This window comes from Pseudomonas sp. KCJK9111, assembly GCF_046231935.1.
GTDB classification, from domain to species: Bacteria; Pseudomonadota; Gammaproteobacteria; order Pseudomonadales; family Pseudomonadaceae; genus Aquipseudomonas; species Aquipseudomonas parafulva_B.
On the sequence record NZ_JBJJMO010000010.1, the window covers coordinates 1 to 88,379 of the forward strand.

Here is an 88,379-nt window from a genome sequence, read left to right on the forward strand (position 1 = left end):
GGGCGTCAAATAAGCCGGCCGGCATTGCACCTGTGAAAGGCGCGAGGGTTAGCGGTCTAGGGACTGAGCCGGTCCGGTGCAGCGTACCCCCCAATTCCAATCGCAGGTCCTTGTCCTATGCAAGGCAATCCCCCATGGCTATCATGCCAGCCTCATTCGAAGTCGAGACGCGCATGCTGAAGTTGTTGAATCTCCTCAAGGATGGCCGATTCCATTCCGGAGAAGCTCTGGGGGCGGCTCTGGGCGTCAGTCGCAGTGCGGTGTGGAAGCAGCTGCAGCACCTGGAAAGCGAGCTAAACCTCAGTATCCATAAGGTACGTGGACGCGGCTATCAGCTAGCCTCACCGTTGGTGCTGCTGGACAATGCTGCGATCGCAGGATACGTGGAGGCGGCATCCTGGCCCACATTCATTCATGAGTCGATCGACTCGACCAATGCTGAAGGTATGCGCCTGGCGGCGGAAGGACAGCCAGCGCCCTTCGTCGTCTTGGCGGAGCAGCAGACTGCGGGTCGCGGGAGACGCGGCCGGCAATGGATCAGCCCTTTCGCGCAAAACCTTTACTTCAGTCTGGTGCTGCGCATTGATGGCGGCATGCGCCAGCTGGAGGGCCTGAGCCTGGTCGTGGGGTTGGCGGTCATGCGCACATTGCAGGCATTCGGGGTAAGGAATGTAGGCTTGAAGTGGCCTAACGACGTGCTGGTCGATGGTCACAAGGTCACCGGTATCTTGCTCGAGTTGATCGGTGATCCGGCAGATGTATGCCATGTGGTGCTGGGCATTGGCATAAACGTAAATATGCAGGCCAATGCGCAGGTGGATCAACGATGGACATCCATGCGTCGAGAATTGGGGGCGCCTGTAGACCGCAACCATTTAGTGGCGGTGCTGAGCCACCACTTGGAGAATGAGCTGGGGCGTCACCGCCGCTATGGGTTCGCGGCTTTCCAGGAAGAATGGGAGCATGCGCATCTCTGGCAGGGTCGCAATGTCACGCTCATTGCCGGAGCCACCCAGATACAAGGCGTAGTCGCGGGCGTGGACGGGCAGGGCGGTTTGCGCATGCGTGTAGATGGCGTTGAGAGAGTTTTCAGCGGCGGCGAGCTTAGTTTGAGGTTGAGTGATGATTCTTGAGCTCGATTGCGGTAACAGCTTTATCAAGTGGCGGGTAATTCACGTTCACGACGCAATGATCGTGGGTGGCGGAATCGTGGATTCCGACCAGACACTCATGGACCAGATCAGAGCGCTGGCATGCGTGCAGGTTACGGCTTGCCGTATCGTCAGTGTGCGCAGTGAAGAAGAAACCGACGCTTTGACGTCACTGATTGCTCAAGTGTTTGCCGTCCAGGCACAGGTCGCACGGTCAGCGCCGGAGATGGCGGGCGTGCGCAACGGCTATGAGGACTATCAGCGCCTTGGTATGGATCGTTGGCTGGCAACGCTGGGCGCATTTCACTTGGCCAAGGGCGCTTGCCTCGTCATTGATCTGGGCACTGCGGCCAAAGCGGACTTCGTGGCGGCCAATGGGGAGCATCTCGGCGGCTATATCTGTCCAGGCATGCCTCTGATGCGCAGCCAGCTGCGCACGCACACGCGGCGTATTCGCTATGACGATGCGTCTGCCGAGCGCGCACTGGTCAGCTTGGCTCCGGGTCGCTCAACGGTGGAGGCGGTCGAACGAGGCTGTGTGCTGATGCTGCAAGGCTTCGTGCGCACACAAGTTGAGCAAGCGCGTGAGATGTGGGGCGAGGATTTTGCTGTGTTCCTGACGGGAGGGGATGCCCCGCTGGTCAAGGACTCGCTGCCTGACGCGCGTGTAGTGCCCGACTTGGTCTTTGTAGGCCTGGCCATGGCCTGCCCATTGAATTGAGGTGCCTATGCGCTGGTTGTTCTTGTTGCTGCTGATCCTCAATGGTGTGTACTACGTCTGGAATCAGCAGGAGGCGCCACTCAAGGTCAAGGATGTCACGCCGCTTTCGCTTTATAAAGGCAGTCAGCAGGACATTCGCCTGTTGCGGGAAGCGGGAGTGGCGGCACCTGATCGGCGTCGCGAAGAGTGCCTCATCGTTGGAGGCGCAATGACGACCGAGGTGCTCGAGTCGCTTCGTCAGCGGCTGACAAGTCTGGACATCGCCACGGCTCCAGTCCGTGGGCAGGTCGCAGGTGCCCAGGGGCGTTGGCTCAAAGTAGAGCCTGAAAGTGAACGCTTGTTGGACCCAGCGGCCCTTGACGCGCTTTCCAATGATTTCAAAGACTTAAAACATCAAATTATTTTCTGCCAGGGTATTGCAACTGGTGAATAGCTTGATAGAATGGCGCCCGCTTCGCAGGGAACACCACTCAGGTGGTTGAGTTGCAAGCGGTGTCACCGCAGCTAAGTTTCAGATTTGATTGAAAAAATTTGAAAAAGCGCTTGACACTAGGACGGCAGATGAATAAAATGCCGGCCACATCTGGAGGGATTCCCGAGCGGCCAAAGGGGACGGACTGTAAATCCGTTGCGAGAGCTTCGAAGGTTCGAATCCTTCTCCCTCCACCAGTTTTAGCGAGAGCCGCAAGCCTCGCGGGTATAGTTTAGTGGTAGAACCTCAGCCTTCCAAGCTGATGATGCGGGTTCGATTCCCGCTACCCGCTCCAAGTTTGCTGGTTATTGCACAACGTGTTTCGCTCTTGTAGCTCAGTTGGTAGAGCACACCCTTGGTAAGGGTGAGGTCAGCGGTTCAAGTCCGCTCAAGAGCTCCATATAAACAAGGCAGATATGAAAATATCTGCCTTTGTTTTATCAGCGCAAGACTATTTCTTCTGCGGAGGATTGTATCGATGGCTAAGGAAAAGTTTGATCGTTCCCTTCCCCACGTTAACGTCGGCACTATCGGCCACGTTGACCACGGTAAGACCACTCTGACCGCAGCTCTGACTCGCGTCTGCTCCGAAGTATTCGGTTCGGCAGTCGTTGAGTTCGACAAGATCGACTCGGCTCCGGAAGAAAAAGCGCGCGGTATCACCATCAACACCGCTCACGTTGAGTACAACTCGACCATTCGTCACTACGCTCACGTTGACTGCCCAGGTCACGCTGACTACGTGAAGAACATGATCACCGGTGCTGCCCAGATGGACGGCGCGATCCTGGTTTGCTCGGCCGCCGATGGTCCGATGCCACAAACCCGTGAGCACATCCTGCTGTCCCGTCAGGTTGGCGTTCCGTACATCGTGGTCTTCCTGAACAAGGCTGACCTGGTAGACGACGCTGAGCTGCTGGAACTGGTCGAGATGGAAGTTCGCGACCTGCTGTCCACCTACGACTTCCCAGGCGACGACACCCCGATCATCATCGGTTCGGCTCGTATGGCGCTGGAAGGCAAAGACGACAACGAAATGGGCACTACCGCTGTCAAGAAGCTGGTAGAGACTCTGGATTCCTACATCCCTGAGCCAGTTCGTGCCATCGACCAGCCTTTCCTGATGCCGATCGAAGACGTGTTCTCGATCTCGGGTCGTGGTACCGTTGTGACCGGCCGTATCGAGCGTGGTATCGTCCGCGTTCAGGATCCGCTGGAAATCGTTGGTCTGCGTGACACCACCACCACCACCTGCACCGGTGTTGAGATGTTCCGCAAGCTGCTGGACGAAGGCCGTGCTGGCGAGAACTGCGGCGTTCTGCTGCGTGGTACCAAGCGTGACGACGTTGAGCGTGGCCAGGTTCTGGTCAAGCCAGGTTCGGTCAAGCCGCACACCAAGTTCACCGCAGAAGTCTACGTTCTGTCGAAAGAAGAAGGCGGTCGTCACACTCCGTTCTTCAAAGGCTACCGTCCTCAGTTCTACTTCCGTACCACTGACGTGACCGGTAACTGCGAACTGCCGGAAGGCGTTGAAATGGTAATGCCAGGTGACAACATTCAGATGACTGTTACCCTGATCAAGACCATCGCAATGGAAGACGGTCTGCGCTTCGCTATCCGTGAAGGCGGTCGTACCGTCGGCGCGGGCGTCGTAGCCAAAATTATTGAATAAGTAGTTGATTTACTTGATTGGGCCGGTATAATAGCCGGCCTGATACAGCGTTACAGGTCAGTAGCTCAATTGGCAGAGCGACGGTCTCCAAAACCGTAGGTTGGGGGTTCGATTCCCTCCTGACCTGCCATTTCACCTCGGTGTGATGGCTTTCTTCTTACAGGATCCTCCTCGATGACCCCCAAAACTGAAGCCCAAGAATCGCGTTTTGATCTGTTCAAGTGGCTGGCTGTAGTGGCTTTGGTGGTTGTTGGTGTAGTGGGTAATCAGTATTACTCTGCTGCTCCAATTCTGTACCGCGTACTCGCACTTCTTGCTCTGGCTGCTGTTGCTGGCTTTGTTGCCTTGCAGACCGCGAAGGGTAAGTCGTTCTTTACGCTGGCCAAGGAAGCGCGTACCGAGATTCGTAAAGTCGTATGGCCGACCCGCCAAGAAACCACCCAGACCACGCTGATTGTTGTGGCTGTCGTGCTGGTTATGGCTCTGCTGCTGTGGGGGCTCGATTCCCTGCTCGGCTGGGCGGTCTCCTTGATCGTAGGCTAAAGGTGCCCCGTGGCTAAGCGTTGGTATGTTGTGCATGCTTACTCGGGTTACGAGAAGCATGTGATGCGCTCCTTGATCGAGCGCGTCAAGCTGGCTGGCATGGAAGACGGTTTCGGCGAGATCCTGGTTCCGACCGAAGAAGTCGTTGAAATGCGTAACGGCCAGAAGCGCAAGAGTGAACGCAAGTTCTTTCCGGGCTACGTGTTGGTCCAGATGGAAATGAACGAAGGGACTTGGCACTTGGTCAAGGATACCCCGCGCGTGATGGGCTTTATCGGTGGTACAGCGGACAAGCCCGCACCCATCACTGATAAAGAAGCTGAGGCAATCCTGCGTCGCGTTGCCGACGGCAGTGACAAGCCGAAGCCCAAGACTCTGTTCGAGCCCGGTGAAGTGGTTCGAGTCATTGATGGTCCGTTCGCAGACTTCAATGGTAGTGTCGAAGAGGTTAACTACGAAAAGAGCCGCCTGCAGGTTGCAGTGCTTATTTTCGGTCGCTCTACGCCCGTGGAGCTCGAGTTCAGCCAGGTCGAAAAGGTCTAGGCGGACGAAGCATCCCATACCCCGCAGCCCTGTGTGCTGCGGGGTTTTGTCGTCACTGGGATAAAACGCAAGTCATCCGGGGAGCCAATAGGCGTTCGTACCCGATATTGGAGTAGCTCATGGCTAAGAAGATTCAGGCTTACATCAAGCTGCAAGTTAAGGCCGGCCAGGCCAACCCAAGCCCACCCGTTGGTCCAGCACTGGGCCAACATGGTGTGAACATCATGGAATTCTGCAAGGCCTTCAACGCCCGTACCCAGGGTCAAGAAGCCGGCCTGCCGACTCCAGTGATCATCACTGTATACAGCGACCGTAGCTTCACCTTCGAGACCAAGAGCACTCCTGCCTCGGTTCTGCTGAAGAAAGCTGCTGGCCTGACCAGTGGTTCGGCTCGCCCGAACACCGTTAAAGTCGGTACCGTTACCCGCGCTCAGCTGGAAGAAATCGCCAAGGCTAAACAAGCCGACCTGACTTCTGCTGACCTGGACGCAGCTGTACGCACCATCGCTGGCTCTGCCCGCAGCATGGGCTTGAACGTGGAGGGTGTGTAATGGCTAAGCTGACCAAGCGCCAAAAGGCAATCGCCGAAAAAATCGAAGCAGGCAAGGCCTATAACTTCGAAGAAGCGGCAACTCTGCTGGCTTCGCTGCCGGCTGCCAAGTTCGTCGAATCGTACGACATCGCGGTAAACCTCGGTGTTGACCCACGTAAATCCGACCAGGTTGTTCGTAGCGCTACCGTGCTGCCACACGGCACTGGCAAGACTGTACGTGTTGCTGTCTTCACCCAGGGTCCAGCTGCTGAAGCCGCTCTGGCTGCCGGCGCTGACCGCGTAGGTATGGACGATCTGGCTGCTGAAATGAAAGGCGGCGACCTGAACTATGACGTCGTCATCGCATCGCCTGATGCCATGCGTGTCGTAGGTCAGCTGGGTCAGGTTCTGGGCCCACGTGGCCTGATGCCTAACCCGAAGGTTGGTACCGTAACCCCAGACGTAGCCACTGCCGTGAAAAACGCCAAGGCTGGTCAGGTTCGCTACCGTACCGACAAGAACGGTATCATTCACACTTCCGTTGGCAAAATCGGCTTCGAAGCCGGCAAGCTGAAGGAAAACGTTGAAGCGCTGATCGCTGACCTCAAGCGTATCAAGCCAGCTTCTTCGAAAGGTATCTACGTCAAGCGCGTTACCCTGAGCACCACTATGGGCCCAGGTCTGGTCATCGACCAGAGCTCGCTGGACGTGTAAGAACATGGTGGTGTGACCTGTCACGCCACCAGCAAAAATTGGGGTCCCTGCCTGGCGGGGGCTATCCAAGACCGTAGGCGGCGCAAGCCTTAAAACACCAGCCCACGCAGATGGTGCTCCCGATTCGTTACCGAATCAGACACCAAAACGACATCCGGCTTCGGCCAGATGAAACGGTAAAAACCAGGAGTAAACCCGTGGCAATTAAACTCGAAGACAAGAAGGCCATCGTCGCTGAAGTCAACGAGGCTGCCAAAGTCGCTCTGTCCGCTGTCGTGGCCGATGCCCGTGGTGTGACTGTAAGCGCAATGACCGGACTCCGTAAAGAGGCCCGCGAAGCTGGCGTATACGTGCGTGTCGTACGTAACACCCTGCTCAAGCGCGCTGTTGAAGGCACCGAATTTTCGATCCTCAACGATGCGTTCAAAGGCCCGACCCTGATTGCTTTCTCCAACGAACACCCGGGCGCTGCTGCCCGTCTGTTCAAAGAGTTCGCCAAGGGTCAGGACAAGTTCGAGATCAAGGCAGCTGCGTTTGACGGCAATTTCATTGCAGCGAACCAGATCGACGTGTTGGCTACCCTGCCGACCCGCGACGAAGCTATTGCGAAACTGATGAGCGTGATCCAAGGCGCTACCAGCAAGCTGGCTCGTACTCTGGCAGCCATTCGCGACCAGAAAGAAGCTACCGCTGCCTAAGGCAAGCGAAACTCTTTCAAAATCATTCGTTTAATTTGATGGCTGCGTAGGCTGTCACCCCAATACAGGATTTAAGTCATGTCCCTGACTAACGAGCAAATCATCGAAGCAATCGGCCAGAAAACCGTTCTGGAAGTTGTTGAGCTGATCAAAGCTATGGAAGAAACCTTCGGCGTTACCGCTGCTGTTGCCGCTGCTGGCCCAGCTGCTGCTGCTGCCGTTGTTGAAGAGCAGACCGAGTTCAACGTTGTTCTGGTTGAAGCTGGCGACAAGAAAGTGAACGTGATCAAGGCCGTTCGCGAACTGACCGGTCTGGGCCTGAAAGAAGCCAAAGAGAAAGTCGATGGCGCTCCTCAGGTTGTAGCTGAAGGCGTTTCGAAAGAAGCCGCTGAAGACGCTAAGAAGAAGCTGGAAGAAGCAGGCGCTAAAGTCGAGCTGAAGTAATCTCGACCTTGCGACGCCAGTCCGAGCGTTGAGCAAAGGGCTGATGGCTGGTGGCTTATGCCACCGGCCTTTTTCCGTTATTGGCGGTCGGTCAGGCCGGCCCCGATAACAAGCTGCAAGACACCCATGTGGGTGGCGCAAACCAAGGGTTTGCACGATTTTCTGGCTGCTCCCGCCGGGAGAAGCCAAACAAGCAGGTGACCAAGCTGGGGAACGCTGATGGCTTACTCATACACTGAGAAAAAACGTATCCGCAAGGACTTTAGCAAGTTGCCGGACGTGATGGATGTGCCTTACCTCCTGGCCATCCAGCTGGATTCGTATCGCGAATTCCTGCAAGCGGGAGCATCCAAGGATCAGTTCCGCGACGTCGGTCTGCATGCGGCCTTCAAATCGGTATTCCCGATCATCAGCTACTCCGGCAATGCTGCCTTGGAGTACGTAGGCTATCGCCTGGGCGAACCCGCCTTCGATGTGAAGGAATGTGTCCTGCGTGGCGTGACCTTCGCGGTCCCACTGCGGGTCAAGGTGCGCCTGATCATCTTCGACAAGGAATCGTCGAACAAAGCGATCAAGGACATCAAAGAGCAAGAAGTCTACATGGGCGAAATCCCCCTGATGACTGAGAACGGTACCTTCGTAATCAACGGTACCGAGCGTGTGATCGTTTCCCAGCTGCACCGCTCGCCGGGTGTATTCTTCGACCACGACCGTGGCAAGACTCACAGCTCGGGCAAGCTGCTGTACTCCGCTCGCATCATTCCTTACCGCGGCTCCTGGTTGGACTTCGAGTTCGATCCCAAGGACTGCGTATTCGTGCGTATCGACCGTCGCCGCAAACTGCCGGCTTCCGTCCTGCTGCGCGCGCTGGGCTACAGCACTGAAGAAGTGCTGAACACCTTCTACACCACCAACGTGTTCCATGTTTCCGGCGAGAACCTCAGCCTTGAACTGGTGCCACAGCGTCTGCGTGGTGAAGTCGCGGTCATGGACATCCATGACGAGAATGGCAAGGTCATCGTCGAGCAAGGCCGCCGCATCACTGCGCGCCATATCAATCAGCTCGAAAAAGCCGGTGTCAAACAGCTCGACGTGCCAATGGAATACGTCCTGGGCCGTACGACTGCCAAGGCCATCGTGCACCCTGCAACCGGCGAGATCATTGCCGAGTGCAACACCGAGCTGACGACCGAACTGCTGGTTAAAGTCGCCAAGGCACAGGTTGTCCGTATCGAGACCCTGTACACCAACGACATCGATTGCGGTCCGTTCATCTCCGATACCTTGAAGATCGACACCACCAGCAACCAATTGGAAGCTCTGGTCGAAATCTATCGCATGATGCGTCCAGGTGAGCCGCCGACCAAGGATGCTGCCGAAACCCTGTTCAACAACCTGTTCTTCAGCGCCGAGCGTTACGACCTGTCCGCCGTCGGCCGCATGAAGTTCAACCGTCGTATCGGTCGCACCGAAATCGAAGGTTCGGGCGTGCTGAGCAAGGAAGATATCGTCGAGGTTCTGAAGACTCTCGTCGATATCCGTAACGGCAAAGGCATCGTCGACGACATCGACCACCTGGGTAACCGTCGCGTACGTTGCGTTGGTGAAATGGCCGAGAACCAGTTCCGTGTAGGCCTGGTGCGTGTCGAGCGCGCGGTCAAGGAACGTCTGTCGATGGCTGAAAGCGAAGGCCTGATGCCTCAGGACCTGATCAACGCCAAGCCGGTTGCGGCGGCGGTGAAAGAGTTCTTCGGTTCCAGCCAGCTTTCGCAGTTCATGGACCAGAACAACCCGCTCTCCGAGATCACCCACAAGCGCCGTGTTTCCGCACTCGGCCCTGGCGGTCTGACCCGAGAGCGTGCTGGCTTCGAGGTACGTGACGTACACCCGACTCACTACGGCCGTGTGTGCCCGATCGAGACCCCTGAAGGTCCGAACATCGGTCTGATCAACTCCCTGGCTGCGTATGCTCGCACCAACCAGTACGGCTTCCTGGAAAGCCCGTACCGTGTGGTGAAGGAAGGCGTTGTCAGCGACGACATCGTATTCCTGTCTGCCATCGAAGAGGCCGATCACGTGATCGCCCAGGCTTCGGCCGCGATGAACGACAAGAAGCAGCTGATCGATGAGCTGGTCGCTGTGCGTCACCTGAACGAATTCACCGTCAAGGCGCCGGAAGACGTCACCCTGATGGACGTTTCGCCCAAGCAGGTAGTCTCGGTCGCTGCGTCGCTGATCCCATTCCTGGAGCACGACGACGCCAACCGTGCACTGATGGGCTCGAACATGCAGCGTCAGGCTGTACCCACCCTGCGTGCCGACAAGCCGCTGGTAGGTACCGGCATGGAGCGCAACGTTGCCCGTGACTCCGGTGTCTGCGTGGTTGCTCGCCGCGGTGGCGTGATCGACTCGGTCGACGCCAGCCGTATCGTGGTCCGTGTAGCGGATGACGAAGTGGAAACCGGTGAGGCAGGTGTAGATATCTACAACCTGACCAAGTACACCCGTTCGAACCAGAACACCTGCATCAACCAGCGTCCGTTGGTGAGCAAGGGTGACATGGTACAGCGCGGCGATATCATGGCCGATGGCCCGTCCACCGACATGGGTGAGCTGGCGCTGGGTCAGAACATGCGCATCGCGTTCATGGCATGGAACGGCTTCAACTTCGAAGACTCCATCTGCCTCTCCGAGCGCGTCGTTCAGGAAGATCGCTTCACCACGATCCACATCCAGGAACTGACCTGTGTGGCCCGTGACACCAAGCTTGGCCCAGAAGAGATCACTGCAGACATCCCGAACGTGGGTGAGGCTGCGCTGAACAAGCTGGACGAAGCCGGTATCGTTTACGTCGGTGCTGAAGTTGGCGCTGGCGATATTCTGGTCGGCAAGGTAACGCCAAAAGGCGAAACCCAGCTCACCCCTGAAGAAAAACTGCTGCGCGCGATCTTCGGCGAAAAAGCCAGCGACGTTAAGGACACTTCCCTGCGCGTACCGACCGGTACCAAGGGTACTGTCATCGACGTTCAGGTCTTCACCCGTGATGGCGTCGAGCGTGACAGCCGTGCGCTGGCCATCGAGAAGATGCAGCTCGACGAGATCCGCAAGGACCTCAACGAGGAGTTCCGCATCGTCGAAGGCGCAACCTTCGAGCGTCTGCGCTCTGCGTTGGATGGTCAGGTGGTCGACGGTGGTGCAGGCCTGAAGAAAGGCACTGTCATCACTGATGAAGTCCTCGCCGGTCTGGAGCACGGTCAGTGGTTCAAACTGCGCATGGCCGAAGATGCACTGAACGAGCAGCTGGAAAAGGCTCAGCAGTACATCGTCGACCGTCGCCGACTGCTGGACGACAAGTTCGAAGACAAGAAGCGCAAGCTGCAACAGGGCGATGACCTGGCACCAGGCGTTCTGAAGATCGTCAAGGTCTACCTGGCAATCCGCCGTCGCATCCAGCCGGGTGACAAGATGGCCGGTCGTCACGGTAACAAAGGTGTTGTCTCGGTGATCATGCCGGTCGAAGACATGCCGCATGACGCCAACGGCACGCCGGTCGATGTCGTACTGAACCCGCTGGGTGTACCTTCGCGTATGAACGTGGGTCAGATTCTGGAAACCCACTTGGGCCTCGCGGCCAAGGGTCTGGGTGAAAAGATCGATCGCATGATCGAGGAGCAGCGCAAGGCCGCAGAGCTGCGCGTGTTCCTGACCGAGGTCTACAACGAGATCGGTGGTCGTCAGGAAAGCCTCGACGAGTTCAGCGATGAAGAAATTCTCGCCCTGGCTCATAACCTGAAGAAAGGCGTGCCAATGGCAACGCCCGTGTTCGACGGTGCGAAAGAGAGCGAGATCAAGGCCATGCTGAAGCTGGCCGACCTGCCTGAGAGCGGCCAGATGGTGCTGTTCGATGGCCGTACCGGCAACAAGTTCGAGCGTCCTGTGACCGTTGGTTACATGTACATGCTGAAGCTGAACCACTTGGTGGACGACAAGATGCACGCGCGTTCCACTGGTTCTTACAGCCTGGTTACTCAGCAGCCGCTGGGTGGTAAGGCACAGTTCGGTGGTCAGCGTTTCGGGGAGATGGAAGTGTGGGCGCTGGAAGCATACGGCGCGGCATACACCCTGCAAGAAATGCTCACAGTGAAGTCGGACGACGTGAACGGCCGTACCAAGATGTACAAGAACATCGTGGATGGCGATCACCGTATGGAGCCGGGCATGCCCGAGTCCTTCAACGTGTTGATCAAAGAGATCCGTTCGCTCGGTATCGATATCGATCTGGAAACCGAATAACACGTGACGTGAAGGGGAGTGGGGCAGGCAGTGCCCGCTCCCTGCTCCGCCAGGAGGAAAGGCCTTGAAAGACCTACTGAATTTGCTGAAAAACCAGGGTCAAGTCGAAGAGTTCGACGCCATCCGCATCGGTCTGGCGTCACCAGAGATGATCCGTTCGTGGTCGTTCGGTGAAGTTAAGAAGCCGGAAACCATCAACTACCGTACGTTCAAACCAGAACGTGACGGCCTGTTCTGCGCCAAGATCTTTGGCCCAGTCAAGGACTACGAGTGCCTGTGCGGTAAGTACAAGCGCCTCAAGCATCGCGGCGTTATCTGCGAGAAGTGCGGCGTTGAAGTTGCCCTCGCCAAGGTCCGTCGTGAGCGCATGGCTCACATCGAGCTGGCTTCGCCGGTCGCACACATCTGGTTCCTGAAGTCGCTGCCGTCCCGTATCGGCTTGCTGATGGACATGACCCTGCGTGATATCGAGCGCGTGCTCTACTTCGAGAGCTACGTCGTAATCGACCCAGGCATGACTACGCTTGAAAAAGGCCAGTTGCTCAACGACGAGCAGTACTTCGAAGCGCTGGAAGAGTTCGGTGACGATTTCGACGCCCGCATGGGTGCCGAGGCTGTCCGCGAGCTGCTGCACGCTATCGACCTGGAGCACGAGATCGGCCGCCTGCGTGAAGAGATTCCGCAGACCAACTCGGAAACCAAGATCAAGAAGCTGTCCAAGCGCCTGAAGCTCATGGAAGCCTTCCAGGGCTCCGGCAACCTGCCTGAGTGGATGGTCCTGACCGTCCTGCCAGTGCTGCCGCCGGACCTGCGCCCACTGGTACCGTTGGATGGCGGCCGCTTCGCGACCTCCGATCTGAACGACCTGTACCGTCGGGTGATCAACCGTAACAACCGTCTCAAGCGCCTGCTGGATCTGTCGGCGCCGGACATCATCGTGCGCAACGAAAAGCGCATGCTGCAGGAAGCGGTCGACGCCCTGCTGGACAACGGCCGTCGTGGTCGCGCCATCACTGGTTCGAACAAGCGTCCGCTGAAGTCCCTGGCCGACATGATCAAAGGTAAGCAAGGTCGCTTCCGTCAGAACTTGCTCGGTAAGCGTGTGGACTACTCCGGCCGTTCGGTAATTACCGTAGGCCCGACCCTGCGTCTGCACCAGTGCGGTCTGCCGAAGAAGATGGCCCTCGAGCTGTTCAAACCGTTCATTTTCGGCAAGCTGGAAATGCGTGGTCTGGCGACCACCATCAAGGCTGCCAAAAAGATGGTCGAGCGCGAACTGCCAGAGGTGTGGGACGTTCTCGCCGAAGTGATTCGCGAACACCCCGTGCTGCTCAACCGTGCACCGACCCTGCACCGTCTGGGTATCCAGGCCTTTGAACCGGTACTGATCGAAGGTAAGGCCATCCAGCTGCACCCGCTGGTCTGCGCCGCGTACAACGCCGACTTCGACGGTGACCAGATGGCCGTTCACGTGCCGCTGACGCTGGAAGCCCAGCTCGAAGCGCGTGCACTGATGATGTCGACCAACAACATCCTGTCGCCAGCCAACGGTGAGCCAATCATCGTTCCGTCTCAGGACGTCGTGTTGGGTCTGTATTACATGACCCGTGAGGCCATCAACGCCAAGGGCGAGGGTCGTGTGTTTGCCGACCTGCAGGAAGTCGACCGCGTATTCCGCGCCGGCGAAGCTGCCCTGCACGCGAAAATCAAGGTTCGTATCAACGAGACCGTGAAAGACCGTGATGGCAGCGTCACCAAGAACACCCGCATCGTCGACACCACTGTTGGCCGTGCGCTGCTGTTCCAGGTTGTACCTGCTGGCCTGCCTTACGATGTCGTCAACCAGCCAATGAAGAAAAAGGCGATCTCCAAGCTGATCAACCAGTGCTACCGCGTGGTTGGTCTGAAAGAGACCGTAATCTTCGCTGACCAGTTGATGTACACCGGTTTCGCCTACTCGACCATCTCCGGTGTTTCCATCGGTGTGAACGACTTCGTCATCCCGGATGAGAAGGCGCGCATCATCGGTACGGCTACCGATGAAGTGAAGGAAATCGAAAGTCAGTACGCCTCCGGCCTGGTAACCCAGGGCGAGAAGTACAACAAGGTCATCGACTTGTGGTCCAAGGCGAACGACGAAGTGTCCAAGGCGATGATGGCCAACCTTTCGAAAGAGAAGGTCATTGATCGCGAGGGCAACGAAGTCGACCAGGAATCGTTCAACTCGATGTACATGATGGCTGACTCGGGTGCGCGTGGTTCTGCAGCCCAGATCCGTCAGCTGGCCGGTATGCGTGGCCTGATGGCCAAGCCGGACGGCTCCATCATCGAGACGCCGATCACCGCGAACTTCCGTGAAGGTCTGAGCGTACTTCAGTACTTCATCTCGACTCACGGTGCTCGTAAGGGTCTGGCGGATACCGCACTGAAGACTGCTAACTCCGGTTACCTGACGCGTCGTCTGGTAGACGTGGCGCAGGACCTGGTGGTGACCGAGATCGACTGCGGTACCGACCAAGGTCTGGTCATGACCCCGCACATCGAAGGCGGCGACGTTGTCGAGCCGCTGGGTGAGCGTGTTCTGGGCCGTGTGATCGCCCGTGACGTGTTCAAGCCAGGCACCGAGGACGTCATCGTTCCTGCCGGTACGCTGGTAGACGAGAAGTGGGTCGAGTTCATCGAGCTGAACAGCATCGACGAAGTGGTCGTGCGTTCGCCGATCAGCTGCGAGACCCGCTTTGGTATCTGCGCCAAGTGCTACGGCCGTGACCTGGCGCGCGGTCATCAGGTGAACATCGGTGAAGCGGTCGGCGTCATCGCCGCCCAGTCCATCGGTGAGCCTGGTACCCAGCTGACCATGCGTACGTTCCACATCGGTGGTGCTGCAAGCCGGACCTCGGCTGCTGACAGCGTTCAGGTGAAGAATGGCGGTATGGTACGTCTGCATAACCTGAAGCAGGTTGAGCGCGCAGACGGTAACCTGGTTGCCGTGTCGCGTTCGGGCGAGTTGGCCATTGCCGACGAATTCGGTCGTGAGCGTGAGCGTTACAAGCTGCCGTACGGCGCTGTGATTTCGGTCAAGGAAGGTGACAAGGTCGAAGCTGGCGCCATCGTCGCTAAGTGGGACCCGCACACCCACCCGATCGTGACCGAGCTCAAAGGTACCGTGACCTTCGTGGGCATGGAAGAAAACATCACCATCAAGCGTCAGACCGATGAGCTCACCGGCCTGACCAACATTGAAGTGTTGGACGTCAAGGATCGCCCTGCCGCAGGCAAGGAAATCCGTCCGGCCATCAAGATGGTGGATGCCTCTGGCAAGGACCTGTACCTGCCGGGTACCGATGTACCTGCCCAGTACTTCCTGCCGGCCAACGCCCTGGTTGGCGTAGCCGACGGTGCCCAGATCGGTGTCGGTGACGTTATCGCGCGTATCCCGCAAGAAACGTCCAAGACCCGTGACATCACCGGTGGTCTGCCACGTGTTGCCGACTTGTTCGAAGCGCGTCGTCCGAAGGAAGCGTCGATTCTGGCTGAAGTCAGCGGTACCATCGCCTTCGGTAAAGAGACCAAGGGCAAGCGTCGCCTGGTGATCACGCCGACCGACGGTAGCGATCCGTACGAAGAGCTGATTCCGAAGTGGCGTCACCTGAACGTCTTCGAGGGTGAGCAGGTAAACCGCGGCGAAGTTATCTCGGACGGCCCGAGCGATCCGCACGACATCCTGCGTCTGTTGGGTGTCAGCGCACTCGCCAAGTACATCGTCAACGAGATTCAGGACGTTTACCGTCTGCAAGGCGTTAAGATCAACGACAAGCACATCGAGACCATCCTGCGCCAGATGCTGCGCAAGGTCGAGATTTCCGAGTCGGGCGATTCCAGCTTCATCAAGGGCGACCAGATGGAACTGACTCAGGTACTGGTAGAGAACGAGCGTCTCGCCGGCGAGGACAAGTTCATCTCCAAGTTCACCCGTGTGCTGCTGGGTATCACCAAGGCGTCGCTGTCGACCGAGTCGTTCATTTCCGCGGCTTCCTTCCAGGAAACCACCCGCGTACTGACCGAAGCGGCCGTAACTGGCAAGCGCGACTACCTGCGTGGTCTGAAAGAAAACGTGGTCGTGGGTCGCTTGATCCCGGCCGGTACCGGTCTGGCTTACCACAGCGAGCGCAAGCGTCGCCGTGATGCAGACAAGCCGCTGCGTGTAAGCGCCAGTGAGGTGGAAGCCGCACTGACCGAAGCACTGAACTCCAGCGGTAACTGAGTACAGGGCAGGGCCCCGGTTGACCCCGAACGGTCGTCGGCGACATGAAATGTTGCCGATGATCGGGCGGGGAGGGCCGGGGCCTTGTCTTGACTGGGTGCAAGATCCTCTTTAGACTTTTGTACCCTTAAATTTGGTGAGGCTCCGTCTCGCCAATTTTTGGCTTTCTTGCAAGACAATAGAGTCGCAAGACAATCAGTGGAGCTAGTAGATGGCAACTATCAACCAGCTGGTACGTCAGCCGCGTAAGCGTTCGGTCGAGAAGTCCGACGTTCCTGCGCTGCAGAACTGCCCGCAACGTCGTGGCGTGTGCACCCGTGTGTACACCACTACGCCGAAAAAACCTAACTCGGCACTGCGTAAAGTATGCCGTGTGCGTCTGACCAACGGTTTCGAGGTTTCCTCGTACATCGGTGGTGAAGGCCACAACCTGCAAGAGCACAGCGTCGTCCTGATCCGTGGCGGCCGTGTAAAAGACTTGCCAGGTGTTCGTTACCACACCGTTCGCGGCTCTCTGGATACTTCGGGCGTTAAAGGCCGTAACCAGGGTCGTTCGAAGTACGGTACCAAGCGTCCGAAGTAATCGGCCGTTTGCAGACATCCATTTTTTTGAGTCGATAAGAGTAAGGTCGGGCGGGGGTCGTAGACCCAGGTCCCGGGCTAACCTGAAGACCGTTTGAGGGCTTATCATGCCAAGACGTCGTGTAGCAGCAAAACGTGAGATCCTTGACGATCCTAAGTACGGATCGCAGATTCTCGCCAAGTTCATGAACCACGTGATGGAAAGCGGCAAAAAGGCCGTAGCCGAGCGCATCGTTTATGGTGCCCTGGATACCGTCAAAGCACGCAAGAACAGCGACCCCCTGGAAATCTTCGAGAAAGCTCTCGACGCCATCGCTCCGCTGGTCGAAGTAAAGTCCCGTCGTGTCGGCGGTGCCACTTACCAGGTCCCGGTTGAAGTTCGTCCATCCCGTCGTAACGCTCTGGCCATGCGCTGGCTCGTAGACTACGCCCGCAAGCGCGGCGAGAAGTCGATGGCTCTGCGCCTGGCTGGCGAGCTGCTGGATGCTGCCGAAGGCAAGGGTGCTGCAGTCAAGAAGCGTGAAGACGTGCACCGTATGGCTGAAGCCAACAAAGCGTTCTCGCACTACCGCTTCTAATTCAAGCATCAATTACTTTGCGAGGGCTTTATGGCTCGTACTACAGCAATTAACCGCTACCGTAACATTGGTATCTGTGCCCACGTTGACGCGGGCAAGACCACCACTACCGAGCGGATCCTGTTCTACACAGGTCTGAGCCACAAGATGGGCGAGGTGCACGACGGCGCCGCGACCACCGACTGGATGGTGCAGGAGCAGGAGCGGGGTATCACCATTACCTCCGCTGCCGTGACCACCTTCTGGAAAGGTTCCGTTGGTCAGTACGACAACTACCGCGTAAACGTCATCGATACCCCCGGCCACGTTGACTTCACCATTGAAGTAGAACGTTCGCTGCGCGTACTCGACGGCGCGGTCGTTGTGTTCTGCGGCACCTCCGGTGTCGAGCCTCAGTCCGAAACCGTATGGCGTCAGGCCAACAAGTACGGTGTTCCACGTGTTGTCTACGTGAACAAGATGGACCGTGCAGGTGCCAACTTCCTGCGCGTCGTAGGTCAGATCAAGAACCGTCTGGGCCACACTCCGGTTCCGGTTCAGCTGGCCATCGGTTCGGAAGATAACTTCCAGGGTCAGGTCGACCTGATCAAGATGAAGGCTATCTACTGGAACGACGACGACAAGGGCACCACCTACCGCGAGGAAGAAATTCCTGCGGACATGCTTGAGCTGGCTCAAGAGTGGCGCAACAACATGGTCGAAGCTGCTGCTGAAGCCAACGAAGAGCTGATGAACAAGTACCTGGAAGGCGGTGAGCTCACCGTTGACGAGATCAAGGCAGGCCTGCGCGCGCGCACCCTGGCCAGCGAGATCGTTCCAGCTGTTTGCGGTTCGTCGTTCAAGAACAAGGGTGTTCCCCTGGTTCTCGACGCCGTCATCGACTACCTGCCTGCTCCTACCGAGATTCCTGCCATCCAGGGTATCAACCCGGACGACAAGGATCTGGACAAGGAAGATCCGGCTGTTCGTAAAGACGAGCGTCACGCCGACGACAACGAGCCGTTCTCGGCCCTGGCGTTCAAGATCGCGACCGACCCGTTCGTAGGTACTCTGACCTTTGTTCGCGTCTACTCGGGTGTTCTGAGCTCCGGCGACTCCGTGATCAACTCGGTGAAAGGCAAGAAAGAGCGCGTTGGTCGTATGGTGCAGATGCACGCCAACCAGCGTGAAGAGATCAAGGAAGTGCGCGCTGGTGACATCGCCGCCCTGATCGGTATGAAAGACGTGACCACCGGTGAAACCCTGTGCAACGCCGATCATCCAATCATCCTTGAGCGTATGGACTTCCCTGAGCCGGTAATCTCCCTGTCCGTCGAGCCGAAAACCAAGGCTGACCAGGAGAAGATGGGTATCGCACTGGGCAAGCTGGCCCAGGAAGACCCGTCGTTCCGCGTCAAGACCGACGAAGAAACCGGCCAGACCATCATCTCCGGTATGGGTGAGCTGCACCTGGACATCCTCGTTGACCGCATGAAGCGCGAATTCAACGTCGAAGCCAACATCGGTAAGCCTCAGGTTTCGTACCGCGAGAAGATCACCAAGTCCAACGTTGAGATCGAAGGCAAGTTCGTTCGTCAGTCGGGTGGTCGTGGTCAGTTCGGTCACTGCTGGATCCGTTTCTCGGAGCCGGAAGTGGACGAAAAAGGCAACATCACCGAAGGTCTGGTGTTTACCAACGAAGTCGTTGGTGGTGTGATTCCGAAGGAATTCATCGCCCCGATCCAGAAGGGTATCGAAGAGCAGATGAAGAACGGCGTCGTTGCCGGCTATCCTCTGATCGGCCTGAAGGCCACGGTATTCGACGGTTCGTACCACGACGTCGACTCCAACGAAATGGCGTTCAAGATCGCTGCATCGATGGCAACCAAGCAGCTGGCCCAGAAGGGTGGCGGCGTGGTTCTCGAGCCGATCATGAAGGTCGAAGTTGTAACCCCGGAAGACTACCTGGGTGACGTGATGGGTGACCTGAACCGTCGTCGTGGTCTGGTACAGGGTATGGATGAGTCGGTCTCTGGCCGCGTCGTCCGCGCTGAAGTTCCGCTCGGGGAAATGTTCGGTTACGCGACCGACGTTCGTTCCATGTCTCAGGGTCGCGCAAGCTACTCCATGGAATTCTCCAAGTACGCTGAAGCTCCGTCGAACATCGTCGAAGCTCTCATTAAAAAACAAGGCTGATTCAGCCCCTTTAGGCTAGGAGTTCACTGTCGTGGCTAAAGAAAAATTTGATCGTTCCCTTCCCCACGTTAACGTCGGCACTATCGGCCACGTTGACCACGGTAAGACCACTCTGACCGCAGCTCTGACTCGCGTCTGCTCCGAAGTATTCGGTTCGGCAGTCGTTGAGTTCGACAAGATCGACTCGGCTCCGGAAGAAAAAGCGCGCGGTATCACCATCAACACCGCTCACGTTGAGTACAACTCGACCATTCGTCACTACGCTCACGTTGACTGCCCAGGTCACGCTGACTACGTGAAGAACATGATCACCGGTGCTGCCCAGATGGACGGCGCGATCCTGGTTTGCTCGGCCGCCGATGGTCCGATGCCACAAACCCGTGAGCACATCCTGCTGTCCCGTCAGGTTGGCGTTCCGTACATCGTGGTCTTCCTGAACAAGGCTGACCTGGTAGACGACGCTGAGCTGCTGGAACTGGTCGAGATGGAAGTTCGCGACCTGCTGTCCACCTACGACTTCCCAGGCGACGACACCCCGATCATCATCGGTTCGGCTCGTATGGCGCTGGAAGGCAAAGACGACAACGAAATGGGCACTACCGCTGTCAAGAAGCTGGTAGAGACTCTGGATTCCTACATCCCTGAGCCAGTTCGTGCCATCGACCAGCCTTTCCTGATGCCGATCGAAGACGTGTTCTCGATCTCGGGTCGTGGTACCGTTGTGACCGGCCGTATCGAGCGTGGTATCGTCCGCGTTCAGGATCCGCTGGAAATCGTTGGTCTGCGTGACACCACCACCACCACCTGCACCGGTGTTGAGATGTTCCGCAAGCTGCTGGACGAAGGCCGTGCTGGCGAGAACTGCGGCGTTCTGCTGCGTGGTACCAAGCGTGACGACGTTGAGCGTGGCCAGGTTCTGGTCAAGCCAGGTTCGGTCAAGCCGCACACCAAGTTCACCGCAGAAGTCTACGTTCTGTCGAAAGAAGAAGGCGGTCGTCACACTCCGTTCTTCAAAGGCTACCGTCCTCAGTTCTACTTCCGTACCACTGACGTGACCGGTAACTGCGAACTGCCGGAAGGCGTTGAAATGGTAATGCCAGGTGACAACATTCAGATGACTGTTACCCTGATCAAGACCATCGCAATGGAAGACGGTCTGCGCTTCGCTATCCGTGAAGGCGGTCGTACCGTCGGCGCCGGCGTCGTAGCCAAAATCATCGAGTAATCACTCGACCGATTGAAAAAGGCCCCCGCTCAGCGGGGGCTTTTTTTATTGGGTTGACACTAATTGGGGGCGTCTATAGAATCACGCCTCCTTTTAGCGGGCGTAGTGCGTCCGTTGGGAACAGCCTGGAGTCTGAAATCCAATGCAAAATCAGCAAATCCGTATCAGGTTGAAGGCTTTCGACCATCGCCTGATCGACCAATCCACCCAGGAAATCGTGGAAACCGCGAAACGTACTGGTGCACAAGTGCGTGGTCCAATTCCACTGCCTACCCGCAAAGAGCGTTTCACCGTTCTGGTCTCCCCGCACGTCAACAAAGACGCGCGTGACCAGTACGAGATTCGCACTCATAAGCGTGTTCTGGACATCGTCCAGCCAACGGATAAAACCGTTGATGCGCTGATGAAGCTTGATCTGGCGGCAGGTGTGGAAGTACAGATCAGCCTCGGCTAAGACTTCGGTCTGGTCGTGTAACGCTCTGAAATGGGCGGCCATAGCGGGTGAAAGCCCCGTACACTCATGAGGTTTACAACATGACTATTGGTGTAATCGGTCGCAAGTGCGGTATGACCCGCATTTTCACCGAAGAAGGTGTCTCCATTCCGGTCACGGTCATTGAGATCGAGCCGAATCGCGTCACCCAGTTCAAAACTGAAGAAACCGATGGCTACCGTGCAGTGCAAGTCACTGTCGGCGAGCGTCGTGCTTCGCGTGTGACTGCCGCTCAGGCAGGCCACTTCGCCAAGGCCAACGTTGCCGCTGGTCGCGGTGTTTGGGAGTTCCGTCTTGAAGAAGGCGATTTCCAGGCTGGCGATCTGATCAAAGCTGAACTCTTCACTGCAGGCCAGCTGGTAGACGTTACTGGTCAGTCCAAAGGTAAAGGCTTCGCCGGTACCATCAAGCGCTGGAACTTCCGTGGCCAGGACAACACCCACGGTAACTCCGTGTCGCACCGTGTCCCAGGTTCCATCGGCCAGTGCCAGACTCCTGGTCGTGTGTTCAAGGGCAAGAAGATGTCCGGTCACATGGGCGCCGAGCGCGTGACTGTTCAGTCCCTGGAAGTTGTTCGCGTAGACGCTGAGCGCAACCTGCTGCTGGTCAAGGGTGCCGTTCCAGGCGCTACTGGCGGCGACGTGGTTGTACGTCCAGCTGTCAAGGCTCGCGGTTAAGGGGAAACTGACATGCAACTTAATGTAAATGACGCTCAGGCGATCGAAGTTTCCGAACTGACTTTCGGTGGCGAATTCAACGAGACGCTGGTACACCAAGCAGTCGTGGCCTACATGGCCGGCGGCCGTCAGGGCACCAAGCAGCAAAAGACCCGTTCCGACGTGGCTGGTGGCGGTAAGCGCCCATGGCGTCAGAAGGGTACTGGCCGTGCTCGTGCTGGTACCACTCGTGGTCCGATCTGGCGTGGCGGTGGTGTAACCTTCGCAGCTCGCCCTCAAGATCACTCGCAGAAGCTCAACAAGAAGATGTACCGCGCAGCTCTGCGCTCCATCCTCGCTGAGCTGGTGCGTAGCGACCGTCTGGTCGTGGTTCAGGACTTCGCTGTTGAAGCGCCGAAAACCAAAGATCTGCTGAACAAGCTGAACGGCATGGGTCTGAGCGATGTGTTGATCGTTTCCGACGCTGTTGATCAGAACCTGTACCTGGCTGCTCGTAACCTGCCGCACGTCGACGTTCGTGACGTACAAGGTTCCGACCCGGTCAGTCTGATCGCATACGAGAAAGTGTTGATCACTGTCTCGGCCGTGAAGAAATTCGAGGAGCTGCTGGGATGAACCAGGAACGCGTATTCAAAGTCCTCCTTGGCCCGCACGTTTCCGAGAAGGCTACCGTTCTGGCTGAGAAGAAAGGCCAGTTCGTATTCAAGGTTGCTACTGACGCAACCAAGCTGGAAATCAAGAAAGCTGTCGAAGGCCTGTTCAACGTAAAAGTTGAAAACGTGTCGACCGTTAACGTTCTGGGTAAAACCAAGCGTACCGCACGTGGTCTGGGCAAGCGTAATGACTGGAAGAAGGCGATCGTCTCCCTTCAGCCAGGCCAAGATCTCGATTTCAGCAGCAGTGCTGAGTAAGGAAGGGGTGCATCATGGCAATCGTTAAATGCAAACCGACTTCCCCTGGCCGCCGTTTCGTGGTCAAGGTGGTCAACAAGGAGCTGCATAAAGGCGCTCCTCACGCACCGCTGCTCGAGAAAAAGTCGAAGTCTGGTGGTCGTAACAACAATGGCCGCATCACTACGCGTCACGTAGGTGGTGGTCATAAGCAGCATTACCGTCTGGTCGACTTCCGTCGCAACGACAAAGATGGCATCCCAGCCACTGTCGAGCGTATCGAATACGATCCAAACCGTACTGCTCACATCGCCCTGCTGTGCTACGCAGACGGTGAGCGTCGCTACATCATCGCCCCTAAAGGCGTGAGCGCTGGCGACCAGCTGATCGCAGGTGCCCTGGCCCCAATCAAGGCCGGCAACTCCCTGCAGCTGCGCAACATTCCAGTAGGTAGCACCATTCACGGCATCGAACTGAAGCCGGGTAAAGGTGCACAGATCGCTCGTTCCGCTGGTGCTTCGGCTCAGCTGATCGCTCGCGAAGGTGTCTACGTGACCCTGCGTCTGCGCTCTGGTGAAATGCGTAAAGTCCTGGCTGAGTGCCGTGCGACCCTGGGCGAAGTCTCGAACTCCGAGCACAGCCTGCGTTCGCTGGGTAAAGCTGGTGCCAAACGCTGGCGCGGCGTTCGCCCAACCGTTCGTGGTGTTGCCATGAACCCGGTTGACCACCCACATGGTGGTGGTGAAGGTCGTACCTCCGGTGGTCGTCATCCGGTATCGCCATGGGGCTTCCCAACCAAGGGTGCTAAAACCCGTGGTAATAAGCGTACCGACAACATGATCGTCCGTCGTCGCAAGTAACTAGAGGGATACGACAGTGCCACGTTCTCTGAAAAAAGGTCCTTTTATCGATCTTCACCTCTTGAAGAAGGTCGAAGTGGCGGTGGAGAAGAACGATCGCAAACCAGTTAAAACCTGGTCGCGTCGCTCGATGATCCTGCCACAAATGGTCGGTCTGACCATCGCGGTTCACAACGGTCGCCAGCATGTCCCAGTTCTCGTGAACGAAGACATGGTCGGCCACAAACTGGGCGAGTTCGCCGGTACCCGCACCTATCGCGGGCACGTGGCTGACAAGAAAGCCAAGCGTTAAGGGGTAAGGAAATGGAAGTAGCCGCTAAGTTGTCGGGCGCTCGAATCTCCGCCCAGAAAGCCCGCTTGGTCGCCGACCAGATCCGCGGGAAGAAGGTGGGCGAAGCGCTCAACCTGTTGGCCTTCAGCAGCAAAAAAGCCGCTGAAATCATGAAGAAAGTCCTCGAGTCGGCCGTAGCCAACGCCGAACACAACGAAGGCGCAGACGTTGATGACCTGAAGGTCTCCACCGTCTTCGTCAACGAAGGGCGTTCGCTGAAGCGCATCATGCCACGTGCCAAAGGCCGTGCTGATCGCATCGTCAAGCGGTCTTGCCATATCACTGTCAAGGTTGCGGACAAGTAACGGAGTCGATCAGATGGGTCAGAAAGTACATCCCACTGGCATTCGCCTGGGAATCGTCAAGGAGCACACCTCCGTCTGGTACGCAGACGGTGCTACTTACGCAGATTACCTGTTGAAGGATCTGAAAACGCGTGAGTACCTCCACGACAAACTAAAAAGCGCGTCCGTAAGCCGTATCGATATTCATCGTCCGGCTCAAACTGCACGCATCACCATCCACACCGCTCGTCCAGGTATCGTTATCGGGAAGAAAGGTGAGGATGTCGAGAAGCTGCGCCAGGACCTGACCAAGCAGATGGGTGTGCCTGTGCACATCAACATCGAAGAGATCCGCAAGCCGGAACTCGACGCCATGCTGGTTGCGCAAAGCGTAGCTCAGCAGCTGGAACGCCGCGTTATGTTCCGTCGCGCCATGAAGCGCGCAGTACAGAACGCCATGCGTATTGGTGCCAAGGGCATCAAGATCCAGGTGAGCGGTCGTCTCGGCGGCGCTGAGATTGCTCGTACCGAGTGGTATCGCGAAGGTCGTGTGCCTCTGCACACCCTGCGTGCCGATATCGACTACAACACCTACGAAGCTCACACCACTTACGGTGTGATCGGTGTGAAGGTTTGGATTTTCAAAGGCGAAGTTATTGGTGGTCGCCAAGAAGAACTGAAACCACAAGCACCAGCGCCTCGTAAAAAAGCTGCTAAGTAAGGGGTACGCCAAATGTTGCAACCTAAGCGTACAAAATTCCGTAAGCAGATGACTGGCCACAACCGTGGTCTGGCACTGCGCGGTAGCAAAGTCAGCTTCGGCGAGTTCGCCCTCAAAGCTGTTGCTCGCGGTCGCCTCACCGCTCGCCAGATCGAGTCCGCACGTCGTGCGCTGACCCGTCACGTAAAACGTGGCGGCAAGATCTGGATCCGTGTATTCCCGGACAAGCCGATCTCCAAGAAACCTCTCGAGGTTCGTATGGGTAAAGGTAAGGGTTCCGTTGAGTACTGGGTTGCCCAGATCCAACCAGGCAAAGTCCTGTACGAGATCGAGGGTGTTTCTGAAGAGCTGGCGCGCGAAGCTTTCGCTCTGGCCGCTGCGAAGCTGCCTCTCGCCACCTCCTTTGTTAAGCGGACGGTGATGTGATGAAAGCGAATGAACTTCGTGAAAAATCCGCACAGCAACTGAACGAGCAACTGCTCGGCTTGCTGCGCGACCAGTTCAATCTGCGTATGCAGAAAGCAACTGGCCAGTTGGGGCAGTCGCACCTGCTCTCGCAAGTCAAGCGTGACATCGCTCGCGTGAAGACTGTGCTCAACCAGCAGGCAGGTAAGTGATCATGGCTGAAGCTGAAAAAACCGTCCGTACGCTGACTGGCCGTGTCGTCAGCGACAAAATGGACAAGACCATCACCGTTCTGATCGAGCGTCGCGTAAAGCACCCGATCTACGGTAAATACGTTAAGCGTTCGACTAAGCTGCACGCGCACGACGAAACCAATCAGTGCAAGATCGGCGACAAGGTTTCCATTACCGAAACCCGTCCGATGGCCAAGACCAAGTCCTGGGCACTGGTTGAAGTCCTCGAACGCGCTGTTGAAGTCTAAGGGCTAGGGGTCGGAGAAATTTTATGATTCAGACTCAATCCATGCTCGATGTGGCCGATAACAGCGGCGCTCGTCGCGTCATGTGCATCAAGGTGCTCGGCGGTTCTCACCGCCGCTACGCCGGCATCGGTGACATCATCAAAGTTACCGTCAAGGAAGCGATTCCACGCGGTAAGGTCAAAAAAGGCCAAGTGATGACTGCTGTTGTCGTGCGCACCCGTCACGGTGTTCGTCGCGCTGACGGTTCCATCATTCGTTTCGACGGCAACGCTGCTGTTCTGCTGAACAACAAGCAAGAGCCGATCGGCACTCGCATCTTCGGGCCAGTGACCCGTGAACTTCGTACTGAGAAGTTCATGAAGATCGTCTCGCTCGCCCCTGAAGTGCTGTAAGGAGATCCGACATGCAAAAGATTCGTCGTGACGACGAGATCATCGTGATCGCCGGCAAAGACAAAGGTAAGCGCGGTAAGGTGCTGAAGGTTCTCGCTGACGACCGTCTGGTCATCGGTGGCGTGAACCTGGTCAAGCGTCATACCAAGCCTAACCCGATGGCGGGCGTTCAGGGCGGTATCGTCGAAAAAGAAGCGCCTCTGCACGCTTCCAACGTTGCCATCTTCAACGGTGAAACCAACAAGGCTGACCGCGTTGGTTTCAAAGTAGAAGACGGTAAGAAAATTCGTGTCTTCAAGTCGACCCAAAAAGCGGTTGATGCTTGAACACTGCTAGGTAGAAGACCATGGCACGACTGAAAGAGATTTACCGGAACGAGATCGCTCCTAAGCTTAAGGATGAACTTAAGCTGTCGAACGTGATGGAAGTTCCGCGCGTTACCAAAATCACCCTGAACATGGGTCTGGGCGAAGCGATCGGTGACAAGAAAGTCATCGAGCACGCTGTTGCCGACCTGGAAAAGATCACCGGTCAAAAGCCGGTCGTGACTTTCGCTCGCAAATCCATCGCTGGCTTCAAAGTCCGCGAAGGCTGGCCGATCGGCGTCAAGGTGACCCTGCGTAGCGACAAGATGTACGAATTCCTGGACCGCCTGCTGGCGATCTCCCTGCCTCGGGTTCGCGACTTCCGCGGCCTGAATGCCAAGTCCTTCGACGGTCGTGGCAACTACAGCATGGGCGTGAAAGAGCAGATCATCTTCCCGGAAATCGACTACGACAAGATCGATGCTCTGCGCGGTTTGGACATCACCCTGACCACCACTGCTCGTTCGGACGACGAAGGCCGCGCTCTGCTGCGTGCTTTCAAGTTCCCGTTCCGCAACTGATTGGAGTAGGAAAATGGCCAAGAAGAGCATGAAAAACCGTGAGCTGAAGCGTCAGCAAACGGTAGCCAAGTACGCTAAAAAGCGCGCTGAGCTGAAAGCGACCATCGTCAATCTGAACGCCTCTCCTGAAGAGCGTTTCGCTGCCGTTGTCGCTCTGCAGAAGCAGCCGCGCGATGCTAGCGCTGCCCGCCTGCGCAACCGTTGCCGCCTGACCGGTCGTCCTCACGGTGTATACCGTAAGTTCGGCCTGGGCCGTAACATGCTGCGCCAAGCGGCAATGCGTGGCGACGTACCAGGTCTGGTCAAGGCCTCCTGGTAATCGCTGCAGGTTGAGTCATCGGCGTAGGCGGTTAATCTTCCGACCGCCGGTGACTCTTCCCACGAACAAGCCCCTACATGGGGCTTGTTTCGTTTCTGGCTTGTGTCTAGAATGACCGGCTCACCTGAGCCTGGGCTTCGTGCCCTGCCTGTTTGGGTGGTTGTGATAGCCGCAAGGCTAATAATTCTTGTATCAGGAGCATCTAGCCCATGAGTATGCAGGACCCGTTAGCGGACATGCTAACTCGCATCCGTAATGCCCAGATGGCTGAAAAGTCCGTCGTAAGCATGCCTTCCTCCACCCTGAAGGTCGCGGTTGCCAAAGTTCTGAAAGATGAAGGTTACATCGCTGGTTACCAGGTAACCGGTGAGGCCAAGCCTTCCCTGTCGATCGAACTGAAGTACTTCGAAGGCCGTCCGGTCATCGAGGAACTGAAGCGCTCCAGCCGTCCAGGCCTGCGCCAGTACAAGTCCGTCACAGATCTGCCGAAAGTACGTGGCGGCCTGGGCGTGTCTATCGTCTCCACCAACAAAGGTGTGATGACTGACCGCGCTGCGCGCGCTGCCGGTGTCGGCGGCGAAGTTCTGTGCACAGTGTTCTAAGGGGAGATAGGCATGTCTCGCGTCGCTAAGAACCCCGTTAAGCTGCCAGCAGGCGTCGAAGTAAAATTCGCCGGCCAGCAGCTTTCGGTGAAGGGTGCCAAGGGCACTCTCGAACTGAACGTTCACTCGTCTGTTGAAGTTACCGAAGAGTCCGGCGAACTGCGCTTCGTCGCTCGCAACGGTGATCAGCAAGCTCGCGCCATGGCCGGTACTACCCGCGCTCTGGTGAACAACATGGTCCAAGGCGTAAGCCAAGGCTTCGAGCGCAAGCTCCAGCTGGTCGGTGTTGGTTACAAGGCACAGGCAAAAGGCACCGTCCTGAACCTGGCTCTGGGCTTCTCGCATCCAGTGGACTACGAACTGCCAGCCGGTATCACCGCAGAAACCCCAAGCCAGACCGACATCCTGATCAAGGGTATCGATAAGCAGCTGGTGGGTCAGGTGGCCGCTGAAATCCGCGATTTCCGTCCGCCAGAGCCTTACAAAGGCAAGGGTGTGCGTTACGCGGACGAAGTAGTCCGTCGTAAAGAAGCCAAGAAGAAGTAGGGCCTAGCAAATGACCGACAAAAAAGTTACTCGACTGCGTCGCGCTCGCAAAGCACGTCTCAAGATGCACGAACTCGAAGTCGTGCGCCTGTGCGTGTTCCGCTCCTCGCAGCACATCTACGCCCAGGTCATTTCGGCCGACGGCAGCAAGGTTCTGGCAAGCGCCTCGACCTTGGACAAAGACCTGCGTGATGGCGCCACTGGCAACATCGACGCGGCCACTAAGGTTGGCAAGCTGGTAGCTGAGCGCGCGAAAGCCGCCGGTGTATCTCAAGTTGCCTTTGACCGTTCCGGCTTCAAGTACCATGGCCGCGTCAAAGCGCTGGCTGATGCTGCTCGTGAAGGCGGGCTGGAGTTCTAAGTTATGGCAAATAACGATCAAAAGCGCGACGAAGGCTACATCGAGAAGCTGGTTCAAGTTAACCGCGTTGCCAAAACCGTAAAAGGCGGCCGTATCTTCACCTTCACCGCGCTGACCGTGGTGGGTGATGGCAAGGGTCGTGTTGGCTTTGGCCGTGGCAAGTCGCGCGAAGTACCTGCCGCGATCCAGAAAGCCATGGAAGCTGCTCGCCGCAACATGATTCAGGTTGACCTGAAGGGCACCACCCTGCAGTACGCCACCAAGGCTGCCCACGGCGCCTCGAAGGTTTACATGCAGCCTGCCTCGGAAGGTACCGGTATCATCGCCGGTGGCGCAATGCGTGCTGTCCTGGAAGTTGCTGGCGTTCAGAACGTTCTGGCCAAGTGCTACGGTTCGACCAACCCAGTGAACGTGGTTTACGCCACCTTCAAGGGTCTGAAAGCCATGCAATCTCCTGAATCCATTGCTGCCAAGCGCGGCAAGAGCGTCGAGGAGATCTTCTGATCATGGCAACCGTTAAAGTAACGCTGATCAAGAGCACCGCCGGCCGTCTGCCTAACCACATTCTGTGCGTTAAAGGCCTGGGTCTGCGTCGCATCGGTCACACTGTAGAAGTCCAGGATACTCCCGAGAACCGCGGGATGATCAACAAGGCTTACTACATGCTGAAGGTCGAGGGTTAATCGATGAAACTCAATGATCTGAGTCCAGCGCCGGGTTCCCGTCGCGAGAAGCATCGTCCGGGCCGTGGTATCGGTAGCGGTTTGGGTAAGACTGGTGGCCGTGGTCACAAAGGTCAGACCTCCCGTTCCGGTGGCACTATCGCTCCGGGCTTCGAAGGCGGTCAACAGCCGCTGCACCGTCGTCTGCCGAAGTTCGGCTTCGTTTCCCTGAAAGCCATGGACCGCGCAGAAGTGCGTCTGTCCGAATTGGCCAAAGTGGACGGCGACGTGATCTCCGTGCAATCCCTGAAGGATGCCAACGTGATCGGCCAGAACGTACAGCGTGTGAAAATCATGCTGTCTGGCGAAGTCACTCGCGCAGTCACCATCAAGGGTATCGCAGCCACCAAGGGTGCGCGTGCGGCTATCGAAGCAGCTGGCGGCAAGTTCGAGGAATAAATGGCTAAGCAAGGTGCTCTCTCTTCGCTCGGTAAGGGCGGGATGTCGGAACTCTGGGCTCGTCTGCGCTTTCTGTTCATGGCGATCATCGTCTATCGGATAGGTGCACATATCCCGGTTCCCGGCATCAATCCGGACCGTCTGGCGGATCTGTTTCGGCAGAATGAGGGGACCATTCTTAGCTTGTTCAACATGTTTTCCGGTGGCGCGCTTGAGCGCATGAGCATCTTTGCATTGGGGATCATGCCGTACATTTCGGCATCGATCATCATGCAGCTGATGACTGCGGTCAGCCCGCAACTGGAGCAGTTGAAGAAGGAAGGTGAAGCTGGCCGTCGCAAGATCAGCCAGTACACCCGCTACGGCACCGTTATCCTGGCGCTGGTTCAAGCCATTGGCATGTCCATTGGCCTGGCCAACCAGGGCGTGGCGTTTTCTGTAGGCCTCGGCTTCCATGTCGTTGCCGTCTCCACCTTCGTGGCAGGCGCGATGTTCATGATGTGGCTGGGTGAGCAGATCACCGAGCGCGGTGTGGGCAACGGTATCTCGATGTTGATCTTCGCAGGTATCGTTGCCGGTCTTCCGAGAGCAATCGGGCAGTCTTTCGAGTCTGCGCGTACGGGTGATATCAACATTTTCGCCCTGGTCGCTATCGGTTTGCTTGCAGTAGCGATCATCGGTTTTGTGGTGTTTATTGAGCGTGGTCAGCGGCGTATCGCCGTTCATTACGCCAAGCGTCAGCAGGGCCGCAAGGTCTTCGCTGCGCAAACCAGCCACTTGCCGCTGAAGGTGAACATGGCAGGGGTAATCCCGGCCATTTTCGCGAGCAGCATCTTGCTGTTCCCGGCTTCGCTGGGTGCCTGGTTCGGTCAGTCCGAAGGTATGGGCTGGCTGCAGGACATCTCGCAGTCGATCGCTCCTGGTCAGCCGTTGAACATTCTGCTGTTTAGTGCAGGGATCATTTTCTTCTGCTTCTTCTACACAGCGTTGATGTTCAATCCGAAAGACGTAGCGGAAAACCTGAAGAAGTCCGGTGCCTTTATTCCGGGTATCCGTCCTGGTGAGCAGTCGGCGCGCTACATTGATGGCGTTCTGACTCGTCTGACCATGTTCGGTGCTCTTTACATGATGGCCGTCTGCCTTCTGCCCCAGTTCCTGGTGGTGGCAGCAAATGTGCCGTTCTACCTTGGCGGGACCTCGTTGCTGATTGTGGTAGTGGTTGTGATGGACTTCATGTCCCAAGTACAATCGCACCTCGTTTCGCACCAGTACGAATCCCTGATGAAGAAAGCCAACCTGAAAGGCTACGGTGGCAGCGGTTTGCTGCGCTGATACGCCCCTAAGGTTCGAGGAGTCGGTAATGAAAGTTCGTGCATCGGTGAAAAAGCTGTGCCGCAACTGCAAGATCATCCGTCGCGAAGGCGTCGTACGAGTGATCTGCAGCGCGGAACCGCGTCACAAACAGCGCCAAGGCTGAGTGTGATTCGCGCTTCAAACCCAGCAGCTAGTGTGCTGCTGGGTTGATTATTTGTTTCTACAGCGATATTATCTCGCGCCCTATTTCTTGGCTTCCGGGGCGTAGGTAGCTGTCAATTGGAGTCCCACTGAATGGCCCGTATTGCAGGCGTCAACATTCCAGATAACAAGCATACTGTTATCTCGCTGACCTACATCTATGGTGTCGGTCGCACTACTGCACAGAAAATCTGTGTGGATGCTGGTGTAAATCCAGCCGCTAAGATCAAGGATCTGAGCGACGAGCAAATCGAAACCCTGCGTGGCGAAGTCGCGAAGTTCACCACTGAAGGTGACCTGCGCCGTGACGTAAACATGAAGATCAAGCGCTTGATGGACCTGGGTTGCTATCGCGGCCTGCGTCATCGTAAAGGTCTGCCGGTTCGCGGTCAGCGCACCAAGACCAACGCACGCACCCGTAAGGGCCCGCGTAAGCCGATCCGCAAGTAATCGCCCAGGAATATAGACATGGCAAAACCTGCTGCTCGTCCTCGTAAAAAAGTCAAAAAGACAGTGGTTGATGGCATCGCCCACATCCACGCTTCTTTTAACAACACCATCGTGACCATCACCGACCGTCAGGGCAATGCTTTGTCCTGGGCGACCTCCGGTGGTTCGGGTTTCCGTGGTTCGCGCAAATCCACTCCGTTCGCAGCTCAGATCGCTGCTGAGCGTGCTGGTCAAGCTGCGCTGGAATACGGTCTGAAGAACCTCGACGTAAACGTCAAGGGTCCAGGTCCAGGTCGTGAGTCCGCCGTTCGTGCATTGAACAGCTGCGGCTACAAGATCGCCAGCATCACCGACGTGACGCCAATCCCGCATAACGGGTGCCGTCCGCCGAAGAAGCGTCGCGTGTAATCAGGAGACAGATAAATGGCACGTTACATTGGTCCAAAATGCAAACTGTCTCGTCGTGAAGGCACCGATCTGTTCCTGAAGAGCGGCGTTCGCGCTCTGGAATCGAAGTGCAACATCGAAGCAGCCCCAGGTATCCACGGCCAGCGCCGTGGCCGTCAGTCCGACTACGGTACCCAGCTGCGCGAGAAACAAAAAGTCCGTCGTATCTACGGTGTTCTGGAGCGTCAGTTCCGCGGTTACTACCAAGCTGCTGCCTCGAAAAAAGGCGCAACCGGTGAAAACCTGCTGCAACTGCTCGAGTGCCGTCTGGATAACGTCGTTTACCGTATGGGCTTCGGCTCGACTCGTTCCGAGTCCCGTCAGCTGGTTTCGCACAAAGCGATCAGCGTCAACGGTAAGACTGTAAACATTCCATCCTACCAAGTTCGTCCGGGTGACGTGGTCGCGGTTCGTGAGAAGTCGCTGAACCAGCTGCGCATTGTTCAAGCCCTTGAACTGTGTGCCCAGCGTGGCCGCGTTGAGTGGGTTGACGTGGATGCTGCCAAAAAGTCGGGCGTTTTCAAGAACGTTCCTGCTCGCAGCGACCTGTCTGCCGACATCAACGAAAACCTGATTGTCGAGCTCTACTCCAAGTAAGGGCTAGAAAATAGGTGCATCCATGCAGATTTCGGTAAATGAGTTCCTGACTCCCCGCCACATTGATGTGCAGGTAGTCAGTCCGACCCGCGCCAAGATCACGCTCGAGCCTCTCGAGCGTGGCTTCGGCCATACCCTGGGCAACGCGCTGCGCCGCATCCTGTTGTCCTCCATGCCTGGCTGTGCAGTAGTCGAGGCCGAGATCGATGGCGTACTCCACGAGTACTCCGCGATCGAAGGTGTACAGGAAGATGTCATTGAAATCCTGTTGAACCTGAAAGGCCTGGCTATCAAACTGCACGGTCGTGACGAAGTTACGCTGACCTTGTCGAAAAAGGGTTCGGGGGTGGTTACCGCTGCCGATATTCAGCTGGATCACGATGTCGAGATCGTCAACCCCGATCACGTAATCGCGAACCTGGCGTCGAATGGCGCCCTGAACATGAAGCTCACTGTAGCTCGTGGTCGCGGTTACGAGCCGGCCGACTCCCGTCAGACCGACGAAGACGAAAGCCGTAGCATTGGCCGTCTGCAGTTGGACGCTTCGTTCAGCCCTGTGCGTCGTATCGCCTATGTGGTCGAAAACGCACGTGTTGAACAGCGTACCAACTTGGACAAGCTGGTCATTGATCTGGAAACCAACGGCACCCTGGATCCTGAAGAGGCTATCCGCCGCGCCGCGACCATCCTGCAACAGCAGCTGGCCGCGTTCGTCGACCTCAAAGGTGACAGTGAGCCTGTCGTAGTCGAGCAGGAAGACGAGATCGATCCGATCCTGCTACGTCCGGTTGACGACCTGGAACTGACTGTACGTTCGGCCAACTGCCTGAAGGCGGAGAACATCTACTACATCGGCGACCTGATTCAGCGTACCGAAGTAGAGCTGTTGAAGACTCCTAACCTCGGCAAGAAGTCCCTGACTGAAATCAAGGACGTCCTGGCCTCTCGTGGTCTGTCTCTCGGCATGCGCCTCGACAACTGGCCGCCTGCAAGTCTTAAGAAAGACGACAAGGCGACCGCCTGATCGTCGTAATCACCGAACGTAGTGTTTGGTAAGGAATGAATCATGCGTCATCGTAAAAGTGGACGTCACCTGAGCCGTACCAGCTCTCACCGCAAGGCTATGTTCCAGAACATGGCAGTGTCGTTGATCGAGCACGAGCTGATCAAAACCACCCTGCCGAAAGCCAAGGAACTGCGTCGCGTTGCCGAGCCGCTGATCACCCTGGCCAAGGAAGACAGCGTTGCCAACCGTCGTCTGGCCTTCGACCGTACCCGTTCGAAGTCCGCCGTTGGTAAACTGTTCAACGATCTGGGCAAGCGCTACGCCACCCGTCAGGGCGGCTACCTGCGCATCCTGAAGTGCGGTTTCCGCGCTGGCGACAACGCGCCAATGGCGTACGTCGAGCTGGTTGATCGTCCAGTCGGTGGTGCTGTAGAAGCTGCCGAGTAAGACGTTTTGTCTGCTACAAAGAACCGGGCCTAGTGCCCGGTTTTTTGTGTTTCAGGCCATTAACAATCTCTATTACATTCAGTAATTCAATGAATTTGTCGTTGCACGCGATCCTGCTGATAATTCTCCCAAGCCGACATACAGGCATTTGAGACTGATCGAGGAAAGCCCATGAGCAAAACGCTTACTACCGCCAGCGGTGCCCCTGTTGCGGATAACCAGAATTCCCGTACCGCAGGGCCACGTGGCCCCCTGCTGCTCGACGACTTCCACCTGATTGAGAAGCTCGCGCATTTCAACCGCGAAAACATCCCTGAGCGACGTGTGCATGCCAAAGGCTCTGGTGCTTACGGTACGTTCACGGTGACGCACGACATCACCCACCTCACCCGTGCGAAATTGTTCGACCAGGTGGGCAAGCAGACCGAAACGTTTCTGCGATTCTCCACCGTAGGTGGGGAGCGCGGCTCGGCCGATACAGAGCGTGACCCACGAGGTTTTGCGGTCAAGTTCTATACCGAAGAAGGCAACTGGGACATCGTCGGCAACAACACGCCGGTGTTCTTCATCCGTGATCCACTGAAGTTTCCAGACTTCATTCACACGCAAAAACGCCACCCTCAGACCAACCTGAAGAGTGCCCAGATGATGTGGGACTTCTGGTCTCATTCGCCGGAAGCGCTGCACCAGGTCACGATCTTGTTTTCGGACCGCGGCATTCCTGACGGCTATCGGCATATGCACGGCTTCGGTAGCCACACCTACAGCTTGATCAGCGCCGACGGTCAGCGTACATGGGTCAAATGGCACTTCAAGACTCAGCAGGGCATCAAGAATCTGGCGCCCGCTGAAGCTGCGCGTTTGGCCGGTACCGATCCGGACTACGCCCAGCGCGACCTGTACGAGGCAATCGAGCGTGGCGACCACCCACGCTGGACTGTATGCATCCAGGTCATGAGTGAAGCTGAGGCTGCGAACCGCCCCGAGAATCCGTTCGATGTGACCAAGACCTGGTCGCAGAAAGATTATCCGCTGATTGAAGTAGGCGTACTGGAGCTCAACCGCAACCCGCTGAACTACTTCGCTGAAGTTGAGCAGGCTGCCTTCGGGCCGAGCAATATGGTCCCTGGGGTGGGGCTGTCACCTGATCGCATGCTGCAAGGCCGGGTGTTTGCTTATGCCGATGCCCACCGCTATCGGGTAGGCACCAACCATCAGCAATTGCCGGTGAACGCGCCCCGCTGTGCGGTCAATAGCTACCAGCGTGATGGCTCGATGGCGATGGGTGCCTACGGAGGAGCACCCAATTATGAGCCCAACAGCTACGCCGATGCTCCCAAGCAATCGCCGCGTCATGCAGAGCCCGGGCTTGCGCTTAGCGGTTTGGCCGATCGGTATGATCATCGCGAGGACACTGATTACTTCAGCCACGCGGGCGCCCTGTTCCGGTTGATGAGCCAGGCGCAGCAGGAGCTGCTGGTCAGCAACATCGCCGGGGCAATGGCCGGCGTGACCGACGATGTGATCCAGCGTCAATTGCAGTACTTCTTCAAAGCCGATCCCGCTTACGGGGCGGGTGTCGCTAAGGCGCTTGGAATGAATATCGCCTAAGTCGAAGTGATAAGAATAACCGCCCTCATTTGGGCGGTTTTTCAATGAATATCACTACCGTTTGCCTGATTTTTTCCATTGAATCGCGCGTTTTTCAGTGACCAGGCGCACAACGTGGTTCACACTATGCGGCATACACGCTTCCATATGGAGAACCCCGGCGATGCAAGGCCACCCAGACGTCATCAATTACCTCGTCATGCTGTTGAAGGGCGAACTGGCCGCACGTGACCAGTACTTCATTCACTCGCGCATGTACGAAGACTGGGGCCTTACCAAGCTCTACGAGCGCATCAACCATGAGATGGAGGAAGAGGCTCAGCATGCTGACGCCTTGATGCGCCGCATTCTCATGCTCGAGGGCACCCCAGACATGCGGGCCGATGACCTTGAAGTGGGCACCACCGTGCCTGAGATGATCGAAGCTGATTTAAAGCTGGAATACAAAGTGCGAGCGGCGCTTTGCAAGGGGATCGAGTTGTGCGAACTGCACAAGGATTATGTGAGCCGTGACATTCTGCGCGCGCAACTGGCCGATACCGAAGAGGATCACACCTATTGGCTTGAGAAGCAGCAAGGCTTGATCAAGGCGATCGGTCTGCAGAATTATCTGCAATCACAGATGTAATGCCTTGATTGCTGTGTGCTTGAGTCGTGTGTCGGCTCTAGCACAAGGGCTACAAGCCGATGAAAAAGGGGCGCCGAGGCGCCCCTTCGCGTTCATCACGCCCGGTCTCGCTCCAACAGAGGCTTGAGGTAGTGCCCGGTGTAGGATTGTTTCATCTTGCTCAGTTCCTCGGGCGTGCCACACGCGATAATCTGCCCACCCTTTGAACCGCCCTCCGGTCCAAGGTCCACCAGCCAATCGGCAGTCTTGATAACGTCCAAGTTGTGCTCGATGACCACCACGGTGTTGCCGTGGTCACGAAGCCGGTGCAGAACGTCCAGCAGCTGCTGGATATCGGCAAAGTGCAGGCCCGTAGTAGGCTCGTCCAGGATATACAAGGTTTTCCCGGTATCGCGCTTGGACAGCTCGCGTGACAGCTTCACACGCTGTGCTTCGCCCCCAGAAAGCGTGGTCGCCGATTGACCGAGCTTGATGTAGGAAAGGCCCACGTCCATCAGGGTCTGGAGCTTGCGTGCCAACGCAGGCACCGCATCGAAGAACTCACGCGCATCCTCGATGGTCATTTCCAGCACCTCGTGAATGTTCTTGCCCTTGTACTTGATCTCCAGGGTTTCGCGGTTGTAGCGCTTGCTCTTGCACACATCGCAAGGCACGTAGATGTCCGGGAGGAAATGCATTTCCACCTTGATCAGGCCGTCGCCCTGGCACGCCTCGCAACGCCCGCCTTTCACGTTAAACGAGAACCGGCCCGGGCCATACCCGCGTGAACGAGATTCAGGCACCCCAGAGAACAGCTCGCGGATCGGCGTGAAGATCCCGGTGTAGGTGGCGGGGTTGGAGCGGGGAGTGCGGCCAATGGGGCTCTGGTCGATATCCACCACCTTGTCCAGGTGCTGCAACCCATCCATGCTGGCATGGGGCGCTGCTTCGAGGCTGCTTGCGCCATTCAGGGCCGTGGCCGCAAGGGGGAACAGGGTGTTGTTGATGAGCGTGGACTTGCCGGAGCCTGAGACGCCGGTCACGCAGGTTAGCAACCCGATGGGGATTTCCAGGTCAACGTTCTGCAGGTTGTTGCCGCGTGCGCCCTTAAGCTTGAGCTGCAGCTTCTTGTCGCGCGGGGTGCGCTTGGCAGGGACCACGATCTTTCTACGGCCGGACAGGTACTGGCCGGTTACCGAGTCCGGGTGGTCCATGACTTCCTGAGGCGTGCCCTCAGCGACGATCTTGCCACCATGCACGCCTGCCCCTGGCCCAATGTCCACGACGTAGTCCGCCAGGCGGATTGCGTCCTCGTCATGCTCGACGACGATTACCGTATTGCCCAGATCGCGAAGGTGATTGAGGGTGGCAAGCAGACGATCGTTGTCGCGCTGATGAAGGCCAATGGACGGCTCGTCCAAGATGTACATCACCCCCACCAGACCCGCGCCGATCTGGCTGGCGAGGCGAATCCGCTGGGCTTCACCACCGGACAGGGTTTCTGCGCTGCGGTCCAGTGTGAGGTAATCCAGGCCCACGTTCACCAGGAACTGCAGCCGCTCGCAGATCTCCTTGAGAATCTTGGCCGCGATCTCGCCTCGGCGACCGGTCAATGTAAGCGCGCTGAAGTAGCCACTGGCGTCACCAATCGGCATGTTGGCGACCGCCGGAAGCGTCTTCTCGCCAACCCACACGTGACGCGCCTCGCGCCGCAGCCGCGTGCCGCGGCAGTCCGGGCACGGTTGGGTGCCCAGGTACTTGGCCAGTTCCTCGCGTACGGTATTGGACTCGGTTTCGCGATAGCGGCGTTCCAGGTTGGGGATGATCCCTTCGAACGGGTGCGAGCGCTTGACGATGTCACCCCGGTCGTTGAGGTACTTGAAATCCACACTGTGCTTGCCGCTGCCTTGCAGGATCACCTTCTGATGCTCCGGCGCGAGCTCGCCGAATGCTTCGTCCAGGCTGAAGCCGTAATGCGCAGCCAGTGACCCTAGCATCTGGAAGTAGTAGACGTTACGGCGATCCCAACCGCGAATGGCGCCTTCGGCCAGGGTGAGTTGCGCATTGACCAGGCGTTTGGTGTCGAAATACTGCTTAACGCCCAGGCCATCACAAGTCGGGCAGGCACCGGCCGGGTTGTTGAACGAGAACAGCTTGGGTTCCAGTTCGCTGATTGCATGACCACAGATAGGGCAGGCAAAGCGGGCCGAAAAAATGGTCTCTTCGCCTTTCTCGTCGTCCATGGGCGCGATCAGCGCGATACCGTCCGCCAGCTTCAACGCGGTTTCGAACGATTCGGCCAATCGCTGCTGAAGATCAGCACGCACTTTGAAACGATCGACTACCACATCGATGCTGTGCTTTTTCTGCTTGTCCAGCTTGGGCAACTCGTCCAGTTCGTAGAGCTTGCCGTTGACGCGGGCGCGCACGAAGCCCTGGGCGCGCAACTCGTCGAACACCGCCAGGTGCTCACCCTTGCGCTCACGGATGACCGGAGCCAGCAGCATTAACTTGCTACCTTCCGGGCGCTCCAGCACCAGGTCGACCATCTGGCTGACCGTTTGCGCCTCCAGCGGTATGTCATGGTCTGGGCAGCGGGGTGTCCCGACCCTGGCGTACAGCAGGCGCAAGTAGTCGTAGATCTCGGTGATGGTGCCAACGGTGGAGCGGGGGTTGTGCGAGGTGGATTTCTGTTCGATGGAAATCGCCGGTGACAGCCCTTCGATGGTGTCGACATCAGGCTTTTCCATCATCGACAGGAACTGGCGGGCATATGCCGACAGCGATTCCACATAACGACGCTGGCCCTCGGCGTACAGCGTATCGAAGGCCAGGGATGACTTGCCCGAGCCCGACAGGCCGGTAATGACGATGAGCTTGTCCCGGGGCAGGGTCAGGTCGATGTTCTTCAGGTTGTGGGTACGTGCCCCACGAATCAGGATCTTGTCCACTGCGGCCTCGCTCGGCGGGCATAAACGAAGAATTATACGGCGCCCTGCCAGTACGCGGCAAAGCGTCGCGTAGATGCCGTCAAGCTGTCGGACTGATAGAATCGCCGCCGGTTCACACGAGATTAATCCATGCACGACACCCACAACGAGCGCATGAGCGGCAACGAAACCCGCGCCGCCGGCGGTCTGGCTCTGGTCTTCGCTTTTCGTATGCTGGGCATGTTCATGGTCTTGCCGGTCCTGGCCACCTACGGCATGGACCTGGCCGGCGCCACGCCCGCGCTGATTGGCCTGGCCATCGGCGCCTACGGCCTCACCCAGGCCGTGTTGCAGATTCCGTTTGGGATGATTTCCGACCGCATCGGCCGCCGGCCCGTCATTTACCTGGGCTTGATCGTGTTCGCCCTGGGTAGCGTCCTGGCAGCCCAGGCCGATTCCATCTGGGGGGTTATCGCAGGGCGCATCCTGCAAGGGGCGGGCGCCATTTCGGCAGCGGTGATGGCGCTGCTTTCGGATCTGACCCGGGAACAGCACCGCACCAAGGCCATGGCCATGATCGGGATGAGCATTGGCCTTTCCTTCGCAGTGGCAATGGTCGTCGGGCCTTTGCTGACAAGTGCCTTTGGCTTGTCAGGATTGTTCCTTGCAACGGCCGGCTTGGCCTTGGTTGGCATCGCGTTGATTGCCTTCGTAGTACCTGCCACGCACAACATTTTGCAGCATCGCGAATCGGGTGTTGCCCGTCAGGCCATTGGCCCGACCCTGCGTCATCCGGACCTTCTACGGCTGGATGTGAGCATCTTCATCCTGCATGCCATTCTCATGGCCAGCTTCGTGGCGCTGCCCCTGGCCTTCGTCGAACGTGGCGGACTGCCCAAGGAACAACATTGGTGGGTCTACCTGACCGCGCTGTTCGTCTCATTTTTTGCAATGGTACCGTTCATCATCTACGGCGAAAAAAAGCGCAAGATGAAACGCGTGCTGGCCGGGGCCGTCAGCGTATTGCTGCTGGTCGAGCTATTCTTCTGGCAGTGGGCTGACGGTTTGCGCGGACTGGTGATCGGCACCGTGGTATTCTTCACCGCATTCAACCTGCTGGAGGCTTCGTTGCCTTCGCTGGTCAGCAAGGTGTCGCCAGCAGGTGGCAAGGGAACGGCGATGGGGGTGTACTCCACCAGCCAGTTTCTCGGTGCTGCGCTAGGGGGCATCCTGGGTGGCTGGCTGTTCCAGCATGGTGGGCTGAACACCGTGTTCCTTGGTTGCGCGATACTGTGCGCCATCTGGTTGGCCGTTGCCTTGAGCATGAACGAGCCACCGTATGTGACCAGCTTGCGCATGCCTTTGTCGCCGGAGGCCACCAAGGATGCTGGCCTGGCTGCACGGTTGATGGCCGTGCCCGGCGTGACCGACGCCGTTGTGGTCTCGGAAGAGTCAGCTGTCTATATCAAACTGGATACGAAAATTTTGGACCGCACGACCCTGGAGCGCCTGATCAATCCGGCCTCAGCGGCGTGCGAAGCCTAGGAGAACGTTATGGCCCGTGGGGTTAACAAAGTCATTCTGGTCGGTACTTGTGGCCAGGATCCCGAAGTCCGCTACCTGCCCAACGGTAATGCCGTGACCAACCTGAGCCTGGCAACCAGCGAGCAATGGACCGACAAACAGTCGGGCCAGAAGGTCGAGCGTACTGAATGGCACCGTGTGTCGCTGTTCGGCAAGGTTGCCGAGATTGCCGGCGAGTACCTGCGCAAAGGTTCGCAGTGCTACATCGAAGGCAAGCTGCAGACCCGTGAGTGGGAAAAAGACGGCATCAAGCGCTACACCACTGAAATCATCGTTGACATCAACGGCACCATGCAGCTGCTGGGCGGCCGTCCGCAGAACCAGCAAGGCGGCGGCGATCCGTATAACCAGGGTGGCGGTAACAACTACAACCAAGGTGGTGGTCAGCAGCAGCAGTACAACCAGCAGCCGGCCCGCCAGCAGGCCCCGCGCCCGCAGCAGCAACAGCGCCCGGCGCCGCAGCAGCCAGCGCCACAACCGGCGGCTGACTTCGACAGCTTTGACGACGATATTCCGTTCTGATTTGAACGGTAGGGCATCGCGCTACAGTAAAAACCCGGGGCAATTGCTCCGGGTTTTTTTATATCTGGGGCACGGTCAACTATTAAGGTTGTTGGCGAGTACGAACAGTACTCAATGAACTTTCTCCTTCTTTAGTAAGGTATTTCCCAAGTTTGCGTGACACCGACTATGCAGTGCCGATATTGATTAGTATCTCAGCTTTCACAAGGAGAGGCTCATGCAACCAGGAACTGAACAGCGGGAGATAACACTGACAGCGTCGACTGGGGACTATCATGTTTCGGGGTTCAGCGATGACGACGCGGCATATCTCAAGGGTCGCGACAGAGGTGCTGAATATGCTGACTGGTTCGTATGGCAATAGGTATCATCATCGCCTAGGTGGGCTTCGGTACGCTCGTTCTAGGCCCTGAAACGATTACGTACAACACACTGGTAGGCCCTACCTTTCTGCAGTACATACAGATGTACCCTGGGCCAATATTCAGTGTGAGTGGCGTCCTGTTTGCAATAAGTGCCCGACTTCACGCCAGCAGCGAGGTCAGCCAGGAGGCGTTTCTACTGTCTCGTTACAAGTTCATTGCTCCGGACGGCACATACGTCAATGACGAGGTTAAACTTTGTTGTTTGGGAGACGACAATTTTTCTACAACTACTCAATGATCTTTCGACTGACCACGCGACCACTACGGGGGCTCCTCTCTTTCTCAATATCTGAGCGCTAGGTATCGTACGAAGAAAGGCAACGTAAACACCGCATGGAGCAATCATGATCGTGAAGAAATTTATCAATATTGATATGGACTCATTTTTTGTATCTGTTGAGCTCCTCAACGCACCGCACCTTCATTCAAAACCCGTGGCTGTGGGTGGTGCTGCGGCAGAGCGTGGTGTAATAAGCACTGCGAACTACGTAGCCAGAGAATATGGCGTCAAAAGTGGCATGGCTACGGCAACAGCTTACAGAATTTGTCCCAGCTTGGTTCTACTGCCATGTCGATTTGAGGCATATGAAGCTGTCACAAGGAAAATGGACGAGATATTCCGTAGGTACACAGACAGGGTGTATTTTCTTTCGCTTGATGAAGCGACGCTCGATGTAACAGGTCAACTGCATTGCAAGGGTTCTGCCACGTTGATGGCAAATGAAATTCGCTCAGCGATTGAGCGTGAGCTTTCTTTGACAGCTTCTGCTGGGGTAGCACCGTTAAAGTACCTTGCTAAAATTGCGTCTGAGGTTAACAAGCCAAATGGTACATACGTTATTTCTCCAGGCGAAGTCAACGACTTTTTGCATGAGCTTGATATAAGAAGAATTCCTGGAGTCGGTCCTAAAACATATGCTGTATTACAGAATCTAGGGTGCCGCTTGTGCAAGGATTTAACCGAAGCAAAAATACCAGTATTGCTGCGGTACTTAGGTGTTCATGGTTTCTACGTATGGGAGCGCTGTCAAGGTATTGATGAGGTGGAGGAGAAAGTTAGCGATGTAAGATCTCATGGAGTTGAAAGAACGCTACCATTTGACTGCTTAGAGTATGAGGTGTGCTTCAGAGAGCTAGAAAGTCTCTTCCTAGAACTTGAGAATAAGCTTTCTCCACTAGTTGATGCTAATCATTATGTCATCAAAAACCTTGTCAAGCTTAAGTTTGCTGACTTTACAGTATCTTCAACGGAGGCCCCAGCGTCCTATCTTTGCAAGGATACCGTTTATTCTCTTTGTCGAACCCTTTGGAACACAAGGCGACAGGAGCGAGCAGTGCGGTTGATTGGGCTGTCTGTGAAAATAAAGAATAAACCCACGGATGTCATGCAACTAGAGCTTCCATGGTAGTGGCGGCATCCTGAAATTGAGCTGGAGGCCTGTATGGTAAGACGATACGAACTTCCTGACGCGGCGTGGCGGAAGGTTATAGATTTGGTTTCACCAGTGTCAACTGGGGCAGGGCGGCCTCGTAACGACGATCGTTTGATGCTAAATGGCATAATGTGGGTCTTATGCTCAGGCGCTGCCTGGCGTGACATCCCTACACGATTCGGCTCTTGGTCCACCGTCTATCAGCGATTTCGTGACTGGCGGGATGACGGAACATTAGAGTTAGTACTGAACAGGCTCGACATTAGGCTCAACCAAGAAGGACTTATTGATTTGAGTACCTGGGTTTTTGATTTTGCTCCCGATAAACTTGACCCTTTGTAGTCGGCCTATTTTGTGATTTTAGGTGGTCGCTCTTGGAAGAATCATTGTTGTCTCTTTCAATAAGGCAAATTACCGTTCCTGGCAAGCTTTTTAAGCTGCTGAGTCGACCATCAGCAGGTGTCGATTCCTGTTCTGAAGTCAAGTGTATGATGGAGAGATGCTTTCCCGCCGATTGCCACTAGTGGCTCCAGCGATGTAGGCCAGGGGCAGCAACTCTCAGGTATTACAGCTGTCTGTGGAGCGGTCTCCCCTACCGAGCAATGGTGGCATGAGTAGACCCGAGTACACGCAATGACTGCAGCAGTTTTCCGCTTGTTCGCAGTGTCTGTCAAAGGGGTTGTTCGGCCATCTGTCAATAAGCGGGCCTTACTAAAGATACCGGATCAGTGAAATCAACTTGGGAAAACCACTATTGGTTTGAACCTTCACTGTTCGACAACACTATTTAATGAAAATTGCTATCCGATATTCTTGTTAGGAGTAGCACTGCCCTAGGTTTTTTCGATCCCATCGGATATTTACCTCCTAACGACGTACTCCATTCCCAGCGTGAAGGTTGGGAAATGTGCTAAGACGAATGATCTATCTTCAGCCTACCTGACCTACGTCATCGCACCTTTTCGATTCCTTGCTAGTCTTACCTGTTGGCGGTCCTCAAACCGCTGTCACCGTGACTACCAAGAGGCGCCGGCCACGTTCCGTGCGTCCAAATCTGATCAGGAGTGCACGATGGATCTCAACCGTCGGCAATTCTTCAAGGTCGCCGCCGTCGGCCTTGGAGGCTCGAGCCTTGCGGCGCTGGGCATGGCCCCTACGCCTGCGTTCGCCGAGCAAGTGCGCCACTTCAAGCTGGCGCATACCAAGGAAACCCGTAACACCTGCCCCTACTGCTCGGTCGGCTGCGGCTTGATCCTGTACAGCCAGGGCGATGCGGGCAAGAACGTCAAGCAGAACATCATTCACATCGAAGGTGACGCCGACCATCCGGTGAACCGCGGCACCCTTTGCCCCAAAGGCGCGGGTCTGCTCGACTTCATCCATAGCCCCAGCCGCCTCAAGTACCCCGAAGTACGCAAGCCGGGTAGCAACGAGTGGGTACGCGTCAGCTGGGACGAAGCGCTCGATCGCGTGGCCACCTTGATGAAGGAAGACCGCGACGCGAACTTCATTGAGAAAAACGCCCAGGGGCAGACGGTCAACCGCTGGCTCACCACCGGTTTTCTTGCCGCTTCCGCCGCCTCCAGCGAGGCCGGCTACCTGACTCACAAGGTCGTTCGCGCAACAGGCATGCTGGGGTTCGATAACCAAGCACGTGTCTGACATGGCCCGACGGTGGCAAGTCTTGCCCCGACGTACGGCCGTGGCGCCATGACCAACCACTGGTCCGATATCGCTAATGCGAATCTGGTCCTGGTGATGGGTGGCAACGCAGCAGAAGCGCATCCGTGCGGCTTCAAATGGGTGACCGAGGCCAAAGCGCACAACAAGGCGCGGCTGATCGTGGTCGACCCAAGGTTTACCCGTACCGCTTCGGTGGCCGATTACTACGCGCCTATCCGTACTGGCACCGACATCGCGTTCATGGGTGGGTTGATCAATTACCTGCTGAGCAATGACAAGATCCAGCACGAGTATGTGCGCAACTACACCGACGTATCCTTCATCGTCAAGGACACCTATGGCTTCGAGGATGGCCTGTTCAGCGGCTATGACGAGAGCAAGCGCATTTATGCCGACAAGTCTGGCTGGGGTTACGAGCTGGGCGAGGACGGTTTTGCCAAGGTAGACCCGACACTTCAGCACCCACGCTGTGTATTCCAGCTGATGAAGCAGCACTACAGCCGCTACACCCCGGAATTGGCGAGCATGACCTGTGGCATGCCGCAGGACGCCATGATGAAGGTGTGGGAAGAAATCGCGACATGCTCGGCGCCGGGCAAGACCATGACGATCCTGTATGCGCTGGGGTGGACGCAGCATTCGATCGGCGCGCAGATCATCCGCAGCGCGGCGATGGTGCAGCTGTTGCTGGGCAACGTCGGCATGCCAGGTGGGGGCGTGAATGCCTTGCGTGGTCACTCCAACATTCAGGGCTTGACTGACCTGGGGTTGCTATCCAACTCTCTGCCGGGTTACCTGACGCTTGCCGGCGACGCCGAGCAGGACTACGTCGCGTTCATCGACAAGCGTGCATCCAAGCCGCTGCGCCCGGGGCAGCTGTCCTACTGGCAGAACTACGGCAAGTTCCACGTCAGCCTCATGAAAGCCTGGTACGGCCCCAACGCCACCGCCGAGAACAACTGGGGCTACGATTGGCTGCCCAAGCTCGACGTGCCTGCCTACGACGTGCTGCGCATGTTCGAGATGATGAGCCAAGGCAAGGTCAACGGCTACATGTGCCAGGGTTTCAACCCGATTGCCGCCCTCCCTGACAAGAACCGCGTGACCGCGGCACTGGCCAAGCTCAAGTGGCTGGTGGTCATGGACCCGTTGGCCACCGAGACATCCGAGTTCTGGCGCAACGTGGGGCCGTTCAACGATGTGGACACGGCCGGTATCCAGACCGAGGTGATCCGCCTGCCCACCACCTGCTTCGCCGAAGAGGATGGCTCGCTGGTCAACAGCAGCCGCTGGCTGCAATGGCACTGGAAAGGCGCCGACGGCCCGGGTGAAACCCGCACTGACGTGCAGATCATGAGCGAGCTGTTCCTGCGCTTGCGGCAGCGGTACCAGAAGGAAGGGGGGGCCTACCCCGATCCACTGCTGAACATCCACTGGCCGTACAAGATCGCCGAAGAGCCGTCGCCTGAGGAACTGGCGAAGGAGATGAACGGCTGGGCCGTGACGGACTTCACCGACCCGACCGGTGCGACCGTCAAGTCCGGTCAGCAACTGTCGGGCTTCGGCCAGCTCAAGGACGACGGCAGCACGGCTTCTGGTTGCTGGATCTTCGCCGGCTGCTGGACCGAGCAGGGCAACCAGATGGCGCGCCGCGACAACAGCGACCCCTATGGCATGCATCAGGTGCAGAACTGGGCATGGGCGTGGCCGGCCAACCGACGCATTCTCTATAACCGTGCTTCCAGCGACCCGCAAGGCAAGCCCTGGGATCCGGAGAAGAAGCGTCTGGTCTGGTGGAACGGCAAGGCATGGGGCGGGACCGACGTGCCTGATTTCAAGGTCGATTCGCCGCCGGAAGCGGGCATGAACCCGTTCATCATGAACCCCGAGGGTGTGGCGCGTTTCTTTGCCATCGACAAGATGGCCGAAGGGCCGTTCCCCGAGCACTATGAGCCTTTCGAAACACCGATTGGCATCAACCCCCTGCACCCGAACAACAAGAAGGTGGTCAGCAACCCGGCAGGGCGCATCTTCGATTCAGTGTGGGACACCTTGGGCACACATGATGAATTCCCATACGCGGCCACCACCTACCGCCTGACCGAGCATTTCCACTTCTGGAGCAAGCATTGCCGGCTCAACGCCATTGCCCAGCCTGAGCAGTTCGTCGAGATTGGTGAAGTACTGGCCAATGAAAAAGGCATCAAGGCGGGCGACAGGGTGCGTGTGTCGAGCAAGCGCGGGCATATCGATGCCGTTGCGGTGGTGACCAAGCGGATACGTCCGCTGCAGGTCAACAACCAGACGGTGCATCAGATCGGCATCCCGCTGCACTGGGGCTTTACCGGGTCCACGCGGCACGGGTACCTGACCAACACCCTGGTACCGTTCCTGGGTGATGGCAATACCCAGACACCGGAGTCCAAGTCGTTCCTCGTCAAAGTGGAGAAACTCTGATGGCCAGCCAAGACATCATCGCCCGGTCGGCCACCACCACCGTGCCGCCTTCGGTACGCGAGCAGGAGCAGGTTGCCAAGCTGATCGACACCACCAAGTGCATCGGCTGCAAGGCCTGCCAGGTAGCGTGTTCGGAATGGAACGAGTTGCGCGACGAGGTTGGGCACAACCACGGGACCTACGACAACCCTCAGGACCTGAGCGCCGAAACCTGGACATTGATGCGCTTTACCGAGCACGAGCGCGACGACGGCAACCTGGAGTGGCTCATCCGCAAGGATGGCTGCATGCACTGCGCAGACCCCGGTTGCCTGAAGGCGTGCCCAAGCCCCGGTGCAATCATCAAGCACGCCAACGGCATCGTCGACTTCAACCAGGACCATTGCATAGGCTGCGGCTACTGCATCACCGGCTGCCCGTTCAATATCCCGCGCATTTCGCAAAAGGACCACAAGGCCTACAAGTGCACCCTGTGTTCCGACCGCGTCAGCGTAGGACTGGAGCCAGCCTGCGTGAAAACCTGCCCGACCGGCGCCATCGTCTTCGGCAGCAAGGACGAGATGAAGGTGCATGCCGATGAACGCATCGTCGACCTCAAGTCCCGAGGCTACGAGAACGCTGGGCTGTACGACCCTGATGGCGTAGGGGGGACCCATGTGATGTACGTACTGCACCATGCCGATACACCCAAGCTGTATGCCGGGCTGCCGGACCAGCCGGTGATCAGCCCGCTGGTGGGGCTGTGGAAGGGCTTCACCAAGCCTTTGGCCTTGCTGGCCATGGGGGCTGCGGTACTGGCCGGCTTCTTCCACTATGTACGGGTCGGGCCGCAGCGTGTCGAGGAGGACGAGCAGCCTGCAGCGTCCGACACCATCGTGCACCAGGTAGACCCGGCAGTGCATGTGTTCGACCCGAACAAGCCCGATGGGCAAGGGGAGCAGCGGCCATGAACGACAACAAGCCTATCCTGCGTTACAACGCCAACGAGCGCAGCAACCACTGGATAGTGGCAATCCTGTTCTGTCTGGCGGGCCTGTCGGGGCTGGCGCTGTTTCACCCCGCCTTGTTCTGGCTGAGTAATCTGTTCGGCGGCGGGCCATGGACGCGCATCCTGCACCCTTTCCTGGGTGTGGCGATGTTCGTGTTCTTCCTGGGCCTGGTGGTGCGTTTCTGGCGTGCCAACTTCATTACCGCCAACGACCGCCTGTGGTTGCGCAGAATCGATCGGGTCATGCGCAACCAGGAGGAAGGGGTGCCTGCCATCGGCAAGTACAATGCCGGGCAGAAGCTGCTGTTCTGGACGCTGCTGGTGTGCATGCTGATCCTGATGGTCAGTGGGGTGGTGATCTGGCGCGCCTACTTCAGTCACTTCTTCGACATCGGCGCCATACGCCTGGCCACCTTGCTGCATGCCTTCGCGGCGTTCGTGCTGGTGCTCAGCATCATCGTGCACATCTATGCCGGTATCTGGATCAAGGGGTCGGTAGGCGCCATGCTGCATGGCTGGGTCAGCCGGGCCTGGGCGCGCAAGCATCATGAACTGTGGTATCGCGACGTGACCGGTGACAAAACGCCAACCGAGCACCGACGAAAAGAAGGATGAACGCTTGAGTACCATACTTGAACCTGGGCAGATCGAAGCGTCGGCCGTCATGCCGCCGTTTCTGCACCTGCCGCCAGGCAACCTCTTCGACGTGCGGGCGGCTCGCCTGGAGCGCCTGGCCCAGGGCCATGCCATGGGCGACTATTTGCTGTTGATCGCACGGCTATGCCGAATCCAGCAGCAGCTTGTGGATAACCCGCCTAGCGCGCTGCCTGTTGCCCAGGAGCGCCAACGCCTGTGCATAAGTCACGGGCTACCGCCCCTGGCGGCTGACAGTCTTGTGCGCGAAGGCGCATGGCTGGGTTGGTTGCAGGCGCTGCTCGATCATTTCAATGAGCCGGGCCAAGGCCCGCTGCAAGAAGCACTGCACACGCTGCGCATCAGTGACGATACCCAGCGCAAGGGTTGGGCAATTGCCCTGCTCAGCGGCCAGTACGATGCCGTGCCCCCTGCACTGGTGCCGTTCGTGGGCGCAGCCCTGCAGGCTGCCTGGTCAAGCTGGTTGCTGGCACTGCCAAGCACCGAACTCAAGCCCGCTGCCAGCCTTGCCCAATGCCCGGCATGCGGTTCGCCGGCCATGGCGGGCGTGGTACGCAACCGTGGCAAGCACAACGGCTTGCGTTACCTTGCCTGTTCGTTGTGCGCCTGCGAGTGGCACGTGGTGCGGGTCAAGTGCGTGTATTGCGACTCCAGCAAAGACCTGCGCTACAGCGCGCTCGACGATGACCGTCACGGGCCCGGCAAGGCGCCGCTGCGTGCCGAGTGTTGCCCAGGGTGCAACAGCTACCTCAAGCAACACTACCTGGAAAATGACGCAGCAGCCGAAGCCTTGGCCGACGACCTGGCCAGCCTGGCCCTGGACATGCGCCTGGACGAGGAGGGGTACCATCGTCTGGCACCCAACCTGATGGTCTCGCCCGGCTAGCGGTTGATTGTCTACACTGTGAGACCGAGTTGCCTTGCGCAGGCAAGCGCCCTTGACACGGATTTCGAAGGTTCTCGAACCTGCGGATGTCTGCGTTACCGTCGCTTGCCTTCCACAAGGCCAGCAGACAATGGACCCGTCCAAGGTAGTACCGCATGTCCTCCAGCTTAGCCAGCGTCACGCCTCGCCTGCCTTCCATCGATACACTCCTGCGCCACCCGGCTTGTCTAGCGCTGATCGAGCGTTACGGCCGTGAAGCTGTTCTGTCGACCTTGCGGCACTTGCTGGACGATTTGCGCGACCTCGTCCGCAATGGCCAGCTCGGTGCTGCCGAGGTGGCGCCCGAGGTACTGCTGGGCCGCGCCGGCGAACGCCTCGATGTCAACCAGCGCAGCCAGGTTCGCCGCGTGTTCAACCTCACCGGCACGGTGTTGCACACCAACCTGGGCCGCGCCTTGCTGCCTGAAGAAGCCATCGAGGCCATGGAGTGCGCAGCGCGCTACCCGCTGAACCTCGAGTTTGACTTGAGCACGGGCAAGCGCGGTGATCGCGATGACCTGATCGAGGGGTTGATCCGCGAACTGACCGGCGCCGAGGCCGTCACCGTGGTGAACAACAATGCAGCCGCTGTGTTGCTGGCGCTCAACAGCCTGGGCGCTCGCAAGGAAGGCATCATCTCCCGTGGCGAACTGATCGAGATCGGTGGCGCCTTTCGGATACCCGACATCATGGCCCGGGCTGGCGTCAGGTTGCATGAGATCGGCACCACCAACCGCACCCACGCCCGCGACTACGAGGCGGCCATCAGTCCGCGCACCGGGTTGCTGATGCGCGTGCACTGCAGCAACTACAGCATCCAGGGCTTCACCACCCAGGTACCCACCATGGAGCTGGCCCGTATTGCCCGCCAGCACGGCCTGCCGCTACTCGAGGACCTGGGCAGTGGCAGCCTGCTGGACCTCACGCGCTGGGGCCTACCGGCCGAACCGACGGTGCGCCAGGCATTAAGCGATGGCGCCGACATTGTCACCTTCAGTGGCGACAAGCTGCTGGGCGGCCCGCAAGCGGGGATCATCGTCGGGCGCAAGGACTTGATCGCCAGGATCAAGAAGAACCCGCTCAAGCGCGCCTTGCGCGTGGACAAAATCACTTTGGCCGCCCTGGAGGCCGTGCTGGCGCTGTACCGCAATCCTGATCGCCTGGCCGAGCGCCTGCCCAGCCTGCGCCTGCTCACGCGTGCCCAGGCAGAGATTCACACCCAGGCCCTGCGCGTGGCGCCAGCGTTGCAAACCTGCCTGGGCGAGCAGTGGTGCGTCAGCGTACAGCCGACGCTGGGCATGATCGGCAGCGGCAGCCAGCCTGTCGCACGCTTGCCCAGCGCCGCCTTGTGCCTGCGTCCGCAGGTTTCCAAGCGTCTGCGCGGGCGCAGCCTGCATGCCCTGGAACGCGCGCTGCGCGAGTTGCCGGTGCCGGTGCTTGGGCGCATCGACGACGATGCACTGTGGCTGGACCTGCGCCAGCTGGACGATGAACCCCAATGGCTGGCGCAGCTGCCAGGCCTGCAATTGGGGGCCTTGCAGTGATTGTCGGGACCGCCGGGCACATCGATCACGGCAAGACGGCGCTGCTGCAAGCGCTTACGGGCCAGGCCGGGGACCACCGCCAGGAGGAACAGGCCCGTGGCATGACCATCGACCTGGGTTATCGCTACGCGTCGCTGGCCGAGCAGGCACCACTGACGGGCTTCATCGACGTGCCGGGCCATGAGCGATTTGTCCACAACATGCTGGCTGGTGCTCACGGTATAGACCTGGTGCTGCTGGTGGTGGCGGCAGACGATGGGGTCATGCCGCAGACCCGCGAGCACCTGGCGATCATCGAACTGTTGGGCATTCCCCAGGCGCTGGTGGCCATCAGCAAGTGCGACCGGGTCGAGCCCGCACGCGTGGAAGCGGTGAAGCAGCAAGTCAGCCAACTGCTGGCGCCTGGCCCGTATGCCGACGCGCCGCAATTTCCCGTATCCAGTACCGCGGGCACCGGTATCGACGCCTTGCGCCAGGCCTTGCTGGCGGCAGCGCCCCATGCCCGCCGCCGCAGTGTGGCCGGAGGCTTTCGCCTTGCCGTGGACCGGGCGTTCGCCGTCACGGGCGCGGGGGTAGTGGTGACCGGCACGGCGCTGGCAGGGCGGGTCACCGCTGGCGATACGTTGCTGCTGGGCAAGGCCGGCAGGCCGGTGAGGGTGCGCGGTTTGCATGCCCAGAATCAGCCCGCGCTGGTGGCGGAGGCAGGGCAGCGTGTGGCGCTCAACATAGCCGCCGAGCGCCTGGCGGTGGACCAGATACGCCGAGGAGATTGGCTGGTGCCGCAGTGGTTGCACGCGTCCAGCACCCGCATCGATATTGACTTGAGCCTGCTGCCCGGCCAAGCCCGTGCCTTCGAGCATTTCAGTGCGGTGCACGTGCACTTGGGCACCCAGGACGTAACTGCCAGGGTGGCTTTACTCGAAGGGCAGAGCTTGGCGGCCGGGCAGCGCATGTTCGCACAGTTGCTGCTCAACGCCCCCTTGCAAGCGGTGCATGGCGACCGCCTGGTGCTGCGCGATCAGCGCGCTCAGTACACGCTTGGCGGCGGCACGGTCCTGGACCCGTTCGCCCCCAGTCGACAACGCCGCAGCGCCGAAAGGCTGCAACAGTTGCAGGTGCTGCGCGACTGTGCGGGCCTTGAGCAGGCCTTGCCGGGTTTGCTTGCCAGCGCACCGGGTGGGCTGGACCCACAGCGCCTGGAGCGACAGTTCAATCGCCTGCGTGACAGCTGGCAATTACCCGACGACGTACTCGTGATCGCCACCCGCCAGGGCCAGTTGCTGTTCGCCGCAAGCCAATGGCAGGCGCTCAAGCAACGTGTGCTGGCCCAACTGGCGGCCTTTCATGAGCAGGAGCCCGATCAATTGGGCCCGGACCGTGACAGGCTGCGCCGTTTCGCGGCGTTGCCATTGGACAGACCGGGGTTCGTCAGTTTACTTGAGCAGTTGCTGGCCGAGGGCGCAGTGGCCAGCAGCGGCCCCTGGCTGCACTTGCCTGATCATCAGGTCCAGCTCAGTGCCGCAGATGAGGCGCTCTGGGCCCGCCTGCAGCCCAGGCTGCTGGCCGCAGCCTACGATCCGCCTTGGGTCAGGACGTTGGCGAGCGAGGAAAAGTGCGCTGAGGCCGATGTACGCCTGCTACTGCGCAAGCTCGCGCGCCTGGGGCTGCTGCACCAGGTGGTGCGGGACCTGTTCTACCCAGAACCGACCCTACAGCGCATGGCAGACCTGCTGCAGCGTCACATGGGTGACACGCCGGTAGTGCAGGTTGCTGCATTTCGCGATATGTTGGGCATCGGTCGCAAGCGCAGTGTGCAGATTCTGGAGTATTTCGACCGGATCGGCCTGACCCGCAGGGTCGGCGATCAGCGGTACATCCGCAGTGACAGTGCCCTGGCCCGCTAGCAGGCCAGGCACCCACTTCAAGGAAGGCAATCGCGCCCGGTGGCGCGGCCGGGCTTCAAACCCGGTTGGGGACGGCATCCGTTCCCGGGCAGGTTCGACTCCCGCTGCCTTCCGCCACTTCTAGCGTTCGCCGCACAGGTCCAGGGCAAACCACTGCTCGGCCTCATCCACGTCCAGCCCGGCACCCAACAGCGCGAACATCTTGCCAAGGGCCGCCTCCCGCGTCATGCCGCCCCCGCTGACCAGGCCTGCTGCCCGCAGGCGGCTACCGGCGGCGTAGGTATCAAAGACCACGTCGCCTTCCGGGCACTGGGAAATGGCCACCAACATGACCCCACGCTCGCGTGCTGCACGCAAGGTGTCGAGCAGCGCCTGATCATCGGACGGCCCAGTGCCGCTGCCATAGCATTCCAGCAACAAGCCCTGCACGCCGCTGTTGAGCAAAGCGTCCAGATGACCTGCCTGCAAACCAGGGAACACCGGCACGACCGCAAGGTTTACGCGCTGACGGGGCTGCTGGTAACCCAAGTGTGCCGGCAAGGGGGCTACGTGCTCGCTCTGGCGATGGCGCGGCAGGGCTGCAAAGGCATCGAACGCTTCGCTGCGCAGCTTCGAGGCGCGGCAACCGTGCAGCAGCTTCCCCGCGAAGTACAGTTGCACGCCCGCTTCAAGGGGATGATCGAACTGGCGCAGTGCACCGCACAGGTTGTCCCAGGCATCGCTGCCAGGTGCGCCTGCCGGCAGCATCGAGCCGGTCAGCAGGATGGGAACCGGCAGCCCCAGCAACAGGAACGACAGCGCCGCTGCACTGTAGGCCAGGGTGTCGGTGCCATGCAGTACCAGTACCGCATCATGGTCACGGACCCGCACGGCATCGACGATCGCATCACGCATCGCCAGCCAGTTGTGCTGCTGCATGTTGGCACTGTCGAGCAGTGGGTCCAGTTCCTGGAGCGTCCAGGTGACTTCGGGGGCGTCGGCCATCACGGCGAAATGATCGCGCATGCGGGACTCGAAGCCGCCGGATGGGGCGAGGCCTTCCGGGGTTTCGAGCATGCCGATGGTGCCACCGGTGTAGAGCACGAGGAGGTTCTTTACTGCGCGCATGGAAAGCGTCCGTAGCGATGAGCGGGAAAGAAGAGCCGCGCTTTGGGAGGGAAGGCTAGTGGGGCCGCAATGCGGCCCCTGGTGACTCAACCAACTGGCACAACCCTCGCTGGGGCGGCTGGCGATGTCAGCCTATCAGCGCAGCGGCTGAGCCTGGCCGACAGCTTTGTCAGCGGCTGTTTCCACCTGCGGGTTGGCAGGCCATGCATTGCGGTCCAGGTCCAGGTCGGCGAACTTGGCCGAATCGAACACGGGCTGCTTGATGCCAGCCTTGCGCTGGTCATCGTAGTCGCGCATCACACGCAGGCCGACCTTGAACAGCAGGGCCAGGGCCATCAGGTTGACGAAGGCCAGGCACGTCATGGTGATGTCGGCGAAGGCGAACACGGTGGTCAGGTCCTGCATCGAGCCCCACACGACCAATGCCAGTACCAGGGCACGGAAGCCCATCAATACAGCCCGGTTACGGCTGAGGAACTGCAGGCTGTTCTCGCCCAGATAGTAGTTGTAGAGGATGCAGGTGAACACGAACAGCGACAGCGCCACGCTCACGAAGATACGGCCCCAGTCGCCTACCACGGCTGCCAGCGAGTTCTGGGTCAGGACAATGCCGTCACCCTCGAAGCCAGGGGTGTAGAAGCCCGACAGCAGGATCAGCAGCGCGGTGCAGGTGCAGATCACGAACGTATCAAGGAACACGCTGAACGCCTGTACCACACCCTGGGCACCTGGGTGCTTCACGGCTGCGACGGCGGCTACGTTCGGTGCACTGCCAAGGCCGGCTTCGTTGGCGAACACGCCACGCTTCACGCCCATGACGATGGCGCTGCCCAGCAGGCCGCCGAACGCCGGGTCAAGACCGAAAGCGCTCTTGAAGATGGTCTCGAGCATGGCCGGCACGTGTTCGATCTGGGTGCCGATCACGTACAGGGTCACGCCGATGTAGGCCAAGGTCTTGATCGGTACGAGCAGGTCGGACACCGCCGCGATGCGCTTGATGCCACCAATGAAGGTGATGGCCAGCAGTACTGCCAGCACGATGCCGGTGTGGCGCGGATCGAAGTGGAAGGCGTTTTGAAGCGAATGGGTCACGGTGTACGACTGCAGGCCAATGAAGGCGAAGCCATAGGTGACCAGCAGCAGGATCGAGAAGACGATCGCCATGCCCTTGTACTTCAGGCCATGCTGAATGTAGTAGGCCGGGCCGCCACGGTACAGGCCATCGCCGTCGGCGCGCTTGTACACCTGGGCCAGGGTACATTCGAAGAAGCTGCTCGACATGCCCACCAGCGCGGTGACCCACATCCAGAACACGGCACCTGGGCCGCCCAGGGTCACGGCGATGCCGACCCCAGCAATGTTACCGGCGCCCACGCGGCCGGCCAGGCTCAGCATCAGGGCCTGGAATGAACTCAGTTGGCCTGCCTGGCCACGCAGCGATTCCTTGAACACACCGAACATGTGTGCGAAGTGGCGGAACTGGACGAACCGGGAACGGAGGGTGAAGTAGCTACCCAGCCCCACGATCAGCACGATGAGCAGTTTCCCCGAAAGGAAATCGTTGAGTACTTCGAGCATTGGAAAATGACCTCGATTCTTATTCTTCGTGTGGAAAGACCAGCGGCCGGCAGGCGTGCCGCTATTCGTTGGGGCGCATGGTTGGCCATGACAAGAGTCGTTACAATTTCGCGGCTTGGTCTTAATTGATGCGAGTTGATGCTAAACTGGCGCCATTCGCGTCACGTAGGCCTTTGTCATGAGCGAGCATTTCGCTACCAATCTCAAGCTGGCTTGCAGCCACTACCGCTCTATCTCCGAAGTTTGCCGCCAACTGTCGATCAATCGCGCCCAGTTCAACAAATACCTGAGCGGGCAAAGCCGTCCGACGGCTTACAACCTCAAACGCATTGGCGATTTCTTCGGGGTGGAGGAATACGAGCTCGACCTGCCCGCCGATCAGTTTTCACGCTTGATCGGCGCGCGAGTACCGTCCTCGGTTGAGCAAACCGGCGATCCGATCAGCGAGCTGTTTCGGCCTCTGCATGATCACGCGGGCAACCTGTCGCGTTACTGCGGGTATTACTTCGAGTACTCCAATTGCATGTCGGTGCCGGGTACGGTCCTGGTATCACTGGTGCATCTGTGGGAGGAGGGCGGGCGCTTTCTGTTCGAGCGCCAGGAGCGGCAGGAGCGGTCGAGCGCAACGGACCAGCATGCCGAAGTGCGTTGTCGGTACCTGGGGGCTGCTTTCCAGTTGCAGGACCGGGTGTTCCTGATCGACTACGAATCGCTTACCTACAACGAGATGAGCCAGACCATTCTCATCCCCAGCTTCAAGAGCCGTATCACCCGCCTCAACGGCCTCAAGGCCGGCGTGTCCAGCGGCGACCGGCGCAATCCCGCCTGTACCCGAGTGGTGTGGGAGTACCTGGGGCAAGAGATCAATCGCATCAACGCCTACCGCCAGGTAAAACTGTACCGGCCTGATGACCCCCGCATAGATGAAGACATCCGCGAGCGGTTGGATGTGGGCCCGCTCAGGAATGGGTTGTTTGAAGTCGAGTAGGGAGCAATTCGTTAAACAGCATCGAGAATGAAGTCCGTCACAATGCTTGTGATCTGATCGGCGATATCCGGGTTGGCCCGCAAATAGGAGGGGATGCCGTGGTCGCAGTTTTCAAGAATGAGGCACTGAAAACGCTCTGGCGCAGTCGAGCGTGTTAGGGCGCTGATTAGTTCTGCAGGTATGGGGCTGTACCGTTCTGCGCCTGCGTGCCACACGTGGCCCGCGCCTGTGCCAGGGGGTCTTGAGAAATGACGCGAGTCAAGCCCATCGTGCTCGCCGATCAGCAACAGCACTCGGCCCGGAAATCCTTCAAGAAAGAGGTAGCTGTCGCAATCGAAAAATGCGAAGGGCTTTCTGATGGCCGCCGAAAATGCCGGGCCAAATGGCAGTGAGTGGGCGCTGTCTGGATAGATCGCAGGGCAGACAAGGATAAGCGTGTCCACATGCGGCAACTGTGCTGCCATTTTCAATGCCAAGGCTGCGCCGAGGCTGTGACCAATCAACGTTCGGCACTCAAGTGCGATATGCGAATGAAAGCGCCATGCTTCTTCAAGGTTTATAACCAGCGAAGGCGCTGCTGCACCTGGTGCGCTGGCTAGACTATGCCCTGACAAGTTCGCCGTGAGCGAGCCGATACCTGCAGCCTGTAGGCGGTAGAGCAGTGGATTGAGCCGAGTAAAATCGGACCGAGCGCCCGCCAGTACAAAAACAGGTGCTGCGCGTTGCAGATCGGGTACTAGCAGACGGGCCTGTTGTTCGTAGCTTCCGAATCCTTCGTCGATAAACCATTCCATGCCTGGAGCGGGTTCTTCATATTGCCATTTCAGGCGCCCGCAGGAGTAGGCTTGCATGTGCGAACAGTCTCTACGAAAGGCGTGTTAGCCAGTTACTGATAGGGTTGTGCGGCTCGGTAAGCAGTTCGAGCAGCATGAGGATGCAGCCGCTTACCAACCGCGGTTTTACGAACATGACCAAGAGCGTAGCGCGCTGCCTGTGCTTGGCTAGCTGTGCATCTAACAAGGCAGCAAGGGCCCTCTTCAGCACTACTGAGGCCAGCCGAATCTGCAATTCAAAGCCCTTTCGCTGAGGTGTGGAAGTCAGTCATTGCCTAATGCATCGTAGGGCTTTTCTCCGAATGATTTTTTCCATCGTTTTTGGGGCGTCGGCACTGCCACCACTTGCAGCATCCGCATGCCCCACGTTGGACTTCCCCGCCCGGAAACCGCAAAATGGCCGCTTTCCCTTACAACCTCCGGATCTGCTGACTCTATGCGTATGCGCCTAATGCTGTTGGGTGGTGGCAATGCCCTCGGGCAAGCGCTGATTCGTCTTGGGGCCGAGGAGGACATCGCTTTCATGGCGCCGCGCCCTCCAGAGGAGGGCTGGGCGCCTGCCAGCCTCACCCAGTTGCTCGACGATCATCGTCCCGACGCCGTGGTCAACCTGGCGTATTACTTCGACTGGTTCCAGGCCGAGTCGGTCAGCGAGCAGCGTCTGGCGCTTCAGGAACGCGCCGTGGAGCGGCTGGCAGAGTTGTGCCAGCACCACCAGATCACGCTGGTCCAGCCCTCGAGCTACCGCGTGTTCGATGGCTCGCGTGCCACCGCCTACAGCGAAAAGGACGAGCCATTGCCGCTTGGCCTGCGCGGGCAGGCGCTCTGGCGTATCGAACAAAGCGTGCGTGCGGCCTGCCCGCAACATGTGCTGTTGCGGTTCGGCTGGGTGCTGGACGAAAGTATCGATGGCCTGCTTGGCCGTTTCCTGACGCGCGCCGAGCTACCCCAGGAATTGCTGCTGGCCGATGATCGGCGTGGCAACCCGACACCCGTCGACGATGCGGCCAGGGTCATTCTCTCGGTGCTCAAGCAACTGGACTGCAATTCGCCGTTGTGGGGTACCTACCACTACGCCGGGAACGAAGCGACCACGCCTGTGGCGCTAGGCCAGGCGATCCTCGCCGAGGCCGGCCAGCATCGACAACTCGCGGTGCAGACGCCAACGCCGCAGGCCCATGCCGCGCGCCCGGATGCCAGCGAAGAGCCGCAGAACGCAGTGCTGGCCTGCAAGAAAATCCTTCACACCTTCGGTATCAAGCCCCGTGCCTGGCGTGCAGGCTTGCCGCCTCTTCTGGACCGGTTCTATCGCCATGGCTGATGCCCCCATCCTGATCACCGGCGGTGCCGGCTTCATCGGCTCTCACCTGAGCGACGCCTTGCTGGCGCGTGGCTACGCCGTGCGCATTGTCGACGACCTCTCCACGGGCAAGCGCGACAACCTGCAACTGGGCCACCCCCTGCTTGAGCTTGTCGAGGGGGACGTTGCCGACGCCGAACTGGTCCAACGCGCAGCGGCAGGCTGCCAGGCCGTGGTGCACCTGGCTGCGGTGGCCTCGGTGCAGGCTTCGGTCGACGATCCGGTGCGCACGCACCAGAGCAATTTCATCGGCACGCTCAACGTGTGCGAAGCCATGCGTGTTCACGGGGTGCGCCGCGTGTTGTTCGCGTCCAGTGCAGCGGTCTACGGCAACAACGGTGAAGGCCAGTCCATTGCCGAAGATACGCCCAAGGCGCCGCTGACACCGTATGCCGTGGACAAGCTGGCCAGTGAGCAGTACCTGGATTTCTACCGGCGCCAGCATGGGCTTGAGCCTGTGATATTCCGGTTCTTCAACATCTTCGGGCCGCGGCAGGACCCTTCCTCGCCTTATTCGGGCGTCATCAGCATCTTCAGCGAGCGTGCACTGCAAGGTCAGCCAATCACCGTGTTCGGTGACGGCGAGCAGACGCGGGACTTCCTGTATGTAGGTGACCTGGTACAGGTCATGGTGCAGGCGCTCGAGCAAGCGCAGGTCGAGGAGGGGGCCGTGAACATCGGTCTCAACCAGGCCACGTCACTGAACCAGATGCTCGCTGCGCTCCAGCAGGTGGTGGGCAGCTTGCCCGCAGTCAGCTATACCACGCCGCGCTCGGGCGACATCCGCCATTCGCGTGCGGACAACAGGCGGTTGCTGGCTCGCTTCGACTTCAAGCGGGCCACCTCGATGGTGGAGGGGCTGTCCCGGTTGTTGGGCAAGCTCCGTTAGCAACCGATGGGCGCCCAGTCCGGCGCTCAGTACGACAGTAACGAAACGGGGCGGCCTTGGCCGCCCCGTGTGTTTTACAGCGCTCGATCAGAACTTGTAGCCCAGGCCGACCATGTAGACCCAAGGGTCCACGTCCACGTCGACCTTGGTCTTGCTATAGCCCAAGGCGCTCGGGCCGTTCACGCTGGCCTTGGTGTCGATGTCCACATACCAGACAGCGGCGTTGACCAGCAGGTTATCGGTGATCATGTAGTCCATGCCCAGCTGGCCGGCGAACCCGACCGAATCCTGCAGTTTCAGGTTGCTGAACCCTTGTTGCTTGCGGTTGCTGCTCAGGTCTTCATCGAAGAACAAGGTGTAGTTGATGCCCACGCCCGCATAGGGTTGAAACTTCGACGACGCCTCCATCGGGTAGTACTGCAACGAAAGGGTCGGCGGCAGTTGCTTGATGTCGGCTAGCTTGCCATCCAGCCCACCGCCCAGCCCTTTCACCCCTACCGTGTGCTTGAACGGCGTGGCTGCCAGCAATTCCAGGCCAATGTGGTCGGTGAGCATGTAGGCGAATGCCAGACCCAGCTGGGTATCGCTGTCCAGGGTCGCCTTGGTGCCTGCCACTTTGTTGCCGTCGAACTTCAGGTCGCTGCTGCTCTCGTTGGGCGCAGTGGTGATGGCGCCAGCACGTACGATGAAATCACCGGGTTGATAAGCGTGCGCAGCCGGGGCGGTGAGTGCCAGGGCCACGAGTGAGGCACCGAGCAAGGACTTGTTCATGGAAGCTCCCAAAGGACGTTGATAATCGTGTAGTCCAATGGTACGGATGCAACTAAACAGAAAGTTTGACCCAGCTCAAAGAAGCGTCTGCACCGGCCTTCGGAAGGCTCATCTGAGTTCGTAGGCGTAGATCTTCTCGGCTTCCATCTGGTAACCCGCCTCAGCCAGTTCGCTGCTCGAGGGTTTGACATGCATCGTGCCCTCTATCCAGTAGGGCTGATACAGATCTTCGACCCGTACGCCCATTTCACTGACGATGTGCACAATCTGGTTCGACGGGGGCGGGGGCACGTGGATGCACGCACCGTAGTACGGCACCAGCAGAAATTCGGTGGTGCGGCCTTGCTCATTGACCTCCAGCGGCACGATGTAGCCCGGCAGCTTGATCTGCTGGCCATCGAGGCTGTTCACCACGGGTGCAGCAGGCGCCTGCTGGCGCGCGGCCGGGGCGGACTCGGCAGACAGTGCATCGCTGAGCTGCGACATGTCATGCAGGGGCGCCAGTTGCGGCGCGACGACCGGTGCGCCTTCGGGGATCAGGGCGGGCCAGTCGAGCTCTCTGGGCTGCGATGCCCACGCAGGTACCGCAAGCATCACGAGCAGCGAAAAAAGCAGGCGCCGGGCGGGGCTACCGGTTGGTAGGCGGGCCCCCATACGGCATGTCCATGCGCTTGCAAGCGCATGGAGAGCCCCGAAGCAGGCAGTGAGAAATCGGATCATCACAGGCTCTCAAAGGTGGATCGACAAGCCATCTGCCAACGACTGCCGATAGGCTCGCCATGCCGGAACGCTGCCCATCAACAGCGCTGCGCCAAGGATGATAGCCAGCAACGACCATTCATGCGTGCTGGGCCAGGCCAATGGCAGGTACAAGCCATAGTTGGCCTGCACGTAACCCTGGGCCAGGGCGATGCCGGCGTACAGCAGGCCAAGCCCGGCAACGATCCCGGCCGTTGCCAGCGCCAGAGCCTCAAGTACCAGCAGCCCGGCGATGTGCCATGGTCGTGCACCTACCGAGCGCAGGATCGCCATTTCTCGGCGGCGCTCGTTCAGACTGGTAAGAATCGCCGTGAGCATGCCGATCAGCCCGGTCAGCACAACGAACAGCGAGACCACGAACAGGGCTTGTTCGGCAGTGCCCATCAGGCTCCACAACTCTTGCAACGCCACCCCCGGCAAAATCGCCAACAGCGGCTCGCTGCGGTATTCATTGATTTCGCGCTGCAGGCTGAAGGTAGCGATCTTGTTGTTCAAGCCCAGCATGAATGCCGTGATCGCAGCGGGTTGCAGATCCATGCCACGCGCCTGTTCTGCACTGATGCGTCCCGCACCTCGGGCCGGCACGCCGTTGTGCCAGTCGATATGGATCGCCTCCATGCCGGCCAGGCTGATGTGCAAGGTGCGGTCAACCGGCGTGCCGGTGCGCTTGAGTACACCGACCACGGTAAATGGTTTGTCGTCGTGCTTGACCAGGCTGATCGCCGCTACGCCATGGGCCAGCACCAGTTTGTCGCCCAGCTTGTAGTGCAAGGCGTCGGCAACCTCCGCGCCCAGTACCACTTCGAAAGGATCGTCGGCAAATTCCCGGCCCTCGCGCAACGCCAGGTGCTGCTTGCGCCCGTACTGATAGTGGTCGAAATAGGCGCCGGTGGTGCCCATCACCCGGTAGCCGCGGTGCGAGTCGCCCAGCGAGATGGGGATCGCCCACTTCACCCGTGGGTCCTGGGCGTAGTGCTGGTAGCTGTCCCAGCGTATGTTGTTGGTGGCATTGCCGATGCGAAACACCGAGTACAGCAGCAGGTTCACCGAACCTGAACGTGCACCGACAATCAGGTCAGTACCACTGATGGTGCTGGCAAAGCTGGCGCGAGCTTCGGTGCGCACCCGCTCGACGGCCAGCAGCAGGCAAACCGACAAGGCGATGGCAAACGCGGTCAGAAAGGCGGTGAAGCGGCGGTTGGCCAGGCTGGCCAGGGCAAGGCGAAGCAGGTACATCATGCCTCCCGGGGCTTGGCGGCACGATTGAGCTCGGCCAGGGACAGGTGTCGGTCGAACAGCGGGGCCAGGCTCTGGTCATGACTGACGAACAGCAAGCTAGAGCCTGCCGCGCGGCATTCATCGAACAGCAACGCGATGAACGCTTCGCGGGTATCGGCATCCAGCGCTGATGTGGGTTCATCAGCGATCACCAGCTCGGGTTGGCCGATCAAGGCGCGGGCGGCGGCGACGCGTTGCTGCTGGCCGATCGACAGGCTGTCGGCTCGCCGCGTGAGCAACTGCGGATCGCCCAGGCCCAGGTGGGCAAGCAATTCGCGGGCGGCCTGGTCGACGCTACCGTGGCGCTCGACGGCACGCTGGGCGCGGCTGCGCGAGAAACGACAGGGCAGCTCGACATTTTCCCGCACCGAGAGAAACGGCAGCAGGTTGAATTGCTGAAAGATATAGCCGGTGTGGTCGACACGGAAACGGTCCCGGGCACCTTGGCCGAGTAGGGCCAAGTCCTGCCCAAGCAGTTGGATTCGCCCACGGCCTGGCCGGTTGACCCCGCCGAGCAGGCCTAGCAGGGTAGTCTTGCCACTGCCGCTTGGGCCCTTGAGAAACACGGCTTCACCGGCTTGCAGTTCAAAGGCTGGGATATCCAGCAACGGCGGTTGTCCCGGCCAGGCGAACGCCACGCCTTGCAGGTGGATCAGCGGCTGGTTCATTCAGAGTGTGACCACAGCCTTGGTTGGCGAGGTTTCCACCCCCTTCTGGCCGTTCGGGCCGATCAATTGCACATTGATTTTCTGCGTGGCGGGGAAGGCCTTGAACAGCGGCGACAGGTCGATCTGGGTGAGTTTTTCGGGCGCTGTGCAGGTGAGTTGGTAATGGGCGTTGATGTCGCTGTGAACGTGGCCTTTTTCGTGCTCGTCGGCATCATCGTCCGCCTTGGCGGCATCCCCAAACAGCGGGCTTTGCAGTTCTTGCTGGTCTGGTGTGCAACCCGCGGCCGCCGTCAATGCGAACAACTTCAGGGGCTGTTCCAACTGCTGACGCACCGCGGCCACCTTGGCCTTGTCGGCATCGCTGCTGGCCATGTGCTCGAAGCCGACCAGGTTCATCGCCGGGCTGTCCAGCTCAAGCTCCAGGGTATTGCCGTCAAGCACGGCATTGAGCTTGGCCACGCCATGCTCATGGGCGGCAAGCGTGCCATGGCCGTGATCATGCTCATGTTCTTCGTGGGCATGGGCCGTCATGGCCAATGGCAAGCAGGCGAAGGGCAAGGCTAGCAGCAGACGACGCATGGGCGACTCCAGGAGCGGATTATAGGAGTAGTTATGTTATAACGATTGTTTGGCAGGCCGCCAGCCTCGTGGCTCAGGTTTCATGTTGCGGTAGCATGGCGACAATGACTTGAGCGAGGACCTGCAGTGAGAATTCGTGGAACGATCGGTAAGTGGCCGGTGGACTTGACCATCGAGCTTGATCCCCAGGAATGGGCGCAGTTGGCACGGCCAGCCGAACAGCTCCCCGCTTCGACACCCCAGCCAGCTGCCGCGGTGCCTCCCGCAGCAGCAAAGGATGATGGGCCGTGGCGGGTAGCCTGCGAATTATTGCGCACGGCTGGCCGGATGGAGGGGCCTGAGCTGCTTGAGCATTTGCAGGGCCTCACGGGGGACTTTGGCGCAGCCAAGCGGCTGCTGGTGCGGCTGCGGCACCATCGGCAAGTGCGGGTGTTCAGTGAGGGCGAAACGCCGGTGTATGTGTGGCAGGCCGTCGAAAAGGCGTAGACGACCTCGAACGACGTGACAAGCGTGTCAGTGGCCGGCTCACGGGGCAAGGCGGAGCAACCCAGGCAACAGGTGCTGGGCCTGATTAGTACCGAGCCGCTCGTATCCCAGAGCAGAGTTTGAGCACCAGGGCATGAGCAGGGTGGCGTACCTTGCTCATGCCTCCACGCCTGATAAGCGTCAGTACATCGCAGCAAACAGCTTACGGCGATACGTACCCACCAGCGGATGGGCACTGCCGAGCAACTCGAACACCTGTAGCAATGCCTTGTGTGGCAGCCCGTTTTCGTAACCGCGATTGCGCTGGAACAGCTTGAGCAGGCTTTCGAGCGCGGGCTCGTACTGCTGGCGTGCCAGCTGCTGAATGCACAGTTGGTACGTGGCTTCGTCATCCTGTGGATTCTGCGCCAGGCGACTTTTCAGGTCGGCAACCTCCGGCAGGCTGGCGGCCTGGCGCAGGAACGTCAGTTGCGCCTTGGCGCCGGCCAGAGCGGCCTTGTGGTCCTCTGTCTTGACCGCATCCAGCACCACCTGGGCCTCACCCAGTTCACCGCGCTCGGCCAGGCAGCGGGCGTACAGGATCAGGCCTTCAGCGTTGCTGTTGTCCTCTGCAAGCAATTGCTGCAGCACGGCTTCGGCTTCGGCAAAGCGGCTTTCGGCGAACAGCGCCTGAGCCTGTTCCAGCGGCGAAGCGGTGGGTGGCGCCGGCAGCTGCACATGCGGCTCGAGCATGGCGCGGATCGCCGATTCCGGTTGGGCACCGGCAAAGCCGTCGACCGGCTGGCCATCCTTGAACAGCACCACCGTCGGCAGGCTGCGGATGCCGAATTGCGCCACGACCTGCTGCTCGACGTCGCAGTTGATCTTGGCCAGCAGCAGTTCGCCCTGGTACTCCTCGGCAATTTTTGCCAGAAGGGGCATCAAAGCCTTGCACGGCGCGCACCATTCGGCCCAGAAATCGACCAGCACCGGCTTGTGGAATGAGTTCTCGATCACCAACTGCTGGAACGTGGCATCGGTGGCATCGAAGATGTATGGGGTGTCCTGGCTCATCGCGACTCTCGCAAATCCGTGAATGGCACCACTATAAAGGCTCGCGGCTTGCGTGGTACAGGCTGACCCGGCGGAATTCGTGCGGCTCGGCCAGGTCCGGCAGGGTCAAGGCGTCGAGCACCCCGAGCGAGCGGTACAAAGGGTGGCTGAAGTCCCGCACGCGCGAGTCGGCTACCAGTATCTGTCGCCCCCGGTCGAGGAAGGCATCGAGCAGCGGCAGGTTGGCGCGGTCGTAGAGCACATCGGCCACCAGGATCAGGTCAAAACGGTCATCTTCGGCAAAAAAGTCGCTGCTGTAGCCCAGTTCCACCTCGTTAAGGGCGGCGTTGGCACGGCAGGCGTCCAAGGCGAGCGGATCAAGGTCGCAGGCCACGACCTCCAGCGCACCTGCACGGGCGGCGGCAATGCCGGCGATGCCGGAACCGGCGCCAAAATCGAGCACCCGCTTGCCGGCTACCCACTCCCGATGCTCGGCCAGGTAGCGCGCCATGGCCAGGCCACTGGCCCAGCAGAAGCTCCAGTACGGCGGGTCTTCGAGAATGCGCCGGGTTTCTTCACTGCTGAAGGCGCGGTCCATGTTCTGGTCATCGATCAGCCATAGTTTCAACGCGCAGCCGGGCAGGTCGCTGATCACCAGTCGTGCTTCGCCAATCAGGCCGCTCAGGGCCTGTTGCAATGCCACTGGCGCCACTTACGGTGCCTTTTCGAACTGCAGCGGGCCGGTGGCCTGGGTCTGTGCCTGGGTGATGCGCAGCGGCGGCAAATGCATGATCAACTGGCCAGAGCGGCTGGCTCGTCCGCGCAGCTCCACCCTGGCGCCGGCCGGAAATGCCTCGGGATTGAAGCGCAGCTGGTAGGGCAAGGCCTGTCCGGTACCCGGCAGGGTGCTACTGGCCAGCAGCTGTTGCGGCCGATCGCGCTCATCGATCACCAACAGGGCAAGTTCCACCTCTGCGCCTGCGGGGATTCCCAGCAACGTGCCGCTCAGCTCGCGCTGATAAGCCGGCAAGGGGCCAAGCGGCTGGGCCTTTTTGGCCACCTTGGCGGGCGCCGGGGCAGGCGGTTGTTCGGTCTTGGGCCGGTCACTGCCGCAGGCGGTGAGCAGGGCGGCGCAGCACAGCACGGCAAGCGCGCGAAGAGGCATGGGGTAGTCCTTCAGGGGCAGAATTGCATGGATGTTAACCCCTTTGGCTTGTCTTGCCAGTGGGATGCGCTACCATGGCCCTCCCTTTTTTTGTTGCCTGCCACCATGCACTGTCCGTTTTGCGGTGCCAACGACACCAAGGTCATCGACTCGCGCCTGGTCGCCGAGGGCGAGCAAGTGCGGCGCCGTCGCGAATGCGTCGCCTGCGGCGAGCGCTTCACCACCTTCGAAACCGCCGAGCTGGTACTACCCCGGCTGATCAAGCAGGACGGTACTCGCCAGCCCTTCGACGAAGACAAGTTGCGGGCCGGCATGCAGCGTGCGCTGGAAAAACGCCCTGTCAGTGTCGAGCGCCTCGAAGCCGCCCTGGCCCACATCAAGAGTCGGCTGCGTGCCACCGGTGAGCGCGAGGTCAAGTCGCTGGTGGTGGGCGAGCTGGTGATGGGCGAGTTGCGCAAGCTCGATGAAGTGGCCTACATCCGTTTCGCCTCGGTTTATCGGCGCTTCCAGGACCTTGACGAATTCCGCGAAGAAATCGACCGCCTGGCCCGTGAGCCAGCCAAAGAGTGAGCATGCAAACCCCCGCAGCTGTGCTTGACGCCCATTACATGGCCCGCGCGCTTGAGTTGGCGCGCAAGGGGCTCTACACCACCCACCCCAACCCGCGTGTGGGCTGCGTCATCGTCAGCGATGGCGAGGTGGTGGGCGAGGGCTGGCATGTACGCGCCGGGGAGCCCCATGCCGAGGTGCATGCGCTTGCCCAGGCAGGCGAGCGTGCGCGGGGCGGCTGTGCCTATGTCACCCTCGAACCCTGCAGCCACCATGGCCGTACGCCGCCGTGTGCCGAAGCCTTGGTCAAGGCCGGTGTGGCGCGCGTGGTGGCCGCCATGCAGGACCCGAATCCCCAGGTAGCCGGGCAAGGCCTGCAGCGGCTTGCCCAGGCCGGTATCGACGTGGCCAGCGGGGTGCTCGAAGCGCAGGCACGGGCACTTAACCCTGGGTTTCTCAAGCGCATGGAGCAGGGGTTGCCGTTCGTGCGCGCCAAGCTGGCCATGAGCCTGGATGGTCGTACCGCCATGGCCAGCGGCGAAAGCCAGTGGATCACCGGCCCTGCGGCGCGTTCTGCCGTGCAGCGCCTGCGGGCGCGCTCAAGCGTGGTGCTGACCAGTGCAAGCAGCGTGCTGGCTGACGGTGCACGCATGACGGTGCGTGGCGCCGAGTTGGGCCTGGATGCCGAAACCACCGCGCTCGCCCTGAGCCGGGCACCGCTGCGGGTGCTGGTCGATGGCCGTTTGCGCTTGCCCTTGCAGGCACCATTCTTCCAGGCCGGTCCGGCGCTGGTGGTGACCGCCGTCGCAGATGACCCACGTTATGCCGCTGCCGGCCATGAACTGCTTAGCCTTCCGGGTGACAATGGCCATGTCGACCTGCGTGCCCTGCTTCAAGCCCTGGCCGCCCGTGGCGTCAACGAAATCCTGCTGGAAGCCGGCGCAGGTCTGGTGGGTGCCTTCGCCCAGCAAGGCCTTGTCGACGAGTACCAGCTGTTCATGGCCGGCACCTTCCTGGGCTCAAGCGCACGTCCCCTGCTGGACTGGCCATTGAGCCGCATGAGCGAGGCACCGCGGCTGCAGATCACCGACATGCGCGCAGTAGGCGATGACTGGCGGGTCACAGCCGTACCGCTGCCTGCTCCCGGCGTATAATGCGCGGCTTGCCCCGCGCACACCGTTTTGAGGAAGACCCATGTTCACCGGCATCATCGAATCCATCGGCACCATCCGCAGCCTGACGCCCAAAGGCGGCGACGTGCGCGTGCACGTCGACACCGGCAAGCTCGACCTGGGTGACGTCAAGCTTGGCGACAGCATCGCCGTCAATGGCGTGTGCCTGACGGCGGTGGAGTTGCCGGGCAACGGCTTCTGGGCCGATGTCAGCGTGGAAACCCTCAAGCGCACGGCCTTCGTCGACCTGAAAAGTGGCAGCAAGGTCAACCTTGAAAAAGCGCTGACGCCCACCACCCGCCTGGGGGGGCATCTGGTCAGCGGCCATGTCGACGGCGTGGGCGAAATCATCTCGCGCAGCGATAACGCCCGCGCCATCCAGTTTCGCGTGCGTGCGCCGCGAGAACTGGCCAAGTACATCGCCCACAAGGGTTCGATCACCGTCGATGGCACCAGCCTGACGGTCAATGAGGTCAATGGCGCCGAATTCGAGCTGACCATCGTCCCGCACACCCTGTCCGAAACCATCATGGCCGACTACCGCGCAGGGCGTCGGGTTAACCTTGAGGTCGACCTGCTGGCCCGTTACCTGGAGCGCTTGCTGCTGGGCGACAAGGCGGCCGAGCCGAGCAAGGGCAGTGGCATCACCGAAAGTTTCCTGGCCGCCAACGGCTTCTTGAAATCCTGATTGAGAAGGGGGTGCCGCGTGGCGCTCAACAGCATCGAAGAACTGGTCGAAGACATCCGCCAGGGCAAAATGGTCATCCTGATGGATGACGAAGACCGCGAGAACGAAGGCGATATCATCATGGCAGCCGAATGCTGCCAGCCCGAGCACATCAACTTCATGGCCAAGCACGCCCGTGGCCTGATCTGCATGCCAATGACCCGCGAACGTTGCGAAACCCTCAAGCTGCCGCTGATGGCGCCGCGCAATGGTTCGGGTTTCGGCACCAAGTTCACCGTTTCGATCGAGGCGGCCGAAGGGGTCACCACCGGCATCTCCGCCGCCGACCGTGCCCGCACCGTGCAAGCGGCTGCCGCCAGGGACGCCAAGGCTGAAGACATCGTCAGCCCCGGGCATATCTTCCCGCTCATGGCTCAGCCAGGCGGTACGCTGGCACGCGCCGGGCACACCGAGGCAGCCTGCGACCTGGCACGCATGGCCGGGTTCGAACCCAGCGGCGTGATCTGCGAGGTGATGAACGACGACGGCACCATGTCGCGCCGCGCCGAACTGGAAGTGTTCGCGGCCGAGCACGGCCTGAAGATCGGCACCATCGCCGATCTCATTCACTACCGCATGATCCACGAGCGCACCGTACAGCGGGTCTCCGAGCAGTCGGTGGAAAGCGAGCTGGGCGAGTTCAACCTGGTCACCTACCGCGATGCGGTAGAAGGTGACGTGCACATGGCCTTGACCCTGGGCACCATCTGCGCCGAAGAGCCCACGCTGGTGCGGGTGCACAACATGGACCCGCTGCGTGACCTGCTGCTGGTCAAGCAGCCGGGCCGCTGGAGCCTGCGCGCCGCCATGGCCGCCGTGGCCGAAGCCGGAAGCGGTGTGGTGCTGCTGCTGGGGCACCCGCTCGATGGCGACGTGCTGCTTGCGCATATCCGCGAAAGCGCAGGCGATGCACCGGCCAAGACCCCGACCACCTACAGCACTGTGGGTGCCGGTTCGCAGATCCTGCGTGACCTGGGCGTGCGCAAGATGCGCCTGATGAGTTCGCCGATGAAGTTCAATGCGATATCCGGATTCGACCTGGAAGTTGTAGAATACGTGCCCTCCGAGTGACTTGAGGCGGCAATCACGCCCTGCAGCTCGAGTCCATACCCCTGTCGAGGCCGCCAGCAAGCGGCCTTGCGTTTGAAGATGAGAATATCGCAATGACCCTGAAGACCATCGAAGGTACCTTCATTGCCCCCAAAGGTCGCTATGCTTTGGTGGTTGGCCGCTTCAACAGCTTCGTTGTCGAAAGCCTGGTAAGTGGTGCCGTTGATGCCCTGGTACGCCATGGCGTCAGCGAAAACGACATCACCATCATCCGTGCGCCTGGCGCGTTCGAGATTCCGCTGGTTGCCCAGAAAGTCGCCCAGCAAGGCGCTTATGACGCGATCATCGCCCTGGGCGCTGTGATCCGTGGCGGCACCCCGCACTTTGAATACGTGGCGGGCGAGTGCACCAAGGGCCTGGCCCAGGTGTCCATGGAGTTCGGTGTCCCTGTGGCGTTCGGCGTACTGACCGTCGACTCCATCGAGCAGGCCATCGAGCGTTCCGGCACCAAGGCCGGCAATAAAGGTGCAGAAGCCGCCCTGTCTGCCCTGGAAATGGTAAGCCTGCTGGCGCAGTTGGAGGCCAAGTGATTAGCGACGAAAGCGATCGTTTCAACCCGCGCGATCCCAAAACTGCGGATGCCGGCAAGCCATCGAAGAGCGCCAAGCGCCGTGAAGCCCGCAAGCTCGCGACCCAAGCGCTGTATCAATGGCACATGGCGCAGCATTCGTTGAACGAGATCGAAGCGCAGTTTCGGGTCGATAACGATTTTGCGGATGTCGACGGCGCCTACTTCCGTGAAATCCTGCATGGCGTTCCGGCCATCAAGGACGAAATCGACAGTGCGCTCAAGCCCTGCCTGGACCTGAGCCTCGACGAGCTCGACCCGGTCGAGCTGGCCGTGTTGCGTCTGTCCACTTGGGAATTCATCAAGCGCATCGACGTGCCTTATCGCGTTGTGATCAACGAAGGCGTCGAACTGGCCAAGGTCTTCGGCGCCACCGACGGCCACAAGTTCGTCAACGGCGTGCTTGACAAACTGGCACCGACGCTGCGCGAAGTCGAAGTCAAGGCGAACAAGCGCTAATTGCGGCGCAGCCTGGCCATGGGTGAGTTCGAACTGATCAACCGTTACTTCGCCTCCGCGCACTGTGCCGTGCACGGCGAGGGCGAAGGGGTGGCGCTGGGCATCGGTGACGACTGTGCCCTGCTGGATCTCCCTCCGGGTGAGCAGTTGGCCGTCTCGACCGACACCCTGGTAGCCGGCGTGCATTTCCCTGCCGTCTGCGACCCGAAGCTGCTGGGGCAGCGCTGCCTGGCCGTCGCTGTCAGTGATCTGGCCGCCATGGGCGCTACTGCGATCGGCTTCACGCTGGCCCTTACCCTGCCTGACGTCAGCCACGAGTGGTTGGAGGAGTTTTCGGCAGGGCTCAGCCGCATGGCACACCGTTGCCGCATGAGCCTGATTGGCGGTGATACGACCCGGGGGCCGTTGAGCATCACCGTGACGGTGTTCGGCCGTGTGCCCACCGGGCAGGCATTACGACGCACTGGCGCCCAGCCGGGCGACCTGCTGTATGTCGGTGGCTCGCTGGGCAAGGCCGCTGGCGCCTTGCCACTGGTACTCGGGGAGCGCCAGGCGCCGCCGGCCGTGGCAGCGCCGCTGCTGGCCCACTACTGGGCACCCATGCCGCAGCTTACCCTCGGTGCCTTGCTCAGAGGGCACGCTACGGCGGCACTCGATATTTCCGATGGCTTGCTAGCCGATTGCGGTCACATCGCCAAGGCCTCTGGCGTGGCGCTCGAGGTGAACCTGGCGCAGGTGCCGGTGTCCCCCGAAGTGGAGGCGTTCCTGGGGCGCGAGGCAGCCGTGCAGGCAGCGCTCGCCGGTGGTGACGACTACATCTTGGCGTTCACGGCACCCCCGGGCGCCTTGACGCACCTTGCGCACTTTGGCTTCATCCAGGTCTACCCCATTGGCCGCGTACTGCAAGGGCAGGGCGTGTCCCTGCGCGACGCGCACGGTCAGGACATCACGCCTCAGCAGCGGGGCTACCAACACTTTAGGGAGATACCGTGACCGACCACCCCAATCAGGTGCCTGCGGAGTTCGTTCCGCCATCGGTCTGGCGCAACCCTTGGCACTTCATCGCGTTCGGGTTCGGCTCTGGCACCTTGCCCAAGGCGCCTGGCACCTGGGGCTCGCTGGTGGCGATACCCTTCATTCCGCTCTGGCAGATGCTGCCCGATTGGGGCTACTGGCTGGTACTGGGTATCACCATGCTGTTCGGCTTCTGGCTGTGCGGCAAGGTGGCCAATGACTTGCGCGTGCATGACCATGAAGGCATCGTCTGGGACGAAATGGTCGGCATGTGGATTACGCTGTGGCTGGTGCCCGATGGCTGGCAGTGGCTGTTGGCGGGCTTTCTGATGTTCCGCTTCTTCGACATCCTCAAGCCGTGGCCCATCCGTTGGATTGATCGTCACGTCCATGGCGGCGTCGGCATCATGCTCGATGACGTGCTGGCCGGCGTCTTCGCCTGGTTGGGCATGCAGGTTCTGGTATGGGCTGTCGCATAGAACGGGGGCTGCCATGGTGCTGAAGGGTGTGCTGCTGGCATTACTGATGGTCGCGGCCCCGTGGGCTACTGCCGGCGACAGCCAACCTGACCAGATTCACCTAGTCAGCGAGGAGTGGGCCGACTACACCAACGCAGATGGCACCGGTGTGGCCTGGGACGTGATGCGCAAGGTGTTCCAGCCCGCAGGGATCGAGGTCGTGCCGCAGAGTGCGCCCTACAGCCGTGCCATTGGCCTGGTCAAACGTGGCGAGGCTGATGCCTGGGTCGGCTCCTACAAGAACGAAAGTGAAGACAACCTCTACCCGCGCTGGCATTTCGACGTCGACCATGTCTACGCCCTCGGGCTTGCCAGCAAGCCGGCCCCCACACTGGCAACCATCGGCGACTATCGCCTGGCCTGGGTGCGTGGCTATGCCTATGGCAAATACTTGCCCCGCGTGCGGGAGTACCGTGAAATCCAGCGGCGCGAAGGCATTCTGCCCATGCTTGAGCATGACCGGGTGGACTTCTATGTCGACGCCATGACCGAAGTGGACTACGTCATTGGGCAAAGCTCGCAACCTGAGCGATTCCGGCGTACCCACGTGGTCGAGCTGCCCATGTACCTGGCGTTCGCCCGCAGTGAGCGGGGTGAGACATTGCGTGATGTGTTCGACAAACGCATGGCCGAACTGGTGCGCAGCGGCGAACTCAGGCCGATATTCGAGCGTTGGAAACAGCCTTATCCTTTCGATACCAGCGCCAAGCCGTAGCGCGTGGCGCATAACCGCACCTGCCACGCATCGAGGTTTTCGATAATAACCGGCGGTATACTGCCGGAGCACTGCCCGTAAGCTGCTGATACAATCGGTCCATTGAAATTCCCACTTATCCCAGGAGCACAACGTGCCCGTCGTCTTTGTTGCAGCCTCTAAACTCCCGACGCCTTTCGCGACTTTCACCATGCACGGCTTTCTGGATGAAGCCACCGGCCGCGAGCACGTGGTGCTCAGCCTGGGTGATATCGCCGATGGGCAGCCGGTATTGGGGCGCCTGCATTCCGAGTGCCTGACCGGCGACGCCTTGTTCAGTCAACGCTGTGATTGCGGGTCGCAACTCGAAGCTGCCCTCCAGGCGATCGCCCGAGAAGGCCGTGGCGTGCTGCTTTACCTGCGCCAGGAAGGCCGTGGCATTGGCCTGCTGAACAAGATCCGCGCCTATGAACTGCAGGACGGCGGGGCGGACACGGTCGAAGCCAATGAGCGCCTCGGGTTTGCCGCCGACCAACGCGACTATGCCATTTGCCTGCCAATGCTCGAGCACCTGGGAGTCAAGGCGTTGCGCTTGATGACCAACAACCCGCGCAAGGTCAAGGCCCTGACCGACATGGATATCGTGGTGGCCGAGCGTGTGCCGCTGCATACCGGGCACAACCCGCACAACAGCCATTACCTGGCGACCAAGGCCGGCAAGCTGGGCCATATGCTGGGCAACGAACACCAGGGCGAGGTGCCCCAGGCGTGACCCGCGCCGAGGTCAAGCGGCGTCTTGCCCTGGCCTGGTGGCAATACCTGGCGGTGGGCCTCGTGCCGCTGCCGGTCATGGCCTGGGCCTTTGGCGGTGGCGAGGCGATGATTCCCATGTTGGCCATGCCGCTGTTCATCGCTGGCGCAGCTACGTTGTTTCTCACCTTGCCGCGCTTCGGGGCCTACAAGCGCGCGCTGATTGCCACCTCCAAGGCACTCGGTACCGAAGCCGAGCCTGCTGCGTGGATCGAACTGGCTCGCGTGCGGCGCCTGGCCATGACCTATGCCTGCTTCCCCGCCTGGGTAGCCGCGGTGTCGGTGCTGGTAGGGCTGGAGACCGTCCCGCAGGTGCTGCTGGCCTTGTCCACCGTGGTGTTGCTGTACCTGTACCGCCTGCCGCCTCAGCTCGGCTGATGCGCCGGCTCATTGCGGGGCTGGCGCTTCTGGCCTGTAGCCTGGCGAGCGCTGGGCCAGTGCGCGTCGTCAGCCTGGCGCCGTCGATGACGGACATCATGCTCGAACTTCAGGCAGGCGACCTGTTGGTGGGGGTGCTCGATGGGGGGGAACGGCCCTCTGCGCTGCGAGCGCTACCCTCGGTGGGGCGCTATGGCCAGCTGGATATGGAGCGCTTGCTCAGTCTGCGCCCTGATTTGCTCTTGCTGTGGCCGGGCAGCGTACCCCCTGCGCAGCGCGACCAGCTCAAGCGTCTAGGCATCCCTACTTTCAGCGCAGAGCCCCGCGGCATCGAACAGTTGATTGGCCAGATCGAAGAAATTGCCGAGCACGTGGGCCGCGCTGATCAAGGGCGCCGCTACGCTCACGCCTTGCGAGCACGATTGAACGCACTGCGCCAGCAATACCGCCGTGACAGGCCTCTGCAGGTCTTCTACCAAGTCTGGGATCGCCCTTTGTACACCCTGGGTGGGCAACAAGTGATCAGCGATGCGCTCGCCGTCTGTGGTGCACGGAATGTGTTTGCGGATTTGAACCCGGCAGCGCCACAGGTGAGCGTGGAGTCGGTCATCGCCCGCGACCCCGACATCATCCTGGCCGCCGATGTGCAACAGTTGGCCAGCTGGAAGGCCTGGCCGATGCTGCGCGCGGTGGCGCAGGACGGGTTGCTGGTGGTACCGGACAACGGCATCGAGCGCCCCAGTGGGCAGATGATCGAAGCGACGGCTCGCCTGTGCGAACTGCTAGCTGCTAGAGCGCCGGTGTCCAGGTCACGCTGAACAGCAACGTGCGCCCTTCTTCCCGATAGGCGTGGGGGTTGCCCTCGTAGCTGTACAGGGCGCGGCTGTAGCCACGGTCGAACAGGTTGTCCAGCTTCGCCTCCACCGTCAGCGCCTTGGTGGCTGCCCAACTGCCGCGCAGCCCCAGCAGCCCGTACCCACCCAAACGGCTGCGGTTGCCTTCATCGTCGTAGCTGCTGCTGACGGCTTGCACACTGGCACCGACGCCGAAGGGACCCACACGGCGGTCCAGATCCAGGCTCAGGGTGCGGCGTGCCCGTCGGGCCAATGTATGGCCACTGTCGCGGTCTCGGGGGTCGATCATCGCCAGGCCCAGCTGGCTGCTCCAGTCGCCCCACTGCTGGGCCAGGGCCAGCTCTACACCGTCGACGCGCGCCGAGGCTACGTTGCGGGGGATGGCATCCTGGCCGAACACGATCGCATCGCGCAGGTCGGTGCGGTACAGGGACGCCTCCAGACGGGTGTCGGGAGACAGCTGGCTGCGCCACTGCACTTCATGCGTCCTAGAGTGCTCGGGGTCCAAGTCAGGGTTGCTGAACTGCGGGTAATACAGGTCGTTGAATGTCGGTGCCCGGAAGCCTTCGCTGTAGGACAGCACCACATCATTGCGATCATCCAGCGCAACGGTCACGCTGCCACTCCAGGTGGTATGGGTGCCGAATTGCTCGTTGCGGTCCTGGCGTACGCCCACTTCAGTGGAGAACAGCGGGCCTTGGTAGCGATGCTGAAGAAACACCGCTCGATTCCAACGGCTGTCCTTCTCGAAGTCGGTGCTGGCGTGCACGCGGTCCTGATACCAGTCGGCACCGGCAAGCAGGCTGTGCTGGTCGTTCAGGGCCAGATCGTTCTGCCAGGTCATCTGGTCGCGGTAGGTGTTGAACACAAAGCGTTCACTGCTCAACGTGTCGCGCTTGTCGTCACGGTTTTCGCTGTGCGCTACCTCCAGCCGCGTGTGCCAGTTGTCGTTGGGCTGGGCGTCGAGGTAACTGCCCAGGCTGGCGATACTGAAGTCGGTGTAAGGCTGCTGGCCGACGCTTTCGTAGGTGACAGGGTCGAAGCCGCCGAATGGGTTGTCGTATTGACTGCGGCCTTGACTGTGCAGCAGGTTCATGCCGACTTCCACGCGCTCGCCGAGCGTCTGGCTCAGGCTGAAGTTGAGCGATTTGTTACGGTAAGCGTCATGGTCGGCGTCGCTGCCGAACGACGGTCCTGTTGAATCGATGCCTGCCGTTTCGTCCAGGCTTGCGCCCAGGTTGAAGCGCGTTGAGCCGTCGGCGCCCGACACACCCAGGCTGCGCTGGAAGGTTTTTCGGCTACCGGCGGCCAGACGCACACGCGGGTGCAGGCCATCACCGACGCTGCGCCGGGTGAACACCTGGATGACCCCGCCAATGGCATCGCTGCCATACACCGCCGACCGGGAGCCGCGAAGCACTTCGACACGCTCGATCTGGTCGACGTTGAGAAACTGCAGGCCGCTGTCGCCTGAGGTCGCGTTGGCGATGCGTACACCATCGACCAACACCAGCGTTTGCGCAGTCTTCGTGCCGCGAATGAAAAGGCCTGGCAAGCTGCCGCGTCCGCCGGTCGGTGCCACTTGCACGCCTGGCACGCGGCTGAGCAGGTCCATGACGCTGCTCGGTTGCAGGCGGTCGATATCGGTCCGGGTGAACACGGTGTTCGCCGCACTGGTGGCGGTGCGCGACTCTACCTGGCGGCTGGCGCTGATGAGCACATCAGGCAGTTTAAGGGCTTCGTCGCGTTCGGACGCCAGCAGGGGCAGAGGAAGGCAAAGCAGGGTGGCGAGGGTCGGATTTTTCACGGGCGGTACACGTCTGCGAAGTCTGCGCACTCCAACACGACGGGGCCCAGCGGAGAAAGGCCCTTGCCCTCAGAGTCGCCATGAACGAAGAAAAAGCCGGCAATCACCGACCTCGTTGGGTTAATGAATGCCGGCTCGTTTGGCTGAGCAACAGGGCTGCAGCGCAGCCCTGCACATCAAAGCCCCAGCTTGACCATGCGGGCTTTGACGCTCGCTTCGATGCCCGCTGCATCCAGCCCGCACTCTGCCAGCATCTGCGCAGGCTTGGCGTGTTCGACATAGAGGTCCGGCAAGCCCAGGTGCAGCAACGGCTTGACCACCGCCTCCCTGGCCAGGCACTCGCCTACGGCAGCACCGGCACCGCCCATGATGGCGTTCTCCTCGATGGTCACCAGCAGTTCGTGGCTACCTGCCATTTCCAGCACCAGGGATTCATCCAGAGGCTTGACGAAGCGCATGTCGACGACCGTGGCATTGATCTGTTCGGCCACTTGCAGGGCTTCGGCCAACTGTACGCCAAAGACCAACAGCGCGACCTTTTCACCCCGGCGACGCACCACGCCCTTGCCAATCTCCAGCGGTTCCAACCCCTCGTCGACAGCCGCACCAGGGCCTGTACCGCGCGGATAGCGCACGGCAGCCGGGCCGTTGTACAGGTGGCCGGTGCTGAGCATTCTGCGCAGCTCGCTTTCGTCGCTGGGCGTCATCACCAGCATGCCAGGGATGCAGCGCAGGTAGGACAGGTCATAGCTGCCGGCATGGGTCGGGCCGTCTTCACCCACCAGACCGGCGCGGTCGATGGCGAACAGCACGTCCAGGTTCTGCACGGCCACGTCATGAATCAACTGGTCGTAGGCCCTCTGCAGGAAGGTCGAGTAGATAGCCACCACCGGCTTGCTACCTTCGCAAGCCATGCCCGCTGCGAGGGTGACGGCATGCTGTTCGGCAATCGCCACGTCGAAGTAGCGTTCAGGGTAGCGCTCGCTGAACGCCACCAGGTCGGAGCCTTCCTTCATGGCCGGCGTGATGCCGACAAGGCGATCGTCGGCAGCGGCCATGTCGCAGAGCCACTGGCCGAACACGGCGGAATACTTCGGGCCGCTGGCCAGTTTCGGCGCAACCGGCTTGTCCACGGGCTCGAGCTTGGTGATGGCGTGGTAGCCGATCGGGTCGATCTCGGCCGGGGCGAACCCCTTGCCCTTTTTGGTCACCACGTGCAGGAACTGCGGACCCTTGAGGTCGCGCATGTTGCGCAGGGTGGCGATCATCGTGGGCAGGTCGTGACCATCGATGGGGCCGATGTAGTTCCAGCCCAGCTCTTCGAACAGCGTGCCGGGGACCAGCATGCCCTTGGCATACTCTTCGGTACGCCGCGCTATTTCCCACGCACCTGGCAGGCGCGACAGCACTTTCTTGCTGCCTTCGCGCATGCTGGTGTAGGTGCGGCTGGAGAGGATCTTGGCCAGGTAGTTGGACAAGCCCCCCACATTGCGCGAAATCGACATGTCGTTGTCGTTGAGGATCACCAGCATATCGGCGTTGACTTCCTGGGCGTGGTTCAACGCCTCGAAGGCCATGCCCGCCGTGAGTGCGCCGTCGCCGATGACCGCAATGGACTTGCGAGCGCTGTTTTGCAGGCGCGCCGCAATGGCCATGCCCAGGGCCGCGCTGATCGATGTACTGGAGTGACCGACGCCGAAGGTGTCGTACACGCTTTCGCTGCGGCGCGGGAAGGCGGCTACGCCGTCTTTTTGGCGCAGGCTGAGCATGCGGTTGCGGCGCCCGGTCAGAATCTTGTGCGGGTAGGCCTGGTGACCCACGTCCCATACCAGCCGGTCATCGGGGGTATCGAAGACGTAGTGCAGGGCGATGGTCAGCTCGATGACGCCCAGGCCGGCACCGAAGTGCCCACCGGTCTGGCCCACGGTATACAGAAGCTCCTGGCGCAACTCGTCGGCCAGGGTCTCCAGGTCGGCTTCGGCCAGGCGGCGCAAGCCATCTGGCGTGTCAGCGCGGTCGAGCAGCGGCGTGACCGGGCGTTCGCGGGGGATCTCTTGAAACGTCGTGGGCATCAGGCGAGTCGTTATAGGTGTATTAAGACGCGGCAGTTTACCCCATTGTAGGAAAAGCTGCCCATTCAGACGGGTGACGCGCGGGCGGCTTCGCAGCCATCACGCGGTACTCACCAGGTCAGTTGCGGCGTTCGACGATATAGCGCGCCAGGGCTCGCAGTGGTTCGGCCTTTTCGTCGAACCTTTCCAATGCGACCAGTGCCTGGTCGCGCAGTTCGATCGCGTAGGCCTTGGCCGCCTCCATGCCCAGCAGGGCAGGGTAAGTCGGCTTGTCGCGGGCGATGTCGGCGCCCTGGCGTTTACCCAGTGTAGCCGTATCGCTTTCCACATCCAGGATGTCGTCCTGAACCTGGAAGGCCAGGCCAATGGCCTGCGCATACACCTGCAAGGCATCGAGCTGCGCCTGGTCGGCACGGGCACTGGCCAGCCCGCCCAGGCGGACGCTGGCTTCGATCAGGGCACCGGTCTTGTGCCGGTGCATGAACGCCAAGGCCTGCTGGTCCAGCTTCATGCCCACCGAACCCAGGTCGATGGCTTGCCCGCCCACCATGCCAGCGGGACCGGCGGCCGTGGCCAGGGCCTGCACCATGGCCAGGCGAAGTGCGTCGGTCTGAGGGCTCAGGTGGGGGTCGAGCAATGCGTTGAAGGCCAGGCTTTGCAGGCCGTCACCGGCCAGAATGGCGCAGGCCTCGTCGAACGCCTTGTGTGTGGTCGGCTGGCCGCGACGCAGGTCGTCGTCGTCCATGGCCGGCAAGTCGTCATGGACCAGCGAGTAAGCGTGGATGAGCTCGACTGCGCAAGCGGCGCCGTTGGCGTGCTCCGCCGGAGCGCCCAAGGCCTCGCAGGCCGCATAGACGAGCAGCGGGCGTACGCGCTTGCCGCCGTTCATCACGCTGTAGCGCATGGCGGCATACAGGCGCTCGAGCTCGGGAGTGGGGGCGATGAAAAACGGCTCGAGTGCGCCATCGACACGGGCCTGGCAGGCGGACTGATAGGCACCGATCATGCCTCGGGCTCCACGTCGAAGGGTTGGGCGGTCAGTTCTCCATCGCGCTCCAGCAGCACCTGCACCTTCTGTTCGGCCTGAGCCAGGGCGCCTTGGCAATCACGCGTCAGGGCAATGCCTTGTTCGAAAGCGGCAAGCGAGTCCTCCAGGGACAACTCGCCGTTCTCCAGGCGCTCGACCAGTGCCTGCAACTCGGCAAGGGATTGCTCGAAATCAAGGGAAGCTTTTTTGCGGGCCATGGCGGCAGTCTCGGCGGTAGTCTGAACGCCGCGACACTAGCAGAGCAGGGCGGGGTGAGCAAACCGCCATTGGCACGGCAGCGCCGGGTTGGCGCCACCGTCCAGGCCTTGCATGGCCAGGTCGATCAGATCGCCGGAGCCGTTTGCGCCTGCAGCGCCAGGCGATACTGCGCCAACTCATCGATGGTCAGCGTGGGCAGGTTGTACTGGCGCGCATAGACGGCCACTTCCTCGCCGCGAGCCATCGTGCCGTCAGGGTTCATCAATTCGCACAAGACCGCTGCCGGCCGCAGCCCGGCCAGGCGCGCCAGGTCAACCGACCCTTCGGTGTGGCCGCGACGCGTGAGCACACCGCCATTGCGCGCGCGCAGCGGAAAAACATGCCCAGGGCTGACAATATGCCGTTGCTCGGCCGAAGAGCGCAGTGCAGCGGCGATCGTGGTGACCCGGTCCTGGGCGCTTACGCCAGTGCTGATGCCCTCGGCAGCTTCGATGGTGACCGTGAACCCGGTGCCGTGGCGGGCCTGGTTGTTCTGGACCATGGGTGCCAGTTGCAGCTCATCGACCGTTGCCTCGTCCAGGCACAGACAGACGATGCCGCTGCAATCGCGGATCATCATGGCCATGGTCTGCAACGAAATGTTCTCGGCAGCGGCAATGATGTCCGCTTCATCTTCACGGTCGTCATCGTCAAGCAGCAGCACGGGGCGGCCGGCCTTGAACGCGGCGATGGCGGCGGTGACATTGGGAAAGTGCACAGGGTGCAAAGTAGACATGAAACGCTCCTCGTAAGTGATCGATGAACGTCTCGGGGCGAGCAAAATGCGTGCGCAGGGGTGCCCATGGGGCCCCTGCCTGACGCCTTCTTTCATCCGGACTATGACCGTCGGCCCTGGAATCTCACCAGGTCTGCTGACCTCCGGCACAGCCGGAGCGCTCGCGGGCTCATCTTTCGATTTACCGCCGGTGGGGACTTTCACCCCGCCCTGAAGACCGGGCAAGCATACCGCACCCGGTGCCTGGGTTGGCAACCCGCCGTCATGATCGGGGCCGCTGTCAGCGGCTGGGCGAGGTGCCCTGCGGTGCTGTTTTGCTCAGGCTATCGATCAGCCAGTGCAGCGATGCCGGAAGCATCGGCCCATGCCCAAGGCCATCGAACTGCTTGAAGGACACCTGCACCCCCTTGACCTGGGCCAGGCTGGCGGCGAGGCTCCGTGCCGTCTGATCGGCGTGGGGCTGGGCCGGTTCGCGGGGGCTGGCCGGCTCCAGTGAGCCGCGCATCAACAGCACGCGTGGCTGGGCATCCCCCAACTGCGACGGCAGGCCTGCCGCTTCGCGCAGGATTGCGCCGTCATGCCACCACAACGAGGGGCTGGCCGCCGCATAGACGGCGAATGACTTGGGCCGGGTGAAGAGGGCATGGAGCACGGCCAGGCCGCCATAGGAGTGTCCCCACAGGGTCTGCTGCCGGGGATCGATGCTCACCAGCGCTGCCAGCCTCGGGCGCATGCGCGTCTCCAGCAGGTCGAGAAACGCATCCACCCCGCCGCTGGGCTGCCCGGTGAGAGGGTCGCGCTGCTCGGTCTGCCCGGCAAGCGCCGGCGTGTAGTCGTAGGTTCGGCTGGCTCTGTCGATGCGCTGGTGGGTCTGGTAACCCACGGCGACCAGTACGGGGGCCTGGCCGGCGGCCAAGGCGTCGAGGCGTTGCCGGTCCAGGGCGCCCAGGGCTGCGTTGCCGTCCAGCATCCATAACACCGGGTAGCCGGTTGCGGGGGCGGCGCGCTTGGGCAGCCCTACCCATAGTCGGTAGTGACGCGCGCCGTCTGCCGAGTCGAGGTCCAGTTGGGTGAATCGGTAGGCCAGGTCCTTGCGTGCCAGCAGCGTCGTATCCATCGGCTGGTCATGCTCAGGCTGGGCCGTGGCGGCACCGGTCACAAGGGCCAGCGCAAACGCCAGGCCCCGGATCATTCTGTTCATCAGGCATCTCTTCACGGCATTGCAGGCACTGCAACTCAAGCAGCCAGATGATAGTCAGCCTCCAACACGCGTAAAGCGCCTTAACTTTCTAAACCGTTGGCGCTGGCCGGCAGGGTCAGGTGCAGGTGCAAGCCTGGGTGAGCATTGCAGGCCCAGAGTCGGCCACCCTGCAATTGCACGGCGCGCCGGGCGATGGCCAGGCCCAGTCCAAAGCCTGCGCCGCTGGCGCTCAGCCGCTGGTAGGGTTGGAAGATGCGCTCAAGCGCGGCCTCGGGCACGCCGGGGCCTTGATCGCGCACGCACAAGTGCCAATGCGCGCCTTCGCGCCAGCCCTCCAGGCAGACGGTTCCATCGGGCGGAGAGTGTCGGATGGCGTTTCGCAGCAGGTTCTCCAGCGCCTGGGCCACGCTGTCCAGGTGCACCTGGACCACGCAGTCCTGCCCGAGCGTGCATGGCAGGCGCGCGAGGCTCCAGCCACTTTCGAAGCAGATGTCCTGGCACAGCGCCTCCCACAGCGATGTCATCAGGACCGGCTCGGTGGCCAGGACGGGCTGTTCGGTGTCCATCCAGGCCAGGTCGAGGGTGTCTTCCAGCAGTTTCTGCATATGGCTGGTTTCATAATCCATGCGCGCGCGTAGCTGGGCGGCAGGCAAGTTGCTGTCATGGGCAATACGCAGGCGTGCCAGCGGCGTGCGCAATTCGTGGGACAGTGTGCGCAATAGCAGCCGCTGCTGTTCCAGGCTCTGGCGCAAGCGATTGGCCATGTGATCGAAGGCCTGCGCCAGCTCGCCCAGCTCATCGCGCCGGTCTTGCAGGGGCAGGCCTGGGCTGTCCAGGTCATTGGCCCGCAGCGCGTCGGCGCGGTCACGCAGGCGGTTCAACGGGGCGACAAGGTGACGGTACAGTGCCAGCCCCATCAGCAGGGCCAGCAACGCCGGCGCCACGCCGTGGGTGACCAGGTGAGTCCAGGGTGTCAGCCCGGTGGGCAGTAGCCGCTCGGGCAGTTGCATGACCAGGCGCCCGTGTTCGGGGTGGCGCGGGAAGGCAATGCTGACGTAAGGCAGTTCGCCTTGCAGGCGGCGGCTCATGGGCCAGTTCAGCTTGCGCATGAAGGTCAGGTGACCTGCCTCCTCGGCTGTGAGCGGTGTGGTGCCCAGGCTTTGCAGGTAAGGGCCGACGACCGCTGCCCAAGTGTCCTCGGTCATTTGCACCTGCTTGCGCCAGGTCTCGACACCCACGGCTCCCCCTTGCTCCCAGGCGAGCTCGGCCTGCCGGGCATAGCGGGCTAGGTAGTCTTGGTCGGCCTGGGCCAGGAAATAGGTGCTGCGCTCCACCGTCAGGCCCCAGGTCCAGATCAACCAGGTGAGCAGCAGGCAGAAGCTGACCTGCAGCAGGGCCAGCTTCCACAGCAGCGGATGTCGCCGCATCAGGCTGGGCTCTGCACGACCAGGACATAGCCCTGGCCACGCACAGCCTGGATGAGCAGATGCTGTATGCCGATGTCCGCCAGCTTGCGGCGCACGTTGCACACATGCACATCCAGGCCTCGATCCAGGCGCGTGTAGCCACGGTGCAGGACGGTCTGGTACAGGAACGGCTTGCTCAGCGGCTCCCCGGCATGGGCGTGCAGGGTGATCAACAAGCGGAACTCCGAGCCAGTCAACCCAGCCGGCATGCCGTTATGCATGACGTCCTGTGCAGTGTGATCAAATACGGGCTCATCAGTACGCGTCGCCACGGGCGGCGTGCTGTGGAAGGCGACCCGACGCAACAGTGCGTCGACCCGTGCATCCAGTTCCGCCAGGCTGAAGGGCTTGGGCAGGTAATCATCGGCACCCCGGGTAAATCCGGTGATGCGGTCCTGCTCGGCACCCAATGCCGACATGAGAATCACCGGTACTGCCTGCTTGCGCCGCAGTGCATCGAGCAGGCTCAGCCCGTCGAGACCTGGCAGCATGATGTCCAGCAGCGCCAGGTCGAATACGCATCGGTGGGCATCGGCCAGCGCCGCGTCGCCCGTCGCGCATGCGTGTACCTCGAAGCCACGGTCGATGAAATGGCGGTAAAGGTCGTGGCGTAAGCGTGGGTCGTCTTCGACCAGCAGCAGGGAGGTGGGCACGGCGAGCCTTGAATGAGAATTTATATCAGTTGCAAATCATCCCACCGGACTCGACCCTAGGCAATGGCCCAATGTGTTAAGAAGGTTAATGCTGCTGCATGCCCTGTACCTGCTCCGGTATCGTTCGCAAAAAGCAATATGTTTCGTTTGCGAATTACTATCATATGGGCAAAGGGTGCGGCATGAACGTTTTCAGTGGGGCAGGGCGCGCGCGACGCGTGCGGGGATGGCTGGTGGCAGGGCTGATGGCGCCGTTTTCACTTTCGGCATTGGCGCAAGACGTAGCCGTGGTGATGAACGCCGACGATACCCTCGACCTGCCGGCATTGACCATCGAGGGCAATCGGCTGTACGACATGCTGCCCTCCGAGGCCACTGGCGGGTACAGCGTGGACGCCGCCACCGTGGGCACCAAGACGCCAGCGGCCTTGAAGGACATCCCACAGTCGATCACCGTCTATACCCAGGATTACGTCAAGGATCGGCAGTTCGTCCACCTCGATGACCTGGCCAAATACACGGCCGGCCTGCGTACCCTGACCAACGACAGTGGTCGGTCATCGATCTACGCCCGTGGCTATGAGTACAGCGAATTCAACATCGACGGCCTGCCAGCACCGATGGCGAGCATCTTCGGGACCGTGCCATCGCTTGTGGCATTCGACCGTGTCGAGATCATGCGTGGCCCGGCTGGGCTGTTCAGCAGCACCAGCGAACTGGGCGGTATCGTCAACATGGTGCGCAAGCGGCCCACGGCCGACTTTCAGGGGCATGTCGAGGGCTACTACGGTACCTGGGATACCAATCACCAGGAACTGGACCTGAGCGGGCCGCTGGACGAAAACGGGCGGGTGCGTGGGCGCTTCATCGCCTCGCGCGACGACACCAATGGCGAAGTCGATTACAACGCCAACACCAGCAACAGCTACTACGGCGCGCTGGATGTCGACCTGGACGAGGTCACTACCCTGTCGTTCGGCCTGATCCACGAAGTCAAGAACATTACGCCGCACAATGGTTACCCGGCAACGTTGGACGGCAAGGTGCCTGACTTCAGCCATTCCCGTTTTCTGGGCGCAGACTGGAACGCGTTCGACGGCAAGACCACCGACCTGGTCGCTGAGCTGACCCATCGTTTCGACAACGGTGGCTATGGCCGCATCGCTGCACGCGGATCGCACCGCGATACCAACTATCTCTACGCGTTCACGGCCACAAACCCCACCACGGGCAAAAACTCCGAACGCGCCAGTGCGCGCGATTTCACCCAGGACACCTACGCGCTCGATGCCAGCTACAGCCAGCCCTTCGAGACCTTTGGCCAGGTCAGCGAGTTCGTCGTTGGCAGCGATTACAAGAACTACGACACCGAGTACCTGAACGGGGCCACGACGCTGGGCAACATCAACGTCAACACTTACTCACCCAAGCAGTTCGCCAAACCCGCTGCGAACTACACGACCGAGACGGGCATGCAGGAAGAGGAATACGGCTTGTATTCCAAGGTCACCTTCCGCCCGGTCGAGCGCCTGGCGTTGATCGCCGGCGGGCGGTTCAGTTGGTACCGTGGCGATTTCTACACCACGACCCTCAAGACCGGTGTCACTGCAGACGATAGCAAGCAGGTCGATGGTCATTTCACACCCTATACCGGTGCGGTCTACGACCTGTCCGAAAACCATGCGCTGTATGCCAGCTATTCGCAGGTGTTCAAGCCGCAATCGGCGACCGATGGCGACGGCCGAGTACTCAAGCCACGTGAAGGCGAGCAGTACGAAGTGGGTATCAAGAGCAGCTATTTTGGCGGCGCACTCAATACGCGCCTGTCGGCATTTCGCCTGACCGACGAAAACCGCGCCACCACCCGTTACGACAGCGAAGGCGTCGCGACCAAGGACTCGGTAGCTGCCGGCAAGACACGGGTCAAGGGGACAGAAGTGGAAGTCAGCGGCAAGCTGACCGATAACTGGGAGCTGCTGGGCGGTTACACCTGGATGGACACCGAAACCGTGAAGGGCGATGCCGAAACCACGTTCTTCATCATGCCGCGCCACCAGGCGTCGCTGTGGAGCAAATACACCATCAGCCAAGGCGCTCTCACCGGGCTGGCCATCGGTGGCGGCGTCTCGGCGATGAGCAATTTCCACTCGGAAAACGGCGGGGTACGCATCAATGCGCCAGGTTATGCCACCGTGGACGCCATGCTTTCCTACCCGGTGACCTCCAAACTGACTGCCACCGTCAACGTCAACAACCTGTTCGATCGCGATTACCTGTCGCGGGTGGGTTCGACGTCCACGTTCAACTTCTACGGCCCGTCGCGCAGCGTGCTGGTGGGTGCGCGTTACGATTTCTAAAGGCGTGTGCCAAGGAATGATGCGGCGCCGCTCAAGGGTCTCGCCGCAGTGTCCTGGCGGAAAAGCCGGCTTGTGGTGAGACTGTCATTTTTGCGAGTAGACAAAACCTAGGCTCAAAGGCGAAATAGACCGGACCACCCTTATAGTCGAGAACGCTGTCATGGTGAGCAGGCCACACAGGAATTTAGACAGTAAGCAGCACACGGTGCCTGCCCTACTCAGGCTATCTTTCCAGGTGACTGTAGCCTATTCACCCTATGGCTACTGCGCTGGTGAAAGTAGAGTGAATTCTGTAGTGGGGTTTAAGGGAGAATGGTTTGATCCCTTTGGGCTAGGCTACATGCTAGGAAATGGTTATCGCATGTTTGGCCCAACTCTGATGCGTTTCGGATCTCCTGACAGTATGAGTCCATTCGGAAAAGGCGGACTCAATCGCTATTGTTTTTGTAAAGGGGATCCTGTAAATCGAATGGATCCCAGTGGACATTGGCCTTTATTCCCTGAAAATTTCAGATTTGGAAGATACAGGCGCGTTGTCATGCAATCCTATCAGGGGTCCAGGCGGTCAATGACAAGACGACCTTCGATGCCCGCGCTTCCTGTCAGACCTTCAGACGATGAGATTAGAAAAAACAGGGACATGATTGCCTATCATTGTGGCGCGGCTCAGAGCAAAACAAGTTTGCAAACTAATCTTGATACCATATTCCAGGGGGGGGCTGGACGCGTAGATTTTGGTGCGGGCTTCTAG

Annotated in this window: 93 protein-coding genes, 5 tRNA genes, 1 pseudogene and 1 riboswitch; of the genes and pseudogenes, 79 read left to right on the forward strand and 20 right to left on the reverse strand. The window is 60.0% G+C overall.

Annotated elements, in window-relative coordinates; genetic code table 11:
- Positions 1-173: 173 nt before the first annotated feature.
- The 50 genes from birA (at position 174) to bfr (ending at position 36,677) form a co-directional block, all read left to right on the forward strand.
- Entirely contained in the window at positions 174-1,133 is a 960-nt protein-coding gene (gene birA / locus ACK59L_RS06215; protein WP_409272559.1) for a bifunctional biotin--[acetyl-CoA-carboxylase] ligase/biotin operon repressor BirA, read from the forward strand.
- Positions 1,123-1,872, forward strand: a complete 750-nt coding sequence (locus tag ACK59L_RS06220; protein WP_058606176.1) for a pantothenate kinase — start codon at positions 1,123-1,125, stop codon at positions 1,870-1,872. Before birA ends, ACK59L_RS06220 begins: the two co-directional genes overlap by 11 nt.
- Positions 1,873-1,879: 7 nt before the next feature.
- Positions 1,880-2,305: a hypothetical protein gene (locus ACK59L_RS06225; RefSeq protein WP_078479204.1), complete on the forward strand. Its 426-nt coding sequence runs from the start codon at positions 1,880-1,882 to the stop codon at positions 2,303-2,305.
- Between the two features lie 152 nt (positions 2,306-2,457).
- Positions 2,458-2,541: transfer RNA gene (locus tag ACK59L_RS06230), tRNA-Tyr, on the forward strand.
- Positions 2,542-2,565: 24 nt separating this feature from the next.
- A tRNA-Gly gene (locus ACK59L_RS06235) sits at positions 2,566-2,639 on the forward strand.
- Between the two features lie 29 nt (positions 2,640-2,668).
- Positions 2,669-2,744, forward strand: a tRNA-Thr gene (locus ACK59L_RS06240).
- Positions 2,745-2,822: 78 nt separating this feature from the next.
- Positions 2,823-4,016, forward strand: coding sequence for an elongation factor Tu (gene tuf, locus ACK59L_RS06245; protein WP_038411791.1), 1,194 nt, complete (start codon positions 2,823-2,825; stop codon positions 4,014-4,016).
- Positions 4,017-4,070: 54 nt separating this feature from the next.
- A tRNA-Trp gene (locus tag ACK59L_RS06250) sits at positions 4,071-4,146 on the forward strand.
- 44 nt (positions 4,147-4,190) lie between these two features.
- Positions 4,191-4,559, forward strand: a complete 369-nt coding sequence (gene secE, locus ACK59L_RS06255) for a preprotein translocase subunit SecE (protein WP_027915747.1) — start codon at positions 4,191-4,193, stop codon at positions 4,557-4,559.
- 9 nt (positions 4,560-4,568) lie between these two features.
- Entirely contained in the window at positions 4,569-5,102 is a 534-nt protein-coding gene (gene nusG, locus ACK59L_RS06260) for a transcription termination/antitermination protein NusG (RefSeq protein ID WP_003255501.1), read from the forward strand.
- Positions 5,103-5,221: 119 nt separating this feature from the next.
- A complete protein-coding gene (rplK, locus tag ACK59L_RS06265) occupies positions 5,222-5,653 on the forward strand; it encodes a 50S ribosomal protein L11 (RefSeq protein WP_027915748.1) in 432 nt (143 codons plus the stop codon).
- The gene (rplA, locus tag ACK59L_RS06270; RefSeq protein ID WP_027915749.1) at positions 5,653-6,348 is read left to right on the forward strand and encodes a 50S ribosomal protein L1; all 696 of its coding nucleotides are present in this window, start codon (positions 5,653-5,655) and stop codon (positions 6,346-6,348) included. The genes rplK and rplA overlap by 1 nt, the downstream gene beginning before the upstream one ends.
- Before the next feature lie 197 nt (positions 6,349-6,545).
- A complete protein-coding gene (rplJ, locus tag ACK59L_RS06275; RefSeq protein WP_016715872.1) occupies positions 6,546-7,046 on the forward strand; it encodes a 50S ribosomal protein L10 in 501 nt (166 codons plus the stop codon).
- Positions 7,047-7,124: 78 nt separating this feature from the next.
- Complete coding sequence (rplL, locus tag ACK59L_RS06280) at positions 7,125-7,490, forward strand: 50S ribosomal protein L7/L12 (RefSeq protein ID WP_003255496.1); 366 nt, start codon at positions 7,125-7,127, stop codon at positions 7,488-7,490.
- A gap of 219 nt (positions 7,491-7,709) precedes the next feature.
- On the forward strand, positions 7,710-11,783 hold the full coding sequence (gene rpoB, locus ACK59L_RS06285) for a DNA-directed RNA polymerase subunit beta (protein WP_058639905.1): 4,074 nt from the start codon (positions 7,710-7,712) through the stop codon (positions 11,781-11,783).
- Positions 11,784-11,847: 64 nt separating this feature from the next.
- Complete coding sequence (rpoC, locus tag ACK59L_RS06290) at positions 11,848-16,047, forward strand: DNA-directed RNA polymerase subunit beta' (RefSeq protein WP_023535526.1); 4,200 nt, start codon at positions 11,848-11,850, stop codon at positions 16,045-16,047.
- Between the two features lie 211 nt (positions 16,048-16,258).
- Positions 16,259-16,630: a 30S ribosomal protein S12 gene (gene rpsL, locus ACK59L_RS06295; RefSeq protein ID WP_003255492.1), complete on the forward strand. Its 372-nt coding sequence runs from the start codon at positions 16,259-16,261 to the stop codon at positions 16,628-16,630.
- Positions 16,631-16,736: 106 nt separating this feature from the next.
- On the forward strand, positions 16,737-17,207 hold the full coding sequence (gene rpsG / locus ACK59L_RS06300; RefSeq protein ID WP_003246741.1) for a 30S ribosomal protein S7: 471 nt from the start codon (positions 16,737-16,739) through the stop codon (positions 17,205-17,207).
- A 30-nt stretch (positions 17,208-17,237) separates the two neighbouring features.
- On the forward strand, positions 17,238-19,382 hold the full coding sequence (fusA, locus tag ACK59L_RS06305) for an elongation factor G (protein ID WP_058606003.1): 2,145 nt from the start codon (positions 17,238-17,240) through the stop codon (positions 19,380-19,382).
- Between the two features lie 31 nt (positions 19,383-19,413).
- A complete protein-coding gene (gene tuf, locus ACK59L_RS06310; RefSeq protein ID WP_038411791.1) occupies positions 19,414-20,607 on the forward strand; it encodes an elongation factor Tu in 1,194 nt (397 codons plus the stop codon).
- Between the two features lie 142 nt (positions 20,608-20,749).
- Positions 20,750-21,061 carry a 30S ribosomal protein S10 gene (rpsJ, locus tag ACK59L_RS06315; protein ID WP_003186070.1) on the forward strand — a complete coding sequence of 104 codons (312 nt, stop codon included), beginning with the start codon at positions 20,750-20,752 and terminating at the stop codon, positions 21,059-21,061.
- Between the two features lie 80 nt (positions 21,062-21,141).
- Complete coding sequence (rplC, locus tag ACK59L_RS06320) at positions 21,142-21,777, forward strand: 50S ribosomal protein L3 (protein WP_003257089.1); 636 nt, start codon at positions 21,142-21,144, stop codon at positions 21,775-21,777.
- A 12-nt stretch (positions 21,778-21,789) separates the two neighbouring features.
- The gene (gene rplD, locus ACK59L_RS06325; protein ID WP_003255485.1) at positions 21,790-22,392 is read left to right on the forward strand and encodes a 50S ribosomal protein L4; all 603 of its coding nucleotides are present in this window, start codon (positions 21,790-21,792) and stop codon (positions 22,390-22,392) included.
- Positions 22,389-22,688, forward strand: a complete 300-nt coding sequence (rplW, locus tag ACK59L_RS06330) for a 50S ribosomal protein L23 (RefSeq protein WP_003255484.1) — start codon at positions 22,389-22,391, stop codon at positions 22,686-22,688. The genes rplD and rplW overlap by 4 nt, the downstream gene beginning before the upstream one ends.
- 14 nt (positions 22,689-22,702) lie before the next feature.
- Positions 22,703-23,527: a 50S ribosomal protein L2 gene (gene rplB / locus ACK59L_RS06335; protein ID WP_027915105.1), complete on the forward strand. Its 825-nt coding sequence runs from the start codon at positions 22,703-22,705 to the stop codon at positions 23,525-23,527.
- 16 nt (positions 23,528-23,543) lie between these two features.
- The gene (gene rpsS, locus ACK59L_RS06340; protein WP_003255482.1) at positions 23,544-23,819 is read left to right on the forward strand and encodes a 30S ribosomal protein S19; all 276 of its coding nucleotides are present in this window, start codon (positions 23,544-23,546) and stop codon (positions 23,817-23,819) included.
- Between the two features lie 11 nt (positions 23,820-23,830).
- On the forward strand, positions 23,831-24,163 hold the full coding sequence (gene rplV, locus ACK59L_RS06345) for a 50S ribosomal protein L22 (protein WP_003103908.1): 333 nt from the start codon (positions 23,831-23,833) through the stop codon (positions 24,161-24,163).
- A 13-nt stretch (positions 24,164-24,176) separates the two neighbouring features.
- A complete protein-coding gene (gene rpsC, locus ACK59L_RS06350; RefSeq protein WP_023535026.1) occupies positions 24,177-24,863 on the forward strand; it encodes a 30S ribosomal protein S3 in 687 nt (228 codons plus the stop codon).
- 12 nt (positions 24,864-24,875) lie between these two features.
- Complete coding sequence (gene rplP / locus ACK59L_RS06355) at positions 24,876-25,289, forward strand: 50S ribosomal protein L16 (RefSeq protein ID WP_003255479.1); 414 nt, start codon at positions 24,876-24,878, stop codon at positions 25,287-25,289.
- Positions 25,289-25,480, forward strand: coding sequence for a 50S ribosomal protein L29 (gene rpmC, locus ACK59L_RS06360; RefSeq protein ID WP_002555481.1), 192 nt, complete (start codon positions 25,289-25,291; stop codon positions 25,478-25,480). Before rplP ends, rpmC begins: the two co-directional genes overlap by 1 nt.
- A 2-nt stretch (positions 25,481-25,482) precedes the next feature.
- On the forward strand, positions 25,483-25,749 hold the full coding sequence (gene rpsQ / locus ACK59L_RS06365) for a 30S ribosomal protein S17 (RefSeq protein WP_409272498.1): 267 nt from the start codon (positions 25,483-25,485) through the stop codon (positions 25,747-25,749).
- Positions 25,750-25,772: 23 nt separating this feature from the next.
- Positions 25,773-26,141, forward strand: a complete 369-nt coding sequence (gene rplN / locus ACK59L_RS06370) for a 50S ribosomal protein L14 (protein WP_002555479.1) — start codon at positions 25,773-25,775, stop codon at positions 26,139-26,141.
- An 11-nt stretch (positions 26,142-26,152) separates the two neighbouring features.
- On the forward strand, positions 26,153-26,467 hold the full coding sequence (gene rplX / locus ACK59L_RS06375; protein WP_003255476.1) for a 50S ribosomal protein L24: 315 nt from the start codon (positions 26,153-26,155) through the stop codon (positions 26,465-26,467).
- A 20-nt stretch (positions 26,468-26,487) separates the two neighbouring features.
- A complete protein-coding gene (rplE, locus tag ACK59L_RS06380) occupies positions 26,488-27,027 on the forward strand; it encodes a 50S ribosomal protein L5 (RefSeq protein ID WP_023535025.1) in 540 nt (179 codons plus the stop codon).
- Positions 27,028-27,040: 13 nt separating this feature from the next.
- A complete protein-coding gene (gene rpsN / locus ACK59L_RS06385) occupies positions 27,041-27,346 on the forward strand; it encodes a 30S ribosomal protein S14 (RefSeq protein ID WP_023534988.1) in 306 nt (101 codons plus the stop codon).
- 209 nt (positions 27,347-27,555) lie between these two features.
- The gene (rpsH, locus tag ACK59L_RS06390) at positions 27,556-27,948 is read left to right on the forward strand and encodes a 30S ribosomal protein S8 (RefSeq protein WP_008089805.1); all 393 of its coding nucleotides are present in this window, start codon (positions 27,556-27,558) and stop codon (positions 27,946-27,948) included.
- A gap of 12 nt (positions 27,949-27,960) precedes the next feature.
- Positions 27,961-28,494, forward strand: a complete 534-nt coding sequence (gene rplF, locus ACK59L_RS06395; protein ID WP_009681972.1) for a 50S ribosomal protein L6 — start codon at positions 27,961-27,963, stop codon at positions 28,492-28,494.
- Positions 28,495-28,504: 10 nt separating this feature from the next.
- Positions 28,505-28,855, forward strand: coding sequence for a 50S ribosomal protein L18 (rplR, locus tag ACK59L_RS06400; RefSeq protein WP_008089801.1), 351 nt, complete (start codon positions 28,505-28,507; stop codon positions 28,853-28,855).
- A gap of 3 nt (positions 28,856-28,858) precedes the next feature.
- Positions 28,859-29,359, forward strand: coding sequence for a 30S ribosomal protein S5 (gene rpsE, locus ACK59L_RS06405; protein ID WP_003255465.1), 501 nt, complete (start codon positions 28,859-28,861; stop codon positions 29,357-29,359).
- Positions 29,360-29,361: 2 nt separating this feature from the next.
- Positions 29,362-29,538, forward strand: a complete 177-nt coding sequence (gene rpmD / locus ACK59L_RS06410) for a 50S ribosomal protein L30 (RefSeq protein ID WP_023535007.1) — start codon at positions 29,362-29,364, stop codon at positions 29,536-29,538.
- 3 nt (positions 29,539-29,541) lie between these two features.
- A complete protein-coding gene (gene rplO, locus ACK59L_RS06415; protein WP_023535012.1) occupies positions 29,542-29,976 on the forward strand; it encodes a 50S ribosomal protein L15 in 435 nt (144 codons plus the stop codon).
- The gene (secY, locus tag ACK59L_RS06420; protein ID WP_003257108.1) at positions 29,977-31,308 is read left to right on the forward strand and encodes a preprotein translocase subunit SecY; all 1,332 of its coding nucleotides are present in this window, start codon (positions 29,977-29,979) and stop codon (positions 31,306-31,308) included.
- Between the two features lie 28 nt (positions 31,309-31,336).
- Complete coding sequence (gene rpmJ / locus ACK59L_RS06425) at positions 31,337-31,453, forward strand: 50S ribosomal protein L36 (RefSeq protein ID WP_002555468.1); 117 nt, start codon at positions 31,337-31,339, stop codon at positions 31,451-31,453.
- Positions 31,454-31,584: 131 nt separating this feature from the next.
- Positions 31,585-31,941, forward strand: coding sequence for a 30S ribosomal protein S13 (gene rpsM / locus ACK59L_RS06430; protein ID WP_009681976.1), 357 nt, complete (start codon positions 31,585-31,587; stop codon positions 31,939-31,941).
- Between the two features lie 18 nt (positions 31,942-31,959).
- Positions 31,960-32,349: a 30S ribosomal protein S11 gene (rpsK, locus tag ACK59L_RS06435; protein WP_003255454.1), complete on the forward strand. Its 390-nt coding sequence runs from the start codon at positions 31,960-31,962 to the stop codon at positions 32,347-32,349.
- Between the two features lie 15 nt (positions 32,350-32,364).
- Positions 32,365-32,985 (forward strand): 30S ribosomal protein S4, encoded by a 621-nt coding sequence (rpsD, locus tag ACK59L_RS06440; RefSeq protein WP_003257114.1) that lies wholly within the window; start codon positions 32,365-32,367, stop codon positions 32,983-32,985.
- 22 nt (positions 32,986-33,007) lie between these two features.
- Positions 33,008-34,009 (forward strand): DNA-directed RNA polymerase subunit alpha, encoded by a 1,002-nt coding sequence (locus ACK59L_RS06445; protein WP_003255452.1) that lies wholly within the window; start codon positions 33,008-33,010, stop codon positions 34,007-34,009.
- A gap of 42 nt (positions 34,010-34,051) precedes the next feature.
- On the forward strand, positions 34,052-34,438 hold the full coding sequence (gene rplQ / locus ACK59L_RS06450; RefSeq protein ID WP_003255451.1) for a 50S ribosomal protein L17: 387 nt from the start codon (positions 34,052-34,054) through the stop codon (positions 34,436-34,438).
- A gap of 171 nt (positions 34,439-34,609) precedes the next feature.
- On the forward strand, positions 34,610-36,049 hold the full coding sequence (locus tag ACK59L_RS06455; RefSeq protein WP_196135511.1) for a catalase: 1,440 nt from the start codon (positions 34,610-34,612) through the stop codon (positions 36,047-36,049).
- 163 nt (positions 36,050-36,212) lie between these two features.
- Positions 36,213-36,677, forward strand: coding sequence for a bacterioferritin (gene bfr / locus ACK59L_RS06460; protein WP_023534970.1), 465 nt, complete (start codon positions 36,213-36,215; stop codon positions 36,675-36,677).
- A gap of 95 nt (positions 36,678-36,772) precedes the next feature.
- Here bfr and uvrA read toward each other — a convergent pair whose 3' ends face one another.
- Complete coding sequence (uvrA, locus tag ACK59L_RS06465; protein ID WP_058603950.1) at positions 36,773-39,607, reverse strand: excinuclease ABC subunit UvrA; 2,835 nt, start codon at positions 39,605-39,607, stop codon at positions 36,773-36,775.
- A gap of 129 nt (positions 39,608-39,736) precedes the next feature.
- Here uvrA and ACK59L_RS06470 point away from each other — a divergent pair, with 129 nt between their 5' ends.
- From ACK59L_RS06470 to ACK59L_RS06520, 11 genes and pseudogenes are all read left to right on the forward strand, one after another.
- Positions 39,737-41,131, forward strand: coding sequence for an MFS transporter (locus ACK59L_RS06470; protein ID WP_058603951.1), 1,395 nt, complete (start codon positions 39,737-39,739; stop codon positions 41,129-41,131).
- 9 nt (positions 41,132-41,140) lie between these two features.
- A complete protein-coding gene (locus ACK59L_RS06475) occupies positions 41,141-41,692 on the forward strand; it encodes a single-stranded DNA-binding protein (protein WP_023534972.1) in 552 nt (183 codons plus the stop codon).
- Positions 41,693-42,461: 769 nt separating this feature from the next.
- Complete coding sequence (dinB, locus tag ACK59L_RS06480; RefSeq protein ID WP_409272505.1) at positions 42,462-43,526, forward strand: DNA polymerase IV; 1,065 nt, start codon at positions 42,462-42,464, stop codon at positions 43,524-43,526.
- Between the two features lie 33 nt (positions 43,527-43,559).
- A pseudogene (locus ACK59L_RS06485) lies at positions 43,560-43,862 on the forward strand (transposase); the annotation flags it as partial.
- A gap of 759 nt (positions 43,863-44,621) precedes the next feature.
- Positions 44,622-47,690, forward strand: a complete 3,069-nt coding sequence (gene fdnG / locus ACK59L_RS06490) for a formate dehydrogenase-N subunit alpha (protein ID WP_409272507.1) — start codon at positions 44,622-44,624, stop codon at positions 47,688-47,690.
- On the forward strand, positions 47,690-48,640 hold the full coding sequence (gene fdxH / locus ACK59L_RS06495) for a formate dehydrogenase subunit beta (RefSeq protein WP_409272509.1): 951 nt from the start codon (positions 47,690-47,692) through the stop codon (positions 48,638-48,640). The genes fdnG and fdxH overlap by 1 nt, the downstream gene beginning before the upstream one ends.
- The gene (locus tag ACK59L_RS06500) at positions 48,637-49,293 is read left to right on the forward strand and encodes a formate dehydrogenase subunit gamma (protein ID WP_409272511.1); all 657 of its coding nucleotides are present in this window, start codon (positions 48,637-48,639) and stop codon (positions 49,291-49,293) included. The genes fdxH and ACK59L_RS06500 overlap by 4 nt, the downstream gene beginning before the upstream one ends.
- A 4-nt stretch (positions 49,294-49,297) precedes the next feature.
- Positions 49,298-50,218 (forward strand): formate dehydrogenase accessory protein FdhE, encoded by a 921-nt coding sequence (gene fdhE / locus ACK59L_RS06505; protein WP_409272513.1) that lies wholly within the window; start codon positions 49,298-49,300, stop codon positions 50,216-50,218.
- Between the two features lie 155 nt (positions 50,219-50,373).
- On the forward strand, positions 50,374-51,801 hold the full coding sequence (gene selA, locus ACK59L_RS06510; protein WP_409272515.1) for an L-seryl-tRNA(Sec) selenium transferase: 1,428 nt from the start codon (positions 50,374-50,376) through the stop codon (positions 51,799-51,801).
- Positions 51,798-53,705, forward strand: coding sequence for a selenocysteine-specific translation elongation factor (gene selB / locus ACK59L_RS06515; protein ID WP_409272516.1), 1,908 nt, complete (start codon positions 51,798-51,800; stop codon positions 53,703-53,705). Before selA ends, selB begins: the two co-directional genes overlap by 4 nt.
- A 21-nt stretch (positions 53,706-53,726) precedes the next feature.
- Positions 53,727-53,822: transfer RNA gene (locus tag ACK59L_RS06520), tRNA-Sec, on the forward strand.
- 3 nt (positions 53,823-53,825) lie between these two features.
- On the opposite strand, the gene ACK59L_RS06525 is transcribed toward ACK59L_RS06520, so the two are convergent.
- Together ACK59L_RS06525 and ACK59L_RS06530 are read right to left on the reverse strand one after the other, a co-directional pair.
- Positions 53,826-54,812: an asparaginase gene (locus ACK59L_RS06525; protein ID WP_100852337.1), complete on the reverse strand. Its 987-nt coding sequence runs from the start codon at positions 54,810-54,812 to the stop codon at positions 53,826-53,828.
- Positions 54,813-54,947: 135 nt separating this feature from the next.
- Entirely contained in the window at positions 54,948-56,390 is a 1,443-nt protein-coding gene (locus ACK59L_RS06530) for a sodium:alanine symporter family protein (protein WP_058638680.1), read from the reverse strand.
- Positions 56,391-56,568: 178 nt separating this feature from the next.
- Between ACK59L_RS06530 and ACK59L_RS06535 the strand changes: the two genes are divergently transcribed.
- Positions 56,569-57,378, forward strand: coding sequence for a helix-turn-helix transcriptional regulator (locus tag ACK59L_RS06535; protein ID WP_058603960.1), 810 nt, complete (start codon positions 56,569-56,571; stop codon positions 57,376-57,378).
- An 11-nt stretch (positions 57,379-57,389) separates the two neighbouring features.
- Here the strand turns inward: ACK59L_RS06535 and ACK59L_RS06540 are convergent, their stop codons facing one another.
- Positions 57,390-58,229: an alpha/beta hydrolase gene (locus tag ACK59L_RS06540; RefSeq protein WP_409272520.1), complete on the reverse strand. Its 840-nt coding sequence runs from the start codon at positions 58,227-58,229 to the stop codon at positions 57,390-57,392.
- Between the two features lie 418 nt (positions 58,230-58,647).
- Between ACK59L_RS06540 and ACK59L_RS06545 the strand changes: the two genes are divergently transcribed.
- On the forward strand, positions 58,648-59,532 hold the full coding sequence (locus ACK59L_RS06545) for a sugar nucleotide-binding protein (protein ID WP_033695074.1): 885 nt from the start codon (positions 58,648-58,650) through the stop codon (positions 59,530-59,532).
- The gene (locus ACK59L_RS06550) at positions 59,525-60,460 is read left to right on the forward strand and encodes an NAD-dependent epimerase/dehydratase family protein (protein WP_058603962.1); all 936 of its coding nucleotides are present in this window, start codon (positions 59,525-59,527) and stop codon (positions 60,458-60,460) included. Before ACK59L_RS06545 ends, ACK59L_RS06550 begins: the two co-directional genes overlap by 8 nt.
- 87 nt (positions 60,461-60,547) lie before the next feature.
- Here the strand turns inward: ACK59L_RS06550 and ACK59L_RS06555 are convergent, their stop codons facing one another.
- From ACK59L_RS06555 to ACK59L_RS06575, 5 genes are all read right to left on the reverse strand, one after another.
- Positions 60,548-61,231 carry an OmpW family protein gene (locus ACK59L_RS06555; RefSeq protein WP_100852333.1) on the reverse strand — a complete coding sequence of 228 codons (684 nt, stop codon included), beginning with the start codon at positions 61,229-61,231 and terminating at the stop codon, positions 60,548-60,550.
- A 108-nt stretch (positions 61,232-61,339) separates the two neighbouring features.
- Complete coding sequence (locus tag ACK59L_RS06560) at positions 61,340-61,825, reverse strand: DUF3299 domain-containing protein (protein ID WP_033737060.1); 486 nt, start codon at positions 61,823-61,825, stop codon at positions 61,340-61,342.
- Positions 61,826-61,960: 135 nt separating this feature from the next.
- Positions 61,961-63,226, reverse strand: a complete 1,266-nt coding sequence (locus ACK59L_RS06565; protein WP_058603965.1) for an ABC transporter permease — start codon at positions 63,224-63,226, stop codon at positions 61,961-61,963.
- A complete protein-coding gene (locus ACK59L_RS06570) occupies positions 63,226-63,936 on the reverse strand; it encodes an ABC transporter ATP-binding protein (protein WP_409272523.1) in 711 nt (236 codons plus the stop codon). Before ACK59L_RS06570 ends, ACK59L_RS06565 begins: the two co-directional genes overlap by 1 nt.
- Positions 63,937-64,515 carry a DUF2796 domain-containing protein gene (locus tag ACK59L_RS06575; protein WP_409272525.1) on the reverse strand — a complete coding sequence of 193 codons (579 nt, stop codon included), beginning with the start codon at positions 64,513-64,515 and terminating at the stop codon, positions 63,937-63,939.
- A gap of 126 nt (positions 64,516-64,641) precedes the next feature.
- Here ACK59L_RS06575 and ACK59L_RS06580 point away from each other — a divergent pair, with 126 nt between their 5' ends.
- Positions 64,642-65,001, forward strand: coding sequence for a hypothetical protein (locus tag ACK59L_RS06580; protein ID WP_409272527.1), 360 nt, complete (start codon positions 64,642-64,644; stop codon positions 64,999-65,001).
- Positions 65,002-65,181: 180 nt separating this feature from the next.
- Here the strand turns inward: ACK59L_RS06580 and trxA are convergent, their stop codons facing one another.
- From trxA to ACK59L_RS06595, 3 genes are read right to left on the reverse strand one after another with little or no spacing between them, the layout of a single operon-like run.
- A complete protein-coding gene (trxA, locus tag ACK59L_RS06585) occupies positions 65,182-66,054 on the reverse strand; it encodes a thioredoxin (protein WP_144965401.1) in 873 nt (290 codons plus the stop codon).
- A gap of 31 nt (positions 66,055-66,085) precedes the next feature.
- Positions 66,086-66,745 carry a class I SAM-dependent methyltransferase gene (locus ACK59L_RS06590; protein WP_409272529.1) on the reverse strand — a complete coding sequence of 220 codons (660 nt, stop codon included), beginning with the start codon at positions 66,743-66,745 and terminating at the stop codon, positions 66,086-66,088.
- On the reverse strand, positions 66,746-67,198 hold the full coding sequence (locus ACK59L_RS06595; protein WP_058638671.1) for a YbaY family lipoprotein: 453 nt from the start codon (positions 67,196-67,198) through the stop codon (positions 66,746-66,748).
- A gap of 105 nt (positions 67,199-67,303) precedes the next feature.
- Between ACK59L_RS06595 and nrdR the strand changes: the two genes are divergently transcribed.
- The 12 genes from nrdR to ACK59L_RS06655 all read left to right on the forward strand — a co-directional run bounded on the left by nrdR (position 67,304) and on the right by ACK59L_RS06655 (position 76,015).
- Positions 67,304-67,768 (forward strand): transcriptional regulator NrdR, encoded by a 465-nt coding sequence (gene nrdR / locus ACK59L_RS06600; RefSeq protein WP_027915127.1) that lies wholly within the window; start codon positions 67,304-67,306, stop codon positions 67,766-67,768.
- Positions 67,769-67,770: 2 nt separating this feature from the next.
- A complete protein-coding gene (gene ribD / locus ACK59L_RS06605; protein ID WP_409272532.1) occupies positions 67,771-68,901 on the forward strand; it encodes a bifunctional diaminohydroxyphosphoribosylaminopyrimidine deaminase/5-amino-6-(5-phosphoribosylamino)uracil reductase RibD in 1,131 nt (376 codons plus the stop codon).
- A gap of 40 nt (positions 68,902-68,941) precedes the next feature.
- Positions 68,942-69,607: a riboflavin synthase gene (locus tag ACK59L_RS06610; protein ID WP_023534964.1), complete on the forward strand. Its 666-nt coding sequence runs from the start codon at positions 68,942-68,944 to the stop codon at positions 69,605-69,607.
- A gap of 18 nt (positions 69,608-69,625) precedes the next feature.
- Positions 69,626-70,717: a bifunctional 3,4-dihydroxy-2-butanone-4-phosphate synthase/GTP cyclohydrolase II gene (gene ribBA, locus ACK59L_RS06615; RefSeq protein WP_023535004.1), complete on the forward strand. Its 1,092-nt coding sequence runs from the start codon at positions 69,626-69,628 to the stop codon at positions 70,715-70,717.
- Positions 70,718-70,809: 92 nt separating this feature from the next.
- Complete coding sequence (gene ribE / locus ACK59L_RS06620; protein WP_023534949.1) at positions 70,810-71,286, forward strand: 6,7-dimethyl-8-ribityllumazine synthase; 477 nt, start codon at positions 70,810-70,812, stop codon at positions 71,284-71,286.
- Entirely contained in the window at positions 71,283-71,783 is a 501-nt protein-coding gene (nusB, locus tag ACK59L_RS06625) for a transcription antitermination factor NusB (protein ID WP_409272535.1), read from the forward strand. Before ribE ends, nusB begins: the two co-directional genes overlap by 4 nt.
- Positions 71,784-71,801: 18 nt before the next feature.
- The gene (gene thiL / locus ACK59L_RS06630; RefSeq protein WP_409272537.1) at positions 71,802-72,776 is read left to right on the forward strand and encodes a thiamine-phosphate kinase; all 975 of its coding nucleotides are present in this window, start codon (positions 71,802-71,804) and stop codon (positions 72,774-72,776) included.
- Positions 72,773-73,276, forward strand: a complete 504-nt coding sequence (locus ACK59L_RS06635) for a phosphatidylglycerophosphatase A (RefSeq protein ID WP_023535011.1) — start codon at positions 72,773-72,775, stop codon at positions 73,274-73,276. The genes thiL and ACK59L_RS06635 overlap by 4 nt, the downstream gene beginning before the upstream one ends.
- Before the next feature lie 13 nt (positions 73,277-73,289).
- Entirely contained in the window at positions 73,290-74,030 is a 741-nt protein-coding gene (locus tag ACK59L_RS06640) for a substrate-binding periplasmic protein (protein ID WP_409272540.1), read from the forward strand.
- A 133-nt stretch (positions 74,031-74,163) separates the two neighbouring features.
- Positions 74,164-74,781, forward strand: coding sequence for a GTP cyclohydrolase II (gene ribA / locus ACK59L_RS06645; protein ID WP_023534989.1), 618 nt, complete (start codon positions 74,164-74,166; stop codon positions 74,779-74,781).
- Positions 74,778-75,197 carry a hypothetical protein gene (locus ACK59L_RS06650; protein WP_058603975.1) on the forward strand — a complete coding sequence of 140 codons (420 nt, stop codon included), beginning with the start codon at positions 74,778-74,780 and terminating at the stop codon, positions 75,195-75,197. The genes ribA and ACK59L_RS06650 overlap by 4 nt, the downstream gene beginning before the upstream one ends.
- Complete coding sequence (locus tag ACK59L_RS06655) at positions 75,197-76,015, forward strand: cobalamin-binding protein (protein ID WP_409272543.1); 819 nt, start codon at positions 75,197-75,199, stop codon at positions 76,013-76,015. The genes ACK59L_RS06650 and ACK59L_RS06655 overlap by 1 nt, the downstream gene beginning before the upstream one ends.
- Here ACK59L_RS06655 and ACK59L_RS06660 read toward each other — a convergent pair.
- From ACK59L_RS06660 to ACK59L_RS06695, 8 genes are all read right to left on the reverse strand, one after another.
- Positions 75,987-77,858, reverse strand: a complete 1,872-nt coding sequence (locus ACK59L_RS06660; protein WP_409272545.1) for a TonB-dependent receptor domain-containing protein — start codon at positions 77,856-77,858, stop codon at positions 75,987-75,989. The genes ACK59L_RS06655 and ACK59L_RS06660 overlap by 29 nt on opposite strands.
- 176 nt (positions 77,859-78,034) lie before the next feature.
- The gene (dxs, locus tag ACK59L_RS06665; protein WP_144965421.1) at positions 78,035-79,930 is read right to left on the reverse strand and encodes a 1-deoxy-D-xylulose-5-phosphate synthase; all 1,896 of its coding nucleotides are present in this window, start codon (positions 79,928-79,930) and stop codon (positions 78,035-78,037) included.
- A gap of 118 nt (positions 79,931-80,048) precedes the next feature.
- A complete protein-coding gene (gene ispA, locus ACK59L_RS06670; RefSeq protein ID WP_409272547.1) occupies positions 80,049-80,936 on the reverse strand; it encodes a (2E,6E)-farnesyl diphosphate synthase in 888 nt (295 codons plus the stop codon).
- Positions 80,933-81,175 (reverse strand): exodeoxyribonuclease VII small subunit, encoded by a 243-nt coding sequence (locus tag ACK59L_RS06675; protein ID WP_023534977.1) that lies wholly within the window; start codon positions 81,173-81,175, stop codon positions 80,933-80,935. Before ACK59L_RS06675 ends, ispA begins: the two co-directional genes overlap by 4 nt.
- Before the next feature lie 125 nt (positions 81,176-81,300).
- A complete protein-coding gene (ribB, locus tag ACK59L_RS06680) occupies positions 81,301-81,951 on the reverse strand; it encodes a 3,4-dihydroxy-2-butanone-4-phosphate synthase (RefSeq protein ID WP_058603980.1) in 651 nt (216 codons plus the stop codon).
- Positions 81,952-82,031: 80 nt separating this feature from the next.
- A riboswitch (FMN riboswitch) is annotated at positions 82,032-82,173 on the reverse strand.
- Positions 82,174-82,231: 58 nt separating this feature from the next.
- Positions 82,232-83,152: an alpha/beta hydrolase gene (locus ACK59L_RS06685; RefSeq protein WP_409272550.1), complete on the reverse strand. Its 921-nt coding sequence runs from the start codon at positions 83,150-83,152 to the stop codon at positions 82,232-82,234.
- An 80-nt stretch (positions 83,153-83,232) separates the two neighbouring features.
- On the reverse strand, positions 83,233-84,579 hold the full coding sequence (locus tag ACK59L_RS06690) for a histidine kinase sensor domain-containing protein (RefSeq protein WP_409272552.1): 1,347 nt from the start codon (positions 84,577-84,579) through the stop codon (positions 83,233-83,235).
- A complete protein-coding gene (locus ACK59L_RS06695) occupies positions 84,579-85,271 on the reverse strand; it encodes a response regulator transcription factor (protein WP_196185654.1) in 693 nt (230 codons plus the stop codon). Before ACK59L_RS06695 ends, ACK59L_RS06690 begins: the two co-directional genes overlap by 1 nt.
- Before the next feature lie 182 nt (positions 85,272-85,453).
- On the opposite strand from ACK59L_RS06695, the gene ACK59L_RS06700 reads away from it, so the two are divergent.
- Both ACK59L_RS06700 and ACK59L_RS06705 read left to right on the forward strand, forming a co-directional pair.
- A complete protein-coding gene (locus tag ACK59L_RS06700) occupies positions 85,454-87,628 on the forward strand; it encodes a TonB-dependent siderophore receptor (RefSeq protein WP_409272554.1) in 2,175 nt (724 codons plus the stop codon).
- A gap of 160 nt (positions 87,629-87,788) precedes the next feature.
- Complete coding sequence (locus tag ACK59L_RS06705; protein ID WP_409272556.1) at positions 87,789-88,379, forward strand: RHS repeat-associated core domain-containing protein; 591 nt, start codon at positions 87,789-87,791, stop codon at positions 88,377-88,379.

Bases quoted from the DNA above. Each gene is read 5' to 3' on its own strand.
- ACK59L_RS06570 (WP_409272523.1), bottom strand. From the start codon at position 63,936: ATGAACCAGCCGCTGATCCACCTGCAAGGCGTGGCGTTCGCCTGGCCG.
- ribD (WP_409272532.1), top strand. From the start codon at position 67,771: ATGCAAACCCCCGCAGCTGTGCTTGACGCCCATTACATGGCCCGCGCG.
- ACK59L_RS06610 (WP_023534964.1), top strand. From the start codon at position 68,942: ATGTTCACCGGCATCATCGAATCCATCGGCACCATCCGCAGCCTGACG.
- ACK59L_RS06655 (WP_409272543.1), top strand. From the start codon at position 75,197: ATGCGCCGGCTCATTGCGGGGCTGGCGCTTCTGGCCTGTAGCCTGGCG.
- trxA (WP_144965401.1), bottom strand. From the start codon at position 66,054: ATGAGCCAGGACACCCCATACATCTTCGATGCCACCGATGCCACGTTC.
- ACK59L_RS06535 (WP_058603960.1), top strand. From the start codon at position 56,569: ATGAGCGAGCATTTCGCTACCAATCTCAAGCTGGCTTGCAGCCACTAC.
- dxs (WP_144965421.1), bottom strand. From the start codon at position 79,930: ATGCCCACGACGTTTCAAGAGATCCCCCGCGAACGCCCGGTCACGCCG.
- rpsD (WP_003257114.1), top strand. From the start codon at position 32,365: ATGGCACGTTACATTGGTCCAAAATGCAAACTGTCTCGTCGTGAAGGC.
- ACK59L_RS06575 (WP_409272525.1), bottom strand. From the start codon at position 64,515: ATGCGTCGTCTGCTGCTAGCCTTGCCCTTCGCCTGCTTGCCATTGGCC.
- ACK59L_RS06500 (WP_409272511.1), top strand. From the start codon at position 48,637: ATGAACGACAACAAGCCTATCCTGCGTTACAACGCCAACGAGCGCAGC.
- ribE (WP_023534949.1), top strand. From the start codon at position 70,810: ATGACCCTGAAGACCATCGAAGGTACCTTCATTGCCCCCAAAGGTCGC.
- ACK59L_RS06675 (WP_023534977.1), bottom strand. From the start codon at position 81,175: ATGGCCCGCAAAAAAGCTTCCCTTGATTTCGAGCAATCCCTTGCCGAG.
- rplK (WP_027915748.1), top strand. From the start codon at position 5,222: ATGGCTAAGAAGATTCAGGCTTACATCAAGCTGCAAGTTAAGGCCGGC.
- rpsQ (WP_409272498.1), top strand. From the start codon at position 25,483: ATGGCTGAAGCTGAAAAAACCGTCCGTACGCTGACTGGCCGTGTCGTC.
- thiL (WP_409272537.1), top strand. From the start codon at position 71,802: ATGGGTGAGTTCGAACTGATCAACCGTTACTTCGCCTCCGCGCACTGT.
- rplD (WP_003255485.1), top strand. From the start codon at position 21,790: ATGCAACTTAATGTAAATGACGCTCAGGCGATCGAAGTTTCCGAACTG.
- secE (WP_027915747.1), top strand. From the start codon at position 4,191: ATGACCCCCAAAACTGAAGCCCAAGAATCGCGTTTTGATCTGTTCAAG.
- ACK59L_RS06545 (WP_033695074.1), top strand. From the start codon at position 58,648: ATGCGTATGCGCCTAATGCTGTTGGGTGGTGGCAATGCCCTCGGGCAA.
- rpmJ (WP_002555468.1), top strand. From the start codon at position 31,337: ATGAAAGTTCGTGCATCGGTGAAAAAGCTGTGCCGCAACTGCAAGATC.
- rplX (WP_003255476.1), top strand. From the start codon at position 26,153: ATGCAAAAGATTCGTCGTGACGACGAGATCATCGTGATCGCCGGCAAA.
- secY (WP_003257108.1), top strand. From the start codon at position 29,977: ATGGCTAAGCAAGGTGCTCTCTCTTCGCTCGGTAAGGGCGGGATGTCG.
- ACK59L_RS06550 (WP_058603962.1), top strand. From the start codon at position 59,525: ATGGCTGATGCCCCCATCCTGATCACCGGCGGTGCCGGCTTCATCGGC.
- nrdR (WP_027915127.1), top strand. From the start codon at position 67,304: ATGCACTGTCCGTTTTGCGGTGCCAACGACACCAAGGTCATCGACTCG.
- rpmD (WP_023535007.1), top strand. From the start codon at position 29,362: ATGGCAACCGTTAAAGTAACGCTGATCAAGAGCACCGCCGGCCGTCTG.
- rplV (WP_003103908.1), top strand. From the start codon at position 23,831: ATGGAAGTAGCCGCTAAGTTGTCGGGCGCTCGAATCTCCGCCCAGAAA.
- ACK59L_RS06540 (WP_409272520.1), bottom strand. From the start codon at position 58,229: ATGCAAGCCTACTCCTGCGGGCGCCTGAAATGGCAATATGAAGAACCC.
- ACK59L_RS06445 (WP_003255452.1), top strand. From the start codon at position 33,008: ATGCAGATTTCGGTAAATGAGTTCCTGACTCCCCGCCACATTGATGTG.
- ACK59L_RS06475 (WP_023534972.1), top strand. From the start codon at position 41,141: ATGGCCCGTGGGGTTAACAAAGTCATTCTGGTCGGTACTTGTGGCCAG.
- ACK59L_RS06455 (WP_196135511.1), top strand. From the start codon at position 34,610: ATGAGCAAAACGCTTACTACCGCCAGCGGTGCCCCTGTTGCGGATAAC.
- rplQ (WP_003255451.1), top strand. From the start codon at position 34,052: ATGCGTCATCGTAAAAGTGGACGTCACCTGAGCCGTACCAGCTCTCAC.
- rpsC (WP_023535026.1), top strand. From the start codon at position 24,177: ATGGGTCAGAAAGTACATCCCACTGGCATTCGCCTGGGAATCGTCAAG.
- rplL (WP_003255496.1), top strand. From the start codon at position 7,125: ATGTCCCTGACTAACGAGCAAATCATCGAAGCAATCGGCCAGAAAACC.
- ACK59L_RS06525 (WP_100852337.1), bottom strand. From the start codon at position 54,812: ATGCGCGCAGTAAAGAACCTCCTCGTGCTCTACACCGGTGGCACCATC.
- ACK59L_RS06595 (WP_058638671.1), bottom strand. From the start codon at position 67,198: ATGCCTCTTCGCGCGCTTGCCGTGCTGTGCTGCGCCGCCCTGCTCACC.
- ACK59L_RS06685 (WP_409272550.1), bottom strand. From the start codon at position 83,152: ATGAACAGAATGATCCGGGGCCTGGCGTTTGCGCTGGCCCTTGTGACC.
- ispA (WP_409272547.1), bottom strand. From the start codon at position 80,936: ATGATCGGTGCCTATCAGTCCGCCTGCCAGGCCCGTGTCGATGGCGCA.
- rplW (WP_003255484.1), top strand. From the start codon at position 22,389: ATGAACCAGGAACGCGTATTCAAAGTCCTCCTTGGCCCGCACGTTTCC.
- rplA (WP_027915749.1), top strand. From the start codon at position 5,653: ATGGCTAAGCTGACCAAGCGCCAAAAGGCAATCGCCGAAAAAATCGAA.
- ACK59L_RS06220 (WP_058606176.1), top strand. From the start codon at position 1,123: ATGATTCTTGAGCTCGATTGCGGTAACAGCTTTATCAAGTGGCGGGTA.
- rplP (WP_003255479.1), top strand. From the start codon at position 24,876: ATGTTGCAACCTAAGCGTACAAAATTCCGTAAGCAGATGACTGGCCAC.
- selA (WP_409272515.1), top strand. From the start codon at position 50,374: ATGTCCTCCAGCTTAGCCAGCGTCACGCCTCGCCTGCCTTCCATCGAT.
- birA (WP_409272559.1), top strand. From the start codon at position 174: ATGCTGAAGTTGTTGAATCTCCTCAAGGATGGCCGATTCCATTCCGGA.
- fdxH (WP_409272509.1), top strand. From the start codon at position 47,690: ATGGCCAGCCAAGACATCATCGCCCGGTCGGCCACCACCACCGTGCCG.
- rplN (WP_002555479.1), top strand. From the start codon at position 25,773: ATGATTCAGACTCAATCCATGCTCGATGTGGCCGATAACAGCGGCGCT.
- ACK59L_RS06555 (WP_100852333.1), bottom strand. From the start codon at position 61,231: ATGAACAAGTCCTTGCTCGGTGCCTCACTCGTGGCCCTGGCACTCACC.
- tuf (WP_038411791.1), top strand. From the start codon at position 2,823: ATGGCTAAGGAAAAGTTTGATCGTTCCCTTCCCCACGTTAACGTCGGC.
- ACK59L_RS06470 (WP_058603951.1), top strand. From the start codon at position 39,737: ATGCACGACACCCACAACGAGCGCATGAGCGGCAACGAAACCCGCGCC.
- ACK59L_RS06225 (WP_078479204.1), top strand. From the start codon at position 1,880: ATGCGCTGGTTGTTCTTGTTGCTGCTGATCCTCAATGGTGTGTACTAC.
- rpsK (WP_003255454.1), top strand. From the start codon at position 31,960: ATGGCAAAACCTGCTGCTCGTCCTCGTAAAAAAGTCAAAAAGACAGTG.
- ACK59L_RS06705 (WP_409272556.1), top strand. From the start codon at position 87,789: ATGGTGAGCAGGCCACACAGGAATTTAGACAGTAAGCAGCACACGGTG.
- rplF (WP_009681972.1), top strand. From the start codon at position 27,961: ATGTCTCGCGTCGCTAAGAACCCCGTTAAGCTGCCAGCAGGCGTCGAA.
- ACK59L_RS06530 (WP_058638680.1), bottom strand. From the start codon at position 56,390: ATGCTCGAAGTACTCAACGATTTCCTTTCGGGGAAACTGCTCATCGTG.
- rpsL (WP_003255492.1), top strand. From the start codon at position 16,259: ATGGCAACTATCAACCAGCTGGTACGTCAGCCGCGTAAGCGTTCGGTC.
- rplB (WP_027915105.1), top strand. From the start codon at position 22,703: ATGGCAATCGTTAAATGCAAACCGACTTCCCCTGGCCGCCGTTTCGTG.
- ACK59L_RS06700 (WP_409272554.1), top strand. From the start codon at position 85,454: ATGAACGTTTTCAGTGGGGCAGGGCGCGCGCGACGCGTGCGGGGATGG.
- rpsG (WP_003246741.1), top strand. From the start codon at position 16,737: ATGCCAAGACGTCGTGTAGCAGCAAAACGTGAGATCCTTGACGATCCT.
- bfr (WP_023534970.1), top strand. From the start codon at position 36,213: ATGCAAGGCCACCCAGACGTCATCAATTACCTCGTCATGCTGTTGAAG.
- ACK59L_RS06690 (WP_409272552.1), bottom strand. From the start codon at position 84,579: ATGCGGCGACATCCGCTGCTGTGGAAGCTGGCCCTGCTGCAGGTCAGC.
- ACK59L_RS06565 (WP_058603965.1), bottom strand. From the start codon at position 63,226: ATGTACCTGCTTCGCCTTGCCCTGGCCAGCCTGGCCAACCGCCGCTTC.
- rplC (WP_003257089.1), top strand. From the start codon at position 21,142: ATGACTATTGGTGTAATCGGTCGCAAGTGCGGTATGACCCGCATTTTC.
- rpsE (WP_003255465.1), top strand. From the start codon at position 28,859: ATGGCAAATAACGATCAAAAGCGCGACGAAGGCTACATCGAGAAGCTG.
- rplR (WP_008089801.1), top strand. From the start codon at position 28,505: ATGACCGACAAAAAAGTTACTCGACTGCGTCGCGCTCGCAAAGCACGT.
- rplO (WP_023535012.1), top strand. From the start codon at position 29,542: ATGAAACTCAATGATCTGAGTCCAGCGCCGGGTTCCCGTCGCGAGAAG.
- rpsH (WP_008089805.1), top strand. From the start codon at position 27,556: ATGAGTATGCAGGACCCGTTAGCGGACATGCTAACTCGCATCCGTAAT.
- rpoB (WP_058639905.1), top strand. From the start codon at position 7,710: ATGGCTTACTCATACACTGAGAAAAAACGTATCCGCAAGGACTTTAGC.
- rplE (WP_023535025.1), top strand. From the start codon at position 26,488: ATGGCACGACTGAAAGAGATTTACCGGAACGAGATCGCTCCTAAGCTT.
- rpsN (WP_023534988.1), top strand. From the start codon at position 27,041: ATGGCCAAGAAGAGCATGAAAAACCGTGAGCTGAAGCGTCAGCAAACG.
- fusA (WP_058606003.1), top strand. From the start codon at position 17,238: ATGGCTCGTACTACAGCAATTAACCGCTACCGTAACATTGGTATCTGT.
- rpsM (WP_009681976.1), top strand. From the start codon at position 31,585: ATGGCCCGTATTGCAGGCGTCAACATTCCAGATAACAAGCATACTGTT.
- rpmC (WP_002555481.1), top strand. From the start codon at position 25,289: ATGAAAGCGAATGAACTTCGTGAAAAATCCGCACAGCAACTGAACGAG.
- ACK59L_RS06560 (WP_033737060.1), bottom strand. From the start codon at position 61,825: ATGCTTGCGGTACCTGCGTGGGCATCGCAGCCCAGAGAGCTCGACTGG.
- ACK59L_RS06640 (WP_409272540.1), top strand. From the start codon at position 73,290: ATGGTGCTGAAGGGTGTGCTGCTGGCATTACTGATGGTCGCGGCCCCG.
- dinB (WP_409272505.1), top strand. From the start codon at position 42,462: ATGATCGTGAAGAAATTTATCAATATTGATATGGACTCATTTTTTGTA.
- ribB (WP_058603980.1), bottom strand. From the start codon at position 81,951: ATGTCTACTTTGCACCCTGTGCACTTTCCCAATGTCACCGCCGCCATC.
- rpsJ (WP_003186070.1), top strand. From the start codon at position 20,750: ATGCAAAATCAGCAAATCCGTATCAGGTTGAAGGCTTTCGACCATCGC.